The following is a 115,343-nucleotide window of genomic DNA, read 5'->3' as shown; positions in this document are numbered from 1 at the left end:
CGAAGTGGTCCACATCGGACTGTGTGACGGTGCGCGGACCTGCCGTCACGCTGTCGCCGATCCGCAGCTCTGCCAAGGACTTCCGGAACGGGTGCACGTCGTCTTCGAGGCGCGGCGCACCCGCGACCCAGCGGCCGGAGACGGCGCTGAGCACCTTCGGGCTGCCTTGTACCGCAGTGCGCTGCATGTGGTGCAGCACTCCGCGGATACCGCCCATCTCCTCACCGCCGCCGGCGCGCCCGGGTCCACCGTGGACCAGCTGCGGCATCGGCGAACCGTGCCCGGTGGACTCCTTCGCGTCGTCGGAATCCAGCACCAGCAACCGGCCGTGGTACGGCGCGACGCCCAGCACGACCTCGCGCGCGAATTCCGGGTCGCCGGTGACGATCGACCCGGCAAGGCTGCCGCCACCGCGCGCGGCCAGCTTGATGACCTGCTCGACAGAGGTGTAGGGCAGCAATGTGGACACTGGGCCGAACGCCTCGACCTCATGCGGTTCCGCCCGTTCCGGGTCGGCCTTGAGCAGCACCGGCGAGATGAACGCGCCCCTCGCCTCGTCACCGTCCACCACGTCGACGTGGTCCGGGTCGCCGAAGACGATGCTGCCCGCGTCGAGCAGCGCCTTCAGCGAACGGCGTACCTCCTCGCGCTGCTCCAGGCTGGCCAGCGCACCCATCCGGACGCCTTCGGCGCTCGGGTTGCCCACGGTCACCTTCGCCAGCCGCGCGCTCACTGCGGCGGCGACGTCGTCGAGCATCTCGGCGGGCACAAACGCGCGCCGGATCGCGGTGCACTTCTGCCCCGCCTTCACCGTCATCTCGCTGGCGAGCTGCTTCACGAAGAGGTCGAATTCCGGCGTCGACGGCCGCGCGTCCGGCGCGAGGATCGAGCAGTTCAGCGAGTCGGCTTCGGCGTTGAACCGCACCGAGTTGCGCACGATCGCCGGGTGCGCCCGCAGCTTCTGCGCGGTGGAGGCCGAACCGGTGAACGACACCAGGTCCTGCGCCGTCACGTGGTCGAGCAAATCGCCGACGCTGCCCGCGACGAACTGCACCGAGCCCTCGGGCAGGATGCCGGACTCGATGATCAGCTCCACCAGCCGCGCGGTGAGGTAGGCGGTCTGGCTCGCCGGCTTGATCAGGCTGGGCACCCCGGCGAGGAACGCGGGGGCGAGCTTCTCCAGCGGCCCCCACACCGGGAAGTTGAACGCGTTGATCTGGATCGCGACGCCGCGCAGTGGCGTGGCGATGTGCTGGGCGACGAACGTGCCGCCCTTGCTCAACGGCTCCACCGCGCCGTCGACGTACACCGTGTCGTTCGGCAGCTCGCGCTTGCCCTTCGAGCCGTAGCTGAACAGCACGCCGATGCCGCCGTCGATGTCGAACTTGGAGTCGCCCAGCGTGGCGCCCGTCTTCGCGGACAGCGCGTACAGCTCTTCGCGGTGTTCACGCAGGTGCGAAGCGAGCGACTTCAGCAGCGCGGCCCGCTGGTGGAACGTCAGCTCACGCAGCGCCGGACCACCGACGCTCCGGCCGTAGTCCAGCGCGCCGGCGAAATCGACGCCCTTCGACGAGATGCGCGCGACCTCCTCCCCGGTCGCCGCGTCGTGCAGCGGGGCACCCTCTTCGGACGCCGTGTGCCAACCCCCGGAGACGTAGCTGCGGAGCAAACCCATGCCGACCCTCTCGCCGAATTACCAACCGGACGTTCAGTAATTCGCATGGTAGCGGCCCCGCGGCACCCCGACAAGCCTCGCCTGGCCGGACAGTGCTTGACAGCGCTGTGGGCGGCCACCTTTACTGGGTCACATCCTCTGATTACCGGCCATTCGGTCAGTAAGTTCGGTCAGTAAGTGGGACACAGGAGGTCGCCGGACCGTGACACCCAACGCCGCGCACACCATGTTCGAGGTCGACAAGGCGTCCCGCGCGCTCGGCATCGACCTGCGCGAAGCCGGCGAAGGCCGCGCCGTGGCCACGATGACGGTCACCGAGTCCATGGTCAACGGCCACGCGATCGCGCACGGCGGGTACGTGTTCCTGCTCGCCGACACCGCCTTCGCGTGTGCTTGCAATTCCCACGGACCCGTCACCGTCGCGTCCGGCGCGGAGATCTCCTTCGTCACGGCCGGACGCCTGGGCGACCATCTCGTGGCCACCGCCGTCGAGCGCACTCGCTACGGCCGCAATGGCATCTACGACGTCACCGTGCACCGGGAGACCCCCGAAGGGCCGGAGGTCGTCGCCGAGTTCCGCGGGCGCAGCCGCGTCATCGAGAAGTCACGGGAAGGCGCATGAAGGACAGTGCCGAGAAGCTGAGTGCGGACGAACTGGCGGCCCTGCAGCTGGAGCGCCTGCAGTGGACACTTCGGCACGCGTACGACCACGTTCCGTTCTACCGCAGGAAGTTCGACGAAGCCGGGGTACGCCCGAAGGACTGTCATGAGCCGGCCGACCTCGCGAAGTTCCCGTTCACCACCAAAGCGGACCTGCGGGACAACTACCCGTTCGGCATGTTCGCCGTGCCGCAGAAGGACATCCGGCGGCTGCACGCGTCCAGCGGCACCACCGGTAAACCGACGGTGGTCGGCTACACCGAGGACGACCTGGACGCGTGGGCGACAGTGATGGCCCGGTCCATCCGCGCGGCGGGCGGGCGTCCGGGACACAAGCTGCACAATGCGTACGGTTACGGCCTGTTCACCGGCGGGCTCGGCGCGCACTACGGCGCGGAGAAGCTCGGCTGCACGGTGATCCCCGCGTCCGGCGGGATGACCGCACGGCAAGTCCAGCTGATCACCGACTTCCGGCCGGAGATCATCATGGTCACCCCGTCGTACATGCTGACCCTGCTGGACGAGTTCGAACGCCAGGGCGTCGACCCGCGGGCAAGCTCGCTGAAGGTAGGCATTTTCGGCGCGGAGCCGTGGACCGAGCAGATGCGCGCGGAGATCGAGGAGCGCTTCGCGATCGACGCGGTGGACATCTACGGCCTGTCCGAGGTGATGGGGCCGGGCGTCGCGCAGGAATGCGTGGAGACCAAGGACGGCCTGCACGTCTGGGAAGACCACTTCTTCCCCGAGGTAATCGACCCGTTCACCGAGGAAGTACTGCCCTCCGGGGTGCGGGGCGAGCTGCTGTTCACCTCGCTGACCAAGCAGGCGCTGCCGATCATCCGCTACCGCACCCGCGATCTGACCCGGCTGCTGCCGGGCACCGCGCGCCCGGCCTTCCGGCGGATGGAGAAGGTCACCGGGCGCAGCGACGACCTGATCATCCTGCGCGGGGTGAACGTGTTCCCCACCCAGATCGAGGAGATCGTGCTGCGCACCGCCGCGCTCAGCCCGCACTTCCAGCTGGTGCGCACCACCCGCGGCCGGCTGGACCATCTCACCGTGCGGGTGGAGGCCCGGCACGACGCGGACGGCCAGGACCGCGCCACGGCCGCGGCGGCGCTGGTCGCGGGGGTCAAGAACGGGGTCGGGGTGAGCGTGTCGGTCGAGGTGGTGGACCCGGACACGCTGGAACGCTCGGCCGGTAAAATGCGCCGCGTGATCGACGACCGGGACCGCGGGTGACGACCCCGCCGGCGCGGCGCGGCCGGCCCGGCTACGACCTGGAATCGCTGCTGCAGGTCGCGGTGAAGCTGTTCAACGAGCGCGGCTACGACGGGACCAGCATGGAGGACCTGTCGCGCAAGCTGGGCATCACGAAGTCCGCGATCTACCACCACGTGCCCAGCAAAGAGGAACTCCTGCGGCTGGCCGTGGACCGGGCGCTCGACGGCCTGTTCGCGGTCGCGGACGAGACCTCGGCGCTGGAAGGCCCCGCGATCGAGCGACTGGAACACCTGGTCCGCGGCAGCGTGCTGGTGCTGGCCGACCGGCTGCCGTTCGTCACGCTGCTGCTGCGCGTGCGCGGCAACACCAAGGCCGAGCGTGCCGCGCTGGCCCGCCGCCGCGAGTTCGACCATCTGGTGACCGACCTGGTGAAACAGGCCTGCGCGGAGGGCGACGTCCGGCCCGACCTCGATCCCGCGGTGGCCGCCCGGCTGCTGTTCGGCACGGTCAACTCGCTCATCGAGTGGTACCGGCCGCGCCGCGATTCCCCGCCGACGGATCTCGCGGACGCGGTGTGCACGATGGCCTTCGAAGGGTTGCGCGGCTGAGGGTGTTCCGGCGCCGCGGTGTCCATTTCGGACGCTGCCTCCTGGACTGTCCACAGTGGCCAGTCCGAAACACCGGGCCGTCGAGGGCCGGAACTGTCCGCATTACCGTTTACGCTCGTCTCGTGCCTCTCTCCCACCGGGTCCTGAACCGCGCCACGCTCGACCGGCAGCTCCTGCTGCGCAGGGCCAAGATGCCCGCGCTCGACGCCGTCCGGCACCTGGCCGGATTGCAAGCCCAGGCACCGTTCCCGCCGTACTACGCGCTGTGGACCCGGCTGCACGGCTTCCGCCCGGACGACCTGGCCCGGCTGCTGCTCGACCGCAGCGTCGTCCGGATCGCGTTGATGCGCGGCACCGTCCACCTGGTCACGGCCGAAGACGCGCTCGCATGGCGTCCGCTGGTGCAGACGGTGATGACACGCGCCCTTTCCGCGGACAGCCAGCACAAGGTCCCGCTGTCCCGCGTCGACCACGCTCTCGTGACGAAAGCCGCGGTCGAGCTGCTCGCGGAGCGACCCTATTCGAGTGCCGAACTCGGTGCAGCGCTGGCCGAGCGGTTCCCGGAGGCGCCCGCGGGCGCGCACACGCACCTGGTCCGCAACGGGCTCCCGCTCGTCCAGCTGCCGCCACGCGGGATGTGGGGAAAAGCCGGACAGCCCACGTACCAGCACGCCTCGCGCTGGCTCCACGACGTGGCCGCACCGGCGCCCGATCCGGCCGCACTCGTGCGCCGCTACCTCGCCGCCTTCGGCCCTGCCACCGTCGCCGATGTGCAGACCTGGTCCGGGCTCACCAAGCTCAGCGAGGTCGTCGAGCCGATGGACCTGCGCACCTACCGCGACCCGGAACAACGGGTGCTCTACGACCTGCCCGAAGCGACCCTGCCGGACGAGGACACCCCGGCGCCGCCACGACTGCTCGGCCCGTTCGACCAGACGCTGCTCTCCTACGCCGACCGCACGCGGGTGCTCCCGGAGGCTCACCGCAAACGTTTGATCACCCAGAACGGCCTGGTCAAAGGCGCCCTGCTGGTCGGCGGCCACGTGCGCGGCACCTGGGAAACCACCACCGCACGCGGGGTCGCCACCCTCCGGCTGACCGCGTTCGAACGGCTCCCGAAACGCGACGTCGCCGCCCTGGAAAGCGCCGGACGTCGGCTCCTGACCTGGGCCGAACCCACGCTGGAGCATCAGGTCGTCTGGCCGGAAAGGCTGTGAAGGGTCCCCTCACGGACTCTGCGTCCGTAAGGGGACCCTTCACAGCGGGTCACCGAGCGGACAGCCCGCCCAGGCCGGCGGCGACGGTGTTCGCGAACCCGTAGCCGGATGCGGCGTCCCAGTTGATCGACCAGGTCATCGCACCCCGCACGCCCGGATAGGAAGCGTCCGGTTTGTACGAACCGCAGTCACTGCCCTTGGCGAGGCAGTTCAGCGCGGACACCACGTTCTTCGGGTCCTGGTAACCGCCGCCCGCCGCGGAACCGGTCGCGGGCAGGCCGAGCGCCACCTGATCGTCACGGAGGCCGCCCTTGAGCTGGATGCAGGCCAGCCCGGTCAGGAAATCGACGCTGCCCTGGGCGTAGGTCTTCCCGTCGCAGCCGTTCATCGAGCCGGAGTTGTAATACTGCATGTTGACCACCGTCAGAATGTCCTTGACGGCCAGCGCCAGCTGGAAATAACCGGCCTGAGTGGACTGCATGTCGATGGTCTGCGGAGCCATGGTGAGCACCGACCCGCCACCGTCGTGAATGGCGTGCAGCGCCTGGCCCATGTACTGCGCGTTGATGCCGTTCTCCAGGTCGATGTCGACACCGTCGAAGCCGTACTGGGAGATCAGCGACTTGATCGAACCGGCGAAGGCGTCCGCGGACGCCGAGTCGCCCACGCTGACCGCGCCGTTCTGGCCGCCGACCGAGATCACCACCTTTTGACCCCGGGACTGCAGGGTCTTGATATCGGCGCGGAACTGGTCGTCGGTGTACCCGCCGACCGCCGCGGACAGGCCCGGATCCAGCGTGAAGCCCACTTCACCGGGTTTGGCGGTCGCGTCGGCGAAGGCCACCGCGACGATGTTGTATTTGTCCGGGACATCGGCGAGCTTCAGCGCCTTCGCGCCGTTCACGAAGTTCTGCCAGTACCCGGTCAGTGTGTGTTGGGGCAGATCCGCTCTCGGCGCGGCCGCCGAAGCGCTGCCGCCGGCCACCACGACACCGAAAACCGCGGCGAGGATGGCCAGCAGGGACAAGAACACCGGCTTGCGCCGGGGGGACCGTTCTGGGGACAACGGGAAGCACCTCCGCAACAGTGGGGAAGATCGCTCCAAGGTGGACTAGACCAATCTCGATGTCAACCCCCGCCGGTCGCGCGTTTGGCAGGGGGCATCCGCGACACCGGAGTCCCGAGGCGGCAGAATGCAGGCTCGGAGCAAAGCGGGACGAAGGCAGGAGCCGGGTAGTGAGCGTGCAGTCGGTCGAACAGCGGATCGCCGAAGAGCTGGGGGTGCGCGAAGGACAGGTCAAGGCCGCCGTCGGTCTCCTCGACGAGGGGTCGACCGTGCCGTTCATCGCCCGGTACCGCAAGGAAGTCACCGGGATGCTCGACGACGCGCAGCTGCGCACGCTGGAGGAGCGGCTGCGCTATCTGCGCGAGCTGGACGAACGGCGGGTCGCCGTGCTGGAATCGATCCGCGGCCAGGGCAAGCTGGACGAGGCGCTGGAGGCGCAGATCCTCGCCGCGGACACCAAGTCCCGGCTGGAGGACATCTACCTGCCCTACAAGCCGAAGCGGCGGACCAAGGCGCAGATCGCCCGCGAGGCCGGGCTGGAACCGCTGGCCGACGGCTTGCTGAACGACCCGTCCACCGATCCGCAGGCGGCCGCCGCGGTGTTCGTGGACGCGGACAAGGGCGTCGCGGACGCGCAGGCCGCGCTGGACGGGGCGCGCTCGATCCTGGTCGAGCGGTTCGCCGAGGACGCCGACCTGATCGGCGAGCTGCGCGAGAAGATGTGGACCGAGGGGCATCTGGCCTCGAAGGTCCGTGCGGGCAAGGAGACCGACGGCGCGAAGTTCGCCGACTACTTCGAGTTCTCCGAGCCGTACACGAAGCTCCCTTCGCACCGGATCCTCGCGATGCTGCGTGGCGAGAAGGAAGAAATTCTCGACCTCTCGATGGAGGCCGCGGAGCCTTCCGACGAGCCGCAGGTCGGGCCGACCGACTACGAGCAGCGCATCGCCGCTCGTTTCGGCATCGCCCAACAGGGCCGTCCGGGGGACAAGTGGCTCGGCGACACCGTGCGCTGGGCCTGGCGCACGAAAATCCTGCTGCACCTGGGCATCGACCTGCGGATGCGGCTGCGTCAGTCGGCCGAGGACGACGCCGTGCGCGTGTTCGCCGCGAACCTGCGTGACCTGCTGCTGGCCGCGCCCGCGGGGACCCGCGCGACGATGGGCCTCGACCCGGGTTTCCGCACCGGCGTGAAGGTGGCCGTGGTCGACGCGACCGGCAAGGTCGTCGACACCCACGTGATCTACCCGCATCAGCCGGCGAACAAGTGGGACGCCTCGATCGCCGAGCTGGCCGCACTGTCGGCGAAACACCATGTCGACCTGATCTCGATCGGCAACGGCACGGCCTCGCGGGAGACCGACAAGCTCGCCGGCGAACTCATCAAAAAGCACCCCGAGCTGAAGCTGACCAAGGCCGTGGTGTCCGAAGCGGGCGCGTCGGTGTACTCGGCTTCGGCGTTCGCTTCGCAGGAGCTGCCGGACATGGACGTGTCGCTGCGCGGCGCGGTCTCCATCGCGCGCCGGCTGCAGGACCCGCTCGCCGAGCTGGTGAAGATCGACCCGAAGTCGATCGGCGTCGGCCAGTACCAGCACGACCTGCCGGAGACCTCGCTGTCACGCTCGCTGGACGCGGTCGTGGAGGACTGCGTGAACGCGGTCGGCGTGGACGTGAACACCGCGTCGGCGCCGCTGCTGACCCGCGTCTCCGGCATCACGACTTCGCTGGCCGAGAACATCGTGGCGCACCGCGACGGCAACGGCCCGTTCCGCAGCCGCGACGCGCTCAAGGGCGTCGCGCGGCTCGGCCCGAAGGCGTTCGAGCAGTGCGCAGGCTTCCTGCGCATCCCGGACGGCGACGACCCGCTCGACGCGTCGTCGGTGCACCCCGAGGCCTACCCGGTGGTACGGCGGATCGTCGACCACACCGGCAGCGGCATCCGCGAGCTGATCGGCAACGCGCGCACGCTGCAGAAGCTGCAGCCGAAGCAGTTCGTGGACGACACTTTCGGCCTGCCGACGGTCACCGACATCCTCGCCGAGCTGGAGAAGCCGGGCCGCGACCCGCGTCCGGCGTTCAAGACCGCGACCTTCGCCGAGGGCGTGGACAAGATCTCCGACCTCAAGCCGGGGATGCGGCTGGAGGGCGTGGTCACCAACGTGGCCGCCTTCGGCGCGTTCATCGACGTCGGCGTGCACCAGGACGGCCTCGCGCACGTTTCGGCGCTGTCCAAGAACTTCGTGAAGGACCCGCGCGACGTGGTGAAGCCGGGTGACATCGTGAAGGTGAAGGTGCTCGACGTCGACGTGCCGCGCAAGCGGATCTCGCTGACCCTGAGGCTGGACGACGAGCCTGGGGCCTCCTCCGCCGCCGGGGAGCGCCGTGGCGGTGGCCGGGATCGTGGTCAGGGTGGTCAGGGCGGCGGTCAGGGCGGCCAGCGTCGTAACCAGCAGAACCGCGGCGGCAACCGGCGGGACTCCGGCGGCAGCGGCGCCATGGCGGATGCTTTGCGACGCGCCGGATTCGGCAAGTAGCAACCCGCCGAAAAGGCCTCCTCACCACGGTTTGGGTGAGGAGGCCTTTTCGCGTCAGGGATTCATCTCATACGCGCCGGAAAGCGCACGCACCTGCTCCCACACTCGGGCGAACCGCTCGTCGTCCACGATCGGCTTGCGCACGGCCGCCAGCGCGAGTTCCTGCTGCTTGTCCGTAGAGCTGGGCTTGCCGTGCAGATCCACCGCGGCCACGCTGAAATCCTGCACCAGCACGGCGAAAAGCTGGTCGACCAAGTCGTCCTCGATGCCGGTCAGCTCGGCCTGTTCCAGGATCAGCTGGCCGTAGACCACGAGCGTGAACAGCTCCGTCAGCGCGAGCCCGAAGTCGAGATCTGCCTGCTGCGCCTCGTCCGGCGTGGCCTCGGCGAGCAGGCGGACGAGCAGCCGCGCCTGTTCGGTGAAGCAGGCGACGTTCGGGATCCGCGACGCCTTCTCGTAGGCCGGTTTCCAGTCGTGGAAACGGATCTTCGACAGGCCGCGCGCCGGTCCCTGGCGGAAGAGGAACCCGTCGTCCGCCGCATAGTCGCGGGTCGGCACCGGCGGATACTCCTGCGGGGAGAACAGGTAGGCCGGCATGAACTTCGCGATCAGCGCGAGGTTCACCGCGACCGTGCCCTCCAGCTTGGGCAGGCCGTCGACGTCGTTCTTGGCCATCGCGAGATAGGTGTCCGCCTCGAAACCCTTGGCCGCAACCACGTCCGCGACCAGCCCGATCACCTTCCGCGCCTCGGTGGTCACCTTCATCTTGGTGATCGGGTTGTACAGCAGGTAACGGCGGTCTTCCGGGCTCGCCGAACGGAAGTAGTCCACCGCACGGCCGGAAAACAGCTTCATCCCGGCCAGCCGCGCGTACGCCTCCACGAATTCGCGGCGGACGTGCGGGAAATCGGTCACCGGGTGGCCGTAGAGGATCCGGTTGTGCGCGTGTGTGATCGCTTCGTACAGCGAATGCGTGGCCATCCCGATGCCGCCGAAACACAGGTTGAACTTGCCGATGTTGACCGTGTTGAGGGCAGCGCTGAACGCCTCGGCGCCGGTGTGCAGGATGTCCTGCTCCCGCACCGGATAGTCCTCCAGCCGGAACTCGGCGACGAACATCTGCGAGGGCACCACGTTCTTCACCACGTGGTAGTTCGGGTGCGCCGAGTCTGCGTAGAAGAAGACGTACTGGTCCGGGCCTTCGACACCGTCGATCCGGCCGAACACCGACACCGTCCGCGCGCAGTTGCCGTTGCCGATGTAGTACTTCGATCCGGTGGCGCGGTAGCCGCCCGCGCCGTCCGGAGTGAGTACCAGATCCGACGAGTAGATGTCCGCGCCGTGGTCCTTTTCGGACAGTCCGAACGCACCGGCGCCACCCGCGTCGAGAGCCTCCGCGGCACGGGCGCGGGCGGCGCCGTTCGCGCTCTGCCAGACCGGGCCGAGGCCGAGGATGGTGACCTGCCACGGATACCAGTAGCCGAGGTTCCAGCGCATAGCCCACGACGTATTGATGTAGCGAAAGGCCGCCGAAGGCACCGCTGAGCTTGAAGTCGACCCAACCGACCCGATGGCCGGTCGTCGTCCGATGCCACTGCTTCAGCAGCCCCGGCACGGCCCCCTGGAGGTCGAGCCCGCCGCGCGGCTCCCCGAACGGGAAGACGCGGTCGAGGTGACCCCAGACCGGACGCTGAGGTCGGAAAACCCGCATCTCGGTCAGGCACGGAAGTGGGTCCCGCCCCCTGTGATCGAGCATGCGTTCGAGCAGGTCATTTCGCTCGCCGTCCGGTCAGATCTTCAGTCCGACCCACGTCGCGAAGTTGGACAAGGAGTCGTTCCGACGCCTCTCGGCTTCGGCAACACCGATGATCGTCTCCCGGACCGACGGGTGCAGCCGGGTCTGCTGCGGCGCTACCTTGCGGGCCCGGTTCAATGCGCCGAGGGCTTTGGCAGGCTCTCCGGCGAGGAGCCAGGCACGGGCGGTGTCCTGCCAGTGGTGCCCGGCGCGCGGGGGCGCTATGCCCACCGGGAGCTTGAGCGCGGAGCCGTCGCGCGCGGCGCGGGCGGGGTCGCCGGACTCCATCTCGACGGCGCACGCGTGGATGCCGACATTCCCCTTGCCGAAGAGCGTCCCGTACTCCTCGCTCTCGCCGCCCACCAGCTCGGCCAGTTTGCGGGCCTCGGCGATGTGGTCCCGAGCAAGATCCGGATTCCGACCCCGGGCAGCTGCAATCGCCCCACAGAGGTGCGCGTACCCGCGCACGGCGGTCGGCGCCTCGCCGTCCCCTGCGACGTCGTCCAGACCGCTCTCGATGAGTGTCTCGCTCTCGTCGGTGGCGTCGAGGTACATCAGCACCCGAGCGCGCTTCACCTTGGCCTGGGCGACGTACAGCGGGTCGTCGGCGAGCCCGGCCACCCACTCCAGCCTGTCGACAGCCGGGGTGCACAGCGACATGAAGCCGAACCGGCGGCACAGCCGCTCGACGGTGACGTACCCGGCGGACAGCAGCGTGTACGCGCGGGCCCGGTCTGCGTCGGAGTGCGCCTCGCGGACCGCCCCGTGCATCTGCCGGAGGAGCACCGGGAGCCGGGCGAGCGCCTGTCGCCCTTTGTCATTCCGGTACACGAGGTTCACCGCGTCCATCTCGGCGGCGAGGACGTCCAGCGGCTCCGGAGCCAAGGGCCGGACGTACTGGCCCTCGGACAGGATCGAGCGAAGATCCGACAGTCCTTCCAGCGGGCCGTCCTGGTCGATCGTGTCCCGAAATGGTGCGCCGGTCAGCTCCTCGTGGTCCACCTTGAGCGCGCGGGCCATGGCAGCGGTGAAGGCCGGAGAGGCGGGCTCCCGGCCCTGCTCGACGGCGCGGACGGTGGACAGAGAGTAGTGCGTCACCTGGGCGAGCTGTGCCTGCGTGAGCCCGGCCAGCTTCCGCCGGGAAGCGACTCGGGTACCGATGCCGATGTCCGTCACGGAATACCCTCCGGGTTGCCGGTGTGCCCTGTTCGAGGGTACCGCCCAGGTCAGAACAGCGGGTGACGTACTCCAAACGGACTGTCACTCGACTGACACTCCGAGCACAACGACGTCGTTAACGTCCGTTGGAGAAGATCTTCTCCAGGGCGAAGGCTGGCTGACGATGACAGCGCTCGACGACAGACTGAGGCAGCGGCGCGAACCCGTGCCGGTCATTCGGGCAGCCGAATACGAGTGGCACGACTTCGTCGACCGGCAGTCACACTTGTACCGGACCGTCCAGATCCGAGGCGAGTGGACCCCGCTGCTTCTGCCGTGGTGCGAGGAGGACCAGCGGTACCCGCTCCGGCACGACCGAGAGAGCGTCACGGACCGGGTCGTTCGGCCCGTCCCCGGCCGTACCTGCGAGGTGTGCGAGCGGCGCGTTGTCACGGCGACCCGTGAGGCTCTGCTCGCACAGGGGCTCATCTGGATGGGGGTGTCTCGTCGTGGAGAAGCGTGATCTCAACCTGTTCGCCCGCCTCCGGCGGATCAACACCGAATTCGGAGAGATCACCCTCCGCCCGCTAACGGTCCAGTACGAGCAGGAGAAGTACATCGAGGGCCCACGCCTGCTTGGAGAAGCGCACACCGCCCTGGGCCAGGAACTCACCGAGCGGGCCAACGAGCTGTCGAAGCAGCTCAGCCAGTAGACCCCGGCCGCCGTGCTGCCCCCTCGTCGGTGCGGCGGCCGGGCTCCAGGTTCGACACCCAGCACAGGAGAGGAATGAGGATGACGGTTGCAGTCGAAGACCTTACCGGGCAGGGACTCGTGTCGGAGGACCTGTTCAATCGGCTCGTCAGTCGGATCGCCAAGGAGCACGCGAAGCCCTGCGAGCTTGCCGTGCGGATCATGGACCAGGCGCTCGCGTTCCTGGCCACCTGCGCGCACGCAACCGAGCCGCTTGCGCCCAGCGACACCGTCGACATCGGATGGCACACGTTCATCCTCTACACGCGGGAGTACGCCGCTTTCTGCGACCGCGTCGCTGGCCGGTTCATCCACCACGAGCCGGCCGACACAGGGGTCATCCCGGTCAACCGGACCCCCGTGGACTCGATGAGCGCCACGATGAAGGTCATGCGGAAGGCCGGGTTCGCCGTCGACCTTCCGCTCTGGACGGCGTCCGCGAAGTGCAACCAGTGCAGGGAGGGATGCACACACTCCAGCGGCGATACGGGCTGCCACCACCACCCGGTTCGCACTGATACGGTCCCGGCGTGATAGAGCGCTACGCGTGGGACGACCTGCCGAGCGTCGTACAGACGGAGGTGCGGAAGCACCTCGGACCGGTGACGGTGGTGCGGGAAATCGAGCACGGGCAGAACTGCAACGCCGCGCTCGTCTTGCGCGGCATCGGCGCCGACGTGTTCGTCAAGGGCGTGCGCGGCGTCAGCCCCCGGATGCGATGGCTGCGGAACGAGTCGGAGGCCGGAGGGCTCGCCCCCGGACTCGCCCCGGCGACGGTGTTCAGCGCGGACGTCGATGCAGACGAGCCGTGGTTCGTCGTCGGGTTCGAGTACGTCAACGGGCGCCCGGCTGACCTGTCACCAGACTCGGACGATCTCGCCACCGTCTCCTCGACGCTCGCGCAGCTCGGCGCGTTCTCCGGCGGGGCAGCTCAGCCCCTCGGGAAGCGATGGGCCTCGGCAGACTGGTGGACGAAGCTCGCCGAGGAAGACGCCACCCGCGTCGAGGGCTGGGATATCGACGAGCTGACCGAATGGTGCCGAGCGGTGCCCGAGTTGGTTGACGGTAGTGCTCTGCTCCACACCGACCTCCACGAGCGCCAGTTCATGATCGACGGGGATGGGCCAGTCCGGATCGTCGACTGGGGGCGACCCGCGTCCGGCGCCGCCTGGGTCGATACGGCCTTCCTGGTCATCCGGCTCGTGGCAGCAGGACACACGCCGGAGGCGGCAGAAAAGTGGGCGTCCTCGGTGCCGTCCTGGTTCGCGCGGACGGACAAGGGTGTGACCGCGTTCGCGTGCTACGTCGCTGGGCTCTGGGATTACCGGGCGGCCACCGCACCGTTCCCCGGCGCGACGCGGCTCAGCACGGCCGCGCGCGAGTACGCCAGGCATCGCCTGGAGAACTAGCCCGGAAACGCAGAAAAGCCCCTCTCCTGGCCGCAAAGCCAGGAGAGGGGCTTTTCTATTTGCGGACAAGGGGTCCGATGGCAGCGACAATGCCTTGCCAGATGGCGATACAGATCACGACGGCGGCGACGATCAACCACACGGCGCCCATGATCGCCCAGAAGGCGAGCAGAAACGGCAGCAGTAGCTCGTCTTGCCCTCGTTTTGGACGTGCGACACTCGGGCGCCGACAATCGCCCTGACCTGCACAGACTCCATATACGGAGTGTACAGGGACACCAGTAGTTGAGCCCGTAGAAGCCGAGGATCTCCGAGAGCGCGGCGATCCGGCTGGTGTCCCAGCGCTTGGCCGGGTCCCCCGCGGCGTCCGGCGCGGGCGTGAGGAAGGTGGCGAACAGTCGTTCTTTCCCGGCGAACGCCAGGAAATCGGCGTAGAAGGTGCGCGCGTGGTAGTCCTCGGCAAGCTTGGCCTTGCCCCGCGATTCGAACCAGTCGATCGTGGCACGCAGCAGCCGCCGGGTCTCGTGATCGAACCACTGCGGGTCGTACGCGTGCGGATTCAGCAGCATCGTGAGGCCCTCCTCCGTCATTACCGACCGGTAACTTAGCAAGCGGGCCGAATGCGGGCAAACTCACGCGCGGGGTGATCCGGTGCCAGGGTACACTGGCTTCTGCGGTCCGCTCAGTTCTGCCTCGGGCCGTTGTTGTCGGCTACCACGCGCCGCGGCCACCTCGTCCGCGCCGGGCAGGACGACCCCTTCTCAGGTATGGAGAGAGCAGGGCACCCCGTGTGCCCGCAGTACTGATGACTACCTTCACCGAACTCGGCCTGCCCGCCCCCCTGGTGGACGCGCTGGCCCAGCAGGGCGTGACCGAGCCGTTCCCGATCCAGGCCGCCACCCTGCCGCACACCCTGACCGGCCGCGACGTGCTCGGCCGTGGCCGCACCGGCTCCGGCAAGACCTATGGGTTCGTGCTGCCCGTCCTGGCCCGGCTGGCCGCAGGACCGACCCGCCGCCGCCCCGGCCGCCCGCGCGCGCTGATCCTGGCACCGACGCGGGAGCTGGCCACCCAGATCGAGGCCTCGATCCTGCCGCTGGGCAAGGCGCTCGGGCTCAAGACCACGACGATCTTCGGCGGGGTCAGCGCGCACCCGCAGATCACCAAGCTGCGTGACGGCGTGGACATCGTGGTCGCCTGCCCCGGCCGGCTGGCCGACCACATGCGTTCCGGCGAGGTGAAGCTCGACCGGATCGAGATCACCGTGCTGGACGAGGCCGATCACATGGCCGACCTCGGCTTCCTGCCCGAGGTCCGGCGGATCCTCGCGGCCACCCCCGAGCGTGGCCAGCGGCTGTTGTTCTCGGCCACCCTCGACGGCGGCATCGACGTGCTGGTCAAGCAGTTCCTGCACGATCCGGTGCTGCACAGCGTCGACTCGGCCCAGTCCCCGGTGGCGACGATGACCCACCATGTGCTGCACCTGGAGGAGACGCATCGGCTCCCGGTGCTCATCGACCTGACCGCGGCGCCGGGCCGCACCCTGGTCTTCACCCGCACCAAGCACCGGGCGAAGGCGCTGACCAGGAAGCTGGTCGCGCAAGGCGTGCCCGCCGTGGAGCTGCACGGCAACCTGGGCCAGAACGCCCGCACCCGGAACCTGACCGCGTTCTCGTCGGGCACCGCCCGCACCCTGGTCGCCACCGACATCGCCGCCCGCGGCATCCACGTGGACGACGTGGCCCTGGTGATCCACGCCGACCCGCCGGTGGAGCACAAGGCCTACCTGCACCGTTCCGGCCGCACGGCCCGCGCCGGCGCGTCCGGCACCGTGATCACCCTGATGACCGATGCCCAGGTCGCCGACGTCCGGGCGCTGACCCGCAAGGCCGGAATCAAGCCGACCACCACGCGGATCGACCCCGCACACCCCCTGCTGGCCGAGCTGGCTCCGGGCGAGCGAACGTTCGACACCTCACCGCGGCGGCCGGTGGTGGACAACCGCCCTTCGAAGGTGACCGCCTCCGGAGCCGCTCCCGGTGCTGGGCGTGGCCGTGGGCGTGGCAAGCCGTCGGAGAACCGGGGCGGGCAGGCGGCTCGGGCGAATGCCCGGTCCCGGCGGTCGGGTGAGCGCGAGGGGACGCCGCCTGGTGGTCAGTCCGACCGGCGGGCCGGGGGCCAACGCAGCCGCAACCAGGCGGACGCCCCGCGCTCGACTCGCACCGGCAACCGCTCGGCAAGGTCTTCCGCCGGAGGCTCCCGCCGAGGTGGGGCCGGTTCGCCTGAGCGGCGGCGGCAGAGCGGTCGTTGAGTGTGTGTGCAGGTCTCTTCCCCGGGATTGCTCCGGGGAAGAGACCGCGCTCAGCTCTCGTCGTAGACCGGCTCGACATAGAGCGGATCGTCGTCTGCGCGAACATACAGAGCGCGCAGCCAGAGCCCTTGCATGAACTCGACCGGCTCGGTCTCCAGGACCCCGGTCAGGCCGTACGGACCATCGCGGAACTCGAACCCGCGCTCACTGGCCCCAAACTGGGCAGCCAGCCGATCCGCCGCAGAACGCAACTCACGCTCAGGCTCCGCACCCTCGGCGACCGGCGACGCCGACAACAGCGCAACCTCGCAGAACCCGCCATCCTGCGCGACGACCCGAACGTACGAGGCCTGCATTCGTTCGGCAATCGGCAGGCACCGAGTCAGCGCTGCGCTCACCCCAGCCTCCAGGACCCGCAGGTGAACCCGAGAGATAACATCCTGATCCTGCCTCGGAGTGAAATCCAAACGAGTGACATAGCTGGACTCTTCGATTTCCGGCACACCGAATTTTGTCGATAGACCAAAAATTATGAGCCTTATTCAAAACCCCAGGTGGTTGAGAAAAAGAACAGCCCGCGGGCGGCATCGTAGGCGTCGTGGTAGGTGGCGTAGGGTCGGCAGTAGTCGGTGTGGAGGATACGCCAATTCTTGAAGTGTGCCACGAGTCGTTCGATGGGTGCGCGTAGCGCGGATATTTCCGCGTTGCTCTCTTTGTCTAGTTTGCTGAGCTCGCCTCCTTTTGGTTTTTCCTGGGCGTGATCAGGCTGGTTCCTTGATAACCTTTGTCTCCGATGCCGCCACTGGATTCCTGGATGATTTCGGCGGCCCGTGTCTCGTCGAACGCGGTCTTGTCGTGCGCGCTCCCCGGGAGCGGATCGGAAATGTATACCGGCGCTCCGTCCAGCAGGCCAACGAGTTGCGCGTTGAAGCCGGTGGTGCCGTGTTTGCGGCTCCACAGCTCGTGGTGCTCGGCGTAGGACCAGCACGGCGTGATGGTGCCATCAACCAGGCACACCCTGCCCTTCACCATCTCGATGGCCTCGGCCGCGGTCGGCACGAACTCCTTCAGGACGGCCTTGATCACCGGCACCAGCATCGTGACGATCCTCGACACCGTGGGCTGCGAGACCTTCCGCAGATCGCCGAGAAATTCCTGGGTCCCGTTGTGTCGAAGATACATACACGCGATCTCCACTGCGCGATACAGCCCACACGCTTTCGGTCGGCCAGACTTCTTATTCCACGGCTCGGTCAGTGCTTCATGAACGCGCCGCACGAGCTCCTGCATCTGCGACAGCATTAGTCCTGTAGTACGATGGTATCGCAACGGTCTTTCCTTGGTGATTTGATTTTTGGTGTGGTAACCGCAATCAATATCACAAGGAAAGATCGTTGCCCATACGACACGCCGGGCGTTTGACAAAAGTCAGTCAAGCAATATTTGAAATTCTCTCCCATATGGTCTCCTGCCCTTTTGAATAATCCTCATTATGAATGCGCAGGTAGCCAGGGGTGCCCGTCGGCGAGCATGATGAGGGTGTCGAAGAAGTTGCGGCCGTGCTTTGCCGCAGTGGATAGGTGGCTGCGGATCGCGCAGAACTGTTTGGCGCCGGTGAGGCTGCGCAGGCAGCCAGACACCTTCTGCCGGAGCTTGATCATTCTGATGTCGCGCTCGGAGCCGTTGTTGTCAGCAGGTATTCGCCAGTCGATGGTGAAACGGAGGTAGTCGTCTTGCCGGTCTGTCAGTCTGCGGGCGAGCGCGTTGTGCTTCTTCATCACCTTGTTGCTGCGGGCGGCGGTGGAGGTGATGCCGATCTGGACGGCGGAGCGGAAGTGCCGGACCTGCTCGGCCAGGGCATCAGGGTCGATGGCGTCGGCACCGGTGGCGATCGCCTGGCCCACCAGCTTCTGCATCGCGACGAGCGCGTCGGCGGCCTGGGTAGCCCAGCACCAGTCGGCGTCGGGCATGGTGTCGGCGACTGCTTGCAGCTCACGCAGGGCGTGAGCACAGCACAGCTGGTGTTCAACATCGACGTAGCTGTCGTAGGGTGCCCACGCGTCATGCACCGCCACCCCGCGGAACCGCGAGAGGACACCGGCGTCGTCGATGCCCTCGCTGCCGCGCTTGGGGTGGCAGGTGATCAACGTGTACTTGCCGGTCCGGGCGCAGTGAACCCAGTGCAGCCTGCCCGCCACCCGCAATCCGGTCTCGTCGAAACCGGCCACCTCAGATTCGGCGATCCGGTCGGTGACCTCGCTGAGGAAGCCGTCCAGCCCGTCGGCGGCACGCTTGGCCATCGTTGCCACGGTGCCTTCGGAGACCGGGCTGCCGAACAGCTCGGCCAGCGCCTGCGCGGTGCGCTTCTTCGACAGGAACTGTCCCACGTAGAGATAGAGGATGATCGCGGTGATCCGCGGCCCGTACTGCACTGGCGCGGTCACACCCTCCGGCGCGGCACCGCAGGTCGTGGTCCCGCACGCGCAGCGGCGCGCGATGAGCTGGTGCTCGGTCACGCGCACCGTCACCGGTGGCAGATCGAACACCTGCCGCCGTTCCATCCCAACCTCAGGTGCGTTCGCGAGGTTCGCGCCGCAACCACGACACGGACCGGGCTCGTGCCGCTCCCGCTCGTTCGGGTTGTCCACCAGCGCCAACGTCGAGCCCGGATGCCCCGGTTGCCCACCCGGCTTCATTCCGCTCTTGCGCCGCAACGACTTCGGGGCCGGCTTGACGAACGGCGAGTCCGAGGACGGCGGCTTCGACGAGTTCCGACTGTTCTGCCCCACCAGCCGCTTCAGCTCGGCAACCTCGGCCTCAAGCCGCTCAATCCGCTCGGCCTGCCGCACGACAAGCGCCGCGAGTTCCTCATAGGACGGACCCCGACCAGCAGACACCTACCCATGATCAAGAACATCAACGACAAGATCAATTCGCCACGCCGGAGACCTGACCAGTCACGACCGATCAGCACAATTCAAAGACGACATGGTCGGTTCCGTCATCCCCTGCAGCGAAGGCTTACTTCAGCTGCGTCAGCCCGATCCACGCCTCCGAATTCATTTTACCACTCAACACCTTGGTCCTACTTTACAAATTACGACATTAGAGCGTGTCTCATTTGGCGAGTTTCTTGTAGCAGGTGATGGCGGCGCCGAGGGTGAGGAAGGCGAGGTAGTGGCTGGGTTTGCGTTCGTAGCGGATGGTCAGGCGCCGGTAGCCGGTGAGCCAGGCGATCGTCCTTTCGATGACCCACCGGTGTTTGCCGAGTTTGTCGTTGGATTCGATGCCTTTGCGGGCGATGCGTGGGATGATCCGGCACTGGCGGAGCCAGGCGCGCAGGGCGGGGATGTCGTAGGCCTTGTCGGCATGCAACTTGGCCGGTTTCCGGCGTCGCGGGCCGCGGTGGGATCGGATGGCGGGGATCGCGTTGACCAGGGGTTTGAGTGCGTGGCTGTCGTGGGTGTTGGCCGCGGAGATGGCGACGGTCAGGGGCAGGCCGGCCCGGTCGGACAGGACGTGGATCTTCGAGCCGGGTTTGCCGCGGTCGACCGGGCTCGGGCCGGTCAGTCCGCCCCTTTTTTGGCCCTGACGGATGCTCCGTCGAGGACCGCGCGGGACCAGTCGATCATGCCTTGGCCGCCCAGTTCGTCCAGCACCGCCCGGTGCACATCGCGCCACAGTCCAGCGGCAGTCCACTCGGCGAACCGGCGATGCGCGGTGGGTACCGTGACCCCGAAGCTGGGCGGCAGATGTCGCCAGGCACACCCGCTGGTCAGCACGAACACGATCGAGGTGAACACCGCCCGATCGTCCACCCGGGACATTCCACCACCCTGCGGGCGCGTCTTTCCCGGCGGAATGAGCGGCTCGACCAGCGTCCACAACTCGTCCGGCACCAGGCGTCGCGACAACTCGTCCATCACAAGCCATGATCATGCCCGCACCTCAATAAAGATCCAAGTGAGACACGCTCTTAGTAGTGCTATTCGAATTCACTCATTATCTTCACCGATTCCGGCCCCAGGTACCGCCACATGTCTCGAAGATGTGGTTCACCCACCTGTGTTGCCAGATTGTGCATAGTATCGAACATACTGCTTCTCATGTATAGGATATCTTGATCATTATGGGTTTCCTGTCCCGCACGGAGAGTATCTTCGAGAAACTCGAAAATTCGGCACCGGACACCGTCATCGAACTGGTCCCAGGATTGCACTAGAACGCGAGCCAACTCTACGATCCGCAGGTAAACGGGGAGTGGATTCGCCAGCTGCCAAGCTCGCTGACGCTCTTGAGCCTCCTCATCGAGCGGCTCCCAAGTGGGGTCACGGAACGGGGGACTATGCCAGTCTTCCACTGTTTCCCGGTCAGCTTCGGCCAGGAGCGGATGAAGCCCGAGCAAGTCCGGCAGCCATACCGGTTCCGGCTCCACTGCATAGTCTGGTTGTTCACCACTCTCGTCGATCGTCATTCTCCCACCGCATCCTTAAGGTCTCTCAAAACATTCATCGCAACTTGGGCGTCGTGGTCAAGTTCCGGATCACGGTTCCGCAGCCATTTTTCCAGACCGGTTATGTAGTTTTTCGCCTTCTCAATATGGTCCGACCCCTGTACTGTAATCCCCCACTTTTCGAGGGCCCTCTCGGCCCGCACCGCCGATGCCGTACTGCCGTTTGCGAATTTCGCGCCCTGCCGCCATAAATTATCCATTATACGCGCAAGCTTTGGGTCACTTACAAACGGCTTGGACATCTCGGTACCGAGAATCTCTGTCATTCGATGGTAAAGTGCCCGATTCGCCGGACCGAGCGCCTCAGGCAGGGATCCTCTGGCGATCATACCGCCGCTACCGCGGAATATTTTGCCCAAAAAATTTCCAAATCCCCCCTCATTGTAGATAATGGGACGACCAGGGAAGGGGAGGGTACCAATCAGGGTAGAGCCGCACGCCACAGGCCGTTCGGTGCAGTATTCGGCCATCAGGTATTTCGCGCCCTCAAGACCTTCGGGCAGAGCTGACCATCGGATGTTCCGGTCGGCGACCCAAATGTCGAAATCGTGGGCGAGGCTGTCGCAAGATCCAGTACCGAGCTGGCTCCTGCTCGGCAGTTGGACGCCGTTGAGATAGCAAACGCCATCTAACGTCAGCACGTAGGTGCCGGACTCATATTGGCTCATCCCTATCCCGCTACTGCGGTCAGAGCCGTTAGGGGCGGAATGTGCTTGTGCTTCCTGGAACTTCCCGAGGAACGCCTGGACCGCGTCGGAAGCAGCCCTCTGGGCATCGGCGGCATCTTTCCCGGCGTCGAGTGCAGCGCGGCGTGCGCGGGCCGCCGCGGCTGCTGCGGACGCCGCCGCGGACCGTGCCTGAGCTGCGGATGCAGCGGCCTGCTGAGCAGCGTTTGCAGCGGTCTTGGCATCGGCCGCGGCGCGGGCCGCGGCGTTGCGCGCAACCCGAGCGGACTCGGCGGCTGCAGCGGCTGATTTGCCTGCGGCGTCGGCGGAACGTGCGGCGTCGTTGGCATAGCCCCGTGCGCGGTCGGCCGACTGGCGTGCTTGTTCGGCGTATCCGGCAGCCTCCTGGGCAGCATGCCGGGCGACGGCGGCAGCTTGGGCGGCTTCGGCGGCCTGTTGCTGCGCGAGCGCAGCAGACTGAGCGGCGTCGGCGACGAGACGGTCGATGCTCGCGTGGTGGGCATCGCGGGCCTGATCCCGCAGGCGGGCGCGGTATTGTTCGGTGGCAAGAAAATTGTGGCGCATCTGCGGCGTGCCGGTGAGCGCAATCTGCGCATCGGTCTTGACTTCGGGCCCGCCCGCCGCCATGACCTGGGTTGTCTGCAGGTCGTCATCAATTTCGCGCGCGCGGTACTGGCCGTGCCGGAGGAACTCAGTCACCGCTGCCTGACCACCGTCGAGAGCTTTGCTGGCGGCCTCTTTCATGGCGGGACGGGCATTATTCAACAGACGAGCGACCTGAATTTCATCGTCTTGCTGGCGGCCCGAATAGTTCGGGAAAGCCAGGAAGGCCGCGACGGCGGCGTGGTCACCACCAAGGGCTTGCTGGGCCGCCGCATTGAGCGCGGCCGGTCCGCGAGCGGCCACTGCTACGACAGTGGCACGGTCATCCTGGTCCGCAGCAGTGTCGACGCCGGTTGCTGCCCAAGCGAGGACGTCGGTATCGGTGCCACCGAGTGCGGTCTGAGCGGCGCGTTCGGTCCAGGGACTGCTCCGCTCGGCCAGCCGTAGCGCAGCCTTGCGCGCCGCAGTGACTGCGTCCCCTGCAGGTGTCGCGGTGTTGCGGGCGCTAGCGAGCCAACCCCTGACCTCGACGTCGCGGACCGACTCGGCCGGACGCGCGTCTTCAGTTCCGGGATCCGGCTGGGGATGGGCACGCAGGTCGCTGGCAGCCTTCTGGGCGTCGGCGCGGCCTTGTTCGGCGCGGATCGCGAGCTGCTCCTCTTCGGTCTCCCGGGCGAGGGCAACGACCTTCTTCACCTGCTCGACCGCGGCAGACGCGGCTTCAGCAGAAGTTTTCGCTGCTTCGGCGTGCCGAGTCGCATCTTCGGCGGCGTGCTCAGCTTCGCCGGCATGCCGGGCGGCTTCGTCCGCGGCTTGCGCAGCGGCATCGGCGTGCTCGGCTGCGCCAGCCGCAGCCGAACGCGCATCCCTGGCATTGTCAGCGGCGGCATTGGCCAGCCGCTGCGCCGAGTTCGCAGCCCGGTTCGCCCGCGCTGCCGCGGCTTTCGCTGTCGCAGCCTGGGCTTTTGCCCGGGAAGCCTCATTCGTGGCGACCCCTGCTGCCTGGCCTGCACGCGCGGCAGCATCGGCAGCGGCCGCTGCGTTGCCTGCCGCCGAGGCCGCAGAGCGTGCCGCGCCGAGCGCACCCAAAATGGCGTCTACTGCGTGTCCTGCTGCTTCGGCTGCGGTCCTCGCGCCCTGCGCAGCGTCGCGCGCGCCCTGTGCCGCCTGACGCGCAGCAGCCGCTTGTCCCGCGTCGGCGCGCGCCGCATTCGCGGCACGGTAAGCCGCCGAGGCCGCATTTCCGGCCAGAACCGCAGCCGAGGCCGCGCGCTGCGCGGCACCGACTGCTGCCATCGCTGCGGCATGCGCGGTGCTTGCTGCCGACACTGCCTGCGCAGAAGCGGACGCGGCCCCTTGCGCGGCATCCGCTGCCCTCGACGCCGCACCAGCCGCGCGGCTGGCATCTCCTCGCGCGGCATCGGCTTCCCGCGCAGCGCGCTCGGCAGCTTCCTTCGCCATTGCCGCGGCCTGAACAGCCCGTTCGGACGCAGCCTTCGCCGCACTCATCTCCGCGGCAGCCTGCAGCTGCGCCTGTTTCGCGACCTCAGCCAAGCCGGAAACGGTCTGAGTCTGCTTGTCCCGGTCCGCCGCGACGAACTGGTCACGAGTGAGAAATTCAGTGATCGCCGCATATGACCCGTCATCGAACGCACGGGCCGCCGCAGCCTTCACCTCCGGGCCACCGGCAGACATGATCTGTGTGGTCCGTACCCGGTCATCGTCCTCGCGAGCAGCGAACTGCCCGTGTCGCAGAAACTCCTCCAGTGCCTGGTACGAGTGCGCGTCGAGCGCCTTCGACGCCGCTTCTCTCACCCCGGGCCCGCCTGCGGCAAGCACCCGGGACACCTCGATCTCCGCATCCGTCTGATACGGGGTTGCCCACCCCGAAGCGAGGAAAGCGCGCACCGCCGAGGGCCCACCGTCGAGAGCTTTGGCAGCGGCTTCCTTGATCGCCGGACCACCACTGGCGAGCATCCGGGAAGCCTGCAACTCGTCGTCGATCTGTTGCGCAGCAGCAAGATCCTGCTGCAAGAACGCCGACACGCCGGCATCGCCGCCGACCAGCACACCCCCTGCTCGCTCGCGAACCTGTGCCCCGCCGATCAGCCAGGCATGGGCCAGCTTCTCCCGATCTGTCGCCGACGTTCCCACCGCATCGGGCACGTCGGAGCGGCGAACCGAATCTCCGGCCACCGCGCCACTGTGCGGAACCTGCATCCGATGCACCGGGGAATGGGCTTCGGCCGCTACGGCGGAGACTTGGCATCCCCCGACCACCGATACCACGGCAAGTGCGGCACCGATGATCGCCCGGTACCGCACCCGTCTGCTCAGCTCTTTTGCGCTGTCTCCCCCGGCGCTCATGCGCCCCTCCTCACCTTTCGCGCAGCAGCCGTGCGCGCATCCCACCCCCGAGACAGGAGTGGAGCATCAACATTGGGCCCGGAAACACCGCGGCATCAGCACGCGAAAACCACCGGGGCGCCCGAAACCTACACCCGAAGATCCAGAACGCCAAGCCGGTAAACCGGCGTCGGCGCCAGCCCGGTTTTCGTTACCGTCCCGGCCTGTGTTTCGGATCGCATTGCCCGAAACGTCCGGTGGATGCTAGCGTTTCGCAGAACATAGATTTTTGCATTGCAAAAGATCTGTCGAAGACGCAGGGGAATAAGGTGGGGAATACAGGGGCGCGAGTGCAGCTCGCGCGAGGGGTGAAGAGCGTCGCCGTCTGGACCGCGGCGGGCACAATGACGGCCACAATCGCCATCGTCGGCGCAGGCGTCGCACACGGCGGCATCGCCACACAGGCCGAAGCCGCCGATGAACCTTCGTCACTGGTCGAGGACTACAACTACCCCGGACGAGACGAGATCCTCGCTGAGAAGCACGTAAAGCTGCTTCAGGGAGACGGGAGGATCTTGCTCGCTGACTGTGGCGAGGATGTCATCGAAGTCCGCTCACGCGAGATCGGCACAGTCTGCTTCCGCTCCACGGGGGCCGAAGGCTGGCTGACCGTCGAAATTCCCAGGGTGTACCTCGGCAAGGCAGACTCCCACACGGTCGGCATGCGGCTGACCGACAACGGGAAAACCGAGGACCACACCTTGAAACCGCAGGAGTACGCCCCATTCGGGGAAGGCGTCGACAACCAGCACGCGCCCACCGTCCTCCTGAAGATCACCACCAAATCCTGACCGCGCCGAGAAGCGACCATCGTGCGTTGTTCTTCTGGCCGGTTGCCGACCGGCTGCGCCTCCGGCTTCGGCCTCATCGTCGTGCAGAGCAGTGGGATCAGCGGCGACGACTCCTCCTTCCAGACGCCCGGCGCACCAGGCTCGGTAACCATGCAATCCCGGAGTCGAAGAGAGTCATGAAGTGAACAGCCTTCCCCTATTCTTCCGCAGATCGGCGGCTCTTTCGGCCGCCATCGTCGCCGGCAGCCTGCTCACCGTAGCGCCCGCGCAAGCCGTCAGCGGCGGCACCGAAGTTCCCGCCAAGACCTACGACTTCATCGCGCGGGTCTCCGCCGATGGGCATGGTTGCAGTGGGGTGCTGGCCGGCCCGGAGTGGATCATCACCGCGGGGACATGTGTTCCGGCCGGGTCGGGTGCGCCGAGCAGCCCGGTAACGGTCACAGTCGGCGGCAAGACCAGTCAGGTCACCAACCTGATCCCCCGGACGGACCGGGACCTGGTGCTGGCCAAGCTGGCGACCCCGATCACCACGGTCACACCGGTCGCGCTGAGCGCGAAAGCACCCGCGGCGGGCGACACTCTGACCGTCGCCGGATATGGGCGGACTGCGAACACCTGGGTTCCGGACAAGGCTTCCAGCTTGTCGTTCACCACGGCGTCGGTGACCGATACCGCGCTCTCGCTGACCAACGCCGATGGGCACGACACGTGCAAGGGTGACGCCGGCGGTCCCGCACTCGTGAAGACCGGGGGTGCCAAACTCGAACTGGTCGGCATCAATTCCCGGTCCTGGCAGCACGGCTGCCTCACCGTCACCGAGAAGCGGGCGGGCAGCACCGAGGCGCGCACCGACGACATCGTCGGCTGGATCCGTTCCCAGGCACCGGAATTGGCGATCCAGTGCCGGGCGACGGTGCCGATCTTCGCGGTCAGCAACGACCTTCTGCTCTACGGGCACCCAGATCCCGCCAATGGCGGGCCGCTGGGGGCGACGCAGTCCGTGATCGGAACCGGTGGCTGGTCGGCCTACGTCCGCGTACTCGCCGGGCCGGACGGGCTGATCTACGGTATCCGCGCGAACGGCGAGGTCTACCGCTACCGGTGGACAGGCGCGGCTTGGTCCGACGATTCCCGCACGCTCGTCGCGACCGGATGGAACGGGTTCGACAAGGCGAGCAACCACAACCTGATCACCATCGACAGCCGCGGCGACGTCTACCTGATCAACCCGGACGGCACGCTCGTGCGCGGCCGCTACGACGCCGCCGCCAAGACCTGGGACGCCAAGACCGTCGACACCGGCTGGAACGACTACACGCTGATCACCGGAGCGGGTGAAGGCGTGCTCTACGGCCGCACCAGCGACGGACGGCTCTACCGCCACGTCTGGGACGAGAAGACCCACCAGTGGACGAAGAAGCTCGTCGGCGAGGGCGGTTGGAACGCGTTCACCCGCATCTCGTCCGCGGGTGCAGACGTCCTCTACGCCGTGACCATCAGCGGCGACCTGCGCTGGTACCGGTACCTGCCCTACACCGAAACCTGGGCGCCCGGCCCGACCACGGTCGGCAACGGCGGATGGCAGAAGTTCAGCGACGTCGAGGCCGAACGCAACGCCTGCGCCCCGCGCTGACCCGCAGCATCCGGGCGGGGCCACGGCCCCACCCGGACAGCCTTGGGCAAGACCGGCCGCCCGGGGATCACGCCGTCGTCATCCCATTCTCTTCTCTCCGAGGAAAAGCTCCTTTCATGACCGCAGTCTTCGACGGCACCCTCAGACGCCCGCGCGGTACCCGCACCACGCAACGGATCTGGACCTATCTCGCACTCACCGCCGTCACGCTGATCAACGTAATCTCCCACGCCGACGCCCAGCGCGAGGCGCACACCCGCCTCTTCGGCGACGCACTCAACTACTACCGGATGTCCGAGCAGACCGGCGCCCCGGTCGACAACCCGTTCGCACTGCGGATGCTCAGCCCCTGGCTCGTGCACCGCGCCCACCTGCTCACCGGGCTCTCCCTCGACACCCTCTGGCTTGCCCTCACCACCGTCACCACGCTCGCCGCGATCCTGGTGTTCTTCGAATTCCTCTGGAACCACCTCCGGCTCCAGCTGTTCACCGCGGCCCTCTCCGCGACCGCGCTCGCCTGTACTTTCTGGTACGCGCTCTACCCTCTCAGCAACATCGCACTCGTCGACCCGCTCACCAACCTGCTCACGATGATCGCGCTCTGGCTCGCCTTGCGCGGCCGGCTTGTCCTCTTCACAGCCGTGGTGATCATCGGCTCGGTCAACAAGGAGACCACGCTCCTGCTCGCCCCGCTGTACCCGCTGCTCGCCTGGACGCAGCAACGATCACTCCGTGACCGCCAGGTACTGGCCGGGCTCGCCGCCACACTCATCGCCATCGCCGCGTACATCGGCTATCGCATCTGGGCTCAGCACCTCATCGGTGGCAACTACGGATTCGGGACCGGACAGGCCAACGCCGGCATTCTCGACAACATCCGCTTCGCCCTCGCCGACAGCAAGGGCAACGTCCAGCTCGCCATTTTCGCCACGTTCCACTTCTTCTGGCTCATCTTCGCCTACGGCCTCTACCGCAGCCACCGGCTCCACGGCCTCCGCGACCCGTTGCTGGTCGCCGGGCTCTGGCTGTTCGCCTGCTGCCTCGCCGGGCGATTCCTCGCCACCGACACCAGCCGGGTGTTCGTGATGCTCGCGCCGGTGGTCCTCGCCGTCGTCGCACTCACTTTCGACCGGCACCACAACGACCGGACAAGGCTCTGGATCGGCCTGCTCTTCGCGGTCTACCTCGCGATCAACTTCCGCTGGGTCCCCGGCCCGGCAAGCCTCATCCTCGACGCGCTCGCCACCGTCGGCTTCGCCATCATCGTCCACACCGGACGGATCACGGCACCCCGAACCCGCCGTCGGCCCACATCGTGATCAGCAGCATCAGCAACAGTGGTCCCCCGCCCAGCACCGCCAGCGCGGCGACGTTCGTCTTCTTGTACTGCACCAGCAAGGCCACGAACTCCCGCAGGAAGGCGCTCGGTACGAAGTAGGAGGCGGTCTTCGCGCCGATCACGTCCAGTTTCAGGCCGAGGCGGCGGGCCAGCACGGCGGTGCGGAACACGTGATAGTTGTTCGTCACCGCGAGCATGCGGCCTTCGAATCCGCGGGCCGCGAGCAGATTCACGCTGTAGCGCAGGTTCTCCTCTGTGGTGGTGGCCTGGTCTTCGAGCACGACGCGGGACGAGGGGACGCCGGCGTCGGTCAGGTAGCGGCCCATCGCCGCTGCTTCGGAGGTCAGTTCGTCCGAGCCCTGGCCGCCCGAGACGACCAGCAGGGCGTCCGGGCAGCGCTCGGCGACCTGGACGGCCCGGTCGAGGCGGCTGGCCAGCAGTGGGGGCACCCGGTCACCGAGCAGCCCGGAGCCGAGCACGATCACGGCGCCGGCGCTGGCGCGGCGGTTCACCTGGCTGTAGAGCGCGGAGTACAGCAGCAATCCGGTGAAGACGAAGGCCAGATAACCGGCGACCAGCAGCGCTGAGACGGCCACGGTGAGCAGCCAGACCTCGTGGGCGAAGAACAGCGAACTCAGCGTCAGCGCGAAGATGCCGAGCATGGCCAGGCCGGCCAGCAGTGACAGCAGGTTCGCCGGGCTGCGGCCTTCGCGGACGAGCATCACCACGCCGTTCGCGATCAGCGCCCACGGCAGCAGGAGCGCGGCGAGCGCGGCCAGCAGCATGATCACCAGTACCACTACGGTCTGCACCCAGCCGGCATTGCGCAGCAGGCCGATCAGCCACATCCCGGTGAACAGCAGCGCGATGGCGAACCACACCGCGTTCCCCAGGCGCCGTGGTTCGCGGATGAAACGCGCCACGAAGATCAGGACAGTGCACAACGCGAACAACCCGGCGACCATGATCGGGCATTCTGGCGGGTGCCGCCGGCGCCCGCTCACGGAGGGTCACGCAGGCGCTCAGAGCGAAGCCGTCAGCCCCCGGGCGCGCAGCACCGAGCGTTCCAGCGGGCGGAACACCAGCAGTTCGATCGCCACTCCCACCAACAGGATCAGGAAGATCGCCGCGATCACCTTCGGCATCGAGTTGTACGAGGAACCGTCGTTGAGATAGGTACCGAGGCCGACGCCGAGGCTCGGCGAGCGCGCGATCAGCTCGGCGGCCATCAGCGACCGCCAGGAAAACGCCCAGCCCTGCTTCAGCCCGGCGAGGAACCCCGGCAGCGCGGCGGGCAGCAGGATGTGCCGGGCGGCGGCCAGCCTGCCCGCGCCCATCACCTTGCCCACCCGCGGCAGGATCGGCGGGATCTGGTCGATCCCGGACACCAGGCCGTTCGCGATCGACGGGACCGAGCCGAGCAGCACCACGAAGTAGATCGCCCCGTCGTTGATGCCGAACCAGATCACCGCGGCGGGCACCCAGGCCACCGACGGCAGGTTCTGCAGCCCGCTCAGCAACGGCCCGATCGCGGCCCGCACCACGCGCACCTTCGCCACGAGGATCCCCAGCGGCGTGCCGATCAGCACGCCGGCGGCGAAGCCCAGCGCGGCGCGGTGCACGGAGGTCCAGATGAAGCCGAACACCGAACCGTCTGCGACCGTACTGCGGAACTCGTCCCACACCGCGAGCGGCTCGGGCAGCGTGGTCTCCGGCCAGAACGCCGCGGCCCACAGGACCTGCCACAGCACCAAGAGCAGCACGAGCGCGCCGGCCGGCGGCAGGAATCCCCGCACGAAGCGGCGTCCGAACGAAGGCGGGCGTGGGCCGGCTGGGGTGTCGAGCCGGTCCAGCCCGGCGCCGACCGCCTCGTCGAGGTCCGTGCCCGCCTGCTCAGGCTGCGGCATGGGTACTGATCACCTCACGCAGATCCGCCGTGATCTCCTCGGCGAGCTGCTCCGCGTCCGACGACTGCACGTCCCGCCACTCACGCACCACCCGGCCCGGACGGGAGGACAGCAACACCACCCGCTGACCCAGCCGCACCGCCTCACGCACGTCATGCGTCACGAACAGCACCGATGTCCCGGTGCTGCGCCACACCCGCATCAGCTCGCCCTGCAGCACGTCACGGGTGATCGCGTCCAGCGCGGCGAACGGTTCGTCCATCAGCAGCAGGGATTGTTGGTCGTCGCTGCCGACGCGATGCGTCGCGGCCAGTGCACGGGCCAGCGCGACCCGCTGCCGCATCCCGCCGGACAGCTCGTGCGGGCGTTTGCTCCCGGCGCCGCCGAGGCGCACCAGTTCGAGCAGCCCGGCCGCCTTCTCCCGCCGCTCGGCGCGGCCGAATCCGGCCAGCCGCAACGGTAGTTCGACGTTCCGTGCCGCGGTCAGCCACGGCATCAGTGCGGCTTCCTGGAACACCACCGCGGGCCGCGACGTGCTGAGGGTGATCCGCCCGGCGGACGGCTGATCCAGCCCGGCCACGAGGTTCAGCAGCGTGCTCTTGCCGCACCCGGAAGCACCGAGCAGGCAGACGAACTCTCCCGGCGCCACCGTCAGATCGACGCCGTCGAGCGCCTGCACCGCGTTTCCGCCCGTGCCGAACACCTTCTGCACGCGGTCGAGGTGCACCGCGGCGGAGGTGACGGCGGCGGGGCCGGGGAGGGTGGTGGTCATCGCGAACCGCCTTCCGATCGAGACGTCACTTGGCCAGTTGCGGAGCCGAGACGGCGGGCAGCTGCTGTGCCTTCAGCACCTCGTTCAGCGGGCCGAAATCGGCGAAGCCCTTGAGGTCCACCGCCGATTCCACGACGCCCGCGGTCACCGAGTCCTGGGCCAGCTGCGGGAATTGCGCCCCGATCGGGTCGGTGGTCAGCTCGATGTTGGAGAACGCGCGGTCGAGCACCGCCGGGCTGAGCGTGCTGCCGGACAGTTCCTTGAGCGCGTTGTTCACCACGGTCTTGGCCTCGGCCGGGTTCTGCTTCGCCCAGTCGATCGCCTGCAGCTCGCCCTTCAGCAGCGCGCGCACGGTATCCGGGTGCTGCTTGAGGAATTCGCTGCGCACCACGACGACGGTGGTCGGGAACCGGCCCTGCGGCCACAGGGTCTTCTCGTCCACGAGCACCTTCGCGCCTGCGTCGAGCACCAGGCGCGAGGACCACGGCTCGGGCAGCCATCCACCGTCCACCTGACCCTTGCGGAACGCGTCGAGCGTCTTCGAGTTCTCGGTGTTGGTCACCTGCACTTGTCCGGTCAGGTGGTGCTCGGCGAGGAACTTCTTCAGCGCGACGTCCTGGGTGTTGGCCAGCTGCGGAGTCGCGAGGTTCCTGCCCTTGAGCCCGTCCACGGAGGTGATGTCCGGCTTGACGACGAGCTGCGCGCCGCCGGAGACCGCGCCGGCGACCAGCTGGATGGCGCCCTTCGACTGGGTGAACCCGTTGATCGCCGGTCCGGAGCCGAGGAAGGCCACGTCGAGCGAGTTGCCGAGCAGTGCGTTGACCTCGGCGGGTCCGGCGTTGAACGTCTGCGTGGTCAGCTTTGTGCCGCCCAGGTTCTGGGCGAAGAAGTTCTTCTTGACCCCCACCAGCGCGGGCGTGTGGGTGACGTTCGGGAAGAAGCCGACGCGTACCTCGGCGGCGGTGCCCTGGTTGGCCGTGTCCGCCACACGGTCCGCCCGCGAGCAGCCGGCCACGACGGTGAGCGCGGCGAGTGTGGCGATGAGCAGGCGGGATCTCGGGAACGTGCGCACGGGGGTGCCCTTTCGGAAACGGCTGGTCCCCGGAGGTTCGCACGGTCACCCGGCGGGGTGCATAGCCATCCGCATCCCGGGAAAATGTGCGGGTTTGCTTGACAGATCCGCGAGGTGCCTGCTCACCGGGGCGGGAGCCAGGGTTCCGGCAAAGTCGGTGTAGAGGTCCGTGAAGGGACCCTTCACGGACTCTGAGTCTGTGAAGGGTCCCTTCACAGACCCGAAACCGGTCCGGCGCACGCCACGAGGTGGTCGCACACACCTCCGCATCGCCCACTGCCGGGTCCCCGACCAACTTTGCCGACACCCTGGGGGCGGGAGCGGCGCTGCGCTCCCGCCCCGGCCGGGCCTGATCAGTCTTGCTGGGCGGGCACGAAGTTCGCGTACTCCTCGATCCGGGCGATCAGGTCGCCTTCGAAGCGGAAGTACACCGCGGCGTGCACCTCGCCGCGCATCCCGTCCTTGGAAGCCACGTGCACGATGTGCTGCTGGAGCACTTCGCCGGGCTCGGCGAGCTGGCGGACGATGGTGTAGCGCATGTACTCGATGTTCGAGATCTGGGCTTTCATGCCGTTGACGTTCTCTTCGATCGTCTGGTCGCCCTTGCCGTCGCTGTGCCAGACGGTGGCGTTCTCCGTGCACAGCGCGCGGGCGGCGGACCACTCGCGGTTTTCCAGGTGCCGCAGGTAATCGGCCGCGAGCGTTTTCAGCTCTTTGTTCACTGTGTTGTCTTCCTTCTGTATTCGGGGATTACTGGCGGTATTCAGGGATTTACCGGCGGGGATCACCGGTCGCGGACGAGCGCGCGCTCGCCGGCTTCGATCCGGATCGGCAGGTGGTTGCCGTCCGGGGCAAGGGGGCAGGTGAACACGGGCGGGGCCAGGTGGTGGTGCGAGAGCGTGACCCGGTTGAAGTCGACCGTCAGGGTGGTGCCGGGCGCGCCCATCGGGAGGACCAGCCAGCGGCCGATGTCCGGGGTGCCGTCGCCGTTCGTGAGGTCGGTGAAGATCACCTGCGCCTGTCCCGGCACCTCCTCGATCACCGTCAGGACGTATTCGATACCGTTGACGGTGATCGCCAAGTCGACCGGCGCGGAAAAGGTTCCGGGACTGCGGGGCACCGTCAGCCGGGGCACCTCGATGCGGCGTCCTTCCGGCGCTTCGCGGTACTCGCCTTGGAAAACCCAGGCCGGGTCATACGGGTATCGCTCGATCCCGGTGATCCCGGACCGGACGAGCGCGGCTTCGTCGGTCACGATCAGGCCGTAGTTACCATCCGCGCCGCCGGCGAAACCCGCCTGGCCGCCGGGAAATTCCAGCGGGGTGCCGGACGGGACTTCGGCCGTGCCCTCGACCGCGACGCCGCCGACCTTCACGCCGTCTCCGGCCCCGGCGGACACCGTCAAGGCACCCGTTTCGGTAGTGGCCCACTCCCCCGGGATGCCTTCGAACGTCTGCGGGTCACGGCCGGTTACAAAGGCCTTCGCAACGATCTTCACCTTGCCGTTGGGTCCGGCGACCTCTTCCCACCGCGCCTCGCGCCACTGCGTGTACTCGGCAGGCGCGGGACGGCGGGCAGCCCACACCTGGCGTTCGGTGCGAACGGAGAGGTCTGAACGCCGCAGCAGGCTGCCCGGACCGTCGGTGTCGAGAAGTTCGTCCAGCGCGGCCAGATCCTCCGCGGGCAGGTGCTCGGCGACGGTGCTGCGCATACGTTGCAGACTGTTGAGCGCGTAGCGGCCGACTGCTTCGGAGCGGGCGCCCTCGACGTTGACGGTGATCGTGCGGTCGCCTTCGATAGTGAACCCAGCTGACGTGAGCATCGGACCCCAGTCGGCACCGCGGTGCGTCAGATGCCCGCTGTGCTGGTGCTCGCCCGCCTGGTGACAACGCTCTTCCAGGCCGGGTCGTGACTCCGGGGCGTCGGCGGGCAGGAATCGCGGGAACCCGGACAGCTCGACGACCACCAGCAGGCCACCGGGGGTGAGCAGGTCGTGGGCCTGGCGAAGAGCCTGTTCGGGCGCGGCCAGATGATGCAAAGACGCGGATGCCCAGATCATCTGGGGTCGTCCGAGATCCGGCCATTCGGCGTCCAGGTCGGCTTGGACGGTGCGCACGCGGTCGGCGACGCCCTGTTCACGGGCCTTTTCCCGAAGGCGCTGCAGGTGCTCGGCCGAAGCATCCACGGCGGTCACGTGCGCCTCGGGGAAACGGGCGAGCAGGGCGAAAGTGCCGGCGCCGGTTCCGGCGCCGAGGTCCACGATCCGCCGGGGCGCCGCGTCGACGGGCAGCCAGGCCGTGATCGATGCGGTGTGGTCCGCGAGGACTTCGGCGTCCAGGTCGAGGAGGTCCGCATGGGAACCCGGCTGGTGGGCGGCGTGCTGGTGGGCGCTCGGCTGATCGGCGGCGTGCTGGTGGACGGCGTCTTCGGCGGCGTCTTGGCCGCCGGCGCGGTCGTGGGCGATGTGCGTCATATGGCCAAGGTAGGAAGATCGTGCGTCTGTGGCACAGCCATTTGCGTATTTGGCAAGACGATGGTCGCGAGCACTGCCCGACACGCATATCCCGCGAGTCAGTCCGGCTTTGGCTCGCCTTTGTGGCCGCGGCGGGCGTCGCGGTCGAAGATGCCGAGAATCTCGCACGGCCCGCCGGCCGCGCCGATCGCATGCGGCAGCATGGTCGGGAATTCGGCCGCCTGATTGGTCTCCACGCGCAATCGCCGGTTGCCCAGCAACAGCACGGCGACGCCGGAGAGCACGACGAGCCATTCGCGGCCCGGGTGCGCGCGCATCCGCGCCGGGCTGTCCGGCGGCGGGTTCGTCATGCGCTGGCGGATCACGGTCAGGCCCGGATCCGCTTTGATCGGCCACCGCATCACCCCGTGCGCACCGTCGATCATCGGGTTCGAGATCACGTCCTGGGTGTCCATCTCCACGAGCTGGTCCAGCGACGTGTCCAGGGCACGGGCGAGCGTGACGAGCTGGTCCAGCGCGAGCCGGCGCTGCCCGTTCTCGATCCGGCTGAGCGAGGACGGGCTGAGGCGTGCCCGTTCCGCGAGTTCCTCCAGCGACCAGCCCTGCGCGACCCGCAGGGCACGGATGCGTTTGCGCACCAGGCTGTCCAGTTCACCGTCGTCTTGCGTCATAGGCAAAAGCTTATGCCCATACCGCAAATCGCGCTTAGCGTCGGGGCGACGAAAGGAGGCGGCCATGCCCGAGACGACCGCCCGGAACGAGACGATCGACGCTGTGGTGATCGGCGGTGGTGCCGCGGGCCTCAGCGGTGCGCTGATGCTGGCCCGCTCCCGCCGTTCGGTGGTCGTGATCGACAGCGGCACTCCGCGTAACGCCCCGGCCGAAGGCGTGCACGGTCTGCTCGGCCTGGACGGTACACCGCCGGGCGAACTGCTGCGCCGCGGACGGGACGAAGTGACCGGCTACGGCGGCCGGATCGTGTCCGGCGAAGTGGTCTCCGCCGTCCCTGCGGAGCCGGACGGCGACCCGCGCTTCACGATCACCCTCGCCGACGGCCGGTCTTTCCGGGCGCGCCGGATCCTGGTCGCCACCGGCGTCGGGGACGTGCTCCCCGACATTCCCGGGCTCGCCGAGCACTGGGGGCACGGCGTGGTGCACTGCCCGTACTGCCACGGCTGGGAGGTGCGGGACGAGCCCATCGGCATCCTGGCCGTCGGGCCGGCTTCGATGCATCACGCGCTGCTGTTCCGGCAGCTGACCGAGGACCTGGTGTACTTCACCCGCGGCACCGACCTGGACGACGACACCCGCGCCCGGTTCGCCGCCCGCGGCATCGAGATCGTGGACTCCCCGGTCGAGGAGGTCGAGTCCGGCGCGAACGGCATCACCGGCGTCCGGCTGGCCGACGGGCGGGTGATTTCCCGGCGCGTCCTGGCCGTGGCCACCAAGATGCTGGTCCGCACCGACGGTCTCGACGGCCTCGGCCTGCCGATGGAGGACCTGCCCGGCGGATGGGGCCGTCGTTTCGTCACCGGCATAGCCGGCACGACGGAGGTGCCTGGCGTGTGGATCGCGGGCAACGCGACGGATCCGTCCGCCCAGGTCGGCGCCTCCGCCGCGGGCGGTGCCCTGGCCGGCGCGCACCTGAACGCCGACCTCGCGAGCGCCGATACGACTGCGGCCTTCCTCGCCGCGAACGCCCCGGTCGAGCGCTCCGCTGCGCGCCACCATGGAGACACCGGGAATTCCCAAGCCGGGCAAGGAAATGCCCGTCCAGTCGCGGCAACTACTACCTGACTCGGGGTTCACCCGACGACCACCGCACTCAACGGGCGGCTTACCTCCCCCGGCCGCTCCCTGCCCGATATCCGGGATACCACAACCTCCCGCCGACCCACGCCACCTATCCCATAACCCCTACCCACCAAGGAAAACCGCGCCATACCCCAGCGGGTCCGGCGCAAGCTTCACCCTGCCATCCGAAAGGACGCCATGAACACCAGCCCATCCTCCACAGCCTCGCCGGGCAGTGCGGGCAGTACCGGAGGAACAACGGTTCCCGACGCCCGGCAACGGCGAGCGATCCTGATCGCGGTCTGCATCGCGTTGATGGCCGTCATCGCGTCGGTGTCGGGATTGAACGTCGCGCAGCCGGATCTCGCGGTGGCGTTCGATGCATCCCAGCGCACCGTGCTCTGGATCATCAACAGCTACACCCTCACCCTGGCCGCGCTCCTGCTGCCGCTCGGCGCGGTCGGCGACCGGTGGGGACGCAAACGCGTGCTGGCCATCGGGTTGACGCTCTTCGGGCTCGCGAACGTCGCGGCCGGGCTCGCACCGTCGGCCGGTGTGATGCTGGCCGCACGGGTGCTCGCCGGGGCCGGAGCAGCGATGATCATGCCGGTCACGCTCGCGGTGATCACCTCGACTTTCCCCGCCGAGGAACGCGGGCGGGCGATCGGGGTCTGGACCGGGGTCGCGGGCGGTGGCGGGATTCTCGGCATGTTCCTGTCCGCGGCGCTGGTCGACGTGGCGAGCTGGCGGTACCTGTTCGTCCTGCCGGTGCTGCTCGTGGTCGTCGCGTTCGTTATGGCGCAGCGTTCGGTGCCGGACTCCCGGGAGGAAACGCGGCATTCCTTCGACGTGGTGGGCTCGCTGGCCTCGATAGTCGCCGTGGCGGGGCTGGTCTTCTACCTCCAGGAAGCGCCGGAACAGGGGTGGGGCGCGCCGGTGCCGCTGATCAGCCTGGGCGTGGGACTGGCGGCCGCGGGCTGGTTCGTGCGCTGGGAACTCCGCCGGCGGGCGCCGCTGCTGGATGTCCGGCTGTTCCGCGAACGGGGACTGACCAGCGGTTCCCTCGGGCTGCTCGCGGTCTTCGGGGTACAGGCGGGGATTTTCGTGGTGCTGTACCCGTTCTTCCAGGCCGTACTCGGCTGGACCGGACTACTGTCCACAGTGGCGCTGATGCCGATGGCGTTGCTGATGATGGCCAGCTCCGGATTGGCTCCACGCCTGGCCGAACGCATCGGTCCGCGCGCGACCATGGCGACCGGCATTGCTCTCGCCACCACGGGGCTCGCCCTCATCGCCGCGTTCGTCTCCGTGGACGGCGGTTACCCGGCTCTCCTGCCAGGCATGCTCGCGATGGGGCTGGGCATGGGGTTGTCGATGACTCCGGCTACCGAGGCGATCACGGGTGCGCTGCCGCGGGACCGCCAAGGTGTGGCGTCCGCGCTCAACGACGTCACCCGTGAACTCGGTACGGCGCTGGGGGTCGCACTGCTGGGCGCGCTGGTTTCCGCCGGCTACCGCAGCGACATCGACACCAAGCTCTCGGGCGTGCCCGCGAACGTCGCCGACGCCGCTCGCGAAGGAATTTCCAGCGCTCTCCAAGCGTCCCACGAGCCGAGCCTGGTGCACGCCGCGCAGGAATCCTTCATCAGCGGCTGGCAAACCGCGATGTGGGCAGGAGTGGCCATCATGGCCGTGCTGTTCGCCTACATCCTGGCTCGCGGTCCAAAACGGTAACCCTACGCGTGGCCGTCGTGGGAATCAGCGGCACGACGGCCACGCAACACGACATAGACCGCGAGCGAAACCACGAAACCCGCGTAATAGGCCAGATCCGCGCCATGCAGCGCGGCAGCCACCGGTCCAGTGTAGACAGTCGTGTTCATGAACGGCACCGCGGCGGCGAACCCGGCGCCGAACGCGATCAGCGCCGCCCAGCTGCGGACCGGACGGTTCAGCTCGGCCAGCACCTCGACGCGGCGGCCACCCTGGGCGCGCCGCAACCAATCCGGCACCACCACGCCCAGGAACGGTGGGATCCAGTAGCTCACGAACAGCAGCACGTTCTCGAACTTCGCGGACAGATCGCCGCTGTGCATCCAGAGGATCAGTGCGAACGCCAGCACCGTCACCACCACCGCGGACACCGGACGGCGCAACCGCACCCCCACCGTCTGCAGAGCGAGCGAGCCGCTGTAGTCGTTCATCGCGTTGGACGACACCGTGACCAGCGCGATCACCACCAACGCCAGATCACCCGGCAGCCCGCCGCCGGCCAGTCCGGCCACCCCGGCGGCGGTCTGGTCGCCCAACGCGGTGCCGAGCGCGAGCCCGATGCCCTCGCCGAGCAGGTACGAAGCGACGAGGCCCAGCAGCGTGAACCAGAAGACCCCGGCAGGCCGGGTCGACGAAGGCAGGTAACGGCTGAAGTCGGCCGCATAGGGCGCCCAGGAGATCGCCAGGCTGAGCGTGATCGTCGAGAACAGCACGACCCCGCCCGCGAGGTCGCCGCCCGTCGCGGAATCGGTGAACGTGATCGGGTGGTCCAGCACCACTTTCACGGCCAGCGCGACGAAAGCGGCCACGAGCACCACGCTCATCACCGCCTGGACCCGGTGGATCACGGCGTAACCGAACACCCCGAGCAGGCACTGCAGCACCAGCACGATCAGCATCGCGGCCCAGAACGGCAGCCCGGTGAGTTCGGCCAGTGCCTCTCCGCCGAACAACCCGACCAGCGCGTCCCAGGCGATCGACCCGAGCCACTGCACCAGTCCGGGCAGCACCACGCCCCGGCCGAACGGCAACCGCGCGAGCGGCAGCTGCCCGGTACCGGTGTGCGGCCCCCAGGTGGACAGCCAGGCGACCGGCAGCGAACCGAGCAGGGTGCCGATCACCGCGACGACGAACCCGGTGCTGAAACCGAGCCCGAGGCCGGCCCCGAGCGTCCCGGTGAACACCGCGGTCATGGTGAGGTTGGGCGCGAACCACACCCCGGCTAGCCGCCACGGCCTGCCGAACCGGTTCGCCTCCGGCACCGGCGCGATCCCCCGCGCCTCGATCGCGAGATCCCCGGCCCACGACGGCATCCGTCCCCCGAAGACGTCCGCGTCGATCCCACTCATCGCACTGCCCTTCTCCCGGCTGTCCGGCGAGTGTGGTCCGCGGTTGGGCATTGCGCCAGGCCCGTGTGGCCTTCCCGACTCCGCCGTCACCGGCCCCTAGCCCTACTCGCGCGCGCCAGGCCAGCCGGGTGGAGACCTCACGTACCCTTGCGGCACAGGCGTTTCGCCGTGTTCACGCCGGACCTCCGGCATCCCTTTTGGGCGGTTCGATGACCTCGGTGGAGTACGCCCGGACAGCAACCGGCCCCTTCCCCGGCAGGAACCGGGAAAGGGGCCGGGGATTTCAGACGAGCAGCAGGAAGGGGAGACCGCTCGGCGAGCCGAGGCCGGTCACGTCGTCGTAGCCCTTCGTCGTGTGGATCGTCAGGTTCGGGTAGTCCAGCACGCGCGCCGACGTGAGCAGGCCCGCGGAGGCGTCCACCCCGTTGACGAAGTCCACCCGCTGCACCGCGCCGTCCACGTGCTGCACGTCGTTGATCGCCGACGTGCGTGAGGTCAGCTGGTAGAGCACCGGGTTGATGAACCCGTGGTGGACGTGGTCGAGGCTGTCGGCCACCGCCATCACCCCGGCGAACGCCGGCGATGCGAGGCTGGTGCCGCCGATCCGGTACTGGTCGTAGTACGCGCCGTCCGGGAAGGTCTGGGTCTGGCCCACCAGGAACCCGGTGTTCGGGTCGGCGATCGCGGAGATGTCCGGGACCACGCGGCCCTTCGCGCCCCCGGCCTGGTTCTTTGTGGACAGTGCGTCCGGCACGATGCCCTTCTGGTAGAAGGGCTGGCCGAACAGCTTGCTGGTGCCACCGCCCGCACCGCCGTTGAAGGCGCCGGGGAAGCCCGGGGTGTAGACGCCCTTGGTGAGCGTGGACTTGCCCGTCTCCCAGCCGGTTTCGAACAGCCGCCGGCCGTCCTTGCCGACCGCGAGCGAGGTGCCGCCGACCGCGGTCACCCACGGCGCGGAGGCGGAGAAGTCGGGCGAGGGCGAGCCCAGCCGGGCGACCTCGTCGCCGTTGTCGCCGGAGGAGAAGTACACGCCGATGCCTTCGAGCACGGCCTGTAGCGAGATCTGGTTGAACGCCTTGACCTCGTCCGCCGGGATGTCCTCGCCGGTGTCGCCGTAGGAGTTCGAGATGATGTCCGCCTTGTGCCCGGCGACCACGTAGTTCAGCGCGGTGTCCAGCGACAGGTCCTGGCAGTCCGCACCGCCGACGTAGAGGATGTCCGCCCCGGGCGCGAGCCCGTGCGCGGCCTCGACGTCCAGCGTCTCCTCGCCGTACCAGCCCGAGGCGTCGCACCGGTCCGGCGCTTCCTGGCCCGGAGTCGGCGGGAAGATGTGCTGCTTGAACTGCGCCTTGGTCAGCGGGTGCGCCGGGTCGTTGCGCCGGGCGTACTCGGACGCGTCGGCGTAGATGGTCGGCGAGGCGAACGCGTCGACGATCGCGATCGTGGTGCCCTTGCCGTCCGCGCCGAGCCTCGCCGCCTGGTCCAGACCATACGCCGAGCGCAGCTGCGCGGGGGTGTATCCGCATGGCGCATAGGGCAGCTGCTTGCCTTGGTAGGCCGGGTCCGTGGTGTCGGTCTTCTCGCCGTAGTACGCGCTGCACGGGCCGGAGTTGCGGAACCCCTTCGACGGCGGCGCGGTGGACGGGCCGCCCGCCTGCTGAGTGACCGGAGTGTCGGGATTGGTCAAGCCGTCGGTGTGATCCGGCTTGAACAGCCTGGTGGCCTGGTCCACGCCGATCACGCCGAGCACCGCGCCGGACAGCGACGCGGGCACGGAGAGGTTCTTGTCCGCGGCCCGAAGCGTCTGCCCCTTCACCGAATACTTGCCGAGCTTGACCGCGAACGCGCGCTGCACCTGATCGGCGGAGCCCGAGGCGGTCACGTAAGCCCGGTTGTCCGGCACCGCACCGAGGTGGAATCCGGCGCCGGAGAGCCAGTTCCGCACCGCGGAGACCGTCTGGTCCGAAGCGGCGAAGCTGTCGCGCACCTGGTCCGGGCTGAGATACCGGCGGAAAGCCGGACTGTGCGGATCGGACACGGCCTGTGCCGCGGATTCCGCGCCCGACTGGTCGCGCAGATTCAGGTAGACCCGGAAGTCCACAGTGGACGACGGCGGGGTGTCGGCGACCTTGGCCGCCGGATCGGCCCACTGCGGGTGCGATTGCGGAATGTCCGCCCGGCCCTGGGCCGAGGCCATCGCGGGCGTCGCGGTCAGGCCACCCACCACCGCGAGCGACAGGAACACGATGAGACTTCTTCGCACTGCCAACTCCCCTCGTGAAGCGCGGCCGGGCTCCCCCGGTCGCCCGCCCGAGACTAGGTGGGCACCCGGCCCCACGGTCCACGTCTTCTCCTCCGGTGCGGAACCGTTATCTGTCCCGGCGCGATTTCCGCACCGGGAATCCGATTCATCCGAAATATCCTGGGGGAATTGTGGAGGTCTCGGTGATAAATACGGATTCCGACTTCAGTCGGATGGCCCAGACCACCCCCTCACATCACCCGGACGATCACCGCGTTCACTCATCCCAGTGACGACGACAGCGGGGGATATGCCGACGAGAACCGGGCCGGTCGCCGCAACGGCGACGCGGCGAACCGAGGGGTGTCCGCCGGACGTGCGGGGTCCGAATCCGGGGTTCCGGCCGGTTCCCGGGCGACGATCACTTCGTGATCCGACACGGAGTACTGGCGATTCTGCTGGGCATGACGGCCGTGGTGCCGCACTTCGCCGGGGACAGCTGGCCGGTCGAGTTGTCCACGGTGGACGGTGACGATTTCGGAGTCGCCTACGCAGGCGCACTGAGAGCGGATGGCGCGGCGGGGGAAAGACCGGGGGTGCTGGTGAGCACCGAACATCGGCTCTCCTCCCCCGCGGACCGGGTGCGCGCCCGGGTCGACGCGGACCGGCCCGCCGGAGTCGAGGTGGACGTGCGCGGGCGGATCGGCGAAGACTGGACGGAATGGCTGCCGGCCGGGGAGCTGTTCCCGCGAGCGGTACAGGTGGTGCAGGCCCGGATCTCGGTGTCCGGCCCGGCCGCGGTCCGGGCGGTCACGCTGTCCGCCGATCGGGTCGCCCGGGTCGAGTCCCCGCCCAGCACGGTCGCGCTGGGTTACCGGATCTTCGCGACCAGAGAGGGGCTCGTCGGCGGCACCACGTCGAACGGGCACAAGATCGTCGAGCGTGACCACTTCGTCTCGTTCCCCTCGACAAAGTCGGTGTCGCCCAAGGGAACCGGGAACTACACCGCCCGGGTCTGCCTGACCGACGGCACTCGCTGCGAGTACGCGCCGGTGTGGGAGGTCGGGCCGTGGAACACGCACGACGACTACTGGAACCCGGCGGGCTCCCGCGCGCAGTTCCCGGAGCTGCCCCAAGGCGTGCCGGAGGCGCAGGCGGCCTACAACGACGGATTCAACGGCGGCAAGGACTCCCGCGGCCGCACGGTGCGCAACCCGGCCGGTGTCGACCTGGCCGACGGCACCTTCTGGGACGGGCTCGGGCTCACCGGCAACAGCTATGTCGACATAACCTACCTGTGGACCGGCGCCGCCACCGCGACCGCAATCGTGAGCACCGCGGGCGCCCCGCTGAACCTCCGCCCGAACCCCGCCACGTCCGCGGCCGCGATCGGCTACGCGGCGAACTACGCGCAAATACCGATCGAGTGCTCCGTCTCCGGTCAATCCGTCTCCGGCACGTACGGCACCAGCGCGGTCTGGGACCGGATCGGCCCCGGGCATTATCTGGCCGAGGCATATGTCCGCATCACTGGCGTGGTACCACCATGTGATGGGCTTGCCCGGGACCAGAGGGGCGGTTGAGCAGCCGGTCAGCAGTGTTCCGGCGGGCGGCAGACCCTCAGCGCCCCAGCATCCGGTCGGCGGCACTTGCGTGCGGCAGGCCCTCAGGCAAGGCCGCTTCCCTGCGCAGGTGCTTGCCCGCCGCGCCGATCGTGATGTGCCCGCCGGCGTTCGCGCAGGACCGCTCTTCCCAGCCGGAGCCCTGGGCGCAGAATCTGCTGCCGCCGATGGAGACCAGGCCGTGCCCCCGGCGGGGCGCGGCGGCGGTCGCCGTGACCACCGGCGACCATTCGGCCCCGAGCATTCCCCGCATCACGAAACCTTGCCTTCACCTCGGGGCTATCGATCACCGGGGTGTCCCTTCCAGGCAAGCCGGAAGGGACACCCGCGGTCAGTGGTGGTGCACGACGGCGTGGCCGAGGCCGCGGCCGATCATCCACCTGTTCACCGGGACCGTGAGCACGAAGGCGACGGCCAGGGAGATCGCCAGCGAGAGCCAGAACAGCCCGCTGGCGAGTCCCGCGTCCATCGCCCCCGGGATGGCCACGACGACGGTGTTGTCGACGATCTCCATCACCGCGATGGACACCGTGTCCGCGGCGAGCGCGACCTTGAAGGCCGCCGAGACGCCGAGGCCCGTCTTGAGCACTCCGCGCATGGTGAGCGCGTAACCGAAGACGAACGCGAGCGCGATCGAGAGCACGACCGTGGCCGCGTTGTGCAGCCCGAACGCGGTACCGAGGACCATGCCCAGCACTTCGCCGATCGCACAGCCGGTGAGGCAGTGCAGCGTCGCTTGGACAGCAGTGGCCCAGGATGCGCCGTGGCGAGTTTCGTTCATCGGTTCACCATACCCCCACGGGGTACCCATGTCAGTCCCGCAGGCCACGCATCGTGGTGATTTCCGCCTCCTGGGAGTCGGCGATCCGCTGTGCCATCGCCTTCGCCCCGGCGTCCTGGCCCTGCGCCAGCTCGGTACGGGCCATCTCGACCGCGCCGGTGTGGTGCTCGATCATCAGGCGGAGCCACGCACGGTCGTAGGCGGCGTCCTTCAGCCGATCGAGACCGCCGGCGTCGACCATTCCGGGCATTGCACCCTGCCCCATGGAACCGTGATCCCTCGGTTCCGCACCCCAGTCCCGGAGCCATTGGGCCAGCTGGTCGATTTCCGGCTGCTGGGCCTGCTCTATCCGCTGCGCCAGCTCGCGGACCTTCGGATTCCCGGTGTGCCGCGGAACGCCCGAGGACATTTCCACCGCCTGCCGATGATGCGGGATCATACCCTGCGCGAAGGTGACGTCGGCGGCGTTGTGGCTTTCCGGCGCGCCGCTCGAACACGAGACGAGCACGGCGGCGAATGCGGGCAGCACAAAGCCCGCGAAGATTGTGCGATTCATCGAATTTCCTTCACTGAGTATTGCGAATGACTCGAAAACGGGCGGATTCCCCGTTCCGATCAGATCCGCAGTACGCAGTGCGCGGCGAGCACTCCCCGGCCGGCCCGCCACGGCGACGCGCGAGCACCCGATCGCCCGCGGCCCGTTCCCGACGGCTGCGCCGCCGCTTCCCCTCCTCGACCCAGGAGGAACAGGGCCAGCAGCAGGCCGGCCGCCCCGAGCAGCACAGCCAGGCACAGGTGCAGCATCGAATGCACCCCGGCAGGATCAGCTGCGACCTCGTGTGACATCTCGTGATCGGATGACTCGTGACCGGACGACATCAGGTGTCCGGCCATCGTGACGTCCGCGTGGCCGGCCCCGCCCGTGGCCCCGTGCGGCGCCGGAAGGTGGTGCATGGCCAGCACTCCGAGCACCAGCACCACGAACGCCAGCCGCCGGATCAGCGGTGACTGGCGCGCCGGGGTACCCACGGGCTCACTGTAGCGCGATACCCCGTATGGGTACATGACGGGCGCCCACCAGAGCTGCCCCGGCCGGGTGATTGAACTCGCTTTCGTAACCCTTTGCGCACATCCGGTTGACCACCGTGAGCGGCGGCCTTACCTTCAGCTGCCAGAACAGGAACCCGAGGAACGGTGGGAATGCGAGGGCGGACGAAAACGCTCGTGTGCGGCGCGGCCGCGCTGCTGGGCGTAATGGTGGCTCTCGGCGGCTGTTCGGGAGATCCGGCCTCGGGCAGGACCCGGGTGGTGTTCGTGCCGAAAGTCGGTGGAATCGCCTACTTCGACGCGATGAACGCGGGCGGCATGCAGGCCGCACGCGAGTACGGCATCGAGTGGTCCGCCCGCGCGCCCGCCACGGTGGCCCCGGCCGCGCAGACCGCGATTCTGCGGGACCTGATCAACGAGCACGTCGACGCCATCGCCGTCGCGCCCAACGACCCGGCCTCGCTCGCCCCGGTCATCGCAGACGCCCGAGCGGAGGGCATCCACGTACTCACCACCGATACCGACGCTCCGGCGTCCAAGCGCGAGGTGTTTGTCAATCAGGCGACGCCCCAGGGCATCGGCACCGCCATGGTCGACGCGCTGATGGCCAAGACCGGCGACGCAGGCGAGTTCGCCATCGTCTCGTGTGGGCCGAGCGCGGCGAACCTCAACAACTGGATCGACCAGGAGACCGCGTACGCCGCACAGCGCTATCCGAAGGCCCGTCTGGTCGAGACTGTGTACGCCGGCGAGGACACCACTACCGCCACGAAGCTGGCGAAGCAGATCCTCGACCGGCATCCACACCTGACCGGGATGATCGGCCAGTGCACCACGTCCGCTCCGGCCGTCGCACAGGCCGTACGTGATCAGCAGAAGATCGGCCGCGTGTACACCGTCGGCACGGGTACGCCGCAGATGATGAAGCCGTACCTGCTCGACGGTTCGTGTTCCAAGACGGTGCTGTGGAACGTCGAGTCGCTCGGCTACCTCACCGCCTGGACTGCGAAGCAACTCAGCGACGGGACAGAGCTACGGCCCAGCAACGACGTGAGCCCGGAGCTGCCCGGCGTGAAGTACGACGCACACGACCACACGATCCTGCTCGGCGATCCCCTGCTGATCACTCAGAACAACGTGGACCAGTACAAGTACTGACCCGGCTTCAGCGCACGTCGACGGTCACTGTCGCCGTGCTGATGCGCGCGGGCAGCTTCGTCGTGTCGACCCGCAGGTACTCGCCGTCGTCCTGCTTGCCGTTCGGCAGGGTCTTGGCGTGCAGCGTGTACGGAGCCGCCGCGTTGGCCACGCCGTCGATGCCGAAGTCGTTGTCGTTGCTGATTACCAGCGTACGTCCGCCGTCGGTGGTGGCGACGCCCTCCACCTTGTCATGGCCGAAGAAGCCGCCACTCGGATCCAGCTCGGTCACCAGTGCGCCAAGGTCGAGGAACAGCTTCTTCGAAGACGGCTTCACGCCCACCTTCGCGAGGTCCTTCGTGGCTTCGTCCGTGGTGTCCTTACCCACGTACGCCTCAATGCTCTTCCCACCGTCGACGGACATCCCCTTCACGTCAGTCGCGCCGCGCAGGTCGATCTCGTACAGCTTCTTGTACGCACCTGGCTGGACCTTGCCGTCACGCTCGTCCACCAGGAACCGCGTCGGCGACAGCGCCGTGATCTCACTGACCGCGGTACCGGTGTCGGCCGGGTTGTCGAGCAGGTACAGATACTCGTGCGTGGCACGGGTTTTCAGGTCCACGGTGACGATCCGGAGCGTGGTCACGTTGCCGGGCTTCTTCATGAGATCCGGCTGCTGCAGGGCCGACTGCATGATGCCGACCAGCGTACGGCCGTCCGGGGTGATCGTCAGCCCTTCCATTCCCTTGTTCGGCACGCGGTTCTTCAGTTCCGCGGGCAACGAACCGTCGTAGGGGGAGAGCCGCTCGATCGCCCGGCCGTCCGCGCGGAAATGCGTGATGAACGGGCCGTACTCGTCGGAAACCCAGAACGTTCCGTCCCGCAGCGCGACCAGCCCTTCCGGGTCGTAGCCGTTCGGCGAGGCCGGCAGCGGCTTGCCGTCGAGATCGACGATCTTCTCCCCGGTGCTCGCGACAGTGTTGACCTGCCCGTTGTAGGGCGAGCCGTCCGCGGCGCGCAGCGGGATCCGCTTCTCCAGCACCGCTTTACCGTTGACGAGCCGGAATTTGCCGATGGCCGGGTCGAACGACGGGATCGGCTCGACCTTGCCGCCGTCCGGCGCGTCCACGTTCGGGCCACGGTCGGTGAGGCCGTAGACCTCGTCGCGGGAACCCGGCACCGAGGTGACCGCGGAACCGTAGGCGCCGCCGGCGATCGGCACACCGCCGATCGTCGCCAGCGGCGGCAGCGCGGTCGGGTAGAGGCTGACCGCGTCGGACACCGTGTAGGTGAACGAATCCCGCCCGGTGAACCCGGCGGCCGGGGCGTAATCGAACGAGCCATCGGCGCCGACGGTCACCGTGCCGTGCGCGGCCGCGGTGTGCCGGACCACCGCGCCGGCACCGTGCGTACGCAGCAGGTCGCCCTGCAGCGCCTGCCCGGACCGCACCCAGTAGTGGGCATCGTGGGTGTGCGGCCCGGAATGCCCTCCGCCGTGCGCCTCGGCCGTCCCGCCGGCCGCCAAGGGCAGCACCAGGATCCCGGCGGCCACGCCGATTCTCACGCGCTTCATCCGTTTGCTCCTCCTCCGGCACCGTCCGGCGCCGGAGGAAGTCTTGATGCCCGAGTTGGACAACGGCCGTCTTCAAGACGACGCCCGCGTTAACGAGCACGGCGTATCCGCGCGGCCACCGCGCCGGAACCGACCACGAGCAGGATCACGGCCAGCCCCCAGCGGCGCTGTTTCTGGATCCGCTTGTGCTTGGCCAAAGCCTTGTTCTGCACCTTCTTGGGGGTCGGCTTCGCCTTGCCCGAAGGCGGCTGGTGCGGTGGTGAAACGGGCGGCGGCGGTGACTCCGCCGCCGGCGACGGGGGTACCGGCGACGGCAGGGGTTGTAATGGTGGCGGGGCGGCCAGGACCGGCGGGAGGGCCGGGGCTTCCGTGATTTCCGGCGCTTCCTGCTCTTCCGGCGGGACGGGCGGCGGTGCCGGGGCCGGCGAGGGGGGTGGGAGCGTCGGGGTGGGAGGGCTGGGTTTCGTCGGCGGCACGAGCGTATGCGGCGGAGTGGGTGTCGGGCTCGGCGTGTGGGACAGGGTGGGTGTGCTCGGCGGCGTCGGTGTGGGAGTCGGGGTAGGCGTAGGTGTGGGAGTCGGCGTCGGGGTTGGAGTCGGCGTCGGTGTGGGAGTCGGCGTCGGGGTAGGCATGGGGGTTGGAGTCGGCGTGGGCGTCGGTGTGGGTGTAGGAGTCGGGGTAGGCGGCGCGGACGGCGTGAGGCAGCCCGCCCCGTCCGAACTCATCAGCTCCGGTCCGGTACTGACCTCCACCGGCTGCCCGCCGGGTGGCAGCCGGTAGGTCACGCTGCGGTGGCCGATCCGGTTCGCGGTCGCGTACAGCTCGTTGTCCGGCCCGAACACCACCGAGCCGTACGCCGAGGCCGCCGGGAACCGCGCGCCGGGCACCGGGCGAACCTCCCCGGTCGCCGGATCCACAGTGACCACCGTCGCGAGCCCCGGGTAGGGAACCGAGACGCCGTACAGCAATCCGTCGGACGGGTTGTACGCCAGATCGTCCACTCCGGACGCCAGCAGCCATGGGTGCAGCAGCCGGGGCGGTGCCGCGGTGAGATAGCCGGGGCTGCCCGGGTCGACGTCCACTGTGTACAGACTGGTCTCTCTCAGTACGTACCACGAGTTCCCGGACATCGCCCCTGCGACCGCGCCGGTGACCCAGCTCCAGGTGCCGTGGTGCCCGTCGCGGCCCACCGGGCCGAGGTCGCGCACCCGCCCTTCGTCGTCGATCAGCACCGCGTGCGAGCCGTCCCGGAACGGGCCTTCGGCCACCCCGTAGGTCACATTCTGCCCGGCGTGGTAAGCGATCGCGTTGAGTTCGTGACGGCTGGTGCCCAGCGGCTGCCGCGCGCCCGAGGGCAGGGTCAGCCGCACGATCGAGGAGGAGTGCCCGTCCGTGCTCTCCACCTGCAGCACCGGGCAGCTCGCGGGCGCCGCGGCCGAGCTGCGCCCGGGCGGGCCGAGCAGCCCGGTGGCCACGAGCAGCCCCGAGACGGCGGCCGCGACGGCCACCACACTGAGGTACCGGCGCACGGCTCAGCCGAGCCGGGCGACCGCGGAGGTGAACGCGTCCGGGTGCACGCTCGATCCGCCGGAGTACGGGTTCTGCAGCTGCAGGATCGCGTACAGCAGCAACGCGATGGTGCCGGCCAGGGTGGACACGATCACCAGGTGCGCGGCCATCCGCGTGCCGCCGAACAGGTTGGGCAGCAACACGAAGATGATGCCGCCGAGGATCAGCGCGAACCACATCACCGCGCCCACGCCCTGTTCCTCGGCAGCGTTGAGCCGGTTCTGCCGGGACTGGTAGGTCTGCCAGAGCTGGTCGGTCGCCTCGTTCTTGCGGTCGGTCTCCCAGTCGTCGGAGGCGGACGCGGCGGCGACCACGCGGCGCATCTGGTCGAGCTGGGACCAGCCGGTGGCCGGGATCGGCCCGTCGGCGGCCAGCTGCGGCCATTCCTGCTGCGCCACCGTGTTCACGTACGCGGTGGCAAGCGCGCGTACCTGCGCGCCGGTGTCGCCGGGAAGCGCCTCTGCGGCCCAGGTGGCCGCGACGAGGCTGTCCGCCTCGGCGTAGGAGTCTTCCCGCGCGCTCGACACCCCGTCGAACAGCGAGATCAGCACGAAGGCGACCAGTACCGCGTACAGCCCGCCGACAATGGTGAACACCTGACCGGCCGCGTCATTGTTGTCGCGCCGTCCTTCGTCCCAGCCGAAGCGCCGAACCAGGTAACCGATCACCGCGGCCACCACGGCCGCGCCGATCACCCAGAACACACCGGTCAGGTAGACGTTCATCCGTGTCCTTTCGATGAACCAGGGGAGAAATCGATCCGCGGGCCGGCGTTCCACGGCCGCGGCGGACGTGACGCTAGCCAGCCCATTGCCGACCGGACAACAGACGGAGCGACGATTCAGCCGGGTGGCCGCGCGGACCCCGCCGCGATTCGCCGGTTTGGAGCAGTGCAACCCGCCGGATCCTACTGAAACCGTTACCCGCCAGTGAAAATCGCTCGATTTCCGGCCGCCGGAGACCGGGGCGGGTTACGCCCGCCGACGCACGGTGACCCGGACGGGCGGCCCCGGCGCCCGGCGGACACGGCGGATGTCCGGAATCGGGCCCCGGCGGGCGGGTGTCCGGACCCCGGCACCCGATCGTGTGATTGTCGGGCCGGGCCGTCTTGCTATGTTGATTCGCGGCGCCGATGCCGAATCGCATTCCGCGAACCTCGACCGATCAATTTATCGATAACACATCAGGTCCGCGCGCCGGACAATTCGACGTTAGGTGGTTTTCACTGTGACCGTCACGGACCCCGTAGACACCGCTGGTTCCGGAAATGCCGAACAGCCGCAGCTGAGTCTCGGCCGGGCCGCGGCCCGCACCATCGCGACCACGACCAAGTCCGTTCCGCAGATGCAGGGGATCTCCTCGCGCTGGCTGCTGCGGGCGCTGCCCTGGGTCGAGGTCTCCGGCGGTGCGTACCGGGTCAACCGCCGGCTCAGCTACTCCGTCGGCGACGGCCGGGTCACCTTCGTCACCACCGGCGAGCAGGTCCGGGTGATCCCGCCGGAGCTGGGCGAGCTGGCCCCGCTGCGCGGGTACGAGGACGAGGAGGTGCTGGGCGAGCTGGCCGGCCGGTTCGTGCAGCACGAGTACCAGCCGGGCGACGCGCTGGTCGAGTTCGGGCATCAGGCCGACCAGGTCTTCCTGATCGCGCACGGCAAGATCAGCAAGGCCGGCCCCGGCGCCTACGGCGACCACACCGTGCTCGGCACCCTCGCCGACGGCGACTACTTCGGCGAGGGCGTGCTGACCAGTGCGGACGGCATCTGGGAGTACACCGCGCGGGCGATCACCGCGTGCACCGTGCTCGCCCTGCCGCGCAGCGAGTTCCAGGGCGTGCTGGACCGGTCCGAGACGCTGCGCGCGCACCTGCAGAACCACGTCGCCAACGGCGAACTCGACTCCAACGACCACGGTGAAGCGGCGATCGACGTCGCCTCCGGCCACGACGGCGAACCGCAGCTGCCGGGCACGTTCGTGGACTACGACGCCTCACCGCGCGAGTACGAGCTGAGCGTGGCGCAGACCGTGCTGCGCGTGCACAGCCGGGTCGCGGACCTCTACAACCAGCCGATGAACCAGATCGAGCAGCAGCTGCGGCTCACCATCGAGGCGCTGCGCGAGCGCCAGGAGCACGAACTGGTCAACAACACCGACTTCGGCCTGCTGCACAACGCCGACTTCGCCCAGCGGGTGTCCACCCGCGCCGGCGCGCCCGGCCCGGACGACTTCGACGAGCTGCTTTCGCTGGTGTGGAAGGACCCCGGGTTCTTCCTGGCGCACCCGAAGACGATCGCCGCGTTCGGCCGCGAGTGCAACCACCGCGGGGTGTACCCGGACTCGGTGGACCTCGGCGGGCACCAGGTGCCGGCCTGGCGGGGCGTGCCGATCCTGCCGTGCAACAAGATCCCGATCACCGAGACCCGGACCAGCTCGGTCATGCTGATGCGGACCGGGGAACAGGACCAGGGCGTGGTCGGGCTGCATCAGACCGGGCTGCCCGACGAGTACCAGCCGGGCCTGAACGTGCGGTTCATGGGAATCAGCGAGCAGGCGATCATGTCCTACCTGGTGAGCGCGTACTACTCGGCCGCGGTGCTGGTGCCGGACGCGCTGGCGGTGCTGGAGAACGCCGAGATCGGCCGCGTGGACTGACATGCCCGGACCGGCCACTCCCCCGCGCCCGCCGGAGGCGGAACCACCGAAGCCCCCGGTGCTGCCCCCTTCGGTGTCCGGCCCGACCGGGCTGGGCACCACCGCCGCGCGCATTCCGCCGCGCCCCACCGGCGCCGAGAAACGAGGAACCGCATGACCGCTCTGCAGGAGCCGGCCTTGGCGCTGTCCACCCGGGCCGCGCGCGCACTCACCACCACCACGAAAACCCTGCCGCAGACGCGGTCGATCACCCCGCGGTGGCTGCTGTCGCAGCTGCCGTGGGTCGAGGTGTCCGCCGGTTCGTACCGGGTCAACCGGCGGCTCACCTACACCGTCGGCGACGGCCGGATCACCTTCTACAGCACCGGGGCCCGGGTGCAGGTGATCCCCGCGGAGCTGGCCGAGCTGCCGCTGCTGCGCGGCTTCGCCGACGCGGACGCCTTGTCCACGCTGGCCGAAGCGTTCGAACAGCGGGAGTACGCGGCCGGGGACACCATCGCCGAGGCGGGCACGCCACTGGACACCGTGGTGCTGATCGCGTCCGGCAAGGTGCGCCGGAGCACCCCCGGCGAGTACGGCGAAGAGGCGAACCTCGACCTCCTCTCCGGCGGCGACCACTTCGGCGGCGAGCTGCTCGGCAGCAGCGAGCAGACCTGGAAGCACACCGCCCGGGCCACCACCCGGTGCGTGGTGCTGGTCCTGCCCGCCACGACGTACGCGGTGCTGAACGGCCGCATCCAAAGCCTGCGCGAGCACGTCGGCGCGCTGCTCGCCGAGCCGCCCCGGTCGCACAACAAGGCGGGCGAGGCGAGCATCGACCTGACCGCCGGACACGACGGTGAGCCGCTGCTGCCCGGCACCTACGTGGACTACGACCCGGCGCCGCGGGAGTACGACCTCGCGGTGGCGCAGACCGTGCTGCGCACGCACAACCGGGTGACCGACCTCTACAACGGGCCGATGAACCAGCTGGAGCAGCAGCTGCGGCTCACCGTCGAGGCGCTGCGAGAGCGCCAGGAGCACGAACTGGTCAACAGCACCGAATTCGGCCTGCTGCCCAGTGCCGATCCGGCGCACCGGTTCCCCACCCGCGGCGGCCCGCCCACCCCGGACGATCTGGACGAGCTGCTCACCCGCCGCCGCAAGACCCGGTTCTTCCTCGCCCACCCCAAGGCGATCGCGGCGTTCGGCCGGGAGTGCACGGCTCGCGGGCTGTACCCGGCGACCGGCACGCTGTCGGGCAAGCGGGTGGTGACCTGGCGTGGGGTGCCGATGCTGCCGTGCGACAAGATCCCGGTCTCGCCGCAGGGCACCACCTCGATCCTCGGGATGCGCACCGGCGAGGACGACCACGGCGTGATCGGGCTGCGGCCCCGGGACCTGCCGGACGAGTACCAGCCGGGCCTGAACGTGCGGTACATGGGCGTGAACGACCGCGGGGTGACGTCCTATCTGGTCAGCGCCTACCACAGCGCGGCGGTGCTGGTGCCGGACGCGCTGGGCGTGCTCGACGACGTGGAGATCGGGCGCTGATCCCGGTGGCCGGAGGAGAGAACCGATGACGACGGCCGATGCCCCCGCCCGCACGGTCGCCCAGGTGCTGGACTGGAGCCGGAACAGGTGGGAACCGGCGATGCGGGCGGGGATCGACCGGCTGCCCGGCTCGATGCGGCGGATCGCCGGCTACCACTTCGGCTGGTGGAACGCCACCGGCGAGCCGGTGCCGGGGCCCGCGGGCAAGGCGCTGCGTCCGGCGCTGGCCCTGCTCTGCGCGGAGGCGGCGGGCGGGGACCCGGCGGACGCGGTCGCCGCCGCCGTGGCGGTCGAGCTGGTGCACAACTTCTCGCTGCTGCACGACGACGTGATGGATCGGGACGAGACCCGGCGGCACCGCCCCACCGCGTGGACGGTGTTCGGCACCGGACCGGCCGTGCTCGCCGGGGACGCGCTGCTCTCGCTCGCCTTCGACGTGCTCTCCCCGGACGGTCCGGAGGCCGTGCGGCTGCTCAGCGCGGCGGTGCTGGATCTGCTGCACGGCCAGCACGAGGACGTCTCGTTCGAGCAGCGGGCCGAGGTGGGCACCGAGGAGTGCGTGCGGATGGCCCAGGGCAAGACGGCCGCGCTGCTCAGCGTGTCCTGCGCGCTCGGGGTGCTGGTCACCGGCGGGAGTGCGGAGCAGGTGAGCGGCTTCAGCCGGTTCGGCCGCTGTCTCGGGCTGGCCTTCCAGCACGTGGACGATCTGCTGGGCATCTGGGGCGATCCGATGGTGACCGGGAAGCCGGTGTACTCGGATCTGCGCAGCCGCAAGAAGTCGCTGCCGGTGGTCGCGGCGCTCACCTCGGGCACCGCGGCCGGCCGTGAACTGGCCGCGCTGTACCGGGAACCCTTGCCGGACAACAGGCTCGCGCATACAGCGTCCCTTGTGGACAGTGCGGGCGGCAGGCGATGGAGCCAGGCACAGGCGGACAGTCTGCTCGCCGACGCGCTGGCCGCGCTCGACACCGCGGGTCAGGCCCCGCGGGCGGCCACGGAACTCACCGCGGTGGCGCAGCTGATCACCCGCCGCGACCACTAGGCGTCTGCAAGGGCTGTGAAGGGTCCCTTCACGGACTCTGAGTCCGTGAAGGGACCCTTCACAGCCTTCAACCCGAGGACGTGCGTGGCGCGCTGCCGCCCGGCGAAGGTGCTTCGGTGACCAACGGCGGAGCAGTGGTCGGAACGCTGAGCGAGAACAGCGCGTCCTGATGCGGTATCGAAAGGCCGCTGTACGCGACCCCAGCCAGCCGTACGCCGCCGAACTCCGTGGGATCGAGCAATAGTCGTTCCGCTGTTGCCGCGAGTTGGTCGAGATCGTCCGTCGGCGAGGCAGTGGTTTCCGAACGGGTCACTGTGCTCATGTCGGTGTGCCGGAGCTTGATCACGACCGTACGCGCCACCCGTCCCGCCTTCACCAGACGCGCGTGCGCCGAAGCGGCGATCTTGCGTACTTCGTTACGCAGCCGGGCTAAATCGACCACGTCGAGATCGAACGTGGTCTCGGCGCTCACCTGTTTCGCTTCGCCCCGTTCGGCGACTGGGCGGTCGTCGACGCCACTCGCGAGCCGTCGCAGATCGCGGCCGACGACTCCGCCGAGCGTCGACACCGCGTCCGGCTCCGGCAAGGCGGCCAGCTCGCCCAGCGTGAGTACGCCGATGGTACGCAGCTTCGTTTCCGCGACCGGCCCGATCCCCCACAACGCACGAACCGGCAGCGGGGCCAGGAATTCCCGTTCGGTGCCCGGCGGGACCACCAGCAGGCCGTCCGGTTTCGCGCGGTCCGAACCGATCTTCGCGACCTGTTTGCCGGTACCCGCACCGATCGACGCGGTCAGCCCGGTCTGTGCCCGGATCCGCGTACGCAGCTCCTCGGCGAACTCGGTCACCTCCGCCAGGGACGCGCCGGCCAGAGCCGGTGGTTCAGCGAACGCCTCGTCCAGCGAGACCCGCTCCAGCACCGGCGCCACTTCGCCGACGACGTCGAAGACCTGTTTGCTCAGCAGCTCGTACAGCCGGAATCGCGGTGGCAGGATCACCCCACCGGCCGGGAGCAGGCGCCGCGCCTGGGACATCGGCATCGCCGAACGTACTCCGTAGGCGCGGGATTCGTAGCTCGCGCCCGCCACCACACCACGCGGCCCGGTGCCGCCCACCACCACCGCGCGCCCGCGCAGCGTGGGCCGGGTGAGCTGTTCGGCCGACGCGTAGAACGCGTCGAGATCCAGGTGCACGACCCAGCGGGACATCTCAGGTCCCGGCGTCCAGCAACCGATGCAGCGTCGCGGTGTACTGCTCGAACGCGGCGCGGCCCCGTGCGGTCAGCCGTACCAGGGTGACCGGGGTGCGGTGTTCGAAGGACTTGGTGATCGCCACGTACTCGGCGTCTTCGAGCTTGCGCAGGTGCGTGGAGAGGTTCCCCGCGGTCATCTCCAGCAGCTGCTGCAGCCGTGGGAAGGTGATCTGGTCCCCCCGGTGCAACCCGGCCAGCGCAACGGTGACCCGCAGCCGCGCCTGCGCGTGGATCACCGGGTCAAGCTCGGGTAATGCGGGTTCGCTCACCGCGCCTCCCGGCGTGCGCGCAGCACGTAGACCACTGCGGCCACGGCGAATCCGCCACCGCCGGCGAGCGAGAGGACCAGGAAGTTGCCGGGGACGCCGACCAGCACGCTCGCCCCGGCGCACAACGAGATCCACGCGCCGAACGCGTACGGCAGCGGGTCCTGCCACAACATCCCGCCTGCCAGGTAGAGCGCGCCGGTGAGCAGCAGCGACGTACCCGACCAGAGCAGCGTGATCAGATCCGTGGCGTCCCCCGCGAGCAGGGTCAGCCGCAGGTCGACCAGGTACATCGCGGTGAACGAAATCGCCCACGCCCAGCCGTACATCCGCGCGACCCGCTTCGAAGGCCCACGGATACCGCGGCCGACCCGGATGCTCTGCAAGGCCGAGTAGGCGACAGCACCGACGAACAGCACGGCCACCACGGCAACCGCGACCCATCCGGGGAGCAGCGAAGCGACCCGGTGATCGGAGAGGTAGACCAGTCCCCAGCCGACCAGCCAGGCGAACGCCCAGACGCCGAGCAGACGCGCCGGGCTGGTGCGCAGCGCCCGGCGCGTCCGCTCGTCCTGGCGGGCGATGAGGTCCAGCGACTCGGCCGCCGACAGCGGCGGCTCGTCGTCGCCCGGTCCCACCCGGTTCTCGCTCACCCCACGCCCTTTCCCCGTGCCGACCCCGCAGACAGCACGGAGGCTACTGGGCGGCGCATCGGCGGCCTGATCGCGGCCATCTCAGACCACCTTCCCCGGGTCCAGCCGGAACCGGCGCAGCACCACCAACGCCGGCAGCACCAGCCAGGCCGCCAGCACCCCGGCCGCGAGCGCGAGCCCGCTGCCGTGCCCGATCGGCATCGCACCGAGCCTGCCGAGCCAGTACGTCGGCAGGAAATGCGCGACCTCGGACATCCAGTTCGGCAGGAACGCCAACGGCATCCACAACCCGCCGAACACGCCGAGCGGCAGCATCAGCGCGCCGGTCATCGCGCCCACTGTGTCGCCCTTGCCGTACAACCCGAGAAGCAGGCCGAGCACCGCGAAGGGCAGCACACCCAGCCACAGCGCGAGCCCGGAGAGCACCCACTGCTCCACGGACAGATGCACGCCGTACAGCGCGCCGGCGACGAAGACCGTCAGCAGGACCGGCAACGCCATCGCCATCGCCGAAGCGACCTTCACCGCCAGGTAGCCCGGTGCGCGCATCGGGGTCAGCCGCAGCTGTCGTTGCCAGCCGTCCGTGCGATCGGTGGCGACGCGGGTGCCGGTGAACAACGCACCGCTCATCGAGCCGTACGCGGCCATGTTGAGCATCGTGGTGACGATCGTGGGCACGCCGCCCGGCTCGGGATCTCCGCCGAACAGGCTGCCGAAGAGCAGGAACATGCCCACGGGGACGGCAATCGTGAACAGGGCGAACTGCGGGCTGCGGAGGATCCGCAGGATTTCCAGGCGCAGGTAGACGAGGTTCACCGGGGCACCTCCTGCGCATCCGCGGTCAGCGCCAGGAAGGCTTCTTCCAGCCCGGCGGCGGTGATCTCGATGGCGCTCGCCGCCGGGAACTCGCGCAGCAGCGCGCGGATCGTACGGTCGGAATCGGCGCACGTGAGTTCGGCGCGGTCCCCCTGGACCCGCGCCGAAGCCACACCCTCCAGCGCACTCAGCGCCCACTCGTCCGCCCCCGGCACAATCGCGCGCAGCGTGCGTCCCGTGACCTTCGCGCGCACCTGCGCGACCGGCCCGTCTGCCACCACGTTCCCTTGACGCATAAGCACAACGCGGTCGGCGTAGTCCTCGGCCTCGGTGAGATAGTGCGTGGCGAACAGAACCGTGCGCCCGCTTCCGGCGAACTCCCGCATCGAAGCCCAGAACGACCGGCGGGCGTCGACGTCCAACGCCGCCGTGGGCTCGTCCAGCACCAGCAACTCCGGATCCCCGGCCAGCGCGACCGCGTGCCGCACCCGCTGCAACTGCCCACCGGAGAGCTTGCCGCACCGCCGCCCGGCGAAGTCGCCTATTCCGGCCCGCGCGTAGATCTCCGCGACCGGCAGCGGTTCGGCGAACATCGACCGGTGCAGCTCGACCAGCTCGGCCGGGGTGAGATCGCGCAGGAGAAACCCGTTCTGCACCATCGCCGCCATCCGCCCGGAATCGAGCGCCGCCCGCGGGCTGCCGCCGAAGACCTGCACCTGCCCCTCATCCGGCGTGATGAGCCCGAGCAGCAGATCGATCGTGGTCGACTTGCCTGCCCCGTTCGGCCCCAGCAGGGCCACCACCTCACCCCGCGCGACGGTCATCGCCACGCGGTCCACCGCGAGCACCGCCCCGTACCTCTTGACCAGTCCGGACAGCCTGAATGCCTCGGTCATCGCCACCCCCAGGTGAACTCGGACGGCTACTTTGTAGCACAAAGTCCACGGTCGTGGAAAGTGGTAGCCGCTGCGGAGTGGTTTGCCGTTGATCTTCGGTCGCCCAGGCCTTGTTGTTCAGGTCGTATCGGCGAGCATCAACATCGAGCCGTCGTCCCAGTACAAGCTTGCCGGGGCCGGACTCCATTGCGGCCGATCGGCGCCTCGGCCGATCCACACCACGGTTGGCGCGGTGGAGGAGCCGCCCAGTTCGGCGATGGCCAGCTGAGTCTTGCCCCGGACGACTGCGATGTCGCCAGCGTGCTGTTTCAGTGCGTCGACTACCCGGTAGGCCCGGCCTGCCGTCGGCCCGCTCGGTATTGCGGCATGTCTTTGAGGTCCCCGCCGCTTGAAGAGCCGGGCCAGTCCCCAGATCGCCACAAAGGGCCAGGTGATGACTGAGAACACCTCGACGAAGAACTCCGCGACACAACCGGCGGGCCATCCTCCCGAGAGGCCCTTCGTTCCCGCTTGACACGACGGTCCCGCCGGGCACCGACCGTGACCCGGCCCATCCAGGTGACTTGCACCGACTCCTGCCAGACCGCCTCGAAATGCTGCTGGACCTGCGTGATCAGTTTTTCGTTCATCAACCCATCCGAGAGAAGGTGCCGAGCACCTCTGCCTAGGGACGTCCGTTGCGGTTTCGGCAACTCGCGTTCCCGTTTGTCGATCTCGACGGTGACGCTTGACCCGTCCGGCCAGGTCAGCGTGATCTCGGCTGCCTTGAGCTTGGGACGATGCCCGCCGGGCGCTGTCCACAGGACGCGATAGGGCTGGTCCGCATCGCTCCCGACGAGCGCCATACGCGCGCGCGACCAGGCAATCCACAGAGTCCGGCGGGCGGCGTCTGCGAACCGGACGGCCGGGGAGCCTTCCTCCCCCTTCGCCGACAGCTTGCCGCGTTCGACATCGGCCCGGACAACGGCAGCGATCGCGCCCAGCACTCGGACCGCCATGTTCGTCGTCGCGGCCTGCCCGTTCTGCTTACGGCCGGGTACCGCTTAGCTGAACCGCCGCCGTTCGAAGCGGATCACCGATACCGATTCACGCCAGTTCGTTCCGCACCTGTTCGCGCTGCGGGCCGAGTCCGGTATTCGCCGGGGATTCAGTCATCTTCGCCGTTCAGACGGGGGCATCGACCCATTCGAAGGTGTCGAAGATCCCCCGGGCCAGGTCGGCCACATATGGCCAGTCCTCCGTATTGTTGCTGGTCACAGCGAGGCCAAGAACCACCTTCGTGCCGGGAATCCATGCGGTGATCGCATGCTCGGCGATCTCCACAGTGTCCGCACCGACCGCGATACCACCGGCCGTGACCGACTGCGCGACCACGGCCGGGCCGACCGGAAGTTCCACGATCTCGACCGGACCGTTCGCAGTGCTGCGATGCACCTTCTCCAGACCGGCGATCGCCACGTTGGCCGACGTGTGCTCGGACTCCAGGCAGAAGCAAGTGACCAACGCCATGATCGGCCGGTTCAGGTCATCCGGGGACCGGAAGAACCCGGCCGCGGTGTAGCTGGACCCACCTGCCTGTGCTGCCGCGGCAGTCGTGGCAAGCATGACGGTCGTTTCAGCAATGCCCTGGTCGATCTCTGCATCCGGCTCCAAGCCGAACAGAATGGACAATTCGACAGCAAGGGCACGGAAACACGATTCATCAATCTTCGGAGGAATTTCCACGAAACCCGAAGGAATAAACAGGGCAAATTCTGGACGCTGTGCAGTCAACACCTGTTCCTCAGAGATACGATATACTCTTCAAAATTTTACTGACCGTAGCGATTTGGACCAAGAAGCCGAACGACTCGACCATACTGATCGTCAGTCAAGTAAATTGAGAATATTGCAAGTTCCGGCCAATCGACGTCGAGGCGGCGCTCAGCGGCAGGACCAACGACAATCGCCGAACCTGGAGGACTCTCCCAGATTACCCGTCGATTTCCACTTGTAGATTTTTCTTCCAGAAAAGCTAGATGCGAACGAGAAACACCCACTACCATCTTCCTGCCGGCAACCTTGAGCGCATCGACCACCTCCATCGCTCGCGGATTCTTGACCTTACAGGACAACTTTACCGTTCCCGGCCTTTCTGGCAGTTTTTTTGTGATCCCGAACTCATCCGCCAGATAGCGGCCGATTCCTATCAAGATCATAACAGGAAAGAGAATCACGTAGCCAATGCATTTCCACCAGGTCCACGCTATCGTCGTATTTCTCCCCGGGGAAAATATCAGGAACTTCCATCGCCTGAACAAGAACGAGTCAGCAGGTTCACGCCATCGTCGCCCGAGAAGCTCACGAATTTCAAGTTCAGCCGTCGAACTAGCTGGATCGGCAATATTCATCTTGCAAACTAATCCTTTCCAGAAACCTTGTCAACCCCATAGTGAATACCCTCTTTAACGCCTTGACCGGACGTCCCCCGAACAGCGGTACCTACCGCTACACCAGAGGCGGTGAACGGAGCAACACTTACACCGGGAATCTTATTTGCCAGCTGTACCGCATTGCCGTGAGCACTGATAGCAGCCTGATTTATTGCAGCAGCAGGATTCTCCCGCAATGCTTTAAAGGTGATTGGGTCAAAAAGGTTTCCGGCGGACTTGACGAGTTTTCCTGCCCCGTCGACAGCTTTGCCTGCGCTGACCGCCGCTTCGGAGGTTTTCAAACCGATGACCGGCATCTTACTCACCAGCCTCGACGCCCGCGTAGCCTGGGTAACGGCGTTCTTGGCTCCGGCGACGGCCTTCCCGCCGGGGATGATGCCGATGGCGTCCATGCCGATGCTGCCCCAGGACACGTCGGCACCGGCGGCTTTCGCCAGAAGTTTCGTCCCCGTCGCCGCAGCGCTGACCCCGACCGCGGCGGCAGCGGTCACCGCGTTGACCCCCGGAATCCACGACGTCGCCAACGCCACGACACCCAGCACATTCCCCACCGTGGAAAGCACATCACCAATAGCCGCGATGATGTCGGCGTGCTGCTGGACCCAGTCCCAGGCCTTCCCCGCCAGGTCCTTGATGCCCTCGGCCACCTTCCCGAGAGCATCACCGATCCGATCGAACAAACCCGGCTCGTCCGGAGCCTCGTCCCTCGCCTTCCGCAACGCCGCAGCAACCTGCCCCGCCAGCTCCCCATGCTGACCCAGCAACCGGGACGCGCTCTCCCGCAACGCATCCACCTCACCCTGCGCCCTCTCCAGCTCCAGCTGCGCCCGCCCCAAAGCCTCCTGGGCTTGCTGGAGTTGTACCGGGTCGGTGAAGGTCTGCCCCGCAAGCCGCAAATCCGGATCAGCCCCCGCCGACCGCACCCGCGCCTGAGCCGCCCCCGCCTCCCGCTCCAACTCAGCAGCCTGACGCTGCATCGTGCCCAAATCCTCAGCCCACCGCCCCAACGTCCCCGACGCACCCGACAACGACCGATGCGCCCTGCTCAGATAATCAGGAACCTCACCCACAGTCGTCCGAAACGCCTCCGCGCCCTCACCCTCCCAGAACCCATCCGACCTCCCCAGCCGCGCCAGATCCTCATACGCCTGGCCCATCTCGGTCGCGACCTGCCCCAACACCGCCGCAACATCCACCACCCTCGCCACCACACCCGGCGCAGGATCAAACCCCAACGCCGGATAGCTACCGGTCTGCACCGGTACAGCCGCATCCATCACCCGATCCCAGTTCACCACGACCGCCCCTCCAACCGAGCAGCAATACCCGACCGCCCCACCGGAGGCACATCTACCGGCGACAGCGCGGGCCGCCCACCCCCACCCTTCCCGAACGCCCCGGCAACCTTCTCCTCCATCTCGGCATACACCTGCTTAGCCCTCGACAAACCCTCCGCCACCACCCCCGAAAACTCACCGATCTTCCGAATCCCATACCCCCACCGATCCCGAAACTCACCACCCGCCGCATCAACATCCCGGCTACCCAAATCCCGCGACCTCAACTCCCCCAACCTGGCATTCGCGCCAGACAACCGCTCCCCCGCCTGCTCCAACATCGCAATCAACGACCCCAACCGACCCACATCCACCCGATAACCACCCGACACTCCACCATCTCCCCTCGCCGGCACGAACACATAACGACACAAGACCCAGCCGCCCCCAAAGATCATAGGTTTTGATGATCATCATGTCGACACCGCCGGACGGGACGCGTGAAGTGCCAAGGAAGCCGAAGTGCCGGGCGGCCGTTACGGCAGCGCCTCCGGCAACGGGGCGTCAAGCAACGAGACCCGCCAGGCGTGCCGTAGTCAGTAGCCTTCTGGACTGGGCTCGCCGGAAAGCTGGCGAGCAATGCGGACGCATCATCTCCTTTGCGGGATCACGAAGTGGCGAGGGCTTCGGTGGGGGTGAGCCGGGAGGCACGCGTCGCCGGATAGACCCCGGCGAGGATGCCGATCACCGCGGAAGCGGCGAGACCGCCGACCAAGGTGGGCACGGGGAGGACCGCCGGCCAGCCGTGCGCCGCGGCGTACCCGGCGGTGGCGAGGGCGCCGAGTACGGTCCCGGCCAAGCCTCCGAGCCCGCACAGGACCGCGGATTCGGTGAGGAACTGGGCCCGGATCTGCCCGCGGTTCGCACCCAGCGCCCGGCGCAAGCCGATCTCACGCCGACGTTCGAGCACCGAGATCACCATCGTATTGGCCACGCCGATTCCGCCGACCAGCAGCGCCACACTGGCCAGCCCGAGGAACAGCGCGGAGAAGGTGCTCTGGGTGATCCGCTTCGCGGCGAGCGCGTCGGACGGGCGGCTGACCTGGACCAGCCCCGGCTGTTCGGGATTCACCGTGGCGGGCAGGACGGTCCGCACGGCTTCGATGGACGGCTCACTGGCACGCAGATAGATCGACGTCGGCCGCTGGTCGAAGTGCAGGGTGCCCGCAGCGGCGTCCCAGCCGACGAGCACGGCTCGGTCCACATCCGGCGCCAGCGGCACGCTGTTCAGCACCCCGACGACGGTGAATGGCCGGTCGCCGACGCGGATCTGTGGCGGTGGTTCGTTCGCCGGGAGTTCGGTGATGCCCAGTCGGCTCGCGGCCTCGGACCCGAGCACGGCAGTGGGGAACTTCTCCGTGGCAGGGGTGAGAAAACTGCCCGCGTGCACGCTGCCGTTGACCGTGCCCAGCAGGTCCGATCGCGTGGCGAGCACGGTCAGCCCCGAGGTCTGGCCCGGATCGATGCGGTCGGACCTGCGCGCCGTGGCGTGTGTGTTGGCCAGCTCGCTGACCTGCTCCACCGGACCGATCCGGCGGGTCATCGCCGCGGCCTGCGCACCGAAGGCCGGGGTGTTTGCCGCGTCCATCCGGTCCGCGGTGGCCTCTGCGTGCAGTAGATTGGTACCGAGCGCGGCGAACTGCTCCAGCATCGCCCGCTGGCTCGACGCGGGAATCCCGGTGACCACGATCATGGTCGCGATACCGATCGAAATCCCCAGCGCGGACAGCACCGCACGCAACGGCCGGGAACGCAGCCGGCCCAGCCCGAGCCGCAGCAGATCCAGTGGAGCCAGCCGGACGGGCGTGGTGCGGGGCGCGCTCATGTCGCTGCTCCAGGATCACCAGCGTCGGCATCATTCGCGACCGCGCCCACCCCGGCACCCGGACGCCCGCGACGGTCGGCGTGGATGCGCCCGTCGCGGATCTCGACCCGGCGGGGAAACCGCGCGGCGATGTCCCGGTCATGCGTGATGACCGCGAGCGTGGTGCCATCAGCATGCAGCCCGGCGAGCAAGTCCAGGATCGCCGCGCCGGTGGCGGTGTCCAACGCCCCGGTGGGCTCGTCCGCCAGCACCAGCGCAGGCCGGTTGACCAGCGCGCGAGCGATCGCCACGCGCTGCTTCTCCCCGCCGGAGAGCTGGTGCGGCAGATGCCCGGTTCGGTGCCCGAGCCCCACCCGTTCCAGCGCCTCACCGGCGAGCCCGGCCCGCAGCCGGCGCGGCACCCCGGCATACACCAGCCCGGTGGCCACGTTCTCCGTCGCGGTCATCCCCTCGGCGAGGTGGAACTGCTGGAACACGAAGCCGATCCACCGGCCGCGCACCGCGGACAGCTGCCGATCGGACAACTGCCCGACATCGCGACCGCCGGCCAGCACGGTGCCGCTGCTCGGCCGGTCCAGAGTGCCCAGCAGGTGCAGCAGAGTCGATTTGCCGGAACCGGACGGCCCCACGATCGCCAGCGCCTCACCATCCTCAATAGACAGAGATACGTCGTCGAGCGCACGTACGCCGCCGGGATATTCCTTGCAGGCGTGGCGCATTTCCAGAACCGGGGTCATGAGGTCACCACCACCTGTGTACCGGCAGCGATGCCCGCGCCGCGGATCTCCACCAGTCCACCGGAGAACAGCCCGGTCTGCACCCCCACTTGCCGGGTGCCGCCGCCTTGCACGACCTGCACCGCGTAACCGCCCTCCCGCAGCGCCAGCAACGCGTCCACCGGCACCGCCAGCACCCCTTTCCGGGTGCTTGCAGTGACCTGGACCTGCACCGGGCCGGAGTCCAGCGCACCAACCGAGCCCTCGTCGTCGAGGGTGACCGCGACCGGAATCTTCGCCTCGTCCTGCCCGCCGCCGACGCTGCCGGAGCCCTGGCTCTTCGGCGCCTGCGCGTCGTGGCCGATTTCTCCGGCCGTGCCGGGAACGCGATTGCCGTTCGGCAGCAGCACGGTCACCTTGCCACCCGGCTTTACGCTGCCGACCTCGGCGGCACCGACCATCGCGGTCACCGATTTCCCTTGCGCGGTCACGGACATCAGCTCGGCGGTCGCCGGGGAGCCCAGCTGTGCCTTGATTCCGCCGACACGGATGCGACCCGGCAGCACCAGCACGTCACCGACGTCGATGATTCCGGTCTGGTCGAGCTTGCGTGCCTTCTGCCAGCGCTTGATCGCGTCCTGGGTCCGCGGGGTGAGGACGTCGTCCTGCACGCCGGGGGAATGGCCGAGCGCGGCCAGGTTCCGCTTGACGATCCGCACGTCCGGACCGGTCGTGCCGAGCGTGTCCAGCTTCCGCCACAACGGGGTCTCCCCGTAGAACAGCGGCACCGGTACGTTGTCCACTTTGTACACCGGCTCACCGCGGCCGATCCCGGCGCCCGGGGCCGGCAGCCAGGTGAGCGTGCCGGATTTGCGGCCCTCCACCGGTTGCTCGGGGCCGAAGCCCAGCTTCCCGGTGAAGGTCTTGATGTCGGACAGGTCTTCAGTGGTCACGGCCACGGTCCGCGGCGCGCCCGGCCCGGCCGGGGCGTCCGGCTCCGCGCGATGGGTCCAGGTGAAGACGATCACGCCCGCGGTGACCAGCACCAGGATCCCGGCGACCACGGCAGGCAGCCACTTGCGCATCACCGTCCCCCGCCGAAGACCTCGCGCTCACAGTCCTTCACGATCTGGTTGCTCTGCTCCTCCGGCATCGTGGAGCCCTCCGCGAAGGTCCAATCGCCCACCTGTCCCTCGATGATCTTCAGTCCCCTGCCCGCACCCTTGTCGTTGATGCACTTCACCTCCTTGTGGAAGTTGTCCGCATAAGTCGGGTTGCCGGAGTCCTGTTCCCACGGCGGCTTCGGGAACTTCAGCGCGCAGGCCTCCGACGCCGCTTTGCTCACCGCTTCGACGTTGACCGCCACGCCCTGCCCTCCGCTGCGCTGTGCGTTCACCGCGGCCGGATCGTGCTCGGCGAGGCAGGAGTACCAGACCTGCTGCAGCTTCTGCATTTCCTGCTCGGACATGTCCAGCCGGAGCCGGACCTGACCGGGCTTGTCCTGCGGCCCGGCGCCGTCGGCGCGCCCGCTGCCCGGCTGCGGCGTGGCGGCGGAACCGGACTGCAACGTAGCCACTCGCGGCTGCTGCTCGTCCGTCTGCGCACAGCCGGCCAGCGCGAACAGCGTTGCACCGACCACCAGCGGCCAGCGCCCCTTCACCGAAACCATGTCAGCCGTCCTCTTCCTCGCCTCGTCGCTCCCGATGCCGACCACCGGGCCGCTGCTCATTCTGGGGCGGAAATGTGCGGAAGTTGTCTGGAACCTGTCGGCATCCGGTATGCCTCACCGCCCGCCGGAAATCCGGTTGGCGACGGCCCGGACCGCCGGTACCGTTCCGGCATGACGATCTTCCGGCGTTTGCGGCTCCGCTGATCCCGGCGTGATTCTTCGGGCGGCCCGTCCCCGGGCGGCCCCTGCTCCTGCGCGCCGGCCCCAGTTCTCCGGGAAAGGATCCTCACGTGGGCAAGCACATCGTCATGGTCGGCTGCACGGCGCCGAGTCACGTCTACCCCTCACTCGGGCTCATCCGCGAACTCGTCCGGCGCGGGCACCGGGTCGGCTACGTCGTCGGTGAACCGCTCGCCGATCTGGTCGCGGGCACCGGCGCCGAGGTCCTCACGCATCCGACGAGCTTCCCGTTCGGCCCGGGTTCGGCGTGGCCCGCGGACCCCGGCGAGGCCATGCGCGTGTTCCTCGACGAGGCGATCGCCATCCACCCCCGGCTCACCGCCCGATTCGACGCCGACCGGCCGGATCTGCTGCTGCACGACATCGGCGGGCTCGGCGCCCCGGTCCTCGCGCACCGCTACGGCGTGCCCGCCGTCCAGCTCTCCCCCACCCTGGTCGCCTGGCAGGGCTACGAGCAGGACCTGGCCGAGACCCTGCACGCAGTCCGCAGCTCACCGTCCGGAATGGACTATGACCGGGCGAACACCGCCTGGCTCAGGGAGAACGGCATCGCGGCCGATGGCTGGACCTGGCTCAGTCACCCGGCGCACGTCCTGTCGCTGATCCCGCGGGCGATGCAGCCGAACGCGGACCGGACCGCGTGTCCGCGAAGGTCCGTTTCGTCGGGCCGTGTCTCGACCCGGAGCGCCTGGCCGAGACCTGGACCCCGCCGGCGGACGGGAAACCTGTGCTGCTGGTGTCGTTCGGCACCGCCTACAACGACCAGCTCGAGGTCTACCGCGCCTGTCTCGAAGCCTTCGCGGACGGGAGCCGCCACGTGGTGCTGGCCATCGGCAAGCATGTGTCGGCGGAGGATCTCGGGCCGCTACCGGAGTTCGTCGAGGTGCACGAGCGCGTGCCGCAGCTCGCCGTACTGGCCGCCGCCTCGGCGTTCATCACGCACGCCGGGATGGGCGGCTGCACGGAATCACTGTGGTACGGCGTGCCCACGGTCGCCATCCCGCAGGCGGTCGATCAGTTCGGCAATGCGGCACAGCTGGAAAGCCTCGGCGTCGGCACGCACCTGCCTGCCGAGGAGGTGACCGCGGAAACCCTCCGCGCCGCCGTCGACAAGGTGACCGGCGACCCCGCGATCACCGGGCGATCAACCCAGCTGCGCAAGGAGATCCGGGCGCACGGCGGGGTCGGCCCCGCTGCGGACGCGGTCGAGACCTTCCTGTCCTGACAGCCGCGGCCCAGGCTGTGAAGGGCACCTTCACGGACTCCGAGTCCGTGAAGGTGCCCTTCACAGCGAATCACTGTGGTGGTCCACCGCGGGCAAAGGCGCCGGGCGCGGTTTCCGTGGCCGGGTCAGTGTTTCCAGCGCCGAACGCAGGTGGTCGGCGGCCTCGGCCGGGGTCGACGCGTGCGGGGACAGCCGGACGTGCTCGGGGCGGACCGTCGCCGCGATCCCGGCCGCGGTCAGCGCCGCGCCCACCTGTTCGGCGGGGAACCCGGGCAGGGTGAAGGCGAGAATCCCGGCCCGGCGCTCGGTCGCCGACACGATCTGGGCGCCGCACGAGCGCAGCGTCTGCGCCAGCTCGCCGACGCGTTCGGCGATCCGGCCCGCGATCGCGGTCACCCCGGTCTCCTCGACCAGTTCGAGCGCCGCGGCGAACGCACCGGAGGTGATCGGGCTGAGATGGGAGATCGACCAGCTCGCCGCGGTCGGATCGACCGGGTGGATCTCGTCGTCGAACAGGCCCGGGTCCCGCGCGCCGGTCCAGCCGGACAGGATCGGGTCCATCCGCTCCAGCGCGCGGTCGGACAGCACCGCGAAACCGGTGCCCCAGCCCGCGCGCAGCCACTTCTGGCCACCGGCCACGAGCACGTCGGCGGCCGCCCAGGGCGCTTCGATCACGCCGAAGCCCTGGATTCCGTCCACGATCAGCAGCCGATCGCCCACGACCTCGCGCAGTGTGCCCAGATCCGCGCGGTAACCAGTACGGAAGTCCACGGCACTCACCGAAACCACGGTGGTCTCCGGCGTGAGCGCGGCCGCCACCCGCTCCGGAGTCACGGGACCGCCCGCCAGCCGCCGTACGCGGATCCGGCCGGCCTGCTCCGCGCGAGCCCACGGGTAGGTGTTGGCCGGAAACTCCGCCGCGGAGACCAGCACCTCGCCCTGGCTGTTGAACGCCGCCTGGAACAGCCCGAGGCTGGTGTGCGGGATCAGCACCGTGTGGCCGGTGTCGCTGCCGGACAGCCGCGCGACCGCCGCCTTGGCCCGGACCTCCTGCCGCATCAGCTCGTCCACAGTGGATGGACCGGCCTTCGTCACGGCGGCCAGCAGGCTCGCCGTGGTGTCGAGCACCGCGTGCGAAGGCGGGCCGAACCGGGCGAAGTCCAGGTACCCGGCGGACTGGTCGAACTGGAGCAGGTAGCGGGGTGAAATCCGGGTCACGGGAGGACCCGGACACCCGGCCAGGCACGGGAATCAAGCGACGACGACATGCGAAACCTCCCAGAGATCAACCGGCTGTTGAACGGTACGCCCTCGGCCGAGACCGGCGCCTCGGGCTAGCGTTCCCCCATGCACCTCGACCGCGGCGGCTCCTTCCGCCAGTTCTGGACCGAACGCCGGCTCTGCTCGCTGACCACCGTGCGCCCGAACGGGACCCCGCACGTGGTCACGGTGGGCGTCACGGTGGACTTCGACCAGGGCGTGGCCCGCGTGATCGCCTCGGGCACCTCGTACAAGGCGCGGCTGGCCCGCGCCGCGGGCGACGCCGGGCTGGCCGCGGCCGTGTGCCAGTTCGAGGGCCGCACCTGGTCCACTTTGGAGGGTCGGATTCGCTTGCGCGAGAGCGCCGATGCGGTCCGCGATGCGGAGGAGCGCTACGCCCGCCGGTACCGGGAGCCCCGGCCGAATCCGCACCGGGTGGTGCTGGAACTCACCGTGACACGCGTCCTGGGGAACGCGTAGCCGTCAGCGCTGAAGAACCGCGGTCAGCGCATCCTCCAGCGCACCCTCCGGGTCGGCCACGGTGGTCCGGCTGCGCCAGGCGATGATCGAATCCGGCCGGACGAGCACGGCACCGGCCGCGTCGATGCCGTAGCGAGTACGCCAGAAACCTCCGGGGTCGGCCAGCTCGGTCCCGATCCGGTGCGCATCCAGCTCGACGCCCAGCCGCCCCGCGACCTTGGCCGCCGCGTCCGTCCATTCCGGACCGTCGCCGTCGGCGAGCAGCACGAAACCCTTGCCGAACAGCCGGTGGACGGACAGCTCCGACCCGTCCCGGGTGAGCGGGACGTGCGGCGCGCGAGTGCCGGGGCGGCCGGTCGGTTCGGCCGGATTCTCTTGGAGACCCTGGTCCTCGCCGGGTTCGGCGCACACCGCAGCCGAGTGGTACCGGAACCCCAGCATCTCCCCGATGGTCGGGATCGGCTGTGATTCGTCGACGGCCGAGAGCACCCGCCCCTCGGCGACTGACGCCAGCTCGACCTCGCGTTCGACGGTGACGGTGATGACCGGCCGCCGTTCGGCCTCGTAGGTGTCCAGCAGCGCGGGACCAGCCTGCCCGGACAGCACCAGCGCGAGCCGCCACGCGAGGTCGTAACCGTCCTGGATGGCCAGGTTGCCGCCCTGCCCGCCGACCGGCGGACAGGCGTGCGCCGCGTCTCCGGCCAGCAGCACGCGCCCGGCCCGGAACCGCTCGGCGACCTTGTGGTTCAGCGCGAACGGGCGGGCGTTGCGGATCCGGCACTCCAGGTCGGGCACACCCACCGCGCGGCGGACCCGCTCCACGCACAGTTCCTCGGTGAAGAGGGCCTCGGTCTCGCCCTGGTCAGGGTGGTAGTCGACCCACAGCGTGTTCGTGCCCTCGCCGTCGTGGATCAGGCTCATTCCGCTGCCACGGACACTGACCACGGTGAACCGATCCGCCTCGTAGTACTCCGACAGGTCGGCATCGAAGGTGACCACGTAGACGTACCCGACCTCACCACCGCCCCCGACCGGGATGCCGAGCGCGGTACGGATCGGACTGGCGTGCCCGTCCGCGGCGACCAGGTAGTCGGCGCGGACGGAGTACTCGCGTCCGCTGGACACCTCGCGCAAAGTCGCCGTGACCAGCTCGCCGTCCTGTTCCAAGCGCACGAGTTCAGTGCCGTAGCGCAGGTCGGCGCCGAAATCCTCGGCGTGGGCGCGCAGCACCTTCTCGACCTTCGCCTGAGGCAGAGTGCACGGCGGGGCCGGGGTCAGCGCCCTCAGCGCCGCGAGGATCGCTTCCCGATCAATCTCCGGCTCGGTGGCCTCGACAAGGCTGGGGCCGGCTACGACCTGCAGGTACCCCGGACCGGCTTGTTCGGCAAGCAGGTCGCCGGTGACGCCGGGGATGGTGTCGAGCAGCTCCCACGTGCGCGGGTTGAGCCCCCATGCTTTCGGCAGTGTCGCAGTGGTCGGGCGGCGTTCCACCAGCAATGGCTTCACCCCACGCGCGGCCAGCCCGAGCGCAGTGCTCAGGCCAGTGTAGGCGCCACCCACGATGAGTACGGGAACGTGCTCGTCCATCTCTGATCACCCCTGTCTCGAGTCATATGACATTCGCTGCCATATGACCCACGCTGCCAGAAGACAGTCACTGCCACAACACTCGGCAGGGTGACGCACATCTGATCAGCGAGATTCCGGTGCTCAGGAAAGCGGGGCCGGCAGCGGCACCTTCCCGGCTCTCAGCAGCTCGAGGCCCTTCTCGGCGGTGTCCCGCAGATCGATCCGTCCGTCGCTTTCGGACCACTCCCGGAAGGCGAGGGTGAACACCGCACTCGCGTGCGCCACTGCCAGTTCCGCGATGAACGGGGCGTCCGGACCACCGATCCGGGCGGCGATGGCCTGCCTCAGCTCTCTTTCGTGAACCACCCGGATATACACGAACTCGGCCTGCACCGACCGCACCCCTCCGATCACCTCGGCGGCGGCCCGCAGGTGCGCGGGGTTCTCCGCGTGCATCCGCAGGTCACTCTCCAGTACGACCCGCAGCAGCTCGGGCACATCGGTGCCCGCCGGGCAGGCGTGCAGCGCGGCCTGCGCCGCTTCGAACATCTTGGTGAAACCGCCCAGCACCAGCGCTTCCTTGGTCGGGAAGTGGCGGTACACCGTCCGGGCGCCGACCTCGGCGGCGGCCGCGATCTCCTCGACCGAAGTCGCTGCGAACCCTTTGCGGCCGAACAGCTTGAACGCCACGTCGACGATCATCGCCCTGGTCCGGTCCTTCTTGACCTCGCGCAACGACATGTGCCCTCCTCTATCCGCCCCGCGAGCCTAACGCCGCCGTCCGGAGCTGTGACCGGCTCGGCGACGTCCTGAGGAGGACGGAGGGGACTACAGCCAGTCGTGCTCGCGGGCGTGGCGGGCGGCTTCGTGACGGGTCCGGGTCTGCGTCTTCTGCATCGCGTTCGACAGGTAGTTCCGCACCGTGCCCTCGGCCAGGTGCAGCTGCTTGGCGATCTCCGCGACGGCGAACCCTTCCGCGGTCCCGCGCAGCACGTCCAGCTCGCGCTCGGTCATCGGGCAGTCGTCGACCACGGCGAGCGCCGAGACGTCCGGGTCGATCCAGCGCCGTCCCTCGTGCAGCACCTTGATCACCGACGTGATGTGCGCCGGTTCCGCCGATTTGCTGACGAATCCCTGCACCCCGAGCTTCAGCGCCTTGCGGAGCACGCCGGGGCGCGCGTGCCGGGTCAGCATCAGGATCACCTGCCCCGGCCGGGCGCGCCGGATCTCGGCGACCGCGCCGAGCCCGTCCACCCCGGGCATCTCCAGATCGATCACCAGCACATCCGGCTGGTGCTCCAGGGTGACGCGCGCGGCGGAGGCGCCGTCCTCGGCTTCGGCGAGCACCGTGATGTCGCCCTCCAGCGGCAGCAACGCGGCAAGTGCCTTGCGCAGCAACGCCTCGTCGTCGGCGAGCACGACCGTGATCATCGGTGGTCCTCTCCGGTCGTCATCATCGGCACCGTGCCCGGGGCGACCCGCGGGAACCCGGCGGCGGTCAGGAACCGGCCGGCCTGCTGGGCCACCTTCAGCTCTCCTCCGTTGTCCGCGACGCGGTGACTGAGCGTGGAAAGCCCGCGCAATTCGGGAAGCCCTTCGTCCTGCGCACCGTCGTTCACAATGGATATCCCCGACGCGGACAGGACAATGTGCACCTGGCGGGCCTGCGCGTGCCGCAGGATGTTGGTCGTGGTCTCGCGCAGCACCTGGCCGAGCAGCTCACCCGGTCGCGGTTCGACCCCGGGCTCCCGCACGATGCGCACGTGGATGCCCGCCGCCTCGAAGAGGTTCTTCGCGTTCTCCAGCTCGGTGGCCAGGTTGAGCCGGCGCTGCGCGTAGGCGAGTTCCTTGGTCTGCATGATGGTGTCCCCGACCAGGGCGTGCACCTCCCGCAGTTCCTCCTGCGCCCGGTGGAGATCCCGGTGCAGCAGCTTCTCCGCCAGCGTGACCTTCAGCTTCACCACGTGCAGCGTGTGCCCCTGGATGTCGTGCAGATCGCTGGCGAACCGCATCCGCTCCCGCATCACCGCCAGCTCCGCCTCGCGTTCCCTGGCCACGTCCAGCTCCTGCACCAGGTCGTAGAACTTCTTGGCCCCGGACAACACCGCGGCCGCCAGCATGGTGACGCCGGTGGGGATCACCACGTACTGGACCAGCAGCTTGCTGGTGTCGCCCGGGTGGACAAGGACGTGCAGCAGCCCGAATACCCCGACGAAGCAGATCATGCCGACGGCCACCGCCCCGCGGTGCCGCCGCAGCTCCGGGATGATCACCGAGCAGGCGATGTTGAACCCGTAGAAGGCAGTGGGGGTGCTCATCACCAGCGAACCGACCGCCCACACCGCCGCCGCGACCCCGAGGCAGGCGAACGAGAAGACGGACACCTTCCGCGGCGCCCAGTCCACCAGGGTGGCGAGCCCGGCGAGCAGCCCGCCGGACAGCACCAGGATGTGCCACCAGGTCCGGCCCTCAAGCACCACCAGCATCACCCCGACCAGGGCGAGCGGCGGAATGAGCGTGGCGACGTTCAACCGCCACAGCCGTTCCTCCGTCTCCGGGCGGCGTCTGCCCAGGACGCGGGACAGGCTGGACATGGCGGACTCTCCGGGTCGGGTGGCTGGCTTGGTCATCAGCATTCCTCAGGTCCGATTCCACCACCAGTGACGCTGTGTCATGTCCTTTACCCGATTCGGCGGCAGGCAACCGGGGCAGAACGAGCGTGCCACGAGGGTGTCCGGCGACTCCGTGCGGTACCGCCGTCCGGCGTCAAGCCCGTCGAGCGCTGCGCCGTACGGCGTCGCGACCAGATTGCGAGAACGGGAAGACCGTGCGGTGCATGAGCACGCCGCGATGCGTGAGCACCGCGCCTTTCGGAAACCGGTGGTGCCGCTCGCGTACATGATCAGCACGCCCGTCGTCTTCGTCCACTTCGGACACACCGGGATGCGGTTCAGCGGTGGCCGCAGCGGCCCAGGTCCACGTGCGGTCGCCGAAGACGAGCGCCGGATCGTGACCGCGCTCGGCGGCCCATCGGGACAGCATCTCGCCGAGGACACGGAACCGCGGGCGGACGTCTGCGGGCATGACGAATCCCTTCTGGACACCGGAGAAGGCTCTATGCTGTGTCGCCCGCACCAAGATCGTCAAGCTGTGAACTGTGTCAACAAGCCTTCGACGCTCCGTACCACCACGTGGGCCGCGGCTCGTTCGGCCGGCGGCCGGTCCGATCGTTCTGCCTCATGCCGCCAGCGAAGCACCGCGTCGAGTCCGGCTTCGTAAACCTCGCCGGGATCGGTGCCCGTTTCGAGACCAAGCCGCTCTTCGGGCGCCGTCCCTTGCGCGCCGAGCAGCTGCGTCGCTTCTTCCGCCGGTTCACCGGACAGCGCGGTCCGCCCGCCCCGGATGTCGGCGATCAGGCGTAACTCGCGGAAATCGTGCGCGGTCACGGAGAAGCGTTCGACGCGGGCGACCAGCCGGTCACTGTGCGGGCGAGGTTCGGCCTGCAGCACTGTTTCCAGACAGATCACGGCGGTCCGCGCGCGCAACGCGTCGGCACGCGCGGCGAAGCAGCCGGCGATCGTGTCCCGCAATTCTCCCAGCCCACTGCGACGGACAAGCTCGGTCGACAGCTTCGGCCTGGTGTCACAACCCGTGCGAATGAGCGTGAGCGCGAGCTTCACGCCGAAGAGGCCGAATCTCGCGACGAGAGAACGCCGGGTCTCTGCCGATACCGGCCCGGGGAAGGCAGGATCTATGAACGAGTCGACGGAAAGCAGGTGCCGTTCCAGTTCTTCGCGCGGCACCGCCGCGAAGGCGGCCAAGAGTTCAAATTCGTCGTTGGTGAACGCGCGGGCGCCGTACGCGAGCTGCGCGGCTACCGCGATTACGCCTTGGAATCCGCTGCACAGCGGATCTTCGCGCCACGCGCGTCGTGCGAGCTGCTTCGCGGTGAGCAACGCGTCGATCCGTCCCGCGCCCGTCTCGTCGGAGCGGGCGAGCACCAGCACCGTGTCAACGGCTGTCTGCCGCGCGAACGTCGAAGTCGCTGTCGGACGAAGCGTCGCCACCTCGTCCGGATCAAGGTGACGAAGCAGCCGTATAGACGCATCGGTGAGCTTCGTCGGCGAAGGATCGTCAACCAGTTCGAGATTGCGAAGCGCCCGAGACGGCCAATCGCTGAGGGCTGCCGCAAGCGTGGACTTCCCCGTACCGGCAGCGCCAGTGATGCCCACACGCAACGGCTCGTCGAGATGGTCCAGCGCTTCGCGCAACAGGGCGGACGCACGTCGGCTGTCTCGATAGCACGCGTACGCGTCGGCCAGCAGCGCGCGAACGTCTTCGGTCACGCAGGAAGCTCCTTCGGCGCCCGTCCGGCCCGCAAGCCGAGTTCGCCCGCACGCTGGTGCAAGCCGGCCAGCCGGTCGATCTCGCGGCGCAACCGCGCGGTCCGGCGTTCCCGCTCGGCCGAACCGGCGATGATCGTCTCGCGCTCCCGTGCCAGCTCGTCGGCCAGATCCTCGGCGAGCGCGGTGAAGTGGTCGCGCAGCTTCCGCTGGACGTGCCGGATCGCGTCCCGGCATTCCTTGCTGAACCGGAGGAAAACGTCGTCGACGTGGCGTTGAGCGGTCATCTTCGCCACCGCCTGGCGACGTTGCCGCCGCATCCCGCCCTCGTCGCTGATCGTCTTCGCGGCGAACGCCACCCCCGCGCCGAGCGAGATCGGGTTGATCAGCGGCAGTCCCGCCAGCCCGGTCACCAGGCCGAACATCAGCACCCCGCCGTAGGAACCGCGCAGCCCGGTGAACGCCTTCTGGCCGATCTTGAACCGTTCGATGCGCGGCTGCCGGACCTCCGCGATCCGATCCGCACCGGATTCGGGCGGTGTGACCCGATCCAGGTCGTACTGCACACCGAACGTCGCGGCCACCGCCTGCGCGATCCACTCCGCGCGCTCGGCAGTGAAGGTGTACGTGGTTTCGACCGCTTCCGCGAGCGCGCGATCCAGCCACGGACCGAACTCGTCCCACACCTTCACCGGGTCACCGCGGTCGAAGGTCTCGTCGATCGTCTCCACGATCCGCCGGGTGCGCTCCCGGAGGTCGTACTCGGCGTCCGACTGCAGATCCGCGATCTCGTCGGAGAGCAGGTTCTGCCAGCGGCCGTTGCGGCGGCGCAGTTCGTCGGCCCGGCGCTGCGCGCGGTTGAGCAGCGTGGCCTGGTCGACGCCCGCTTCCTGCCCGGCCTCCTCCGCGCGCAGCCGCAGCGCCTCCACCAGCTCCGCCGCCGCCGCCCGCACGCTCACCGCGGCCACCAGCGCGGACCGGCTCTCCGGCGGCCGCGACACCTGGCCGGCGATCCAGCCGAGCAGGTCCGGGAACCCGGACCGGGTGTTGAGCTCCTGGTCCCCTGCCTTCGCCGCGGCGAACCGGACCGTCGAGGACACCGGCAGCACCGCCGCGTCGATCCCGGACTCGGACAGCGCCGCGCGATTCCGCTCCGCGACCGCCCGCCAGCCGGGGCAGACGTCGATCTTGGTCAACGCCACCACGACGTGCGGGCACCAGGTGCGGACGTGATGTGCCAAGGCGAGTTCGGCCGCGCCGAGCACCGTGGTCGCGTCCGAGACGAGCACCACCGCGTCGGCCTCGGCCAGCACGTCCAGCGCAGCCGCGGTGCGCGGCGAACGGGGATCCCCGACGGCCGGCGTATCGACCAGCACCAGCCCCGCGGACAGCAGATCCCGCGGAACCCCGACCTCGACCCGGCGCAGCGAACCGGCCGGCCGCGCGCCGACCTCCCCGGTCAACCGCTCGACCGGAACCGGAATACGTTCGTCCGCACGCCCGACGAGCGTCGCACCGGGCTCGGCCGCGTAACCGACTTCAACCGGCACTGCCGGAGTAGCCGCGTCGCCGACCGCACAGACCGGCGCGTTCAGCACCGCATTGACGAGATTGCCCTTGCCCTGCTTCGCGAATCCGAGCACGGCGATCCGGGTACCACCGGACGCACGATCGCGACGTCGGCGCAACCGCTGCACCAAGTCCGCACGGCCGTGCGTACGGCAGGCATCCAAAGCCTCATCGAGTACTTCGAGCCATGCAGGAGCCGTCACGACGAAGAAGTCTCCCCCAGGCACAGGGAGTATCGGAAGCCGGTAGGCGGCTCCGCAAGCCGAGCTACACCCACGAAGCCACCTCCGGCGCGCCGCTACTCAGCGTACGTTCAGAAGGAAAGGTGCAGCTCGCCGCTGTGCGAGGTTTCGGCGCCGGCGTGCAGGTCCGAGCCGGGGCCCTGGTGCGCGACATCCGGAACCTGCGAGACGGTGTCGTGGACGGCACCAACCCCGGCGTCAGCGCCGTGCTGCGGGGACTCGCTCCCCCAGTCCGGTGCTGTGTGCGTAAGCGCCTGGACCTGGTGCGTCGCAGCGTCCGCGACGTGGTTCACGCCCTGCGCGCTGAGTGCCCCCGACAAGCTGCCGACGTTCTGGGTCACCGTGCCGGCCAAGTCGCTGCCGTGCCCAGCCACGCCGCCACCGGCGTCGGTGAGGTGAGCCGCGTCGACGGCGCCTGGAGCCGCGGGAGTCGCTGGGGCCGCGGCGCCAACCTCGCCGGCCGCATGCTGAACCTGCCCGACCGCACCAGCGGCCCGCGCGACCGGCGCGGCGTCCAGTCCGTGAGACAGATCGCCGCCCAGCCCGAACACACTGCCCGGCTGCTGCGCGAGCGCGGCGGCCGACGCTGCCGCGTTCTGCATCTCGCCGTTCTGGATCTCGCTGTTCTGCATCTCACCGGCCCCTGGCACCGACGGCAGGTCACCTGCCGAAGGCAGCGAAGGTTCGCCGGCCGCGGGAAGACCGAGCGACGCAGTGAGCGCGTGCAGCTGGTCGATGGCGCCCTGCGGCCTGTCCGCGACGGCACCGGTCAGGTCACCCGCGGGCACCTGTCCAAGCGCGGCCGGGCCGCCGGCCGGAACGGAGTCGAGCACCAGCGGGAGAACCTCCCGCACGTCGGCGGCGCTGATGTCGCCCAGCCCGGCGGCGGCCAGCGCCGACTGCGGATCCTGGCCGAATGCGGCCAGCGCGGCGGGATCGTGGAGCAGGGTGAGCGTGAAGTCGTGCAGGGTCTGCACCGGGTTCATGGCGGGGATCTCCACTTGTCGTGTTTACCGGGACACCCGGACCTCCCCGGCCAGGCTGGCGGTCAAGGTAGGCCGGGGACACCCCCGCTCACATCGGGGTTTACACCCAGTCGCGCCTCGCTCAGCCGTTAGGGGGTCGATATGAGATCGTTAGGGAGTTAGGGACTCGGACACGCGAAACCCGGTTGGGTTAAATCCCCTTCCACCCTTGCCCGGCTCTCTCGTCCGGGTGAGGATGCTGTACCCGTTCCGTGATTGCGCCCCTCTGACCCGGCCATGCAGCGACGAAGGGAGGAAGCGGCGGTGCCCCACGTGCTCGGCATCGACATCGGCCCGGCCCGGACCCACGCCGCGACCCGGCGCAGGCACAGCGGGCAGTGGACCGATCCGGAACCGTTGTGGCTGGGCGAAACCACCCCCGCGACCGCGACCGCGCTCTTCCTCGACGACGAGGGCTACCTGATCACCGGCGACGCGGCCGTCCGGGAAGGCGCCGCGGTTCCGTCCCGCCTGATGACCGGTTTCCACCGCCGCATCGGCGACGACGTCCCGGTTTTCGTCGGCGGTACGCCGTTCACCCCGGAATCCTTGACCACGGTCGTGGTGGAGGCCGTCGCCGACCTCGCGGGCAACGGCCCGCCACGGCACCTCGTTGTCACCCATCCGGGCGACTGGGGCGGGTACCGTCGCGAACTCCTGCGCCGCACCCTGACCGGCGCCGGTTTCCCCGCGGTGACCCTCGTACCGAGCGCCGTCGCCGCCTTGCACGCCCACCTCCCGGACACCGGTCAGGGCGAACGAACCGCCGCAGTATGCGAATTCGGCCCCGATGGCGTCACCGTCACCCTGGCCACGTCGGCGGCCACCACAGGCTGGTTCTCCCGTAACAGCACCGAAGGCGTCGCCCCCACGGCTGCGTTGAGCAGCGCATTCTCCTTGGCGCAGAGCGCAAACGTCGCTCCAGAAGCCCTGTCCGGCATCGTCTTCTGCGGCGACCCCGGCCCCGGCGCGCTCCCGGGACGCCTGCCCTGCCCGGTTTTCGCCGGTCCGCAACCCGCCCTCACCGCAGCGCTCGGCGCCGCTACCTTGGCCGCGCACCGAACCGCCACCCCGGCCCAGCAGCACCGCGTCTCCCCACGCTCCACCGGCCCGCGCCCCGGTACTGCCCAAACCGGCTCCCCCGTCGATCACCCGGACGCCCCTGGCGACGATCTCCCCGCACTCGTCGACGACCGCCCGGGCACCACTCACCGCCAGGCCGGCGACCTCGCCGGGCCGAACCCCCGCACGGCCAAGAAAACCAGCTCGCCCACCGAAAAACGCCCTGCCGTGCCGACCGACGGCACCAGCCGACGCCCCCGCACCGCCCGGCAACCCGGCGACACCGCGGACAAGCGGCCCCGCACCACAGGCCGCAAGACCGGCAAGCACGCCGACCGGGCCACCACCGTTGCCCAGCACCATTCCGGCGCCCTTACCCCGCACGGCGCCGGGGACCCCGCACAGCCCGAACCGGCGGCCGCGGAGACCATCCTGCTTCCGCGCGTCGACGACCCCGCCGATCTCCCCGAACGGCCCGAACGGCCGCCGGTGGAGATCACCCCGTTCGAGTTGCCCGAGCCCGAAGGTTTCGCGAAGCTCTTCCGCCGCTGGCGTCCCCTCGCGGCCGCGGCCGCGGTGCTCGCGATCGCCGCGTCGGTCCTGATCGCCATCTTCTCGTCGCACCCGGCGACGGCCGACCGGCAACCCGGCTCTCCCCCTCCCCCCGCCCCGAGTTCGTGCAACCGCCCGGCCACGGCTCCCACCGGTGAAGGTCACTGTTGAACGCACTGCTGGCGAAAACCGACACCGTGCACCCTGCCGTCCACCGTCTGCTCGCGGAGCACGGCGCGTCCGCGAGCCCGGTGCGCCTGGTCGTCGTCGCCCCGGGCGGCTACGGCAAAACCGCCCTCCTCGGCGCACTGGACCGCGGCTACCGCGCAGCCGGGGTGACCGCGACCGTGGTCGACGACGCGGACCAGCTCGACGACGAAGATCTCGCCAAGCTCACCGTCCTGGCTTCGTCCGCCGAAGGTCCCGTCGTGGTGGCCCACCGCCCGAATCCACGCGCCGAAGCGTTGCGCGGTCTCGGCGAGACGTTCTTGCTTCCCCCCTTGGACGTCGGCGAGGTCGCCAAACTCGCGCGCCACCTGACCGGCCGCGCGGTGGACCCCGCCGCTGCCCTCGCGCTCCACACTCGCACCGGCGGCGTCCCGAGGCTCGTCGAACGCGTCGTGACGGATCGGCTGGAAGCCTTTCGCAGCGAATTGGCCGACCTGGACGAGGACGTCCTCCACTACCTGATCGCGTCCGAAGCCGGAGCAAGCCGCAACCTGGATTTGTTGTGCGCGCTACTGAACTGCTCACCCGACGCGCTGCCGGCAGTCGTGGACGGCGCCCGCGCCACCGGCCTGCTCGACCACGAAGACGCTCTGCTGCCCGTGGCCGCACAAGCCGTGCGCGGCTACGCGCCCCCCGCGCGGCGCCTGGCTGTCGTACAGCAACTGGTGGAAGCCCAGCTACGCCAAGGCCTGCCGATACTGGACCTCGCGCGCTCGTTGCTGGACGCAGGCAGCTCCGGTGCTTCGGCGGCCACCGCATTCGCCACCGCCGCCCAGGAAGCCCTGCCGAGTGACACAATCCTGGCCGCGCGTCTGTTCGAGGCCGCCGCCGACGCAGGCGCCCGCGACGCGACGACCACGATCGGCTGGGCCCGAGCCGCCGCGTTGTCCGGAGATTTGGACACCGCCCTCCGTCTCGGCGACGGCATGCTGTCCGGCGACGACCCGGAATCCCGTGCCGCAGGAGCGGAAATAGCCGCGACGGTCCTCGCCCACCGAGGCGAACTGGCCCGGAGCGCAGAGCTGTACCGCTGGGCCGCGACCCTCACTCCGCATCCTTCCGGCGCCACGCACAACCCGACGCCCGATGCTGATCGGCAGCCGCCTTTCCACGGTGAAGATCTCGCATCCCGTTCTCCGCAAGAGTTTCCGGTGAGCGACCGATGGGCAGGTCCCGGCGCCGTCACCGCGTTCGCCGCGATCGCCCTCGTCGGTACAGGACAATGCGGTGAAGGCCGGAAACTCGCGAAAGCACCGGCGCCCGGAGTCGCGCCGACCTTGTTCACCGGCGCCGTGGCGCGGACCTCGAACGGCGTCGTGGAATCGGTGACCGGGTACGGCACCGAAGCGTTGCCCGAACTCGTCGGCGCCGCGACAATGCTCGAACCCGCCTTCGCCGGATCGCCCTTGCCGGACAGCCCCGCCGCACTGGCCGCGCTCGCCGGACTGCATTCAGGCGAGCTGGCACTGGCGGAATCAGTACTGGACCGGGCTCTTTCCCACGGCGTCGGCGGTACCTTGCTGGCGTCCCGCCATCGTCTCCTGCTCGGGTGGGTAGCCATGACGGGCGGTGATCTCGCGACGGCAGCCGAACACCGCGACGCCGCCGCGGGCGCGAAGCTGGAAGCCCGCGACGAGTTGTTCTTCGCCACGCTGGAACTCGGCCTGGCCCGGCGGGCGAGCGACCTCGCCGGCCTGCAACGCTCGTGGGATCGCGCGTACCAGGCGTCGATGCGCCAGCAGGTGGATCTCTTCACCCTGCTGCCGCTGGGCGAGCTGGCGATCGCCGCCGCCCGGACCGGCGCGCAGGCCAAAATCCGGCACCGGCTCGAACGCGCGCACGCCATGCTCGACCACCTCGACAACCCTCCTTTGTGGACAGTCTCGCTACACTGGCACGAGCTGCATGCGGCAATCACCTCGGAAGACCGGCCCGGCGCCGAACGCCACCTGTCGGCCCTGACCCGGTTTGCCGGCTCCGGACGCTATCCCGCTGCTCTGGCCGGCGCCGCGAAGTGCTGGCTCGCCGTGATCAGCGGCAGCTTCGACCCCCGCGAGACGGCCGAGGCCGCCGCGGAACTCTACGAACTCGACCTCTGCTGGGATGCTTCCCGCCTGGCCGGGCAGGCCGCGATCCGCACCTCCGACCGCAAGGCGATGGTCCAGCTCCTGGAAGCCGCCCGCCAATTCCAAGGCACCGCGGGCCGTCCCGAATCTCCCACCGCGGTGGCCGGCACCGCCCACGGACTGAGCACCTTGAGCGAGCGGGAGCTGGAAGTCGCCCGGCTCGTCGTGGACGGCCTGACCTACAAGCAAGCCGGCAGCAAGCTGTTCATCTCGGGCAAGACCGTCGAGCACCACATGGCCCGCATCCGCGGCAAACTCGGTTCAGCGGACCGGCGGGAGCTGCTGTCCACCCTGCGTGAGCTGCTCGCCAAGCCCACCAACCCCTGAAAGCTCCACCCGGAACCCGTCGCGTCAGCCGAACCGTCCGTGGACGTAGTCGGCGGTACGCGAGTCGACGGGTGAGTCGAACACCTGGCTCGTGTCGCCGTGTTCGACGATCGCGCCCGGAGTGCCCTCCTCGGCGAGGAAGAACGCGCACTGGTCCGATACCCGCTGCGCCTGCTGCATGTTGTGCGTCACGATGACGATGGTGACCTCGCTGGTCAGGTCCGCGATCGTCTCCTCGATCCGGCGGGTCGAGGTCGGGTCGAGTGCCGAACACGGCTCGTCCATCAGCAACACCGTCGGCCGCACGGCGAGCGACCGCGCGATGCACAGCCGTTGCTGCTGCCCGCCGGACAGGGCGCCGCCGGGCTGCCGGAGCCGGTCACGCACTTCCCGCCACAGTCCCGCGCGCGTCAGGCATTCCTGCACGAGGTCGTCGCGTTCGTCCCGGCGCACCTTGGTCCCGGTGAGCTTGAGACCGGCCGTCACGTTGTCGTAGATGGACATCGCGGGGAACGGGTTGGGCTTCTGGAACACCATCCCGATATGCCGGCGAACCTCGGTCAGCTTCCAGACCGAGTCGTAGATGTCGACCTCCCCCAGCAGCACCTCGCCGGCCAGCGACGCGCTCGGGATCAGCTCGTGCATCCGGTTCAGCGTGCGCAGGAACGTCGATTTGCCGCAGCCGGACGGGCCGATCAGCGCGGTGACCGACTGCGCGGGCATCGTCAGCGACACCCGGTCGAGCACCTTGTGGTCGCCGAACCACGCCGACACCGCGCGGGCCTCCAGCGTCGCGGCGTCGTTTTCGGCCTCGACGACGTCGAAGGGCTGCGTGATGGTCACTTCTTCCTCCATGGTCACAACAGGTTCGGCAACAGCGAAGCAATCGAGTCGGCGACCGCGAGGCCCAGCGCACCCAGCACGGGCACGCCGATCACCCACGCCTGCCACATGCCGAGCCGCTGATGCGTATAGACCACGCCGCCCGCCGACAGCAGCATGACCAGCGCCCAGCCGACAACCGGGATCAGCGCCCCCTCGTCACCGGCCATCGGCTGCTCCGAATCGGGCAACGCGTAGGCGGGCAGCCTGGCGCTGGCCTCAACGGCCGGGGTGACCAGCTGGGCGTCCACGCGCAGCACATCGCTCGGCAGGTAAGGCGGTCCGTCGGCGGTGACCAGCGTGAGCCTGCCGTCGGTCTTGCCGGGCGCGGCGACCTGGGGGTCGTTCGCGCGCCGTACGCCGATCACCCGGAACTGGTGCACGCCCTGGCCGGTGGTCACGGTGATCGGATCACCGCGCCTGAGCTCCCCGATCCGCTGGAACGGACCGCCGTACGCGGCCCTCCGGGCCAGCACGACGCTGACCCCGACTTGCCCTGGCAGCACGGTGTCACGCAGGTGTCCAGGGCCGGATTTCAGTGCGCCGGGCGAAGTTCCCTCGCCCACCACTTCTTCCACACCCAGCTGAGGAATCGAGAGCACCGCGACCGGCGTGCCGGACGGAAGCAGGCGCCCGCCCGCATCCAGCGAGGCGACCGGCGCGGTCGCATTGGCGAGCTGGTTGCGGAACTCGGCGAAGTTCCGATCCTGGTCCCGGTTGTGCTGCAGCCCCCCGATCAAGGCGAGCTGCGCCAGCAGGCTCAGCGCGAGCACCCCGAGGATCGTCAGTGCGTGCGCGACGATCCGCGTCCCCGCGCGAGCGGAGGGTACGGATCCACCGGGTTGTTCGGGCGCGCTTGGCGGGGCGGACGGGGCCGGTTCGGTGACCGTCATTCCGGCCACGCCGACCGCGCGACCTCGCGCCGGCGCCGCGTCACCAGCACCGCGAGAATGCCCACACCGAGCAACCCGAGCCCGGCGAGCGTGAGCAGGCCGGCCGGGACTCCGGTGCTGGCCAGCTTCTTGTCACCGGGGTTGCTGGGAGTATCGCCGCCCGGACCGCGGGGCGTCGTGTCCGTCGGCGCGACGCCGCCCGGATCAGTGCTGGTGGCCGACTCGGTCGTGCTCGTGGTGGTGGAGGTCTCCGGGGCCGGGCTCGTGGTCTCGGTGGGCGTGGTGGTGCTGGTATGCCCGCTGGAGCTGGTCGTGGTCGTGGTCGTGGTCGGCGGCGAGGCGGGATCCGTGACCGTGTAATGCGTCGCGTCGGTGAACCACAGCGGCATGGTGAAGGTGCCCTTCACCTCCTGCGAGAATCCGTCCACGCAGTTGGCCACGATGTCGTAGCGGCCCGGCTGCACCGTGCCCTGGTTGTCGACGGCTATGTCCTTAAAGGACAGTCCCTGGAAGATGGGGAAACCGGCGTCGTGCGCGATGCCGACATCTGTGGTCGTGGTCCCGATCAGGCCGGGCTCGAATACCCCGGGGCCGTAGATGAACAGGTTGTACGAGTCGGCGTCGGCCGGGCACCCCGCCGAGGTGGTGTAGTGCGGCGCGTTGACATCTGTGCCCTTCTTGGCGACGTCCTCGACGGTCAGCGTGCCGAGCGTGGCCGCCGGCACCGCGGCCTGGGCGACCCCGAACATGGTGCCGGCCGCGGCCAGCAGGCTGAGCAGGGCCAGGGCGGCTCCGCGCTTACGCATGACGTTCCTTCCGGTTGCGGCGGGCGAACAGCACAGTGACGATGCCGGCGCCGAGCAGCCCGACCCCGGCCAGCGCGAAGTAGCCGACGGGGACGCCGGTGCTGGCCAGGCCACGCCTGTCGATCGTGGTGCCGACCGTCTGCGCCCCGGCGCCACCACTGGTGTCCGCTCCGGTGCCGTCGGGGGCGAGCGCACTGGTGCTCGAACCCGTCGTGGTGGTGGTCTCACTCGGCGACGAAGTGGTGTCGCCGGTCGAGGTCGTGCTGGAGGTACTCGTAGTCGACGTGCCGGTGCTGGACGTGGGCGTCGAGGTGCTGGGGCGCGTCGTGGTCGTCGTGGTGCTGCTGGACGACGTCGGTGTGCTGGTGGGTGTCGTGGTCGTTCCGGTCGGAGTCGTGGACGACGTCGAGGTCGTGGTCGTCGTAGTGGTGGTCGGCTCAGTCGTCGTAGTCGTTGGCTCGGTGGTGGTCGGTTCCGTCGTGATGGTGCTCGTTGTGGTGGTGCTCGTGGTCGGCTCTGTTGTCGTGGTCGTAGTCGTCGGCTCCGTTGTCGTGGTCGTCGGAGTCGTGGTGGTCGGCTCGGTCGTCGTGGTCGGCTCGGTCGTCGTGGTCGTGGTGGTCGGCTCGGTCGTCGTCGTGGTGCCGGTCGTGGTGGTCGTCGTGGGCGGCGCGGCGGGGTCGGTGTCCTGGTAATGCGTCGCGTCGGTGAACCACAGCGGCATCGTGAAGGTGCCGATGACCTCCTGCGAGAACGAGTCCACGCAGTTGACGACCACGTCGTAGCGGCCGGCCTGCACGGTCGTCTGGTGATCGGTCGCGATGTCCTTGAACGACAGGCCCTGGAAGATCGAGAAGCTCGACGTGTGCGAAAGACCCACGTCGGTCGTCGTCGTCCCGATCAGGCCGGGGGCGAAACCACCCGGCCCGTGGACGTAGAGGTTGTATCCGTCGGCCGTATCAGGGCAGCCCGCGGAGGTCATGTAGACCGGGGCCTGCACATCCCGCCCGGTGGCCGGCGACGCGGACAGCGAGCCGAGGGTGGCCTCGGGTGTGGCCGCCGCCGCGACGGTCACCGCGGTGCCGGCGATCACCAGCAGGCCGAGCCCGGCGAGTGCCACCTGGCGCTTTCTCATCTTCTTCGTCTCCTAGGGTGAATTACTCGGACCGGGACCGGCGTCTGCGCATGACCACCGCGAGGACCACGGCGGCCACGGCGAGCGCGATCGCGGCGACGAACAGGAACGGCTGCAACCAACCGTCCGTTGTGGACTGATCGGGCTTTCCCGCGGCAATCGGCGCCGTCGCCGTGCTGCTTGTCGGGTGTCCTTCGCCGGAACCGGTTCCGGGCGCGACGGTGCCCGGCGCGGGGCTGCCCGCAGGCGCGCTGGGCGGCGGCATCTCCAGCTCCGCACGCGGCGACATCGTGTTGGGGCCCTTGGCATCGCCGAGTGCGGCGTAGCGGCCCGGCGCGGAAACCCGGATGGTGCCGGCGAACTCGGCCTTGTGCTCCTGCGAGAACGAGTCGACGCAGTACACCGACACCTGGTAGTCACCGGTGAACGTGGTGTTGGCGTCTGCCGCGAAGTCGTGCAGCGTCTCCGACGGGTACACGTCGAAGCCCTGCTTGCGCGACATGCCTGCGCTGGTGGTCGCGGTGATGACCACCCCGTCCTTCGGCAGACCATGGCCACGCATGACCGCGTTGTAAGCGTCCGCGCCCGCGGGGCACCCGCCACTGGTGTGCAGCTTCATCGGAGCGGCGTCGGCGCTGTCTCCCGGCGTGACGACCAGGCCCGCCGCGCGCAGAGGCTCAGCCTGCGTCGGCATGCTCGGTCACCTCCTCCGGCTCAGTGGGAGTGCCGCGACGACGACGGCGGCGCCGGATCCAGAACACGAGGGCCAGTACCAGCACCACGAACACGGCGAGGTACAGCCACGGGATCGCGGCGACCGTCGCGCTCTCCTCCGCGGCCGGAGCGCTCGGATCAGCCTGTCCCGTTACGGTAATGGGATCGACGTGCACGGTGCCGGTGAGCCACCCCGCGGGCAGCAGGCCGCCGACCTTCGTGCTCATCTTCATCGACGATCCGGGCAGCAGCTCGGGAATCGCGGCCAGGTCAGGAGCGTCCACAGTGGACCCCCAGGGCGTGGAAACCTTCGCCCACTGCTTGCCGGAGAGCCGCACGTTGCCGGTGTTGCGCACGACATAGCTCATCGTCGCCTCACCACGGCCCAGCAGGCTGCCGTGGTAGTCAACGGAAAGGTCGGTGATCGACAGGGCAGGGTGCAGCTCACCGCTGACCCGCGCGTAGATCCGCGCGCCCACACGCTGCTCGACGGCGAGTTTCTGACCGTTGGCCTGGGTCTGCTCGGTAGCCAGCGACGCGACGATGCCGCCGGCGTGGTCGCCCGGCGTGGCGTTCGCGGGAATGGTGACGGTGAACGGCACGATCGCGGTCGACCGCGCGGGCACCGACACCGAGTCTTTGCCCGGCACGGCCCAGAGGCCCAGCTCGAGCGGTTTCCGCTTGGCAGCGAGCAGATCGAAGCCGCCCTCCGGGGTGTTGAAGGCGTCGCTGGCGTAGATCCGCAGTTCCACCGGTGACGCGCCCACATTGGACACCGCGAGGTAGTCGGTGATACGAGCGCCTGGGGTCGCGCTGTAGGTGAAGGCGTTGCGCTGGTCGGGAGCCTTCGCCGTGGCGGGCCGGACACCGAAGGTGACCCGGTCGCCGGACGGCTGCGCCAGCGCAGCCGGGGAGACGCCGAGAAAGGCGAGCAGGAGCAGGCCGGCGGCAAGCACACGCGGCAGAATGCGGATCATAAAGGACCTTCCACGGGTGGTTCCCCTGGCCGGGAACGAGCCCGGCCAGGGGAACCGGATACGGCGAATCAAGTGGCCTGCACCACCGCGGGTCAGGTTCCGCTACCCGCACCGGCAAGCAAGCCGTTCCGAGACGTTCCTTAAATCGCGGTGAGGGTCAGCACCGCGGTGTAGGTGCCGGCGACGGTGGACGTCGGCACGTTCAGGGCCAGGCCCGCGCCCAGGTGCGCGGTGCCGTTGCCGCCACCGGGAGCGGCGGTGGCCATGGTGCGGGAACCGGCCAGGCCGACACCGGCCGGCGCGGCGGCACCGGGGGCGAGGGCGGCGGCGGGGTTGACCGCCGGGCCGGCCGTGATGTTCTGCGCGGCCAGCTTGTCGACCACGGCAGGGGTCCAGCCGAGGTTGGCCCCGTTGATCGCGTGCGACTGGCCGTCGCCGAAGTCGGTCACCTGACCGGACACGTTCCAGCCGGGGTTACCGGCGCGAGTGTCCGCGACGGTGACCGGGTTGAGGTCGCCCGCGGTCTGCAGCATCGAAGCGTCCGGCAGCATGGTGGGCGAAGGCAGCGTCACGTTCTTGTTCGCCACGCTGATCAGCAGCTCACCGGCGGTGACCGTGGTGGTGATGTTCTCCGAGGTCGCCACGCCCGCGAAGGTGTTCACGGTCAACGGAACCTGGGCCGACTCCGAGGCAAGGAACACCGCGGGGTCGGTCGGCACGAACTTCGCGGTGAACGAGTGCGCACCCACGGCGAGGGTGGCGGTGTTCAGCGTGGCCGTGCCACCGGCGAGCGCCACCGGGCTGCCGAGGTTCGCGCCGTTGTCGGTGAACTGGATGGCACCGGCCGCCGCACCCGGCGTGACCGTCGCGCTCAGGGCGACCGGCTGGAACTGGGTCGCACTGCCGCTCGGGGTCACCGCGAGGGCGGTGGTGGTGGCCGTCGCCGGCCGCGACTGCACGGCGTAGGTGACCGCCTGCGAGGTGGAACCCTGGATGTTCTGGCTCGCGCCGGTGAACACCGCGGTGAGCGAGTGCGAACCGACCGCCAGCGCAGACGTGTTCAGCGTGGCGACACCGTTGTTCACAGCCACCGGGGAGCCGACGTTGTTGGCGCCGTCCTTGAACTGCACCGTGCCACCCGCCGAGGCCGGGGTGACATTCGCGGTCAGGGTGACCTGGTCGCCCTGGAAGGCCGGAGAGGCCGGGGTGACCGACAGCGACGTGGTCGTGGTGACCGGCTGGTTCGGGTCGACCGAGGTGTAGTGCGTGGCGTCGGTGAAGTACACCGCCGTCGTGAAGGTGCCCTGCACCGCCAGCGAGAACGAGTCGACACAGTTGACCGTGATGTCGTACTCACCGGGGACCACGGTGGTCTGGTTGTCGAGGGCGATGTCCTTGAAGGTCAGGCCCTGCTGCACCGGGAAGCCCGAGGTCGTGGAGAAGTTGACGCTCGTGGTGGTGGTGCCGATGAAGCCGTTGGCCCAGGCGCCCGGGCCCTTGACGAACATGTTGTAGCCGTCGGCCGTGGTGGGGCAGCCCGCCGAGGTGTTGTACACCGGGGCGGTGATGTCCAGTCCGTTGGCCGGGGACACGGTGGCGGTGCCGACGGTGCCGGGTGCCGGGGCCGCGGAAGCGGCAGGCACGGCGCCCAGGGCGCCGGCCAGAACGGCGGCCAGGACGACCCCGCCGGCCGCGACGCGACGCAGGATGTTCTTGGAGTTCATGTGTTCTGGAGTCCTTTCAGGGAATCCGGATCAGGGGGTGTGGATGCTGGTGTCACCACAGTTCGGGTTGATGCCGAACCCGTACTTGGTGATCACGCCGGTGTTGGCGCAGATGGCCGAGGCGTTGCCCGAGAAGACCGTGTTGTACGGCGCCGTGGTGAGAGCCGCGTTCGGCACGACGTTGTACACGTCCCGCTTGAACGTGGAGTCCGTGTTCAGGTCGGTCGGGTTGACGCCGTTGAACGTGGCGAGCATGGCCTTGCCGTGCACGTCCGCCACGACGCCGTAGACCTGGGACTGGTACTGCGCGATCGAATACGGCGCGATGTTCGCCGGCTCCGTCAGGTAGGTACCGGTGTTCTCTTCGATCGGGTTGTTGTTGACGTCCTTGTCCTTCACGCAGGGGAAGGTCGTCGTGTAGTCGGCCGCGTTGGTCAGGCCGAGACTCTGCAGGAAGAACGCCCGTGTGCCCGAGCCGAACTGCGGCAGCAGCGGCTTGTAGGTGGTGCCGACACCGGGCGCGGTGCAGTTGTAGATGCTCTTCAGCTGCGCCGTGGTGAGCTTCTTGGTGATCGAACTGTCCGAGCGGACCGCGTAGGTGACCGCGTCGACCGCGAACGGCACGTAGGTCAGGTTCGCGCCCGGGAAGCTCGCCGAGTTGTTCGCCGAGGAGCGGGCGTACTGCAGGCAGTTGTTGCCCGCGTTCTGCGAGTTGACCAGGGCGGTCACGCCGGCGCCGGAGCTGGCCGGACGCGCGATCGTGCAGTTGGGGTTGGTCGCCGGGTCCTTGGTCGTGATGTTCGTCGAGCCGACCGCGTCGTAGGAACCGAGCACCTTGGTGCCGTTCACGGTGATGGCGTCCGCCAGCCCGTTCATCACGCCCTGCGTGGTGTCGGAGCCGGTGCCGGCGATGTCACGGTAGGTGGGGGTGCCCGACGGGTCGGCCTGCGCGGCGCCGCCCATGGCGAGCACCGCGGACAGTACGACCAGTCCCGCAACCAGGACTTTGCTTCGTTTTCCTGTCACTTCAAGTATCCTTTTCGCAGCAGGATTCCTCCGGGCGGTTGCCCGGCTGTGTTTCTCCGGCGCGGTAGCGGCGCCGGGTCTTGCGGGAATGTCATCCGGCCTGGCCGGCGGGCGGGAGCTGCCACTCCTGGTCCCGGCCGGCCGGGGGCATCACCTCACCTCCCCCTCCGCCCGCTCAGCCGCAGCAGGGCGGGACCGCCCCCTGCCGCGAGCGCGCCGACCGCCAGCAGCACGACCAGCACCCAGCGCACGATCCCGACCGGGGAGGCGGGGGTGGGACTCGACTGGGTGGCTTGCTGCTGCGCGATGGTCTTGGTAGGGACAGCCGCCTTCACCGGTCCTGGGCCGCCGGCCGGCGCCGCCGCCTTGTCCGGAGCAGCGGTCCCGGCGTCCGCGAGCGCGGATGTCCCGCTGTTGTCCGCTGTGCCCCCGGAACCCGGCGCGTTGCCTGCCCCGCCGGCTGCCTGGTCCGGCGTGCCGACCGGCTTGCCGGCGAGGTCGGCTATCTTGGTCGCCGCGTCCCGCGCCTGCCGGCGCAGGTCATCCGGCAGCGGCACGTAGCCGTCGGGCAGCTGACCGGGCTCGATACCCGGGGTCTGTCCGTCGCCCACCGCGTAGCGGATGAAGTTCGCGTAGTCGGCGCCCGCGGCAGTGTCCAATGCGGACGGTGCGGTGGCGGCATAGCTGATGTTCGTCAGCGGGTAGGCCGCGGCGGCCGTCGAAGTCGGGTTCGGCACCTTCACCCCGTCGACGCCGCTGTCCTTCATGGCGGCGACACCGGCGAGCAGGGCATCGGCGGTCGGCGCGACGTACGCACCCGAGGAGTTGCGTAGCTTCGCCATCGGCAGGCCGTAGCGCACCGCGGTTGCTGTGTCGGTAATCGCGATGAGACGGCGCGCGCCGACCGGATCCCGGCTCACCGACGCGAGGTTCTTGGTGCCGTCCGGGTTTCTCAGGTTGGTCGGCTCCTTGCCGAGCGAGTCACCCCGGCTGGCCGCCCGCGCCGCGTCGTGCATGTCGTTGGCGAGGGGGTGCCGTTCGAGGGCGCAGGTCTCGGTCAGGGCGGCACCGAAGCAGGACAGATCCGATTTCGGGAACGTGGACACCGGCAGAGTCATACCCTTGTAGTGGGGATTGACGGTCATTCCCCACTTGTCCGGCTTGCCGTCGAGGAAGGCGCGCGCGTCCGGATCGGCGTTGATCCAGCTCCACAGCACCGCAGTCTGGTCGTAGTCCACAGTAGACACCAGCGCGTCGACGGTCGCGATGGTCTTGAGACTGTCCGCCAGGTCCCCGTTGGCCTCCCGGAAATCCGGGTCGAGGGTGAGACTGACCGCGTTGTTCGCCAGGTAGTCCGCAGGCCCCGGCAACGCGCCCCGGTAGGACTGGGTGAGCAGCTTGGCCACCAGCCTGGGTGTCAGGTTCAGGTCCATGACCTGCTCGCCATCGCGCTGCCACACCGACGGCGCCGCGCCGCTGCCCGAACCGCCGGACTGTCGCTCGATCATGAACGCGATGGACAGCCCGGAGAGCGCGACCGGCGCGTAGACCAGTGGCCGGGCGGCCTCACCGGGCGGCACAGGATCGGTGATGAACTCGAGGCCGGGCTTGTCCGACTGCACCACCCCCCGCGCCACCTGGTCGGGCAGCTGTGTGTAGCCGAAGACCTTCCCGCTGCCGGCGCACAGTTTCGGCTGCCAGCGCAGCACGGCCTCGGCCATGAACTCGTGCCCGGTCGTGGACCGCTCCGCGGCGCCGAGCGGGCAAGCCGAACCGACCGGCTGAAAGTCCAACCGCACCTGAAGCCGGTGCGACCAGTTCGTCTCCGACAACGGTGACGAGTCGAGCCAGCTGTGGGCGTAGCTCGTGCCGGCGACCTGGCCGTTGACCTCTTTGTCGCTACGCGGCACCACCACCAGCCAGCAGTGCCGCGGTTTCCCGGTGGTCTGGTCCACCACGCCACAGCCGAGACCGTAGGCCTCGGTGTTGGTCTGCACCTCGAAGTCGAGGTCGCCACCGCCGTCGAGCCGCGTCTTGGCGAGCGGGACCTCGTTGGTCGTGCCGGCCGTGAAGAAATCTCCGGGGGAAGTCGTCGTCACCCCGGTCACCGAGCGGAACGGCACCGTGACCGCCGCCGCGCCCGGTGTCCGGTCGAACGGGTCCTCCAGCGGGTCGATCAGGCTGCCGTAGCTGAGCTGCCGGTTACGCAGAAACGCCCCGGACGCGGGATTGGTCTGTGAGGCGAGCCCCCCGTACTGGCACTGCTCGCGGTCCGGCCCCGCCGGGTCGTCCCCCCAGCATTGCATGACCTGCAGGAAGTTGGTGTAGAAGTTGCCCTCCGGCCCGGTCGGGGCCCCGCCGGTCCAGCTGAGGTGCACGGTCTGGTTGATGAGGTTCGTGGTCTGGCCGACCGTGACCTTCAGGCTCGCGAAGTTCCCGGTGCCGGAGACGGTGACCGCGGTGCCGGCGGGCGCGGCCGCTGCCGGCCCGAGCGCGAGCCCGACGCCGGCGACGGCCAGCACGACCGCCAGCATCAGCCGCAGGATCCGGGTGATCACGGGTCCTCCTCTTGGACGTAGTTTCTGCGCCGCAGAACCCGTGCGAGCACGGGCGGGGCGATGATCAGGCCGAGGAACAGCACGACGGCCAGGGTGGCGAACAGTGCCCAGGTCGCGTCGTCCTTCAGATTCAGGGAGACCGGCTGGGCCAAGGCCCCGGACGACCCGTTGCTCGCGGAGACCGGCAGGCCCGTGTTGGGGTCGATCGCGGTGGCATTACCGGCCCCGGGCGCATCCGCCGGTGCCGCGTCGCCGGCCGGCGTGCCGTCCGGGTTGGTCGCGCCGGGCCCGTTGGAGGGGCCACTGCCGTTGGCCGCGGTGCCGCCGCGGACCGGGGTGGGCGTCTTGGCGCCGCCGGTGCCTTCGGTGCACTGCGTCACGCCGATCTTGTCGCAGCTCTTCGGGAAGGGCGCGGTCTTGGCGAGCAGGTTGGTGCCGTCCGCCGAGAACGTCGGGTTGTTGCATTTGCTGATGTCCGTGGGCTTCTTCGTCGAACCCGGGATCCGCGCCACCTGGTTCAGGCCGGCTTGCACGAGGTTGATCGGCAGCGGCGAATAGCCCAGGTTGTCCGCCTGTTGCTGCCCCTCGCAGAGGAAGTAGTAGGCGAAGTCCGACAGCGTTTTCCCCTTCACCTGGGTAAAAGGAGAGGCTGTCGTGGTCGGCAGAATCATGTAGCTGTAGCTGGACAACGGGTAGGTACGCGAATCGTTGTTGTGGTAGACGCCGCCCAGCTCCTGGGTGAGGTCCGGCCTGATCCCCGCCCCCAGCAGCGCCACCGCGACGCTGGGCGCCTTCGGTTCGATGTAGTACCCGGCCTTGTTGAGCACCTTGGCGATCGGGAAGCCCGCGTTGCGCGCGTAGGAGTACTCGACGTAGGTGATCGCGCCTTCGCTCTGGTCCTGCCGGGTGTAGTTGGTCACGCCCAGCGAACCCGACTGGCCGATCATGGGCGAGACCAGCGGGAAGAAGGAGGTGAACCCGCACGGCGCCGCGCGCCCGGCGCGGCGGCAGAACGCGTCCCACATCCCGGAGAACTCGCTGGCCATGTAGGCGGTGAACTGCGCGGTGGTGCCCGAACCGTCCGACCGGACCACCGGGATGATCTTGCGTGCGGGCAGCGCCAGCCCCGGGTTGTCCGCCTTGATCGCGGGGTCGGCCCAGTTGGTGATCGTGCCGGTGAAGATCCCGGTCAGCGTCTTGCCCGACAGCCGCAGGTTCGTCACCCGCGTGTTGCCGATCTTCAGGTTGTACATGAGGGCCGTGCCGCCGGCGACGATCGGCATGTAGGCGAACCCGCGCGCCGGGTTCGCGTCCAGCACGCCGCCGTCGGTGAGGCCGTAGGGGATCTCCGACACCGCGAAGTCGACCTGACCGTTGCGGAAGTCGTTGCGGCCGGCCGTGGAACCAGTTGCGGAGAAGTTGATCCGCATGCCGTACTGCTCGACGTTCTTGCGCCATTGGTCGAGCGCGTTCGAACTCCACGTCGACCCGGAGCCGCTGATCGGTACGTACCCCTGCGCCATCGCGGGCTGCTGTCCGACCAACAGCAGCACGAGCACGGCCGCCAGCGCGGCTAAGCGCTTCACTGATTCTCTCCGTTCCGTTCGTTGATGCGCGCGATGAACCGTTCCCGGTCCGAGACCGACGCGCGTTCGCGGCGTGCCCGCTGCCCGCGGGACAACTCGCCCGCGGGTCGCCCGCCGAGCACCCGTGCGAGTACGAACAGCACCAGCACGAGCAGCATCAGCACCGCCGCCGCACCGAACCCGCGTGCCTTCATCGCCTCCTCGGGCGAGGTGACGAGGCTGAAAGTGGCCAGGGGCAAGGAGATCATCGGGCCGCTGGTCGGGTCGGTGTTGAGGTAGGCGGTGAAGCCGGCGGTGATCAGCACCGGCGAGGTCTCGCCGATGCCGCGCGCGGTGCCCAGCAGGACCGCGGTCGTCAGGCCCGACCGGGCCGTGGGCAGCACGACATGCCAGACCGTGCGCAGCTGGCCGGCACCCAGCGCGAGGGATGCCTCGCGCAGCGAGCCCGGCACCATCCGCAGCACCACATCGGCCGCGCGGATCACGATCGGCAGCATCATCACGCTGATCGCGCAGCCCGCCGCGAGGCCGGACCGCTCCAGTCCCAGCGCGAGGATCAGCGCGGCGTACACGAACAGGCCGGCGATGATCGACGGCAACGCGGTCATCGCGTCCGTCACCGTGCGCACCAGCCGGGCGAACGTTCCCCTGGCCTCGTTGAGGAACACCGCGCACGTGACGCCGAGCGGGACCACGATCGCGAGCGCGATCGCGATCTGCTCGAGCGTGCCGACCACCGCATGCAGAATTCCGCCCTGCGTCAGCGGATCGAGCGGGCCGGCGGTCGCCATGTCCTCGGTGAAGAAGTTGAGGTGCCGCAGCGCCGTGATGCCGCGCACCAGCGGGTAACCGACGATCACGATGAGCCCGGCCAGCGCGACGAACGCCAGGCTGCACACGAGCACGCGGGCCAGCCGGTCGCGCACCGTCAGCGCGTTCTCCTCGAACGAGGTCAGCAACCCGTACAGGACAAGGAATACGACCCACGCGATGGCCAGGAACCCGATCACACCGCCGAACGGCGCGAGCCGGGTGAACACCAGCCATGTCACAGCGAGCGCGGCAGCGCCGGCGCCGATCAGCGCGACGACGTCACCGCGATCCGCGGTGCCCGTCGAGCGGCGTCTCTCGTAATCATCCACAGTGGACATGACTCACGCCTCGCTTTCCCGGCCGGAGCGGCTGCGCGCGATGATCGCCGAGGCGCCGAAGTTGACGACGAGAGTGAGCGCGAACAGGGCGAGTCCCGCGGCCATCAGCGCGGAGAGCCCGAACGGACTCGCCGCGCCCCACTGCTGCGCGATCAGCGCGGACACCGAGTTGGCGCCGCTCTGCAGGATGTGCGGCTGGATCGCGAACACCGGCGCGATGATCATGTACACCGCGATCGTCTCCCCCAGCGCCCGGCCGAGCGCCAGCATCGTCCCGCCGATCATCCCGCCGCGCGCGAACGGCAGCACCACGGAACGGATCATGCCCCACTTGGTGGCTCCCAGCGCGTACGCGCCCTCGCGTTCACCGGGCGGCGCCTGGGAAAACGACTCGCGCATCACCGAGCACGCGGTCGGCATCACCATCATGCCGACGATGAGCCCGGCGAAGAAGGTCGAACTGGCGAACACCGTCTCGGTGCTCAGCGGGTCGTTCGCGTCGTATCCGTCCACTGTGAACAGCGGGATCCAGGCGAATCTCTGCGAGATCCACCGCGGAACTTCGAGCAGGTTCCACTGCAGGAACACGGCGCCGAACAGGCCGTACACCACGCTGGGCACCGCGGCCATCAGGTCGACCAGGCTGACCAGCAGCCGCTTCACCCCGCCCGGTGCGTACTCGGAGATGAACAGCGCCACCCCGAAGGCCAGCGGAAACGCCACACACAGGGCGACGCCGGCGATCAGCACCGTGCCGGTGATCACCGCCGCGATGCCGAAGTTGCCCGAGTCCGGCTGCCACGCCTGCGTCGTGAGGAAGCCCCACCCGACCTTGCGCAACGCGCCGAATCCGTTGGTCAGCAAGAAGATCCCGACCGTCACCATGATCACCAGGACGAGCAGCCCGGCGATCCGCAGCAGTCCGCGGAAGGCGAGGTCCGTACCCCCCGGCGGCGCGACCCGGCGCCGTGACTCCTTCTCCGCAGGCGGGGTCGGCGACGTGAGCAAGCTGGTCATCGGCGCACCCCTCTCACTCTCTTAACGGCCGATTCACACGACTGGGTAAGGAAATCCAGCAAAGGAGGACAACTGGCCGCCGGATCATTAACTACGGACGAACAGGACCAGCGGTGGCGCATTTCCGAGGATTAGGTGCCAGTACGGTCGAAAGAAACCGCGCGCAGATCGGCCACGTCCTGCACTTTCCCGGCAAGATCCTGGAATGCCGAACCCGCGTCGGAGGCCCGGATGCGGCGCTGGTACTGACGGCCGGACACGGCCAGGTCGGCGGAGCCGGCCCGCAACTGCCACCGCCACAGCCCCTGCCCGGTACGCACGGTCAGGATGCTCGCAGCGTCCACCACCCTGATCAGTTCCTTCAGCGACACCATGCATGCGCCCGTGTCGGGAAAGTCACCGGCCGATCGCGCGATACTGCGATTGTTCGCCGAGAGGAAACGCCATAGGACACGATCTGACTCGGCCCGGAAAATCTGAAAACGGGCGGCTGCCATGTCTACTCTTTTCGCTGAGCCCCCGACCTGCCGCGTAAGATTCCGGTGCGTTGGTGGACGGAGGGGAAACAGCAGTCGTCCAGCACGTGGTGAGCCGATTCACGAGGGATGAAGGCGGCAATCTTGCCGGATCGGGCGAACCGGGCTTTCGTTACGAGGTCACGGCGGCCGTTACCGGATCGTTTTGTACGGTGGCAGGTTCCGTCGTCGCCGTGGTCTCCGGTGCCGTTGTCGTAACCGGCGGCGTCGTGACCGGCTGCGGGGTCGTGGACGGAGCCGGTGGCGGAGTCGTGCTCCCCGGCTGCGGGGTGCTCGTCGGCCGAGGCTCGGTGCTCGTGGGGATGCTCGTGGCGGTGGACGTGGGGATGGTCGTGCTCGGGTTCGTGGTCACCGGGACTGCGATGGTCGCGGCAGGCGGTACCGGGACCGGCAACGGGATCGCCCCGGGCGCGGGCAGCGCGAGCGGCGCTTCCGGGCTGGCCGGCGTGCCCGTCGGACCGATCGGGAGCGCGCTCCGGGCGTAGGCGTCGGCCCACAGCAGGACCGTGGCCACATAGGAGTCCGAGTGGTTGTACCGGAACACGGCCTCGGCGCGTTGCCGCGGGTCCGCGGTGTCCTGGCCACCCGCGCACAGGTAGCGGGCCGCGGCAGCCGTCGCGTCGTAGACGTTGCTCGGATCCGCACGGCCGTCGCCGTTGCCGTCCGCGGCATAGCTCCGCCAGGTGGACGGAATGAACTGCATCGGCCCCACCGCGCGGTCCCACCGGCTGTCGCCGTCGTACCTGCCGCCGTCGGTGTCGGCGATCGCCGCGAAACCCATCCCGTTGAGTACCGGCCCCAGGATCGGCGACAGCGTCGTCCCCGCCGCGTCGACCTGCCCGCTGTGCGCGTGGTTGGACTCGATGCGCCCAATGCTCGCCAGCAACGACCACTGCAGGTGACAGCCTGCCGGCGCCCGGCTCGCCGCCTGCACGTACGCGTCGAACGCGACCGCAGGGATACCGAGCGGCCCGGACGGCGGGAGTGCGGACGGTCCTGCGGCACCTGCCGGCACCTGGGGACCGGCCGGGTCGGCGAGGAGTTCGCTCGGCACGACCGTGATCGGCAGGCTCCCGTCCACGCCGACCGAATTCCCTAGGTCATCAACGGGTTCCGGCGCGCTCACGGGCGCAACCGCCAGCGGGCCGGCAATGTGCGAGCCGATCACTCCGCTGGTCGGCACGACCAGCGGAAGCGCCAGCAGCGGAACCAAGACCGACCGGCGTAGCCCACGCATGTGCACTGCATCCTCCTCGTAACTGCCCCTCGGCGGACTCGTTTCTAAGTGCACACCCCGGACATTCGGGAGCGCACGGGTAAACAACGGACATCGCAAACTTGACTGTTGGAGATGTTCACCTCGGTCACCGCGACCATGCAGGCGAACTGGTGACTGGGGACGACGAAGTGTGAACCCATTGCCGTCGGCAAGAAACGAACCAAACGTTGTCAATGCCTTCGGCGTCCTGCCGGCCGGGTCCAGCGCCGACAGCCACCAGCCGCGGGTCGGTTGTCCGCCAGTCTCTTGAGCTACCTCGCGGCGAAGGTGCCGCCCCAGATACTGATGTCGGACGCCCGATACGACTTGCGCCGATTCGGAGACCGCCGAGGTCGACGGTGCTGGGCGCGTAGTTGCGGGTCGAAGAAGACGGTTCCTGTGGCAGTGAACGCGTCAACCGGCCGCAGGCACACGATGATGTCGGCACGGGGCGTCGATATGGTCGCAGCGTTCGGCGGCTACCTCCCGAAGCCCACCCGGATCCACACTGGACACTGTGGACAGTTGGCCATCAACCTTTCACCGGCAACGCGAGCGTCGTCGGCCACGATGACGGACGCCGCTCACCCTCGGACGTGGATCCCCAACGTCGTGACAAGCACCGCGGCCTGCTCGGGCGACACGATCGCGCCGGCAACCTTCGCCCGCACCGGATCGAGCGCGGAAAGATCACTCCCCCGCAGCTCGGCCCGAGTGAAGTCGACGTCCCGCAACTCTGCACCGGACAAGTCCGCGTCCGCGAACACTGCACCGGCACAGTTCGCCGCGGTGAGATCCACCTCCCGGAGCCGCACGCCCTGAAACGTGACGCCGTGCAGATCCGCACCGTGCAGATCCACGAACGACCAGTCCCCACCGAGCACGCGCAACGGCCGCAGGTCGCACTCCCGGAACCGGCTGCCCATCAGCTTGCACCCGGTGAACTCGGCGTCGAACAGGTTGCACCGTGTGAACACGCATCCGGTGAACGCAGAATCGGTGTGCCTCGAAGCGTTGAACCGCACGTTCCCAAACACGCAGTCGGTGAACGTCGTCCCGCGCGTCACGCCCTCGGTGAAGTCGATCTCGTGAAACTCACACCGCACGAAGCACCGCGCGGCAATTTCGTCCGCGTACCAGTCCTCCCGGCGATACGTACGTTCCTCCACCGTCTCGACCGCGGGCAGCTCCGCATCGTGTTCAGCCACCCACCAAGGCTAACCTGCGCACAGGACACGGCCCGGAAGCAACGCAGCTTCCGCCCTGACGCGCACCCGAAAGCAGGTTTCCCGGCTACCCTGGGGCACCACCCCACATCTCCGCCCGGCCCTGGCTCCCACCAACCACCTCCCGTTCTTCCCGACGTGCATCCGGTTCGACGCTCTCCGCGACGCGGCGAACACCACAGCCCGGCAACGACCGGATGGTGCCCGCCCTACGATGGCCGGATGAGCGAAAACCGATGGTTCGACGCCTGGGTGCCCTGGCCCGAACTCTCGGGCCTTGCTGCCGCCGCAAGCCGGGCTTTGCTGCCGAGCGTGCCCGCGACCCCGGCCGCCGCCGTTCGCATGGTCACCGAGCAACTCGTCGGCCGCCGCCTGACCACGACGGTGGAGGGCCACAAGGTCGGCCTCACCCTGACCGAACTCGACTACCCGGCCGATTCACTGCGACTCGCGACCGGCCGGGTCGGCGACGTGCGCATCGTCGCCGAAGACGTCGACTGGCCGAAGCATTCTTCCCCGGCGGCCCCCTCAGCGGAGCACAAGCACGACCCGGCCGGACGGCCTTCCATTTCCGGAACACCCGGCGGCACCTCCGGTCCGGAACGCGAAACCACCACTCCCCTGAGCATCCGGCCAGAGAGCGCCGCCGGCGAAACGCGGGCCGCGAGCGACCGGGCCCGTACCGACAAACAGCCATCGCCGAAAACCACAGACCGGCCGGCCGCGGAACAGCTCGGTCCCACCGCGTCAACCGAGCCCGCGGTTGATCCTGCGGTGGAACGGGTTCCGCTGCGCCGCGTGACCCTATGGGCGAGAGACGTGCGGTTGCGCGGACTTCCTTCCCCCGCAGTCGTGCCCACCTCGGTGGAGCTGCACATCGCAGTGAGCGGAGAAGTGGTACGGGAACAAGTCGCCAGAACCCGGCCGGACGTGATCGCCACGCCGCATGCGGAGGGCTTCCGGTTACGGTGGCGGAAACATCCGCAGTGGGGACATCTGACCCTCGTCGCAGGAGTCGAGGAATCCCGTGTCGTGCTGACGCCCACCACACTCCACATAGGACGGTGGACGACTCGTCTCGCCCGCCGAATCCGGCCGATCGTGCTGCCCCTCCCGGATCTACCGAAAGGCCTGCGGCTGACCGGAGTCCACCCTGGCGAGAACGAACTCGTCCTGACCACCACAGCCGACGAATGGCCCGGACGACTCGCCCGGATCCCCTTGCCCGACATACTGAACTGGCTGACCACGGCCGCAATGACCCTGACACTGCCTGGATTCGCACGCTTCCTCCCCTGAACCGAAGGCGGCGCACCCACCGGCCCTGCCTCGGGGCCGGTTGCGAGCAAGTGCACCCGCCTGACTCCCCCAGAGTGCACGAACACGCGTTCGAACGCATCACTCTTTCGGTGCCAGTCATCTCACCGGCATCAACAAAGGATTCCGGAGATCAGAGATTCAATATCCACAATGGACGGAGCCAGCCTCTATAGCACAGCGTTGCCCGACGAGGCCAGCTCGTCGGGCAAAAATCCGGCCCCCGGGAAAGGATCACTCAATCAGGCGGTATTGATCCATGAAAATCGTTGCTACACAACAAAAGTCAGAAAATGACCCGGATCGCAGCCGGTCGGCGCGGCTACTCTCGAGATCGAGCACCACACCGTCTCCGAGGGGGTACGAACAGTGAATGCCTTGACCACCCGATCCCGAAGATCCAGTGCACGAAACGTCTCGACCGCCGCGCGGCGCCGATCCGCGCGGGCCGTTTCAGATCGAGGCCTGTTCCTCCACCGGCAGGCAGATCTCGAACCGCGTGTCGCCGGGCACCGAGGTCACCTTGATGTCGCCCGAATGCCGGTCCACGATGATGCGCCACGAGATGTCCAGCCCGAGCCCGGTTCCCTCGCCCACACCCTTCGTGGTGAAGAACGGCTCGAAAATGCGCAGCCGCACCTCTTCGGGGATGCCCGGACCGGTGTCGCCGATCACCACTCGGATCTGTTGCCCGATCTGCCAGGTACGCAAGGTCAACGTGCCCTGCCCGTCCATCGCGCACACAGCGTTGTCGATGATGTTGGTCCACACCTGGTTCAGCTCGGCGGCGTAGGCCGGTATCCGGGCGATCGAGCGATCGTATTCCTTGATCACCCGGATTCCTTCGCCCAGCTTGCCGGACATCATCACCAGCGTGGAGTCGAGCCCCTCGTGGACGTCGACGAACTGGTGCGGGGCGCGATCCATCTGCGAGTACTGTTTCGCGGCACCGACGAGTGTCGAGACCCGGCTGGTGGAATCCTCGATCTCCCCCATGAGCATCTCGGTGTCGAGAGCGTACGCGAGCCAGCGGATCGCCCCGTCGAGCAGTCCCTCGCCGACCGTTTCCAGTACGCGGTCCAGATTCTCGGCACTGAGCCCGGCTGCGACGAAGATGGTGGCCAGGTCCCAACCCTGGTCGATCCCGCGCTCGTCGAACCAGTCGCCGATCTCGTCCTCGCGGTCGGCCTGCTGCATCGCGGTGAGTTTCGGCGCGTCGGCGACCTGCTTCACGAGCCGCTCCTGGACATCGAGCAGCAGTTCGAGCAGATCCGGGTCGATGTCCTTCTTCGCCAGGATCGCCAGCTTGTGCCGCATCCCGGCGACCCGCTCGCGCAGCGCCGCGGTGGCCCGCACCGCGGCTGCGGCGGGGTTGTTCAGCTCGTGCATGAGCCCGGCGGAGAGCTCGCCGAGCGCGACCAGGCGGCGCCGCGAGGACACGAGCGCATCGTTGTTGCGCCAACCGAGGTACATGCCCTCCAGCAGATGCGCGGCCATCGGGAACCAGCGACGGAACTCCACCGCGAACTCGGCGGCGGGCAAGGTGAGGAAGGTCAGGTCGCTCACCGCGTAGATCGTCGCGCTGTAGGTCGCCTCGCTGTCCTCGTGCGCGAGGAACTGGGTCGCCCCGCAATAGGAGCCCCGCTGGTCGGACCGCTTGGTCTCGACTTCGGCCCCGGCCACCTGCCGGGTCATCCGCAGGGCACCGCCGAGCAGCACGTAGAAGCAGGTCGCCGGGTCGCCCTCGCGGAACACCACGGAGTCACCCTTGAACTCCTCGATCGCGGCGTGCTCTTCGATCCAGCCGAGCTGCTCTTCGGAAAGGTGCTCGAACAGGAACAGGCTGCGCAATTCCTCACGCGCCAGTGCGGGCTCGGTCACTGTTCCTCCAGGTAACGGTGGACCAGGGTCACGGCCATGGCTCCTTCGCCCACGGCGGAGGCCACCCGTTTCACCGACTGTGAACGGACGTCGCCCGCGACGAATACCCCGGGTACGGACGATTCCAGGTAGTGCGGATCCCGGTCGAGTCCCCAGCCGGCCGGACGACGGCCGTCCTCGATCAGGTCCGGGCCGGTCCGGACGAAGCCATGCCGGTCGCGCAGCATCCCGTCCCCCAGCCACCCCGTGCGCGGGGCGGCCCCGATGAAGATGAAGAGGTGCCCGGTGTCGAGTGTCGCAGTCGCACCGTTTTCGCAGACCGTAATGGATTCGAGGTGGTCGTTGCCATGAGCCTCGACCACAGTGGTGTGCGTTCGCACGTGGACGTTGTCGAGTGCCGCGAGCTGCTCGATGAGGTAGTGCGACATCGACGACTCCAGGGAGCCGCCGCGCACGAGCAGGGTGACATCGGCGGCATGCCGGGAAAAGAACACCGCGGCCTGTCCGGCGGAGTTCGCACCACCGACGATGTAGATGTGCTCGCCCTCGCAGTCAGGTGCTTCGGTGGCCGCGGAGCCGTAGTAGACGCCTCTGCCGGTCAGCTCTTCGATGCCGTCGGCTTCGAGCGCCCGGTAGGTGACTCCGCTGGCGAGGATCACCGAATGCGCGGCGATCTCGGAGCCGTCGCCGAAGGTGACCACGCGGCTCGACCCTCGCGCCTCCAGGCCGGTGACGTCCCTCGCGGTGAGCACCTCGGCGCCGAACTTCTGCGCTTGGCGACGGGCCCGGTCGGTGAGCTGGGCTCCGGATACCCCGTCCGGGAAGCCGAGGTAGTTCTCAATCCGCGAACTGGTGCCCGCCTGGCCCCCGGTGGCCTTCCGCTCCACCAGTACCGTGCGGAGGCCCTCGGATGCGCCGTACACGGCGGCGCCCAGCCCAGCCGGACCGCCGCCGATCACCACGAGGTCGTAGAAGTCCTGCGCCGGGCGCGTGGAGAGGCCGACGGCGTCGGCGATCTCCCCGCCGGACGGCTGCTTCAGCACCGTGCCGTCCGGGGTGACCACCACCGGGATGTCGGCCGCGCAGGCGCCGGCGGCCTGCAGGATACGACCGGCCTCCTCGTCGTCCACGGAGTACCACCGGTAGGGCACCGCGTTCCGAGCGAGGAAGTCCCGCATCCGGAACGACGGCGCCGAATAACGGTGTCCGATCAGCTTCGTCTCCTCCACCGGGCGGTCGCCGACCGCCAGCCACGTCTCCACCAGCGAGTCGATGACCGGGTACAGCTTCTCCTCCGGCGGGTCCCACGGTTTGAGCAGGTAGTGGTCGACGTCCACCACGTTGATGGCCTGGATCGCCGCCTCGGTGTCCGCGTAGGCGGTCAGCAGGGCGCGGCGGGCATGGGGGAACAGGTCCATCGCCTTCTCCAGGAAGACGATGCCATCCATATGCGGCATGCGGTAGTCCGCGAGGATGGCCGCGACCGCATCGCCTCGCAGCTTGATCTCACGAAGCGCGTCGAGCGCGTCGGCCCCCGAAGCGGCGCGGATCACGCGGTAGTCCTTGCCGTAGCGGCGGCGCAGGTCCCGGGCGACCGACCGCGATACAGCGGGGTCGTCGTCCACGGTCATCAGGATCGGCTGGCTCACACAGAACAGCCTACGACTCCGTCACGCTCCCGGCGGAGACCAGCGAAAGACCGGCCCGGCACACACCAGGACCGTCACCAGGGCGTGCGCAGGTTGTCCGGATGGCGGCTACGGGTAACTCGTCACGTTCACCGGCTTCGAGCCGTCCGGTGTCGCCTCGCCGACGTCATTGACCACGTGCGTGATGGTGCCTTGATGGTTGAGCGACACCGTCACCATGTTGTGAAACCGGACGCCAGGGGTCTCCGGCGCCTCGAACGCCCGCTCTCCGGCCACCGACGGGTTGGTGCTGAAGAAGCAGTAGCTGCCCAGCCCCCAGGCCTCGTGCCTGGTCACGTCCGGGGCGACCCGGTAGGCGGGGTGGCCGTTCGTCGAACCGCTCCGCCAACCGGCCTGGTCAGGGACGTCGTAGGGCATTTCGTTCTGGAAGAAGTAGGTGCGCCCGCCTTCACCGTTCCAGTCCACCTCGGTCTTCTGAAAGTGCTCGACGAACAGGCCATAGGTGATCACGTCGTCGCCGTTCACCACCATCCCGGTGTCCGCGGTGTTGATGTCCCAGCCGACATAGCGCTCGTCCGCCGCGTGGTCGGCACGCCAGATCCACATGTGGTCGCAGATGACGTTGTTGCTGTTGATGACGAGGCTCGTGGTCGCCTTGCCCGCCGCCGCGCCGCCGACCCGGAAGAACACGTCGTGCAAGGAGGTCGGGTCCGCGGCGTGGTCGGCTTGCGCGCCAGGCTGCCCGACCTGCATGAGCGTGTCCGAGTTCGTGGTGCCGGCGTCGAACAGCAGGCCCGCGACCTTCACCCCGTCCACGTCGTCCACGTTCATCGCGGTGATCCCGTCGTCCGGGACCAAGGTGGCGATGCCGAGGCCGAGCACCACGGTGTGGGGCCGGGTCACATGCAAGGGCTGGTCGAGGTGGTACACCCCCGGTGTGACCAGCAGGTTCTTGCCCGCAGCCAGTGCCGCGTTCATCTCCAGCGCGGTCGCGCCCGGCTTCGCGATGTGGAACTGGTCGATCGAAAGAGAGGTACCGGGCGTGGCACCGTTCGCCCAGGTCACACCGGAAGTCTCCGTGCGCAGCGCGGGTACGAAGACCTGGTAGTTCCCGGTGTCGTCGATGTAAAGGAACGGCTTCTCCCGCACCACTGGCGTGCGGTCGACCGTGGTGTACGGCGGCGCCGGAAAGGTCCCCGCCGGCGCCCCCTCGACCCCCACGAACACCATGTTCCAGTTGGCCCCGTGCCAGCTGCCGAACTGGGAGTCTCGCGAGATCCACTGCTGCTGCGAGCCAGAACGGACCCGGCCGTCGATCTTCGTGTCGGAGATCCAGCCGCCGCTGGACCAGCCTCCGTCGTCCAGCAGGAGGTCACCGTGAAGGTGCATCCGGCGGTACGGGCTGGCCTGCGAGACCGCCCAGCGATCCGCTCCCCCGGCCGGGTTCACCGACAGGTTCTCCGCGCCGCGCCAGAAGTTCTGGGTGGCGTTGTTCGGCGGAAGCCAGTCGGCCTCGACGTGCACCGCACCGTTGACAGTGACCTCGTCGGGCGTGCTGCCGAGGCCGAGCACCTGGGTGTAGAAGCCGACGTTCACGTCGTTGGCGTAGGTGCCCGGCTTGAACATGACCGCGTACCGCTCGCTACCGAACTGGTTCCTCTCCTGCTGCGAGAAGATGCCGTCCAATCTGCACTGAATGATCTCGCTCGACATCGACGGATCGAAGATCACGACGTTCGGCCCCAGGTCCGGCTGCGCAGCCTTCGGAGAAGTTGTGCCACCCACAGGGGTAAGTCTGAACGATTACGCGCCGGCCGCAGTACAGACGTACTACCGCGGGGGACGACGACCTGTCGCCGCCCCACCGACCACCCCCGGGGCCGTGCCCTACCGCCGGGTCGCGAACCACGTCCCGCCGACCGGCGCGAGAACAACCCACCACCGCTGGTCAACGCCACGTCCGTCGCCCGAGCCAGACATCTCCCTCGCCCGCACCGGAGCCGCCCGCTGCCTTCCACCCGCCTGCTCCGTCCACCACCGTGCGCATCTGCCGGTCGCCATCACCCATCCAGTGAAATCGCCAGCTCTGCACGTTTGTCCCAGCTCAGCTGTACAGCTGCACCACCGCATTCGCGGCCCGCCCGACGGCCTGCACCCGGATCTCGATAACACCACCAGCAACAGAGTGAATACTCAGTGTCACCGCCGCGAACGGTGCTCCGCCGGCCAATCAGGAGGCCATGCCTGCCTGAAACAAGTCATGAACATTCCGCCTACCTGCCGCATCACCGTCCGACACTGGACAGCGGACCCCGCGCGAAGCCGCGCAGACGTGGGGTGTACTGTCTTTCCTACGAGATGCGGAAGAACTTCGCTTCGGGGCTATGGCGCAGCTGGTAGCGCACCTCACTGGCAGTGAGGGGGTCAGGGGTTCGAGTCCCCTTAGCTCCACCGTGACGAAAACCGCCCACTGGATACAAAAGTCCAGGAAGGGCGGTTTTTCGGTCGAACTTATCATGAGTTTTGCCTCCTCTGACTTCAGCTACCGTCCAGTAGCTGGAGCGATTCTGGAGCAAGCCCTGACCCCATTTCGCATCGGTGCACAAGAGCGCTCCAGAACATGTCGCCGACCCGGGTGGTCTCCTGAAGATTCTTCAGCGTGCAGCGAGCCGTGTTCGCTGCGTTATTGCGTACAGGCAACCGAGATAGCCACAAGCCGACTTTGCCTGGATCACCGACGTCGGCTCCGGTCATTCGTCAGCGCCTACGGCAGCCACGACATCGCCGCCAGCGCGAGCGGCAGAAACCCCAGGTCCCGCGACAGGTCGTCGCATTTTTGCCGAACCTGCGGCTGGTCGTCGAGGACCGCCTCCAAGTAGGAGCGGGCCTCGGCTTCACCGGAAACTCCGACCTCCACCCAATGCCTGCCGCGGCCCCGCAACGCCGCGTCCTTCCACCGAGCGGTCACCAGCACCTGCCCGGCCGCAACCGCCGGAGGCCACAGTCGGACGGGCGTTGCACGTCCTCGATGACTACCAGCCATCTACGGTTATTGGCGGCCAGCCACTGCAGCAACCGCGCCGCGCCCTGTTCCGGTGCCGGGTCTTCCATTCCGGTCACATCGGCGGCCAGTCGCGCGTGCGCGGACACGATCGCCTCGCGGGAACTGGCGGCAACCCACACCAGCAGGTCCACTTCGCCGGAAGCCCGGGCTCGCCCGGAGAACTCCGCGGCCAGCTGGGTTTTGCCCACGCCGCCGAGCCCGGTCAGCACACACGGCTGGCCTGTCAGACGTCGAGAGCCCCGCAGCGCCCCGATTCGGATGCCGGTCGATCGCCCGGGACTGCCGCCGCTGAAATGCGCGCCAGCGGCGGCACACCACTCCGAACCGGTACGGCTCCGATGAATATCCCCGACGCGAACGGGCAAAGAGGGCACCGACATGACCGAGCGGACGGCAGCGGTTCGCCGGCACCCAGCCATCTTCCCCACCGGTCCTCGGCAGTAGCGGTCGTGATGCTCTTGCAACAGGTTCGTCTGCCTGCGGTCACCGGGCGACGGGTGGCCGCCGCACGCGCAATCGCGTGCCACCCTATCCACCCGTTCCGATTCCTCTTTCACCGTCGAGGGGCCGCACCGTCGCTGAAAGCCCAGTGGCATAGAAATCCAGGGACATCAAAGTGGTGCCGAGGGAAAATCCGGCCCTTCCCTCGAACCCAGGTCGAGTATCCCGCCAGGCTCTCAGCTCGGTTAGCAGCGCATGTCCGTATGCCGGATCGACTTCGGGCGGAAGCTCCGGTTCAAGGCTGAAAACGCTGACATCGGAGAACAACAGAGTCAACCTCGCTTCGCCAGACCCGTGCTCCAGTCCGAACTCAACCTCCAGGTCTATCGACCTGAGACCCACGACGAGACCCAGCCGGTCGACATGCGCGCCGTTGCGCAGGTCGACCGAGCCCCAGCCGTCAAGCACTACGTCGGTTTGCCCCCACGGTCTCGGCAAAGTCGTTGGTACTGGTCAGGGATAGATTCCGAGGAGTGTGAGTGGTCGGGTGGCCTCGCGTGCGGTTGCGCGAAGCGCGGCGGCGATGTTGGTGTTGCCGGCCAGCCGTAGGGCGCTGACTGCTAAGTTTCGGAGGCTGGCCATGACGCGTGGTGCGTTTCCGGTGCGGACACGGGAGGCGTCCTCGTTGTAGGTGACGTCCCGGACGTAGTGGAGTTTGTTCTCGATCCGCCAGTGTTTCCGCACGTGGAGGGCGATGTCCTCGGTGTTGGCTGTGGTTGCGGCCAAGCTGGTCACGCCCAGGACCGCGACAGCACTGTGCTTGCCGCTCCTGGTGTCGGTGACGTAGCGTTCGATTAGGAATACTTGGGCTGCGTAGGGAAAAGCGATGTCTCCGGGTGCGGGTTGCACCCGGATCGTGCGCCGCTCGATACGGCCATGTCCCTTATTTTCTGTGGTGTGCATAGGGATTCCCGCCCAAGGCAGGGCATCAAGCTGGGTGAACAAGGTGGGCTGGTTTTCCTTCACCGTCAGCACATAGTCCGCGCCAAGCTCGGCGACGAGGCGGCGGGCGTGCTCGCGCTGAGTGTGCAGTGCGTCGGCGGTCACCACGACCCCAGCCATGTCCAGGGCGGAGGGCAAAGGCTGGAAACAGGTGATCTCGTTGGTCTTTCCATCGACTTCTCGTTGAGCCACAACGATTCCGCTGTCGTGAGTCATCGCAGCCAGCAAGTGCACGCCACCCTGCCCGGTGTCATCGCAGGTGCCACGTAGTGTCTTGCCGTCCACCGCGATCGTCCGAACACTATTGTCCTGACTGGCCAGCCAGGCACCGATCGCGCAATCGAGCGCGTCACCATCGACCAACCCCAGCACGCGGCGCAGGGTTGCTTCACCGGGAGCACAATAGACACCGCGTTGCCGGTCCCTGCGTGCTCCGAGGGCGGCCAGAAGGTGTTGCGGCAGGTCAGCAGCCCATTCACCGATCGCGGTGAACGAGCGCGCCCCGGTCAGCACGGCGGCCGCGGCGATCAGCAGGATCGTCGTGATCGCATGCCGCCTCCCGCGTCGGCAGCGTGGGTCGGGCACCAACACAAGGCGCTCACGCAGATCAGCGACCTTCCGAACTGTCTTCGCCGGATTGTCAGGCAGCGCCCAGCTGTGGGCCAACTGGTCCAACCCGGCAGGGATCAGGGATGATGCAACAGCAGGCACGGTTCTCCCACATGATCATCAGGACTCGACACCCAGATGATCACCGAAGACCGTGCCTGCCTCTCACCCGGCCTGACCAGCCACTAACCGACTTTGCCGAGACCCTGCCACCCCCTCCGCATGCTGCGGGGGTACCGCGCGAGCATTCCGCACGTACCTCCCGGAAGTTCTGGCAGGGGTGCCTCGGCGAGGAACGTGGTTGCTTTCGCCGACCTGCTGGAGGTGGTGAGAATGTTCATCGACCCCCTCCAAATCCGGCCCCAGCAAGGCTCCGTATCCCTTGCCTGGTCGCGGACCGCTAAACTGAGCTGGTGCGGTACTACGTCCAGTTCGGTGCGGGATTTGGCAGCCTGGTTGCGACTGCCCTGCGCGCGGACCTCGAGGAGGTTCGGACGACATTCGAAGACGACAGCGCCATGCTTTTCGAAAGCAGTTCGCCCCCGGACGTGGTAAGTGGACTTTCTTATGTGAAGAATGCCTTTCGGGTGCTCGGCGAGGTGCCCAGGGGAGAGCTACCGGCCGCCATCCGAAAACTGACGAAAGTCATACGCGACCGGGGCCTGCTGCGACAGGTGCGCGGGGGTGGCGTCTTCCGGACCATGACGAACATCGACGGCGCGTTGGTCGGTGTGCCCCCGCAGGTGCGAACCCGGCTCGAGACAGCCATCGTCGAGCAGACCCGAAGCAAGCTCAACGCGCGCGGCGGCACGGGTGACGAGTACTGGGTGATCGGCAGGCGCGGGCTGGACCTGCTCGTGTTCTGTCAACGGTTGACGACCGTTCGTCACCGGGCGCCGGCCCGCGGATCGTTGCGGCCGGATCTGTGCGCGCTGCTCGTCAAAGCGTCCGAGCCGAGACTGGACGACGTGTTCCTCGACCCGTTCGCCGGCAGCGGGGCACTTGTTTCCGCACGAATCAAGCTGCCCTGCCGACGCGCGATCTACTCGGATCTGAGGCTCACCGAGCATCGTGCCAGTCTGCCCCCGCCCCTGCTCAAGTCCCGAAAAGCGGAAATCAGGCAGGATGACGCGACGGTATTGGATTCTGTGGATGACCACAGCATCACCAGTATCGTGACCGACCCGCCCTGGGGCGAGCACGAGGACATCGGCCTGCCCTTCGAGCAGTTCGCCCGGAAAATGTTGCTCAGTTTTGATCGGGTGCTACATCCGAGTCGTGGTCGGCTGTTGATGCTGGTGGCCCGCCGATTGGTGCCTGTTGTTGCTCGGCAATGGGATTCGGTCGGCCTGACACCGCGGACCACGCACGAGATCCTCCTGAACGGCCATCCGGCGACCGTGCTTGTCGGCGGCCGGTAAGAGCCACGAAGGTACCGGGCCAGCTCGAGGCCGCCGCGGCGGTCACCGGCTGGCGCCCACAACGACCGTGGCGCATCGAGCAACCTTTTAAAGTCATCCGGCAGGGTCCCGGATGCCATTTTTACGGTTCTCTTGTCCTGGCGGGTTCAAACGGTCGTAGCGACGCCACGCTAGAATCTTGTCGGCGTCGATCGATTGGGGCGGTAAATGAGTCAGCGCGAGCCATTGCGGTTCGAGGAGCGAGAGATTATCTCTCGGGAGTTGAGTAAGGATCGCTCGGCCCGGTTCATTGCGAATGCGCTGGGGGCGCGTCATCATTCGACAATCGCTCGGGAAATTAACCGCAATGGCGGCGCGGAAGAATACCGTGCCGTTGACGCCAGCGGCGGGCCGACGATTGTTCGCGTCGCCCGAAGGAACGGAAGCTCGAATCGTCCGGCGGTCTCCACGATGCGGTAAACGACGGCCTGCAGGAACAATGGTCGCCGAAGCAGATCAGCCATCGTATACGCGAGGAACACCCGGACGATCCGGAAATGCGCGTGTCGCCTCTTCTCGCGGCGGAGGACCTGGACACGGGTGAAGTCCTCGACCGTCACAATCTCCGGGTGCGCAGATGCCCGTGACCGGCCTTCGTCCACTGGCTGAGCGACGATGCGAGGTCTGGAACGGAACCCCGAACGACGGCGGCACATCCCGCCACGCACATCCGCTGGTCAGCACGTACGCGATCGCCGTGAACACCGCGCGATCGGGCAGCGGCGCAGTACCTCCACCCTGCGGCCGGACCTCGAAGTCCGGGATCAACGACGCCACCAACTCTCACAGTGCATCCGGCACCAACCGCAACGACAACGCATCACTCACAAGCCAAGATCATCGCCGATCACCGGCAGATCACCATGTAAGACACGCTCTTAGTGCACCGCACATCACCCCTGCGAGGCTGCCATTCTAGTTCCCGTGGTCCGGCAATACGTTCACCTGAGATCCACTCTTTCGATTGAGAAATGCGTTAACAATTTTTTTGCCCACAGGTTCCTGATGATCGAAGTATTTCTTGATCTCGGTCGCCTGATCGTCGGCCAGCCAACGCGCGGAGTAGCGTGTTCCATACCAGTCGATCTCCAAGGACGAAAGTTCGGCTGCCGTGTCATAGCCTGTGGGATCGGCCCGGTCGCTGTAGAACCATGTGTGCTGGTTGGCGTCGGACGAACGAAGAAACTCGAGCAAGACTTGCGGGCGAGGCTCGTGAGCGGTCGACTCGGCGACGGTCACGAAGAGGTAGCCACGTATGTCACTACCTTGGCGCATTGATGCCACACGACCATTGAAATCCCAGGCCTCCATCGTCAGCTCCATTCACGGTCACCAAAACCTTCTGTGACGGACATGGTAGTTGTGCTTCCATGGACCTTGAGGTTTGTTCCGGCGCTCGAAGTTGGACTGCCATATACGGTGCTTCGCCTTATAGCTCGCTGGCCGGTACTGCCGTCGCTTGTCGTTCGATAAGCGATAGCGACCGCCTGGGCCTACACGGCTCGCTCCCTTCCCCACCCAGACCCGGCCCGCTACTCGTGACGTCAGGCGTGACGCACGGATGCCGCCACCCATCTTCACCGTCTTACCTGCCGCTCGGACGATCCGCGCAGCCTTGTATGCGGTAGTCGCAGCGCCCCATGTGGCTGCGCCCGCGGCAAAGAGGGCGGCCTTTCCCCAGTTTCCCTGGATGGCGTTGCCGCCAGAACCCGTGTCCGTCGAGGTCGACAGCGTTGATGGGGTCGCCGGCGACGTATTCGCAGTCGTTGGCGGAGCCACCCTCGTCGGGGTCGACGGAGAGGAACCGGCCCAGCAGAGGGCTGTAGGGTCGGGCGCCCATCTGCACGAGCGAGAGTGCGCCGGTGTGTTCGTAGGGTCGCTGGTGCTGGCCGAGCCAGCCGTAGTCCATGGAGCCCGGTGAGTTGTCGGGCACCTTCTGCGTATCCACCGTGCCCGACGGAGCGAGGGGTTGGCCGTAGGGGTCGTAGGAGCGCAGTGCTCCGGCCTGGTGTCCAGTGGTGTCGGTGGTGAGAACGAGGTCGCCACGGATGGAGGGGTGGTCGTAGGTGGGGGTGAAGGTGCCGTCGGGGCCGAGGCGGCTGGTGTAGAGGGCCCCGCCGGGTAGGGAGATGGAGAGGGAGGTGAGGCGGTTGTCGGTGTTGAGGGTCAGGTCGGGGCTGTCGCCGTCGCTGGTGAAGCTGTAGCGAGTGACGGGTGTTGTTGTCGCAGTCGCGGGGATCCCGGCAGATGATGCGGTTCGTGGCGTCGCGCGTGTAGGCGATGTCCGCGTTGAGTGCGGGCGTGAGGCCTGTGGTACGGGCGCCGGTGTTGCGGTCGGAGCCGTCCCAGGTCAGGGTTGTGGTGCCGCCGTCGGAGCCGGTCCAGCTGGTGGTGTTGCCGTTGGTGTCGTAGGTGAATCCGGTCAGTGTGGTGGCGCCTTCGGTGGCCAGGAGCCGGTCGGCGGCGTCGTAGCAGTAGCGGGTTTGGCCCGGCTGAAGTGTCACCATCGGCTCATGGCAGGCGACTGACGGAGGTGAGCACCATGGGTGCCGATTCCGGGAACGGCGTGCGTCAGGTGCCGACGTTCTGCCCGCTGTGTGTCTCCAAATGCGGTGCGATCGCGACGATCAAGGACGGCACCTTCGTCTCGTTGGCACCCGATCCGTCGCACCCGACCGGGCAGGCGCTGTGTATCAAGGGCAAGGCGGCGCCGGAGGTGGTGAATCATCGCGACCGGCTCCGCTACCCGCTCAAGCGCACCACTCCGAAAGGTGCCGCCGACCCGGGGTGGCAGCGGATCGGCTGGGACGAGGCATTGGACACGATCGCGGCACGGGTGGCCGCCGCAGCCGGTGAGCACGGCCCGGAGTCCGTGGTGTTCGCCAGCGCGTCACCGTCGACGTCGGCGATGTCGGACTCGATCGACTGGCTCAACCGGCTCAGGCGCGCCGTCGGCAGCCCGAATTTCGCGGTCTACATGGAGTTGTGCGGGTGGGGCCGGATGCTTGCCCCGATGTTCACCTTCGGCGCGCCGGTGCCCGGCGCGTACCTGCCCGACCTCGACAACGCCGGCTGCATCCTGTTCTGGGGCTACAACCCGTCGGTGGCGCGGCTGGCCCATGCCACCGCGACCGCCGCGGCGCTGCGCCGGGGAGCCAAGCTTGTCGTGGTCGATCCGCGGCGTGCCGGATTGGCGAGCAAAGCCGCCCACTGGCTCCGGGTTCGGCCGGGCACGGACGCCGCGCTGGCCATGGCGATGACCCAGGTGATGATCGAACGCGGTTGGTACGACGAGGACTTCGTCCGACGCTGGACCAACGCCCCGCTCCTCGTCCGGCGCGACACCGGGCGGTTGCTCCGCGGGAACGAGGTGTTCGCCGAGGGCGATCCTGCCCACTACGTGGCGTGGGATGGGCAAGTTGCACAACCAGTCGCGTACGACCCGGCCACCGGCCAGTACGACACCGACGAGTCACGGCTGGCCCTAAGACCACATCTCATTTGGGGTTGTTGTGGGTCACAAGATCCAGCTTGACGGCTCGGCGGTAGCAGATCACTGCGCAGGCCAGCTGGGTGAAACCCAGGAAATGGGCGGCCTTGCGCTCGTAGCG

Annotated in this window: 98 protein-coding genes, 1 tRNA gene and 5 pseudogenes (1 of these 104 running past the window's edge); 29 read left to right on the top strand and 75 right to left on the bottom strand. The window is 68.5% G+C overall.

Annotated elements, in window-relative coordinates; all coding sequences use genetic code 11:
• On the bottom strand, positions 1–1,675 hold the 5' portion of the coding sequence (paaZ, locus tag D5S19_RS04420) for a phenylacetic acid degradation bifunctional protein PaaZ (RefSeq protein ID WP_120022036.1). The gene continues 356 nt to the left of window position 1, outside the view; the window shows 1,675 of its 2,031 coding nt (coding positions 1–1,675); it begins with the start codon at positions 1,673–1,675; the stop codon falls past the left edge of the window.
• A 226-nt stretch (positions 1,676–1,901) separates the two neighbouring features.
• Here paaZ and paaI point away from each other — a divergent pair, with 226 nt between their 5' ends.
• The 4 genes from paaI (at position 1,902) to D5S19_RS04400 (ending at position 5,384) form a co-directional block, all read left to right on the top strand.
• On the top strand, positions 1,902–2,297 hold the full coding sequence (paaI, locus tag D5S19_RS04415; RefSeq protein WP_120022057.1) for a hydroxyphenylacetyl-CoA thioesterase PaaI: 396 nt from the start codon (positions 1,902–1,904) through the stop codon (positions 2,295–2,297).
• On the top strand, positions 2,294–3,577 hold the full coding sequence (gene paaK / locus D5S19_RS04410; RefSeq protein ID WP_120022035.1) for a phenylacetate--CoA ligase PaaK: 1,284 nt from the start codon (positions 2,294–2,296) through the stop codon (positions 3,575–3,577). Before paaI ends, paaK begins: the two co-directional genes overlap by 4 nt.
• On the top strand, positions 3,574–4,167 hold the full coding sequence (locus D5S19_RS04405; RefSeq protein WP_120022034.1) for a TetR/AcrR family transcriptional regulator: 594 nt from the start codon (positions 3,574–3,576) through the stop codon (positions 4,165–4,167). The genes paaK and D5S19_RS04405 overlap by 4 nt, the downstream gene beginning before the upstream one ends.
• 122 nt (positions 4,168–4,289) lie before the next feature.
• Complete coding sequence (locus D5S19_RS04400) at positions 4,290–5,384, top strand: winged helix DNA-binding domain-containing protein (RefSeq protein WP_233573710.1); 1,095 nt, start codon at positions 4,290–4,292, stop codon at positions 5,382–5,384.
• Between the two features lie 49 nt (positions 5,385–5,433).
• Here the strand turns inward: D5S19_RS04400 and D5S19_RS04395 are convergent.
• A pseudogene (locus tag D5S19_RS04395) lies at positions 5,434–6,336 on the bottom strand (chitinase); the annotation flags it as partial.
• A 284-nt stretch (positions 6,337–6,620) separates the two neighbouring features.
• Here D5S19_RS04395 and D5S19_RS04390 point away from each other — a divergent pair.
• On the top strand, positions 6,621–8,984 hold the full coding sequence (locus D5S19_RS04390; protein WP_120022032.1) for a Tex family protein: 2,364 nt from the start codon (positions 6,621–6,623) through the stop codon (positions 8,982–8,984).
• Positions 8,985–9,038: 54 nt separating this feature from the next.
• On the opposite strand, the gene D5S19_RS04385 is transcribed toward D5S19_RS04390, so the two are convergent.
• Both D5S19_RS04385 and D5S19_RS04380 read right to left on the bottom strand, forming a co-directional pair.
• Positions 9,039–10,481, bottom strand: a complete 1,443-nt coding sequence (locus D5S19_RS04385; RefSeq protein ID WP_233573709.1) for an acyl-CoA dehydrogenase — start codon at positions 10,479–10,481, stop codon at positions 9,039–9,041.
• Between the two features lie 292 nt (positions 10,482–10,773).
• The gene (locus tag D5S19_RS04380) at positions 10,774–11,955 is read right to left on the bottom strand and encodes a helix-turn-helix domain-containing protein (RefSeq protein WP_199730338.1); all 1,182 of its coding nucleotides are present in this window, start codon (positions 11,953–11,955) and stop codon (positions 10,774–10,776) included.
• A 166-nt stretch (positions 11,956–12,121) separates the two neighbouring features.
• Between D5S19_RS04380 and D5S19_RS04375 the strand changes: the two genes are divergently transcribed.
• From D5S19_RS04375 to D5S19_RS04360, 4 genes are all read left to right on the top strand, one after another.
• The gene (locus D5S19_RS04375; RefSeq protein ID WP_120022031.1) at positions 12,122–12,460 is read left to right on the top strand and encodes a hypothetical protein; all 339 of its coding nucleotides are present in this window, start codon (positions 12,122–12,124) and stop codon (positions 12,458–12,460) included.
• Positions 12,447–12,650, top strand: coding sequence for a hypothetical protein (locus tag D5S19_RS04370; RefSeq protein ID WP_120022030.1), 204 nt, complete (start codon positions 12,447–12,449; stop codon positions 12,648–12,650). Before D5S19_RS04375 ends, D5S19_RS04370 begins: the two co-directional genes overlap by 14 nt.
• Before the next feature lie 80 nt (positions 12,651–12,730).
• Positions 12,731–13,222, top strand: a complete 492-nt coding sequence (locus D5S19_RS04365; protein ID WP_120022054.1) for a glycine-rich domain-containing protein — start codon at positions 12,731–12,733, stop codon at positions 13,220–13,222.
• A complete protein-coding gene (locus tag D5S19_RS04360) occupies positions 13,219–14,097 on the top strand; it encodes a phosphotransferase family protein (RefSeq protein WP_199730337.1) in 879 nt (292 codons plus the stop codon). The genes D5S19_RS04365 and D5S19_RS04360 overlap by 4 nt, the downstream gene beginning before the upstream one ends.
• Positions 14,098–14,345: 248 nt before the next feature.
• On the opposite strand, the pseudogene D5S19_RS04355 reads toward D5S19_RS04360, so the two are convergent.
• A pseudogene (locus tag D5S19_RS04355) lies at positions 14,346–14,666 on the bottom strand (acyl-CoA dehydrogenase); the annotation flags it as partial.
• 236 nt (positions 14,667–14,902) lie between these two features.
• Here D5S19_RS04355 and D5S19_RS04350 point away from each other — a divergent pair.
• On the top strand, positions 14,903–16,408 hold the full coding sequence (locus D5S19_RS04350; RefSeq protein ID WP_120022029.1) for a DEAD/DEAH box helicase: 1,506 nt from the start codon (positions 14,903–14,905) through the stop codon (positions 16,406–16,408).
• A gap of 50 nt (positions 16,409–16,458) precedes the next feature.
• On the opposite strand, the gene D5S19_RS04345 is transcribed toward D5S19_RS04350, so the two are convergent.
• The 6 genes from D5S19_RS04345 to D5S19_RS04325 form a co-directional block, all read right to left on the bottom strand.
• The gene (locus D5S19_RS04345) at positions 16,459–16,911 is read right to left on the bottom strand and encodes a hypothetical protein (protein WP_147397334.1); all 453 of its coding nucleotides are present in this window, start codon (positions 16,909–16,911) and stop codon (positions 16,459–16,461) included.
• Positions 16,912–17,125: 214 nt separating this feature from the next.
• Entirely contained in the window at positions 17,126–17,698 is a 573-nt protein-coding gene (locus D5S19_RS04340; protein ID WP_158605488.1) for a transposase family protein, read from the bottom strand.
• A 200-nt stretch (positions 17,699–17,898) separates the two neighbouring features.
• Positions 17,899–19,305, bottom strand: a complete 1,407-nt coding sequence (tnpC, locus tag D5S19_RS04335) for an IS66 family transposase (RefSeq protein ID WP_120022026.1) — start codon at positions 19,303–19,305, stop codon at positions 17,899–17,901.
• 220 nt (positions 19,306–19,525) lie between these two features.
• Positions 19,526–20,331 (bottom strand): IS5 family transposase gene (locus D5S19_RS04330; protein WP_233573708.1). Its coding sequence is split into 2 segments (ribosomal slippage): positions 19,526–19,986 and positions 19,986–20,331, totalling 807 coding nucleotides; the frame shifts between segments, so codons are not numbered across the junction.
• 62 nt (positions 20,332–20,393) lie between these two features.
• A complete protein-coding gene (locus tag D5S19_RS31590; protein ID WP_147397333.1) occupies positions 20,394–20,882 on the bottom strand; it encodes a hypothetical protein in 489 nt (162 codons plus the stop codon).
• On the bottom strand, positions 20,879–24,577 hold the full coding sequence (locus tag D5S19_RS04325; protein WP_120022025.1) for an ALF repeat-containing protein: 3,699 nt from the start codon (positions 24,575–24,577) through the stop codon (positions 20,879–20,881). Before D5S19_RS04325 ends, D5S19_RS31590 begins: the two co-directional genes overlap by 4 nt.
• Positions 24,578–24,906: 329 nt before the next feature.
• Between D5S19_RS04325 and D5S19_RS04320 the strand changes: the two genes are divergently transcribed.
• The 3 genes from D5S19_RS04320 (at position 24,907) to D5S19_RS04310 (ending at position 28,359) form a co-directional block, all read left to right on the top strand.
• Positions 24,907–25,407, top strand: a complete 501-nt coding sequence (locus D5S19_RS04320; protein WP_120022024.1) for a hypothetical protein — start codon at positions 24,907–24,909, stop codon at positions 25,405–25,407.
• Between the two features lie 181 nt (positions 25,408–25,588).
• Positions 25,589–27,040: a tachylectin-related carbohydrate-binding protein gene (locus tag D5S19_RS04315; protein ID WP_120022023.1), complete on the top strand. Its 1,452-nt coding sequence runs from the start codon at positions 25,589–25,591 to the stop codon at positions 27,038–27,040.
• A 116-nt stretch (positions 27,041–27,156) separates the two neighbouring features.
• Positions 27,157–28,359, top strand: coding sequence for a hypothetical protein (locus D5S19_RS04310; protein ID WP_120022022.1), 1,203 nt, complete (start codon positions 27,157–27,159; stop codon positions 28,357–28,359).
• Here D5S19_RS04310 and D5S19_RS04305 read toward each other — a convergent pair.
• The 7 genes from D5S19_RS04305 to D5S19_RS04275 all read right to left on the bottom strand — a co-directional run bounded on the left by D5S19_RS04305 (position 28,322) and on the right by D5S19_RS04275 (position 35,274).
• Positions 28,322–29,344, bottom strand: a complete 1,023-nt coding sequence (locus D5S19_RS04305) for a YdcF family protein (RefSeq protein WP_120022021.1) — start codon at positions 29,342–29,344, stop codon at positions 28,322–28,324. The genes D5S19_RS04310 and D5S19_RS04305 overlap by 38 nt on opposite strands.
• A gap of 57 nt (positions 29,345–29,401) precedes the next feature.
• Positions 29,402–30,286 carry an ABC transporter permease gene (locus D5S19_RS04300; protein WP_120022020.1) on the bottom strand — a complete coding sequence of 295 codons (885 nt, stop codon included), beginning with the start codon at positions 30,284–30,286 and terminating at the stop codon, positions 29,402–29,404.
• Positions 30,273–31,058: an ABC transporter ATP-binding protein gene (locus tag D5S19_RS04295; protein ID WP_120022019.1), complete on the bottom strand. Its 786-nt coding sequence runs from the start codon at positions 31,056–31,058 to the stop codon at positions 30,273–30,275. Before D5S19_RS04295 ends, D5S19_RS04300 begins: the two co-directional genes overlap by 14 nt.
• 25 nt (positions 31,059–31,083) lie before the next feature.
• A complete protein-coding gene (locus D5S19_RS04290; RefSeq protein ID WP_120022018.1) occupies positions 31,084–32,130 on the bottom strand; it encodes an ABC transporter substrate-binding protein in 1,047 nt (348 codons plus the stop codon).
• 353 nt (positions 32,131–32,483) lie between these two features.
• The gene (locus tag D5S19_RS04285) at positions 32,484–32,852 is read right to left on the bottom strand and encodes a nuclear transport factor 2 family protein (protein ID WP_120022017.1); all 369 of its coding nucleotides are present in this window, start codon (positions 32,850–32,852) and stop codon (positions 32,484–32,486) included.
• A gap of 62 nt (positions 32,853–32,914) precedes the next feature.
• Entirely contained in the window at positions 32,915–34,603 is a 1,689-nt protein-coding gene (locus D5S19_RS04280; protein ID WP_120022016.1) for a DUF1684 domain-containing protein, read from the bottom strand.
• A 98-nt stretch (positions 34,604–34,701) separates the two neighbouring features.
• A complete protein-coding gene (locus tag D5S19_RS04275) occupies positions 34,702–35,274 on the bottom strand; it encodes a helix-turn-helix domain-containing protein (RefSeq protein ID WP_199730335.1) in 573 nt (190 codons plus the stop codon).
• Positions 35,275–35,338: 64 nt separating this feature from the next.
• Between D5S19_RS04275 and D5S19_RS04270 the strand changes: the two genes are divergently transcribed.
• Together D5S19_RS04270 and D5S19_RS04265 are read left to right on the top strand one after the other, a co-directional pair.
• Positions 35,339–36,400, top strand: a complete 1,062-nt coding sequence (locus tag D5S19_RS04270) for an NAD(P)/FAD-dependent oxidoreductase (protein WP_120022014.1) — start codon at positions 35,339–35,341, stop codon at positions 36,398–36,400.
• Positions 36,401–36,595: 195 nt separating this feature from the next.
• The gene (locus D5S19_RS04265; RefSeq protein WP_120022013.1) at positions 36,596–38,131 is read left to right on the top strand and encodes an MFS transporter; all 1,536 of its coding nucleotides are present in this window, start codon (positions 36,596–36,598) and stop codon (positions 38,129–38,131) included.
• A gap of 2 nt (positions 38,132–38,133) precedes the next feature.
• Here D5S19_RS04265 and D5S19_RS04260 read toward each other — a convergent pair whose 3' ends face one another.
• Complete coding sequence (locus D5S19_RS04260) at positions 38,134–39,519, bottom strand: purine-cytosine permease family protein (protein ID WP_120022051.1); 1,386 nt, start codon at positions 39,517–39,519, stop codon at positions 38,134–38,136.
• Between the two features lie 283 nt (positions 39,520–39,802).
• The gene (locus D5S19_RS04255; protein WP_120022012.1) at positions 39,803–41,782 is read right to left on the bottom strand and encodes a S53 family peptidase; all 1,980 of its coding nucleotides are present in this window, start codon (positions 41,780–41,782) and stop codon (positions 39,803–39,805) included.
• Between the two features lie 407 nt (positions 41,783–42,189).
• On the opposite strand from D5S19_RS04255, the gene D5S19_RS32865 reads away from it, so the two are divergent.
• The gene (locus tag D5S19_RS32865; RefSeq protein WP_120022011.1) at positions 42,190–43,344 is read left to right on the top strand and encodes a hypothetical protein; all 1,155 of its coding nucleotides are present in this window, start codon (positions 42,190–42,192) and stop codon (positions 43,342–43,344) included.
• 37 nt (positions 43,345–43,381) lie between these two features.
• Here the strand turns inward: D5S19_RS32865 and D5S19_RS04245 are convergent, their stop codons facing one another.
• From D5S19_RS04245 to D5S19_RS04230, 4 genes are all read right to left on the bottom strand, one after another.
• Positions 43,382–43,636 (bottom strand): hypothetical protein, encoded by a 255-nt coding sequence (locus D5S19_RS04245; protein ID WP_147397332.1) that lies wholly within the window; start codon positions 43,634–43,636, stop codon positions 43,382–43,384.
• Between the two features lie 78 nt (positions 43,637–43,714).
• A complete protein-coding gene (locus tag D5S19_RS04240) occupies positions 43,715–44,164 on the bottom strand; it encodes a DUF4396 domain-containing protein (protein WP_120022050.1) in 450 nt (149 codons plus the stop codon).
• Positions 44,165–44,195: 31 nt separating this feature from the next.
• Complete coding sequence (locus D5S19_RS04235) at positions 44,196–44,720, bottom strand: DUF305 domain-containing protein (RefSeq protein ID WP_120022009.1); 525 nt, start codon at positions 44,718–44,720, stop codon at positions 44,196–44,198.
• 59 nt (positions 44,721–44,779) lie between these two features.
• Positions 44,780–45,193 carry a DUF6153 family protein gene (locus tag D5S19_RS04230; protein WP_120022008.1) on the bottom strand — a complete coding sequence of 138 codons (414 nt, stop codon included), beginning with the start codon at positions 45,191–45,193 and terminating at the stop codon, positions 44,780–44,782.
• Positions 45,194–45,364: 171 nt separating this feature from the next.
• Here D5S19_RS04230 and D5S19_RS04225 point away from each other — a divergent pair, with 171 nt between their 5' ends.
• Positions 45,365–46,369, top strand: a complete 1,005-nt coding sequence (locus D5S19_RS04225) for an autoinducer 2 ABC transporter substrate-binding protein (protein WP_120022007.1) — start codon at positions 45,365–45,367, stop codon at positions 46,367–46,369.
• Positions 46,370–46,376: 7 nt separating this feature from the next.
• Here D5S19_RS04225 and D5S19_RS04220 read toward each other — a convergent pair whose 3' ends face one another.
• The 3 genes from D5S19_RS04220 to D5S19_RS04210 all read right to left on the bottom strand — a co-directional run bounded on the left by D5S19_RS04220 (position 46,377) and on the right by D5S19_RS04210 (position 50,215).
• Positions 46,377–47,921 (bottom strand): esterase-like activity of phytase family protein, encoded by a 1,545-nt coding sequence (locus tag D5S19_RS04220; RefSeq protein WP_120022006.1) that lies wholly within the window; start codon positions 47,919–47,921, stop codon positions 46,377–46,379.
• Between the two features lie 89 nt (positions 47,922–48,010).
• The gene (locus D5S19_RS33510) at positions 48,011–49,450 is read right to left on the bottom strand and encodes a DUF6923 family protein (RefSeq protein WP_199730334.1); all 1,440 of its coding nucleotides are present in this window, start codon (positions 49,448–49,450) and stop codon (positions 48,011–48,013) included.
• 3 nt (positions 49,451–49,453) lie between these two features.
• Positions 49,454–50,215: a bestrophin-like domain gene (locus D5S19_RS04210; protein WP_120022005.1), complete on the bottom strand. Its 762-nt coding sequence runs from the start codon at positions 50,213–50,215 to the stop codon at positions 49,454–49,456.
• A gap of 502 nt (positions 50,216–50,717) precedes the next feature.
• On the opposite strand from D5S19_RS04210, the gene D5S19_RS04205 reads away from it, so the two are divergent.
• The 3 genes from D5S19_RS04205 to D5S19_RS04195 all read left to right on the top strand — a co-directional run bounded on the left by D5S19_RS04205 (position 50,718) and on the right by D5S19_RS04195 (position 54,714).
• Positions 50,718–52,139, top strand: coding sequence for a family 2B encapsulin nanocompartment shell protein (locus tag D5S19_RS04205; protein ID WP_120022049.1), 1,422 nt, complete (start codon positions 50,718–50,720; stop codon positions 52,137–52,139).
• Between the two features lie 153 nt (positions 52,140–52,292).
• Positions 52,293–53,672 (top strand): family 2B encapsulin nanocompartment shell protein, encoded by a 1,380-nt coding sequence (locus tag D5S19_RS04200; protein ID WP_120022004.1) that lies wholly within the window; start codon positions 52,293–52,295, stop codon positions 53,670–53,672.
• A gap of 25 nt (positions 53,673–53,697) precedes the next feature.
• Entirely contained in the window at positions 53,698–54,714 is a 1,017-nt protein-coding gene (locus D5S19_RS04195) for a family 2 encapsulin nanocompartment cargo protein polyprenyl transferase (RefSeq protein ID WP_120022003.1), read from the top strand.
• Between the two features lie 67 nt (positions 54,715–54,781).
• Here the strand turns inward: D5S19_RS04195 and D5S19_RS04190 are convergent, their stop codons facing one another.
• The 14 genes from D5S19_RS04190 to D5S19_RS34045 form a co-directional block, all read right to left on the bottom strand.
• Positions 54,782–55,921, bottom strand: a complete 1,140-nt coding sequence (locus D5S19_RS04190; protein ID WP_233573707.1) for a DNA polymerase IV — start codon at positions 55,919–55,921, stop codon at positions 54,782–54,784.
• 1 nt (position 55,922) lies between these two features.
• Positions 55,923–56,234 (bottom strand): transcriptional regulator, encoded by a 312-nt coding sequence (locus D5S19_RS04185; RefSeq protein ID WP_120022002.1) that lies wholly within the window; start codon positions 56,232–56,234, stop codon positions 55,923–55,925.
• Complete coding sequence (locus D5S19_RS04180) at positions 56,231–56,884, bottom strand: hypothetical protein (protein WP_120022001.1); 654 nt, start codon at positions 56,882–56,884, stop codon at positions 56,231–56,233. Before D5S19_RS04180 ends, D5S19_RS04185 begins: the two co-directional genes overlap by 4 nt.
• An 81-nt stretch (positions 56,885–56,965) precedes the next feature.
• On the bottom strand, positions 56,966–57,700 hold the full coding sequence (locus D5S19_RS04175) for an ABC transporter permease (protein WP_120022000.1): 735 nt from the start codon (positions 57,698–57,700) through the stop codon (positions 56,966–56,968).
• On the bottom strand, positions 57,697–58,596 hold the full coding sequence (locus D5S19_RS04170) for an ABC transporter ATP-binding protein (protein ID WP_120021999.1): 900 nt from the start codon (positions 58,594–58,596) through the stop codon (positions 57,697–57,699). The genes D5S19_RS04175 and D5S19_RS04170 overlap by 4 nt, the downstream gene beginning before the upstream one ends.
• 117 nt (positions 58,597–58,713) lie before the next feature.
• Complete coding sequence (locus tag D5S19_RS04165) at positions 58,714–59,043, bottom strand: hypothetical protein (protein ID WP_120021998.1); 330 nt, start codon at positions 59,041–59,043, stop codon at positions 58,714–58,716.
• Positions 59,044–59,760: 717 nt separating this feature from the next.
• Positions 59,761–60,369, bottom strand: a complete 609-nt coding sequence (locus tag D5S19_RS04160) for a hypothetical protein (protein ID WP_147397331.1) — start codon at positions 60,367–60,369, stop codon at positions 59,761–59,763.
• Between the two features lie 38 nt (positions 60,370–60,407).
• Positions 60,408–60,986 carry a hypothetical protein gene (locus D5S19_RS31585; RefSeq protein ID WP_147397330.1) on the bottom strand — a complete coding sequence of 193 codons (579 nt, stop codon included), beginning with the start codon at positions 60,984–60,986 and terminating at the stop codon, positions 60,408–60,410.
• A gap of 8 nt (positions 60,987–60,994) precedes the next feature.
• The gene (locus D5S19_RS04155; protein ID WP_120021996.1) at positions 60,995–62,326 is read right to left on the bottom strand and encodes a putative T7SS-secreted protein; all 1,332 of its coding nucleotides are present in this window, start codon (positions 62,324–62,326) and stop codon (positions 60,995–60,997) included.
• A gap of 646 nt (positions 62,327–62,972) precedes the next feature.
• A complete protein-coding gene (locus tag D5S19_RS04145; RefSeq protein WP_120021994.1) occupies positions 62,973–64,190 on the bottom strand; it encodes an ABC transporter permease in 1,218 nt (405 codons plus the stop codon).
• Complete coding sequence (locus tag D5S19_RS04140; RefSeq protein ID WP_120021993.1) at positions 64,187–64,927, bottom strand: ABC transporter ATP-binding protein; 741 nt, start codon at positions 64,925–64,927, stop codon at positions 64,187–64,189. The genes D5S19_RS04145 and D5S19_RS04140 overlap by 4 nt, the downstream gene beginning before the upstream one ends.
• Complete coding sequence (locus D5S19_RS04135; protein ID WP_120021992.1) at positions 64,924–65,991, bottom strand: peptidoglycan-binding protein; 1,068 nt, start codon at positions 65,989–65,991, stop codon at positions 64,924–64,926. Before D5S19_RS04135 ends, D5S19_RS04140 begins: the two co-directional genes overlap by 4 nt.
• A complete protein-coding gene (locus tag D5S19_RS04130; RefSeq protein ID WP_120021991.1) occupies positions 65,991–66,575 on the bottom strand; it encodes a hypothetical protein in 585 nt (194 codons plus the stop codon). The genes D5S19_RS04135 and D5S19_RS04130 overlap by 1 nt, the downstream gene beginning before the upstream one ends.
• A gap of 344 nt (positions 66,576–66,919) precedes the next feature.
• Positions 66,920–67,294, bottom strand: coding sequence for a hypothetical protein (locus D5S19_RS34045; protein ID WP_407641712.1), 375 nt, complete (start codon positions 67,292–67,294; stop codon positions 66,920–66,922).
• Between the two features lie 161 nt (positions 67,295–67,455).
• Here D5S19_RS34045 and D5S19_RS34040 point away from each other — a divergent pair, with 161 nt between their 5' ends.
• Positions 67,456–68,040, top strand: a complete 585-nt coding sequence (locus D5S19_RS34040; protein ID WP_407641711.1) for a nucleotide disphospho-sugar-binding domain-containing protein — start codon at positions 67,456–67,458, stop codon at positions 68,038–68,040.
• A gap of 75 nt (positions 68,041–68,115) precedes the next feature.
• On the opposite strand, the pseudogene D5S19_RS04120 reads toward D5S19_RS34040, so the two are convergent.
• Positions 68,116–69,258 (bottom strand): annotated as a pseudogene (locus D5S19_RS04120) (aminotransferase class V-fold PLP-dependent enzyme); the annotation flags it as partial.
• Positions 69,259–69,387: 129 nt separating this feature from the next.
• Between D5S19_RS04120 and D5S19_RS04115 the strand changes: the two are divergent.
• On the top strand, positions 69,388–69,780 hold the full coding sequence (locus D5S19_RS04115) for a pyridoxamine 5'-phosphate oxidase family protein (protein WP_120021990.1): 393 nt from the start codon (positions 69,388–69,390) through the stop codon (positions 69,778–69,780).
• Between the two features lie 3 nt (positions 69,781–69,783).
• Here D5S19_RS04115 and D5S19_RS04110 read toward each other — a convergent pair whose 3' ends face one another.
• The 8 genes from D5S19_RS04110 to D5S19_RS04075 form a co-directional block, all read right to left on the bottom strand.
• A complete protein-coding gene (locus D5S19_RS04110; protein ID WP_120021989.1) occupies positions 69,784–71,367 on the bottom strand; it encodes an FAD-dependent monooxygenase in 1,584 nt (527 codons plus the stop codon).
• Between the two features lie 123 nt (positions 71,368–71,490).
• Entirely contained in the window at positions 71,491–72,090 is a 600-nt protein-coding gene (locus D5S19_RS04105; RefSeq protein WP_120021988.1) for a TetR/AcrR family transcriptional regulator, read from the bottom strand.
• A gap of 87 nt (positions 72,091–72,177) precedes the next feature.
• Positions 72,178–72,780 (bottom strand): response regulator transcription factor, encoded by a 603-nt coding sequence (locus D5S19_RS04100; RefSeq protein ID WP_120021987.1) that lies wholly within the window; start codon positions 72,778–72,780, stop codon positions 72,178–72,180.
• Positions 72,777–73,979, bottom strand: coding sequence for a sensor histidine kinase (locus D5S19_RS04095; RefSeq protein WP_325050215.1), 1,203 nt, complete (start codon positions 73,977–73,979; stop codon positions 72,777–72,779). The genes D5S19_RS04100 and D5S19_RS04095 overlap by 4 nt, the downstream gene beginning before the upstream one ends.
• A gap of 136 nt (positions 73,980–74,115) precedes the next feature.
• A complete protein-coding gene (locus D5S19_RS04090) occupies positions 74,116–74,433 on the bottom strand; it encodes a hypothetical protein (protein WP_120021985.1) in 318 nt (105 codons plus the stop codon).
• 59 nt (positions 74,434–74,492) lie between these two features.
• Positions 74,493–75,695 (bottom strand): P-loop NTPase family protein, encoded by a 1,203-nt coding sequence (locus D5S19_RS04085; RefSeq protein WP_120021984.1) that lies wholly within the window; start codon positions 75,693–75,695, stop codon positions 74,493–74,495.
• Positions 75,692–77,464: a P-loop NTPase family protein gene (locus tag D5S19_RS04080; RefSeq protein ID WP_199730333.1), complete on the bottom strand. Its 1,773-nt coding sequence runs from the start codon at positions 77,462–77,464 to the stop codon at positions 75,692–75,694. Before D5S19_RS04080 ends, D5S19_RS04085 begins: the two co-directional genes overlap by 4 nt.
• Positions 77,465–77,574: 110 nt before the next feature.
• On the bottom strand, positions 77,575–78,504 hold the full coding sequence (locus tag D5S19_RS04075; RefSeq protein ID WP_233573706.1) for an IniB N-terminal domain-containing protein: 930 nt from the start codon (positions 78,502–78,504) through the stop codon (positions 77,575–77,577).
• Positions 78,505–78,792: 288 nt separating this feature from the next.
• Between D5S19_RS04075 and D5S19_RS32330 the strand changes: the two genes are divergently transcribed.
• Complete coding sequence (locus D5S19_RS32330) at positions 78,793–80,313, top strand: Hsp70 family protein (protein ID WP_199730332.1); 1,521 nt, start codon at positions 78,793–78,795, stop codon at positions 80,311–80,313.
• Entirely contained in the window at positions 80,310–82,823 is a 2,514-nt protein-coding gene (locus tag D5S19_RS04060) for a helix-turn-helix transcriptional regulator (RefSeq protein ID WP_120021982.1), read from the top strand. The genes D5S19_RS32330 and D5S19_RS04060 overlap by 4 nt, the downstream gene beginning before the upstream one ends.
• A 24-nt stretch (positions 82,824–82,847) precedes the next feature.
• Here D5S19_RS04060 and D5S19_RS04055 read toward each other — a convergent pair whose 3' ends face one another.
• The 15 genes from D5S19_RS04055 to D5S19_RS03985 all read right to left on the bottom strand — a co-directional run bounded on the left by D5S19_RS04055 (position 82,848) and on the right by D5S19_RS03985 (position 100,291).
• The gene (locus tag D5S19_RS04055; RefSeq protein WP_407641710.1) at positions 82,848–83,666 is read right to left on the bottom strand and encodes a phosphate ABC transporter ATP-binding protein; all 819 of its coding nucleotides are present in this window, start codon (positions 83,664–83,666) and stop codon (positions 82,848–82,850) included.
• A 14-nt stretch (positions 83,667–83,680) separates the two neighbouring features.
• On the bottom strand, positions 83,681–84,598 hold the full coding sequence (locus D5S19_RS04050; protein ID WP_120022047.1) for a sortase: 918 nt from the start codon (positions 84,596–84,598) through the stop codon (positions 83,681–83,683).
• Complete coding sequence (locus tag D5S19_RS04045; RefSeq protein WP_120021980.1) at positions 84,595–85,404, bottom strand: LPXTG cell wall anchor domain-containing protein; 810 nt, start codon at positions 85,402–85,404, stop codon at positions 84,595–84,597. Before D5S19_RS04045 ends, D5S19_RS04050 begins: the two co-directional genes overlap by 4 nt.
• Entirely contained in the window at positions 85,397–86,536 is a 1,140-nt protein-coding gene (locus D5S19_RS31930) for a hypothetical protein (RefSeq protein ID WP_158605487.1), read from the bottom strand. The genes D5S19_RS04045 and D5S19_RS31930 overlap by 8 nt, the downstream gene beginning before the upstream one ends.
• A gap of 22 nt (positions 86,537–86,558) precedes the next feature.
• Positions 86,559–87,230 carry a hypothetical protein gene (locus D5S19_RS04035; protein ID WP_120021979.1) on the bottom strand — a complete coding sequence of 224 codons (672 nt, stop codon included), beginning with the start codon at positions 87,228–87,230 and terminating at the stop codon, positions 86,559–86,561.
• A complete protein-coding gene (locus D5S19_RS04030) occupies positions 87,214–88,227 on the bottom strand; it encodes a WxL protein peptidoglycan domain-containing protein (RefSeq protein ID WP_120021978.1) in 1,014 nt (337 codons plus the stop codon). The genes D5S19_RS04035 and D5S19_RS04030 overlap by 17 nt, the downstream gene beginning before the upstream one ends.
• A gap of 140 nt (positions 88,228–88,367) precedes the next feature.
• The gene (locus D5S19_RS04025) at positions 88,368–89,951 is read right to left on the bottom strand and encodes an Ig-like domain-containing protein (RefSeq protein ID WP_120021977.1); all 1,584 of its coding nucleotides are present in this window, start codon (positions 89,949–89,951) and stop codon (positions 88,368–88,370) included.
• A 30-nt stretch (positions 89,952–89,981) separates the two neighbouring features.
• Positions 89,982–90,977, bottom strand: coding sequence for a substrate-binding domain-containing protein (locus tag D5S19_RS04020; RefSeq protein WP_233573705.1), 996 nt, complete (start codon positions 90,975–90,977; stop codon positions 89,982–89,984).
• A gap of 155 nt (positions 90,978–91,132) precedes the next feature.
• Positions 91,133–93,535, bottom strand: coding sequence for a hypothetical protein (locus D5S19_RS04015; RefSeq protein ID WP_233573704.1), 2,403 nt, complete (start codon positions 93,533–93,535; stop codon positions 91,133–91,135).
• On the bottom strand, positions 93,532–95,121 hold the full coding sequence (pstS, locus tag D5S19_RS04010) for a phosphate ABC transporter substrate-binding protein PstS (RefSeq protein WP_120021976.1): 1,590 nt from the start codon (positions 95,119–95,121) through the stop codon (positions 93,532–93,534). Before pstS ends, D5S19_RS04015 begins: the two co-directional genes overlap by 4 nt.
• Complete coding sequence (gene pstA / locus D5S19_RS04005; protein ID WP_120021975.1) at positions 95,118–96,272, bottom strand: phosphate ABC transporter permease PstA; 1,155 nt, start codon at positions 96,270–96,272, stop codon at positions 95,118–95,120. The genes pstS and pstA overlap by 4 nt, the downstream gene beginning before the upstream one ends.
• A 3-nt stretch (positions 96,273–96,275) precedes the next feature.
• Positions 96,276–97,289, bottom strand: a complete 1,014-nt coding sequence (gene pstC, locus D5S19_RS04000) for a phosphate ABC transporter permease subunit PstC (protein WP_120021974.1) — start codon at positions 97,287–97,289, stop codon at positions 96,276–96,278.
• A gap of 131 nt (positions 97,290–97,420) precedes the next feature.
• On the bottom strand, positions 97,421–97,786 hold the full coding sequence (locus D5S19_RS03995; protein WP_147397329.1) for a PH domain-containing protein: 366 nt from the start codon (positions 97,784–97,786) through the stop codon (positions 97,421–97,423).
• 151 nt (positions 97,787–97,937) lie between these two features.
• Positions 97,938–99,062 (bottom strand): lytic transglycosylase domain-containing protein, encoded by a 1,125-nt coding sequence (locus tag D5S19_RS03990; RefSeq protein WP_120021972.1) that lies wholly within the window; start codon positions 99,060–99,062, stop codon positions 97,938–97,940.
• Positions 99,063–99,667: 605 nt separating this feature from the next.
• Positions 99,668–100,291 (bottom strand): pentapeptide repeat-containing protein, encoded by a 624-nt coding sequence (locus D5S19_RS03985; RefSeq protein WP_120021971.1) that lies wholly within the window; start codon positions 100,289–100,291, stop codon positions 99,668–99,670.
• 240 nt (positions 100,292–100,531) lie between these two features.
• Between D5S19_RS03985 and D5S19_RS32855 the strand changes: the two genes are divergently transcribed.
• The gene (locus D5S19_RS32855; RefSeq protein ID WP_233573703.1) at positions 100,532–101,608 is read left to right on the top strand and encodes a hypothetical protein; all 1,077 of its coding nucleotides are present in this window, start codon (positions 100,532–100,534) and stop codon (positions 101,606–101,608) included.
• Positions 101,609–102,079: 471 nt separating this feature from the next.
• Here the strand turns inward: D5S19_RS32855 and D5S19_RS03970 are convergent, their stop codons facing one another.
• The 3 genes from D5S19_RS03970 to D5S19_RS03960 form a co-directional block, all read right to left on the bottom strand.
• On the bottom strand, positions 102,080–103,507 hold the full coding sequence (locus D5S19_RS03970) for an ATP-binding protein (protein ID WP_120021970.1): 1,428 nt from the start codon (positions 103,505–103,507) through the stop codon (positions 102,080–102,082).
• Positions 103,504–105,156, bottom strand: coding sequence for an FAD-dependent oxidoreductase (locus D5S19_RS03965; RefSeq protein ID WP_120021969.1), 1,653 nt, complete (start codon positions 105,154–105,156; stop codon positions 103,504–103,506). The genes D5S19_RS03970 and D5S19_RS03965 overlap by 4 nt, the downstream gene beginning before the upstream one ends.
• A 108-nt stretch (positions 105,157–105,264) precedes the next feature.
• Positions 105,265–106,869 carry a coagulation factor 5/8 type domain-containing protein gene (locus tag D5S19_RS03960; RefSeq protein ID WP_407641713.1) on the bottom strand — a complete coding sequence of 535 codons (1,605 nt, stop codon included), beginning with the start codon at positions 106,867–106,869 and terminating at the stop codon, positions 105,265–105,267.
• A 665-nt stretch (positions 106,870–107,534) separates the two neighbouring features.
• Between D5S19_RS03960 and D5S19_RS03955 the strand changes: the two genes are divergently transcribed.
• Positions 107,535–107,607: transfer RNA gene (locus D5S19_RS03955), tRNA-Ala, on the top strand.
• A gap of 313 nt (positions 107,608–107,920) precedes the next feature.
• Here D5S19_RS03955 and D5S19_RS03950 read toward each other — a convergent pair.
• The 3 genes from D5S19_RS03950 to D5S19_RS03935 form a co-directional block, all read right to left on the bottom strand.
• Positions 107,921–108,124, bottom strand: coding sequence for a hypothetical protein (locus D5S19_RS03950; RefSeq protein ID WP_147397328.1), 204 nt, complete (start codon positions 108,122–108,124; stop codon positions 107,921–107,923).
• Positions 108,121–108,408, bottom strand: coding sequence for a hypothetical protein (locus D5S19_RS03945; RefSeq protein WP_147397327.1), 288 nt, complete (start codon positions 108,406–108,408; stop codon positions 108,121–108,123). The genes D5S19_RS03950 and D5S19_RS03945 overlap by 4 nt, the downstream gene beginning before the upstream one ends.
• Before the next feature lie 766 nt (positions 108,409–109,174).
• Positions 109,175–110,338: an ISAs1 family transposase gene (locus D5S19_RS03935; protein WP_233573702.1), complete on the bottom strand. Its 1,164-nt coding sequence runs from the start codon at positions 110,336–110,338 to the stop codon at positions 109,175–109,177.
• Positions 110,339–110,685: 347 nt separating this feature from the next.
• Between D5S19_RS03935 and D5S19_RS03930 the strand changes: the two genes are divergently transcribed.
• Together D5S19_RS03930 and D5S19_RS32850 are read left to right on the top strand one after the other, a co-directional pair.
• Positions 110,686–111,693 (top strand): TRM11 family methyltransferase, encoded by a 1,008-nt coding sequence (locus D5S19_RS03930; protein ID WP_120021965.1) that lies wholly within the window; start codon positions 110,686–110,688, stop codon positions 111,691–111,693.
• A 207-nt stretch (positions 111,694–111,900) separates the two neighbouring features.
• A pseudogene (locus D5S19_RS32850) lies at positions 111,901–111,984 on the top strand (hypothetical protein); the annotation flags it as partial.
• 23 nt (positions 111,985–112,007) lie between these two features.
• Here D5S19_RS32850 and D5S19_RS32845 read toward each other — a convergent pair.
• The 4 genes and pseudogenes from D5S19_RS32845 to D5S19_RS31925 form a co-directional block, all read right to left on the bottom strand.
• Positions 112,008–112,292: a hypothetical protein gene (locus D5S19_RS32845; protein WP_233573713.1), complete on the bottom strand. Its 285-nt coding sequence runs from the start codon at positions 112,290–112,292 to the stop codon at positions 112,008–112,010.
• 26 nt (positions 112,293–112,318) lie between these two features.
• Positions 112,319–112,512 (bottom strand): annotated as a pseudogene (locus tag D5S19_RS32840) (transposase); the annotation flags it as partial.
• A 135-nt stretch (positions 112,513–112,647) separates the two neighbouring features.
• Positions 112,648–113,055: a hypothetical protein gene (locus D5S19_RS03915; RefSeq protein WP_147397326.1), complete on the bottom strand. Its 408-nt coding sequence runs from the start codon at positions 113,053–113,055 to the stop codon at positions 112,648–112,650.
• A 262-nt stretch (positions 113,056–113,317) separates the two neighbouring features.
• Complete coding sequence (locus D5S19_RS31925) at positions 113,318–113,680, bottom strand: RHS repeat-associated core domain-containing protein (protein ID WP_233573701.1); 363 nt, start codon at positions 113,678–113,680, stop codon at positions 113,318–113,320.
• A gap of 594 nt (positions 113,681–114,274) precedes the next feature.
• Here D5S19_RS31925 and D5S19_RS03900 point away from each other — a divergent pair.
• Positions 114,275–115,267, top strand: a complete 993-nt coding sequence (locus D5S19_RS03900) for a molybdopterin-dependent oxidoreductase (protein ID WP_120021961.1) — start codon at positions 114,275–114,277, stop codon at positions 115,265–115,267.
• The last annotated feature ends 76 nt before the right edge of the window (positions 115,268–115,343 follow it).

This window comes from Amycolatopsis panacis (assembly GCF_003600245.1).
Taxonomy (GTDB): Bacteria; Actinomycetota; Actinomycetes; order Mycobacteriales; family Pseudonocardiaceae; genus Amycolatopsis; species Amycolatopsis sulphurea.
Note: the sequence above shows the minus strand (reverse complement) of the source record. Positions and strands in the feature narration are given on the sequence as shown.

What these genes read in the sequence shown, in the direction of transcription:
- D5S19_RS04050 (WP_120022047.1), bottom strand. Translation starts at nt 84,598, where the DNA reads ATGACGGTCACCGAACCGGCCCCGTCCGCCCCGCCAAGCGCGCCCGAA.
- D5S19_RS04110 (WP_120021989.1), bottom strand. Translation starts at nt 71,367, where the DNA reads ATGGACGAGCACGTTCCCGTACTCATCGTGGGTGGCGCCTACACTGGC.
- D5S19_RS31930 (WP_158605487.1), bottom strand. Translation starts at nt 86,536, where the DNA reads ATGAGAAAGCGCCAGGTGGCACTCGCCGGGCTCGGCCTGCTGGTGATC.
- paaI (WP_120022057.1), top strand. Translation starts at nt 1,902, where the DNA reads ATGTTCGAGGTCGACAAGGCGTCCCGCGCGCTCGGCATCGACCTGCGC.
- D5S19_RS04145 (WP_120021994.1), bottom strand. Translation starts at nt 64,190, where the DNA reads ATGAGCGCGCCCCGCACCACGCCCGTCCGGCTGGCTCCACTGGATCTG.
- D5S19_RS04260 (WP_120022051.1), bottom strand. Translation starts at nt 39,519, where the DNA reads ATGAGTGGGATCGACGCGGACGTCTTCGGGGGACGGATGCCGTCGTGG.
- D5S19_RS04090 (WP_120021985.1), bottom strand. Translation starts at nt 74,433, where the DNA reads ATGCCCGCAGACGTCCGCCCGCGGTTCCGTGTCCTCGGCGAGATGCTG.
- D5S19_RS04300 (WP_120022020.1), bottom strand. Translation starts at nt 30,286, where the DNA reads ATGCCGCAGCCTGAGCAGGCGGGCACGGACCTCGACGAGGCGGTCGGC.
- D5S19_RS03960 (WP_407641713.1), bottom strand. Translation starts at nt 106,869, where the DNA reads ATGTCGAGCGAGATCATTCAGTGCAGATTGGACGGCATCTTCTCGCAG.
- D5S19_RS03990 (WP_120021972.1), bottom strand. Translation starts at nt 99,062, where the DNA reads ATGCGTGGGCTACGCCGGTCGGTCTTGGTTCCGCTGCTGGCGCTTCCG.
- D5S19_RS04305 (WP_120022021.1), bottom strand. Translation starts at nt 29,344, where the DNA reads ATGGTCGCCGGGTTGTTCGCGTTGTGCACTGTCCTGATCTTCGTGGCG.
- pstA (WP_120021975.1), bottom strand. Translation starts at nt 96,272, where the DNA reads ATGTCCACTGTGGATGATTACGAGAGACGCCGCTCGACGGGCACCGCG.
- D5S19_RS31585 (WP_147397330.1), bottom strand. Translation starts at nt 60,986, where the DNA reads ATGAATATTGCCGATCCAGCTAGTTCGACGGCTGAACTTGAAATTCGT.
- D5S19_RS04275 (WP_199730335.1), bottom strand. Translation starts at nt 35,274, where the DNA reads ATGACGCAAGACGACGGTGAACTGGACAGCCTGGTGCGCAAACGCATC.
- pstC (WP_120021974.1), bottom strand. Translation starts at nt 97,289, where the DNA reads ATGACCAGCTTGCTCACGTCGCCGACCCCGCCTGCGGAGAAGGAGTCA.
- D5S19_RS04100 (WP_120021987.1), bottom strand. Translation starts at nt 72,780, where the DNA reads ATGATCACGGTCGTGCTCGCCGACGACGAGGCGTTGCTGCGCAAGGCA.
- D5S19_RS04235 (WP_120022009.1), bottom strand. Translation starts at nt 44,720, where the DNA reads ATGAATCGCACAATCTTCGCGGGCTTTGTGCTGCCCGCATTCGCCGCC.
- D5S19_RS04265 (WP_120022013.1), top strand. Translation starts at nt 36,596, where the DNA reads ATGAACACCAGCCCATCCTCCACAGCCTCGCCGGGCAGTGCGGGCAGT.
- D5S19_RS04280 (WP_120022016.1), bottom strand. Translation starts at nt 34,603, where the DNA reads ATGACGCACATCGCCCACGACCGCGCCGGCGGCCAAGACGCCGCCGAA.
- D5S19_RS04045 (WP_120021980.1), bottom strand. Translation starts at nt 85,404, where the DNA reads ATGCGTAAGCGCGGAGCCGCCCTGGCCCTGCTCAGCCTGCTGGCCGCG.
- D5S19_RS04195 (WP_120022003.1), top strand. Translation starts at nt 53,698, where the DNA reads ATGACGACGGCCGATGCCCCCGCCCGCACGGTCGCCCAGGTGCTGGAC.
- D5S19_RS04035 (WP_120021979.1), bottom strand. Translation starts at nt 87,230, where the DNA reads ATGCCGACGCAGGCTGAGCCTCTGCGCGCGGCGGGCCTGGTCGTCACG.
- paaK (WP_120022035.1), top strand. Translation starts at nt 2,294, where the DNA reads ATGAAGGACAGTGCCGAGAAGCTGAGTGCGGACGAACTGGCGGCCCTG.
- D5S19_RS04115 (WP_120021990.1), top strand. Translation starts at nt 69,388, where the DNA reads ATGCACCTCGACCGCGGCGGCTCCTTCCGCCAGTTCTGGACCGAACGC.
- D5S19_RS04350 (WP_120022029.1), top strand. Translation starts at nt 14,903, where the DNA reads ATGACTACCTTCACCGAACTCGGCCTGCCCGCCCCCCTGGTGGACGCG.
- D5S19_RS03995 (WP_147397329.1), bottom strand. Translation starts at nt 97,786, where the DNA reads ATGGCAGCCGCCCGTTTTCAGATTTTCCGGGCCGAGTCAGATCGTGTC.
- D5S19_RS31590 (WP_147397333.1), bottom strand. Translation starts at nt 20,882, where the DNA reads ATGACGATCGACGAGAGTGGTGAACAACCAGACTATGCAGTGGAGCCG.
- D5S19_RS04310 (WP_120022022.1), top strand. Translation starts at nt 27,157, where the DNA reads ATGACCGCAGTCTTCGACGGCACCCTCAGACGCCCGCGCGGTACCCGC.
- D5S19_RS04325 (WP_120022025.1), bottom strand. Translation starts at nt 24,577, where the DNA reads ATGAGCGCCGGGGGAGACAGCGCAAAAGAGCTGAGCAGACGGGTGCGG.
- D5S19_RS04270 (WP_120022014.1), top strand. Translation starts at nt 35,339, where the DNA reads ATGCCCGAGACGACCGCCCGGAACGAGACGATCGACGCTGTGGTGATC.
- D5S19_RS03915 (WP_147397326.1), bottom strand. Translation starts at nt 113,055, where the DNA reads ATGGAGCTGACGATGGAGGCCTGGGATTTCAATGGTCGTGTGGCATCA.
- D5S19_RS04140 (WP_120021993.1), bottom strand. Translation starts at nt 64,927, where the DNA reads ATGACCCCGGTTCTGGAAATGCGCCACGCCTGCAAGGAATATCCCGGC.
- D5S19_RS04105 (WP_120021988.1), bottom strand. Translation starts at nt 72,090, where the DNA reads ATGTCGTTGCGCGAGGTCAAGAAGGACCGGACCAGGGCGATGATCGTC.
- D5S19_RS04385 (WP_233573709.1), bottom strand. Translation starts at nt 10,481, where the DNA reads ATGCGCTGGAACCTCGGCTACTGGTATCCGTGGCAGGTCACCATCCTC.
- D5S19_RS03900 (WP_120021961.1), top strand. Translation starts at nt 114,275, where the DNA reads ATGGGTGCCGATTCCGGGAACGGCGTGCGTCAGGTGCCGACGTTCTGC.
- D5S19_RS32855 (WP_233573703.1), top strand. Translation starts at nt 100,532, where the DNA reads ATGAGCGAAAACCGATGGTTCGACGCCTGGGTGCCCTGGCCCGAACTC.
- D5S19_RS04245 (WP_147397332.1), bottom strand. Translation starts at nt 43,636, where the DNA reads ATGCGGGGAATGCTCGGGGCCGAATGGTCGCCGGTGGTCACGGCGACC.
- D5S19_RS04095 (WP_325050215.1), bottom strand. Translation starts at nt 73,979, where the DNA reads ATGACCAAGCCAGCCACCCGACCCGGAGAGTCCGCCATGTCCAGCCTG.
- D5S19_RS04200 (WP_120022004.1), top strand. Translation starts at nt 52,293, where the DNA reads ATGACCGCTCTGCAGGAGCCGGCCTTGGCGCTGTCCACCCGGGCCGCG.
- D5S19_RS04365 (WP_120022054.1), top strand. Translation starts at nt 12,731, where the DNA reads ATGACGGTTGCAGTCGAAGACCTTACCGGGCAGGGACTCGTGTCGGAG.
- D5S19_RS04030 (WP_120021978.1), bottom strand. Translation starts at nt 88,227, where the DNA reads ATGATCCGCATTCTGCCGCGTGTGCTTGCCGCCGGCCTGCTCCTGCTC.
- D5S19_RS04130 (WP_120021991.1), bottom strand. Translation starts at nt 66,575, where the DNA reads ATGGTTTCGGTGAAGGGGCGCTGGCCGCTGGTGGTCGGTGCAACGCTG.
- D5S19_RS04190 (WP_233573707.1), bottom strand. Translation starts at nt 55,921, where the DNA reads ATGTCCCGCTGGGTCGTGCACCTGGATCTCGACGCGTTCTACGCGTCG.
- D5S19_RS04220 (WP_120022006.1), bottom strand. Translation starts at nt 47,921, where the DNA reads ATGAAGCGCGTGAGAATCGGCGTGGCCGCCGGGATCCTGGTGCTGCCC.
- D5S19_RS04210 (WP_120022005.1), bottom strand. Translation starts at nt 50,215, where the DNA reads ATGAACGTCTACCTGACCGGTGTGTTCTGGGTGATCGGCGCGGCCGTG.
- D5S19_RS04025 (WP_120021977.1), bottom strand. Translation starts at nt 89,951, where the DNA reads ATGAACTCCAAGAACATCCTGCGTCGCGTCGCGGCCGGCGGGGTCGTC.
- D5S19_RS04170 (WP_120021999.1), bottom strand. Translation starts at nt 58,596, where the DNA reads ATGACCGAGGCATTCAGGCTGTCCGGACTGGTCAAGAGGTACGGGGCG.
- D5S19_RS04135 (WP_120021992.1), bottom strand. Translation starts at nt 65,991, where the DNA reads ATGCGCAAGTGGCTGCCTGCCGTGGTCGCCGGGATCCTGGTGCTGGTC.
- D5S19_RS04240 (WP_120022050.1), bottom strand. Translation starts at nt 44,164, where the DNA reads ATGAACGAAACTCGCCACGGCGCATCCTGGGCCACTGCTGTCCAAGCG.
- D5S19_RS04225 (WP_120022007.1), top strand. Translation starts at nt 45,365, where the DNA reads ATGCGAGGGCGGACGAAAACGCTCGTGTGCGGCGCGGCCGCGCTGCTG.
- D5S19_RS04295 (WP_120022019.1), bottom strand. Translation starts at nt 31,058, where the DNA reads ATGACCACCACCCTCCCCGGCCCCGCCGCCGTCACCTCCGCCGCGGTG.
- D5S19_RS04340 (WP_158605488.1), bottom strand. Translation starts at nt 17,698, where the DNA reads ATGCAGGAGCTCGTGCGGCGCGTTCATGAAGCACTGACCGAGCCGTGG.
- D5S19_RS04375 (WP_120022031.1), top strand. Translation starts at nt 12,122, where the DNA reads ATGACAGCGCTCGACGACAGACTGAGGCAGCGGCGCGAACCCGTGCCG.